Origin of the sequence: Candidatus Methanoliparum sp. LAM-1 (genome assembly GCF_020885915.1) — an archaeon.
GTDB lineage: Archaea > Halobacteriota > Methanoliparia > Methanoliparales > Methanoliparaceae > Methanoliparum > Methanoliparum thermophilum.
Window position 1 is genome coordinate 112,531 of record NZ_AP025251.1, and the last position, 115,343, is coordinate 227,873.

General features: G+C 36.7%; 118 protein-coding genes, 8 tRNA genes, 3 rRNA genes and 1 pseudogene (1 of these 130 running past the window's edge). 58 read left to right on the plus strand and 72 right to left on the minus strand.

Translation table 11 applies throughout. The annotated features are described in order from the left end of the window. The 7 genes from mcrD to LPC15_RS00685 form a co-directional block, all read left to right on the plus strand. Positions 1 to 263: the 3' portion of a methyl-coenzyme M reductase operon protein D gene (gene mcrD / locus LPC15_RS00655; RefSeq protein WP_229234786.1), read on the plus strand. 187 nt of this gene lie to the left of the window's left edge; 263 of the gene's 450 nt are visible here — the last part of the coding sequence; the start codon falls outside the window, past its left edge; it ends in the stop codon at positions 261 to 263. Further along, positions 260 to 922, plus strand: a complete 663-nt coding sequence (mcrC, locus tag LPC15_RS00660; RefSeq protein ID WP_229234787.1) for a methyl-coenzyme M reductase I operon protein C — start codon at positions 260 to 262, stop codon at positions 920 to 922. The genes mcrD and mcrC overlap by 4 nt, the downstream gene beginning before the upstream one ends. 21 nt (positions 923 to 943) lie before the next feature. Further along, the gene (gene mcrG / locus LPC15_RS00665) at positions 944 to 1,708 is read left to right on the plus strand and encodes a coenzyme-B sulfoethylthiotransferase subunit gamma (RefSeq protein ID WP_229234788.1); all 765 of its coding nucleotides are present in this window, start codon (positions 944 to 946) and stop codon (positions 1,706 to 1,708) included. 19 nt (positions 1,709 to 1,727) lie between these two features. Beyond that, the gene (gene mcrA / locus LPC15_RS00670; protein ID WP_229234789.1) at positions 1,728 to 3,392 is read left to right on the plus strand and encodes a coenzyme-B sulfoethylthiotransferase subunit alpha; all 1,665 of its coding nucleotides are present in this window, start codon (positions 1,728 to 1,730) and stop codon (positions 3,390 to 3,392) included. An 83-nt stretch (positions 3,393 to 3,475) separates the two neighbouring features. Continuing rightward, a complete protein-coding gene (locus LPC15_RS00675; RefSeq protein WP_229234790.1) occupies positions 3,476 to 4,501 on the plus strand; it encodes a peptidase U32 family protein in 1,026 nt (341 codons plus the stop codon). Next, the gene (locus LPC15_RS00680; RefSeq protein ID WP_229234791.1) at positions 4,464 to 4,835 is read left to right on the plus strand and encodes a DUF5402 family protein; all 372 of its coding nucleotides are present in this window, start codon (positions 4,464 to 4,466) and stop codon (positions 4,833 to 4,835) included. The genes LPC15_RS00675 and LPC15_RS00680 overlap by 38 nt, the downstream gene beginning before the upstream one ends. Before the next feature lie 91 nt (positions 4,836 to 4,926). Next, on the plus strand, positions 4,927 to 6,228 hold the full coding sequence (locus LPC15_RS00685; protein ID WP_229234792.1) for a methyl-coenzyme M reductase glutamine C-methyltransferase: 1,302 nt from the start codon (positions 4,927 to 4,929) through the stop codon (positions 6,226 to 6,228). Between the two features lie 28 nt (positions 6,229 to 6,256). On the opposite strand, the gene LPC15_RS00690 is transcribed toward LPC15_RS00685, so the two are convergent. Further along, on the minus strand, positions 6,257 to 6,490 hold the full coding sequence (locus LPC15_RS00690; RefSeq protein WP_229234793.1) for a carboxymuconolactone decarboxylase family protein: 234 nt from the start codon (positions 6,488 to 6,490) through the stop codon (positions 6,257 to 6,259). Between the two features lie 196 nt (positions 6,491 to 6,686). Between LPC15_RS00690 and meaB the strand changes: the two genes are divergently transcribed. Further along, positions 6,687 to 7,637, plus strand: coding sequence for a methylmalonyl Co-A mutase-associated GTPase MeaB (meaB, locus tag LPC15_RS00695; protein ID WP_229234794.1), 951 nt, complete (start codon positions 6,687 to 6,689; stop codon positions 7,635 to 7,637). A 54-nt stretch (positions 7,638 to 7,691) separates the two neighbouring features. Here the strand turns inward: meaB and LPC15_RS00700 are convergent, their stop codons facing one another. The 10 genes from LPC15_RS00700 to LPC15_RS00745 all read right to left on the minus strand — a co-directional run bounded on the left by LPC15_RS00700 (position 7,692) and on the right by LPC15_RS00745 (position 17,189). Next, positions 7,692 to 8,099, minus strand: coding sequence for a cobalamin B12-binding domain-containing protein (locus tag LPC15_RS00700; protein WP_229234795.1), 408 nt, complete (start codon positions 8,097 to 8,099; stop codon positions 7,692 to 7,694). Positions 8,100 to 8,110: 11 nt separating this feature from the next. Beyond that, the gene (locus LPC15_RS00705) at positions 8,111 to 9,868 is read right to left on the minus strand and encodes a methylmalonyl-CoA mutase family protein (protein ID WP_229234796.1); all 1,758 of its coding nucleotides are present in this window, start codon (positions 9,866 to 9,868) and stop codon (positions 8,111 to 8,113) included. A gap of 84 nt (positions 9,869 to 9,952) precedes the next feature. Next, a complete protein-coding gene (locus LPC15_RS00710; RefSeq protein WP_267496947.1) occupies positions 9,953 to 10,750 on the minus strand; it encodes an acyl-CoA dehydratase activase in 798 nt (265 codons plus the stop codon). A 9-nt stretch (positions 10,751 to 10,759) separates the two neighbouring features. Next, positions 10,760 to 12,001, minus strand: a complete 1,242-nt coding sequence (locus LPC15_RS00715; RefSeq protein ID WP_229234798.1) for a 2-hydroxyacyl-CoA dehydratase subunit D — start codon at positions 11,999 to 12,001, stop codon at positions 10,760 to 10,762. 12 nt (positions 12,002 to 12,013) lie between these two features. After that, entirely contained in the window at positions 12,014 to 13,111 is a 1,098-nt protein-coding gene (locus LPC15_RS00720; protein WP_229234799.1) for a 2-hydroxyacyl-CoA dehydratase subunit D, read from the minus strand. 1 nt (position 13,112) lies between these two features. Next, positions 13,113 to 13,892, minus strand: a complete 780-nt coding sequence (locus LPC15_RS00725) for an enoyl-CoA hydratase/isomerase family protein (protein ID WP_229234800.1) — start codon at positions 13,890 to 13,892, stop codon at positions 13,113 to 13,115. A 5-nt stretch (positions 13,893 to 13,897) separates the two neighbouring features. Next, positions 13,898 to 14,749: a 3-hydroxyacyl-CoA dehydrogenase family protein gene (locus tag LPC15_RS00730; RefSeq protein WP_420709520.1), complete on the minus strand. Its 852-nt coding sequence runs from the start codon at positions 14,747 to 14,749 to the stop codon at positions 13,898 to 13,900. A 31-nt stretch (positions 14,750 to 14,780) separates the two neighbouring features. Beyond that, positions 14,781 to 15,554: a 3-oxoacyl-ACP reductase family protein gene (locus tag LPC15_RS00735; protein WP_229234802.1), complete on the minus strand. Its 774-nt coding sequence runs from the start codon at positions 15,552 to 15,554 to the stop codon at positions 14,781 to 14,783. Between the two features lie 17 nt (positions 15,555 to 15,571). Beyond that, positions 15,572 to 15,994, minus strand: coding sequence for a Zn-ribbon domain-containing OB-fold protein (locus LPC15_RS00740; RefSeq protein ID WP_267496948.1), 423 nt, complete (start codon positions 15,992 to 15,994; stop codon positions 15,572 to 15,574). A 7-nt stretch (positions 15,995 to 16,001) separates the two neighbouring features. After that, positions 16,002 to 17,189, minus strand: a complete 1,188-nt coding sequence (locus LPC15_RS00745; RefSeq protein ID WP_229234804.1) for a thiolase C-terminal domain-containing protein — start codon at positions 17,187 to 17,189, stop codon at positions 16,002 to 16,004. A gap of 444 nt (positions 17,190 to 17,633) precedes the next feature. Here LPC15_RS00745 and LPC15_RS00750 point away from each other — a divergent pair, with 444 nt between their 5' ends. Both LPC15_RS00750 and LPC15_RS00755 read left to right on the plus strand, forming a co-directional pair. Next, complete coding sequence (locus LPC15_RS00750) at positions 17,634 to 18,626, plus strand: hemolysin family protein (protein WP_229234805.1); 993 nt, start codon at positions 17,634 to 17,636, stop codon at positions 18,624 to 18,626. Next, on the plus strand, positions 18,598 to 19,290 hold the full coding sequence (locus LPC15_RS00755) for a heptaprenylglyceryl phosphate synthase (RefSeq protein WP_229234806.1): 693 nt from the start codon (positions 18,598 to 18,600) through the stop codon (positions 19,288 to 19,290). Before LPC15_RS00750 ends, LPC15_RS00755 begins: the two co-directional genes overlap by 29 nt. A 3-nt stretch (positions 19,291 to 19,293) precedes the next feature. Here the strand turns inward: LPC15_RS00755 and LPC15_RS00760 are convergent. Beyond that, a tRNA-Cys gene (locus LPC15_RS00760) sits at positions 19,294 to 19,364 on the minus strand. Positions 19,365 to 19,454: 90 nt separating this feature from the next. On the opposite strand from LPC15_RS00760, the gene LPC15_RS00765 reads away from it, so the two are divergent. From LPC15_RS00765 to LPC15_RS06885, 4 genes are all read left to right on the plus strand, one after another. After that, positions 19,455 to 20,648, plus strand: a complete 1,194-nt coding sequence (locus LPC15_RS00765) for an aconitase X (protein WP_229234807.1) — start codon at positions 19,455 to 19,457, stop codon at positions 20,646 to 20,648. An 87-nt stretch (positions 20,649 to 20,735) separates the two neighbouring features. Beyond that, on the plus strand, positions 20,736 to 21,716 hold the full coding sequence (locus tag LPC15_RS00770) for an NOG1 family protein (RefSeq protein ID WP_229234808.1): 981 nt from the start codon (positions 20,736 to 20,738) through the stop codon (positions 21,714 to 21,716). A 407-nt stretch (positions 21,717 to 22,123) separates the two neighbouring features. Continuing rightward, positions 22,124 to 22,834, plus strand: coding sequence for a dTMP kinase (locus tag LPC15_RS00775; RefSeq protein WP_229234809.1), 711 nt, complete (start codon positions 22,124 to 22,126; stop codon positions 22,832 to 22,834). A 399-nt stretch (positions 22,835 to 23,233) separates the two neighbouring features. Beyond that, positions 23,234 to 23,362, plus strand: coding sequence for a hypothetical protein (locus LPC15_RS06885; protein ID WP_267496949.1), 129 nt, complete (start codon positions 23,234 to 23,236; stop codon positions 23,360 to 23,362). Positions 23,363 to 23,368: 6 nt separating this feature from the next. On the opposite strand, the gene LPC15_RS00780 is transcribed toward LPC15_RS06885, so the two are convergent. The 3 genes from LPC15_RS00780 to mer all read right to left on the minus strand — a co-directional run bounded on the left by LPC15_RS00780 (position 23,369) and on the right by mer (position 26,033). Beyond that, the gene (locus LPC15_RS00780; RefSeq protein WP_229234810.1) at positions 23,369 to 23,890 is read right to left on the minus strand and encodes a nicotinamide-nucleotide adenylyltransferase; all 522 of its coding nucleotides are present in this window, start codon (positions 23,888 to 23,890) and stop codon (positions 23,369 to 23,371) included. An 81-nt stretch (positions 23,891 to 23,971) separates the two neighbouring features. Beyond that, positions 23,972 to 24,919 (minus strand): Coenzyme F420 hydrogenase/dehydrogenase, beta subunit C-terminal domain, encoded by a 948-nt coding sequence (locus LPC15_RS00785; RefSeq protein WP_229234811.1) that lies wholly within the window; start codon positions 24,917 to 24,919, stop codon positions 23,972 to 23,974. A gap of 130 nt (positions 24,920 to 25,049) precedes the next feature. Further along, positions 25,050 to 26,033 (minus strand): 5,10-methylenetetrahydromethanopterin reductase, encoded by a 984-nt coding sequence (mer, locus tag LPC15_RS00790; RefSeq protein ID WP_229234812.1) that lies wholly within the window; start codon positions 26,031 to 26,033, stop codon positions 25,050 to 25,052. A 392-nt stretch (positions 26,034 to 26,425) separates the two neighbouring features. On the opposite strand from mer, the gene speD reads away from it, so the two are divergent. The 8 genes from speD to LPC15_RS00830 all read left to right on the plus strand — a co-directional run bounded on the left by speD (position 26,426) and on the right by LPC15_RS00830 (position 35,140). Then, complete coding sequence (gene speD / locus LPC15_RS00795; protein ID WP_229234813.1) at positions 26,426 to 26,791, plus strand: adenosylmethionine decarboxylase; 366 nt, start codon at positions 26,426 to 26,428, stop codon at positions 26,789 to 26,791. Beyond that, positions 26,775 to 27,560 (plus strand): polyamine aminopropyltransferase, encoded by a 786-nt coding sequence (speE, locus tag LPC15_RS00800; RefSeq protein ID WP_229234814.1) that lies wholly within the window; start codon positions 26,775 to 26,777, stop codon positions 27,558 to 27,560. The genes speD and speE overlap by 17 nt, the downstream gene beginning before the upstream one ends. Positions 27,561 to 27,658: 98 nt before the next feature. Then, positions 27,659 to 28,612 (plus strand): nucleotidyltransferase domain-containing protein, encoded by a 954-nt coding sequence (locus LPC15_RS00805; RefSeq protein WP_229234815.1) that lies wholly within the window; start codon positions 27,659 to 27,661, stop codon positions 28,610 to 28,612. Between the two features lie 10 nt (positions 28,613 to 28,622). Then, complete coding sequence (locus LPC15_RS00810) at positions 28,623 to 29,414, plus strand: Dna2/Cas4 domain-containing protein (protein WP_267496951.1); 792 nt, start codon at positions 28,623 to 28,625, stop codon at positions 29,412 to 29,414. A 128-nt stretch (positions 29,415 to 29,542) separates the two neighbouring features. Further along, a complete protein-coding gene (locus LPC15_RS00815; protein WP_229234816.1) occupies positions 29,543 to 30,562 on the plus strand; it encodes an AAA family ATPase in 1,020 nt (339 codons plus the stop codon). Between the two features lie 59 nt (positions 30,563 to 30,621). Then, on the plus strand, positions 30,622 to 31,272 hold the full coding sequence (locus LPC15_RS00820) for a DtxR family transcriptional regulator (RefSeq protein WP_229234817.1): 651 nt from the start codon (positions 30,622 to 30,624) through the stop codon (positions 31,270 to 31,272). Then, a complete protein-coding gene (gene feoB, locus LPC15_RS00825; RefSeq protein WP_229234818.1) occupies positions 31,265 to 33,142 on the plus strand; it encodes a ferrous iron transport protein B in 1,878 nt (625 codons plus the stop codon). The genes LPC15_RS00820 and feoB overlap by 8 nt, the downstream gene beginning before the upstream one ends. Before the next feature lie 177 nt (positions 33,143 to 33,319). Then, on the plus strand, positions 33,320 to 35,140 hold the full coding sequence (locus LPC15_RS00830) for an acetate--CoA ligase family protein (protein WP_229234819.1): 1,821 nt from the start codon (positions 33,320 to 33,322) through the stop codon (positions 35,138 to 35,140). Here the strand turns inward: LPC15_RS00830 and hisS are convergent. Genes hisS through rimI form a run of 3 tightly spaced genes read right to left on the minus strand, consistent with a single transcriptional unit; the run spans position 35,132 to position 37,110 of the window. Then, the gene (gene hisS / locus LPC15_RS00835; protein ID WP_229234820.1) at positions 35,132 to 36,382 is read right to left on the minus strand and encodes a histidine--tRNA ligase; all 1,251 of its coding nucleotides are present in this window, start codon (positions 36,380 to 36,382) and stop codon (positions 35,132 to 35,134) included. The genes LPC15_RS00830 and hisS overlap by 9 nt on opposite strands. Further along, a complete protein-coding gene (locus tag LPC15_RS00840) occupies positions 36,383 to 36,646 on the minus strand; it encodes a hypothetical protein (protein ID WP_229234821.1) in 264 nt (87 codons plus the stop codon). Beyond that, the gene (gene rimI, locus LPC15_RS00845) at positions 36,619 to 37,110 is read right to left on the minus strand and encodes a ribosomal protein S18-alanine N-acetyltransferase (RefSeq protein WP_229234822.1); all 492 of its coding nucleotides are present in this window, start codon (positions 37,108 to 37,110) and stop codon (positions 36,619 to 36,621) included. The genes LPC15_RS00840 and rimI overlap by 28 nt, the downstream gene beginning before the upstream one ends. Before the next feature lie 43 nt (positions 37,111 to 37,153). Here rimI and LPC15_RS00850 point away from each other — a divergent pair, with 43 nt between their 5' ends. Beyond that, positions 37,154 to 37,555 (plus strand): UPF0146 family protein, encoded by a 402-nt coding sequence (locus LPC15_RS00850; protein WP_229234823.1) that lies wholly within the window; start codon positions 37,154 to 37,156, stop codon positions 37,553 to 37,555. A gap of 21 nt (positions 37,556 to 37,576) precedes the next feature. Here LPC15_RS00850 and LPC15_RS00855 read toward each other — a convergent pair whose 3' ends face one another. The 9 genes from LPC15_RS00855 to LPC15_RS00895 form a co-directional block, all read right to left on the minus strand. Next, positions 37,577 to 38,914, minus strand: coding sequence for a signal recognition particle protein Srp54 (locus LPC15_RS00855; protein ID WP_229234824.1), 1,338 nt, complete (start codon positions 38,912 to 38,914; stop codon positions 37,577 to 37,579). A gap of 230 nt (positions 38,915 to 39,144) precedes the next feature. Next, positions 39,145 to 40,206 carry a signal recognition particle-docking protein FtsY gene (gene ftsY, locus LPC15_RS00860; protein WP_229234825.1) on the minus strand — a complete coding sequence of 354 codons (1,062 nt, stop codon included), beginning with the start codon at positions 40,204 to 40,206 and terminating at the stop codon, positions 39,145 to 39,147. A gap of 24 nt (positions 40,207 to 40,230) precedes the next feature. Beyond that, the gene (gene pfdA, locus LPC15_RS00865) at positions 40,231 to 40,677 is read right to left on the minus strand and encodes a prefoldin subunit alpha (RefSeq protein ID WP_229234826.1); all 447 of its coding nucleotides are present in this window, start codon (positions 40,675 to 40,677) and stop codon (positions 40,231 to 40,233) included. Between the two features lie 18 nt (positions 40,678 to 40,695). Then, complete coding sequence (locus LPC15_RS00870; protein ID WP_229234827.1) at positions 40,696 to 41,373, minus strand: translation initiation factor IF-6; 678 nt, start codon at positions 41,371 to 41,373, stop codon at positions 40,696 to 40,698. After that, positions 41,351 to 41,617: a 50S ribosomal protein L31e gene (locus LPC15_RS00875; protein ID WP_229234828.1), complete on the minus strand. Its 267-nt coding sequence runs from the start codon at positions 41,615 to 41,617 to the stop codon at positions 41,351 to 41,353. The genes LPC15_RS00870 and LPC15_RS00875 overlap by 23 nt, the downstream gene beginning before the upstream one ends. 53 nt (positions 41,618 to 41,670) lie before the next feature. Continuing rightward, positions 41,671 to 41,823 (minus strand): 50S ribosomal protein L39e, encoded by a 153-nt coding sequence (locus LPC15_RS00880; protein WP_229234829.1) that lies wholly within the window; start codon positions 41,821 to 41,823, stop codon positions 41,671 to 41,673. A 5-nt stretch (positions 41,824 to 41,828) separates the two neighbouring features. Beyond that, positions 41,829 to 42,428: a DUF7411 family protein gene (locus LPC15_RS00885; protein ID WP_229234830.1), complete on the minus strand. Its 600-nt coding sequence runs from the start codon at positions 42,426 to 42,428 to the stop codon at positions 41,829 to 41,831. Next, on the minus strand, positions 42,425 to 42,766 hold the full coding sequence (locus tag LPC15_RS00890) for a DNA-binding protein (RefSeq protein WP_229234831.1): 342 nt from the start codon (positions 42,764 to 42,766) through the stop codon (positions 42,425 to 42,427). The genes LPC15_RS00885 and LPC15_RS00890 overlap by 4 nt, the downstream gene beginning before the upstream one ends. 52 nt (positions 42,767 to 42,818) lie before the next feature. Then, positions 42,819 to 43,271 carry a 30S ribosomal protein S19e gene (locus LPC15_RS00895; RefSeq protein ID WP_229234832.1) on the minus strand — a complete coding sequence of 151 codons (453 nt, stop codon included), beginning with the start codon at positions 43,269 to 43,271 and terminating at the stop codon, positions 42,819 to 42,821. 369 nt (positions 43,272 to 43,640) lie between these two features. Here LPC15_RS00895 and LPC15_RS00900 point away from each other — a divergent pair. The 9 genes from LPC15_RS00900 to LPC15_RS00940 all read left to right on the plus strand — a co-directional run bounded on the left by LPC15_RS00900 (position 43,641) and on the right by LPC15_RS00940 (position 50,668). Continuing rightward, positions 43,641 to 43,748: transfer RNA gene (locus LPC15_RS00900), tRNA-Tyr, on the plus strand. Between the two features lie 164 nt (positions 43,749 to 43,912). Then, positions 43,913 to 44,140, plus strand: coding sequence for a hypothetical protein (locus tag LPC15_RS00905; RefSeq protein ID WP_229234833.1), 228 nt, complete (start codon positions 43,913 to 43,915; stop codon positions 44,138 to 44,140). Positions 44,141 to 44,246: 106 nt separating this feature from the next. Beyond that, a complete protein-coding gene (gene thiD / locus LPC15_RS00910; protein WP_229234834.1) occupies positions 44,247 to 45,587 on the plus strand; it encodes a bifunctional hydroxymethylpyrimidine kinase/phosphomethylpyrimidine kinase in 1,341 nt (446 codons plus the stop codon). A gap of 45 nt (positions 45,588 to 45,632) precedes the next feature. Beyond that, positions 45,633 to 45,857, plus strand: a complete 225-nt coding sequence (locus LPC15_RS00915) for a 30S ribosomal protein S17e (RefSeq protein WP_229234835.1) — start codon at positions 45,633 to 45,635, stop codon at positions 45,855 to 45,857. Continuing rightward, positions 45,847 to 46,722 carry a 4-hydroxy-tetrahydrodipicolinate synthase gene (dapA, locus tag LPC15_RS00920; RefSeq protein ID WP_229234836.1) on the plus strand — a complete coding sequence of 292 codons (876 nt, stop codon included), beginning with the start codon at positions 45,847 to 45,849 and terminating at the stop codon, positions 46,720 to 46,722. The genes LPC15_RS00915 and dapA overlap by 11 nt, the downstream gene beginning before the upstream one ends. 18 nt (positions 46,723 to 46,740) lie before the next feature. Beyond that, on the plus strand, positions 46,741 to 47,508 hold the full coding sequence (gene dapB / locus LPC15_RS00925) for a 4-hydroxy-tetrahydrodipicolinate reductase (protein ID WP_229234837.1): 768 nt from the start codon (positions 46,741 to 46,743) through the stop codon (positions 47,506 to 47,508). A 96-nt stretch (positions 47,509 to 47,604) separates the two neighbouring features. Beyond that, positions 47,605 to 47,781, plus strand: a complete 177-nt coding sequence (locus LPC15_RS00930; protein ID WP_229234838.1) for a 4Fe-4S binding protein — start codon at positions 47,605 to 47,607, stop codon at positions 47,779 to 47,781. Positions 47,782 to 47,990: 209 nt separating this feature from the next. Beyond that, complete coding sequence (psmB, locus tag LPC15_RS00935; RefSeq protein ID WP_229234839.1) at positions 47,991 to 48,638, plus strand: archaeal proteasome endopeptidase complex subunit beta; 648 nt, start codon at positions 47,991 to 47,993, stop codon at positions 48,636 to 48,638. A 122-nt stretch (positions 48,639 to 48,760) separates the two neighbouring features. Continuing rightward, positions 48,761 to 50,668, plus strand: a complete 1,908-nt coding sequence (locus LPC15_RS00940; RefSeq protein WP_229234840.1) for a beta-CASP ribonuclease aCPSF1 — start codon at positions 48,761 to 48,763, stop codon at positions 50,666 to 50,668. 23 nt (positions 50,669 to 50,691) lie between these two features. Here the strand turns inward: LPC15_RS00940 and LPC15_RS00945 are convergent, their stop codons facing one another. Next, positions 50,692 to 51,741, minus strand: coding sequence for an LLM class flavin-dependent oxidoreductase (locus tag LPC15_RS00945; protein WP_229234841.1), 1,050 nt, complete (start codon positions 51,739 to 51,741; stop codon positions 50,692 to 50,694). 91 nt (positions 51,742 to 51,832) lie between these two features. Between LPC15_RS00945 and purH the strand changes: the two genes are divergently transcribed. Further along, a complete protein-coding gene (gene purH, locus LPC15_RS00950; RefSeq protein ID WP_229234842.1) occupies positions 51,833 to 53,239 on the plus strand; it encodes a bifunctional phosphoribosylaminoimidazolecarboxamide formyltransferase/IMP cyclohydrolase in 1,407 nt (468 codons plus the stop codon). 71 nt (positions 53,240 to 53,310) lie between these two features. Here purH and LPC15_RS00955 read toward each other — a convergent pair whose 3' ends face one another. The 5 genes from LPC15_RS00955 to LPC15_RS00975 form a co-directional block, all read right to left on the minus strand. Further along, positions 53,311 to 53,784: a 50S ribosomal protein L11 gene (locus tag LPC15_RS00955; protein WP_229234843.1), complete on the minus strand. Its 474-nt coding sequence runs from the start codon at positions 53,782 to 53,784 to the stop codon at positions 53,311 to 53,313. After that, positions 53,781 to 54,254 (minus strand): transcription elongation factor Spt5, encoded by a 474-nt coding sequence (locus tag LPC15_RS00960; RefSeq protein ID WP_229234844.1) that lies wholly within the window; start codon positions 54,252 to 54,254, stop codon positions 53,781 to 53,783. The genes LPC15_RS00955 and LPC15_RS00960 overlap by 4 nt, the downstream gene beginning before the upstream one ends. Positions 54,255 to 54,272: 18 nt before the next feature. Then, positions 54,273 to 54,449: a protein translocase SEC61 complex subunit gamma gene (locus LPC15_RS00965; RefSeq protein ID WP_229234845.1), complete on the minus strand. Its 177-nt coding sequence runs from the start codon at positions 54,447 to 54,449 to the stop codon at positions 54,273 to 54,275. Then, positions 54,446 to 55,585: a cell division protein FtsZ gene (ftsZ, locus tag LPC15_RS00970; RefSeq protein ID WP_229234846.1), complete on the minus strand. Its 1,140-nt coding sequence runs from the start codon at positions 55,583 to 55,585 to the stop codon at positions 54,446 to 54,448. Before ftsZ ends, LPC15_RS00965 begins: the two co-directional genes overlap by 4 nt. Before the next feature lie 136 nt (positions 55,586 to 55,721). Further along, the gene (locus LPC15_RS00975) at positions 55,722 to 56,429 is read right to left on the minus strand and encodes an RNA methyltransferase (protein WP_229234847.1); all 708 of its coding nucleotides are present in this window, start codon (positions 56,427 to 56,429) and stop codon (positions 55,722 to 55,724) included. Between the two features lie 327 nt (positions 56,430 to 56,756). On the opposite strand from LPC15_RS00975, the gene LPC15_RS00980 reads away from it, so the two are divergent. The 6 genes from LPC15_RS00980 (at position 56,757) to rrf (ending at position 63,356) form a co-directional block, all read left to right on the plus strand. Next, entirely contained in the window at positions 56,757 to 58,052 is a 1,296-nt protein-coding gene (locus LPC15_RS00980) for a replication factor C large subunit (RefSeq protein ID WP_229234848.1), read from the plus strand. Positions 58,053 to 58,149: 97 nt separating this feature from the next. Further along, a tRNA-His gene (locus tag LPC15_RS00985) sits at positions 58,150 to 58,221 on the plus strand. Between the two features lie 315 nt (positions 58,222 to 58,536). Next, positions 58,537 to 60,019, plus strand: a 16S ribosomal RNA gene (locus LPC15_RS00990). Between the two features lie 36 nt (positions 60,020 to 60,055). Continuing rightward, positions 60,056 to 60,128: transfer RNA gene (locus tag LPC15_RS00995), tRNA-Ala, on the plus strand. Between the two features lie 115 nt (positions 60,129 to 60,243). Beyond that, a 23S ribosomal RNA gene (locus LPC15_RS01000) occupies positions 60,244 to 63,183 on the plus strand. 52 nt (positions 63,184 to 63,235) lie between these two features. Further along, positions 63,236 to 63,356: ribosomal RNA gene (rrf, locus tag LPC15_RS01005) — 5S ribosomal RNA — on the plus strand. Together the 16S, 23S and 5S rRNA genes with 2 tRNA genes alongside form the textbook arrangement of a ribosomal RNA operon. 4 nt (positions 63,357 to 63,360) lie before the next feature. Here rrf and cfbB read toward each other — a convergent pair. From cfbB to LPC15_RS01045, 8 genes are all read right to left on the minus strand, one after another. After that, complete coding sequence (gene cfbB, locus LPC15_RS01010) at positions 63,361 to 64,737, minus strand: Ni-sirohydrochlorin a,c-diamide synthase (RefSeq protein ID WP_229234849.1); 1,377 nt, start codon at positions 64,735 to 64,737, stop codon at positions 63,361 to 63,363. Further along, positions 64,738 to 66,441, minus strand: a complete 1,704-nt coding sequence (locus LPC15_RS01015; protein ID WP_229234850.1) for a glutamate--tRNA ligase — start codon at positions 66,439 to 66,441, stop codon at positions 64,738 to 64,740. 16 nt (positions 66,442 to 66,457) lie between these two features. Further along, positions 66,458 to 67,429, minus strand: coding sequence for a polyprenyl synthetase family protein (locus LPC15_RS01020; protein WP_229234851.1), 972 nt, complete (start codon positions 67,427 to 67,429; stop codon positions 66,458 to 66,460). Further along, a complete protein-coding gene (fni, locus tag LPC15_RS01025; RefSeq protein ID WP_324255070.1) occupies positions 67,419 to 68,537 on the minus strand; it encodes a type 2 isopentenyl-diphosphate Delta-isomerase in 1,119 nt (372 codons plus the stop codon). The genes LPC15_RS01020 and fni overlap by 11 nt, the downstream gene beginning before the upstream one ends. Further along, positions 68,495 to 69,109, minus strand: coding sequence for a 5' nucleotidase, NT5C type (locus LPC15_RS01030; protein ID WP_229234852.1), 615 nt, complete (start codon positions 69,107 to 69,109; stop codon positions 68,495 to 68,497). Before LPC15_RS01030 ends, fni begins: the two co-directional genes overlap by 43 nt. A 25-nt stretch (positions 69,110 to 69,134) precedes the next feature. Next, positions 69,135 to 69,208 (minus strand) — tRNA-Val (locus LPC15_RS01035). Between the two features lie 21 nt (positions 69,209 to 69,229). Further along, the gene (locus LPC15_RS01040; RefSeq protein WP_229234854.1) at positions 69,230 to 69,796 is read right to left on the minus strand and encodes a TIGR00296 family protein; all 567 of its coding nucleotides are present in this window, start codon (positions 69,794 to 69,796) and stop codon (positions 69,230 to 69,232) included. A gap of 68 nt (positions 69,797 to 69,864) precedes the next feature. Continuing rightward, positions 69,865 to 70,935 carry a DUF362 domain-containing protein gene (locus tag LPC15_RS01045; RefSeq protein WP_229234855.1) on the minus strand — a complete coding sequence of 357 codons (1,071 nt, stop codon included), beginning with the start codon at positions 70,933 to 70,935 and terminating at the stop codon, positions 69,865 to 69,867. Between the two features lie 141 nt (positions 70,936 to 71,076). Here LPC15_RS01045 and glnA point away from each other — a divergent pair, with 141 nt between their 5' ends. Continuing rightward, positions 71,077 to 72,411 carry a type I glutamate--ammonia ligase gene (glnA, locus tag LPC15_RS01050; protein WP_229234856.1) on the plus strand — a complete coding sequence of 445 codons (1,335 nt, stop codon included), beginning with the start codon at positions 71,077 to 71,079 and terminating at the stop codon, positions 72,409 to 72,411. Here the strand turns inward: glnA and LPC15_RS01055 are convergent. Next, positions 72,406 to 73,851 carry an aspartate kinase gene (locus LPC15_RS01055; protein ID WP_229234857.1) on the minus strand — a complete coding sequence of 482 codons (1,446 nt, stop codon included), beginning with the start codon at positions 73,849 to 73,851 and terminating at the stop codon, positions 72,406 to 72,408. The genes glnA and LPC15_RS01055 overlap by 6 nt on opposite strands. Positions 73,852 to 74,012: 161 nt before the next feature. On the opposite strand from LPC15_RS01055, the gene LPC15_RS01060 reads away from it, so the two are divergent. The 5 genes from LPC15_RS01060 (at position 74,013) to LPC15_RS01080 (ending at position 77,335) form a co-directional block, all read left to right on the plus strand. Further along, complete coding sequence (locus tag LPC15_RS01060; RefSeq protein ID WP_229234858.1) at positions 74,013 to 76,100, plus strand: minichromosome maintenance protein MCM; 2,088 nt, start codon at positions 74,013 to 74,015, stop codon at positions 76,098 to 76,100. Next, complete coding sequence (locus LPC15_RS01065; RefSeq protein ID WP_229234859.1) at positions 76,097 to 76,396, plus strand: hypothetical protein; 300 nt, start codon at positions 76,097 to 76,099, stop codon at positions 76,394 to 76,396. Before LPC15_RS01060 ends, LPC15_RS01065 begins: the two co-directional genes overlap by 4 nt. Before the next feature lie 225 nt (positions 76,397 to 76,621). Next, positions 76,622 to 76,695, plus strand: a tRNA-Val gene (locus tag LPC15_RS01070). 17 nt (positions 76,696 to 76,712) lie between these two features. After that, a tRNA-Phe gene (locus LPC15_RS01075) sits at positions 76,713 to 76,785 on the plus strand. Positions 76,786 to 76,813: 28 nt separating this feature from the next. Next, entirely contained in the window at positions 76,814 to 77,335 is a 522-nt protein-coding gene (locus LPC15_RS01080) for a DUF2115 family protein (protein WP_229234860.1), read from the plus strand. Positions 77,336 to 77,373: 38 nt separating this feature from the next. Here the strand turns inward: LPC15_RS01080 and LPC15_RS01085 are convergent, their stop codons facing one another. The 4 genes from LPC15_RS01085 to LPC15_RS01100 all read right to left on the minus strand — a co-directional run bounded on the left by LPC15_RS01085 (position 77,374) and on the right by LPC15_RS01100 (position 82,704). After that, complete coding sequence (locus tag LPC15_RS01085; RefSeq protein ID WP_229234861.1) at positions 77,374 to 78,060, minus strand: ABC transporter ATP-binding protein; 687 nt, start codon at positions 78,058 to 78,060, stop codon at positions 77,374 to 77,376. A gap of 80 nt (positions 78,061 to 78,140) precedes the next feature. Then, positions 78,141 to 79,445, minus strand: coding sequence for an ABC transporter permease (locus tag LPC15_RS01090; protein ID WP_229234862.1), 1,305 nt, complete (start codon positions 79,443 to 79,445; stop codon positions 78,141 to 78,143). Further along, entirely contained in the window at positions 79,445 to 80,803 is a 1,359-nt protein-coding gene (locus tag LPC15_RS01095; RefSeq protein ID WP_229234863.1) for a COG1361 S-layer family protein, read from the minus strand. The genes LPC15_RS01090 and LPC15_RS01095 overlap by 1 nt, the downstream gene beginning before the upstream one ends. A 47-nt stretch (positions 80,804 to 80,850) precedes the next feature. After that, positions 80,851 to 82,704 (minus strand): bifunctional acetyl-CoA hydrolase/transferase family protein/GNAT family N-acetyltransferase, encoded by a 1,854-nt coding sequence (locus LPC15_RS01100; protein WP_229234864.1) that lies wholly within the window; start codon positions 82,702 to 82,704, stop codon positions 80,851 to 80,853. Between the two features lie 680 nt (positions 82,705 to 83,384). Between LPC15_RS01100 and LPC15_RS01105 the strand changes: the two genes are divergently transcribed. The 4 genes from LPC15_RS01105 to LPC15_RS01115 all read left to right on the plus strand — a co-directional run bounded on the left by LPC15_RS01105 (position 83,385) and on the right by LPC15_RS01115 (position 86,201). Next, positions 83,385 to 83,672 carry a hypothetical protein gene (locus tag LPC15_RS01105; protein ID WP_229234865.1) on the plus strand — a complete coding sequence of 96 codons (288 nt, stop codon included), beginning with the start codon at positions 83,385 to 83,387 and terminating at the stop codon, positions 83,670 to 83,672. 286 nt (positions 83,673 to 83,958) lie between these two features. Then, complete coding sequence (locus LPC15_RS06890; protein ID WP_267496952.1) at positions 83,959 to 84,081, plus strand: hypothetical protein; 123 nt, start codon at positions 83,959 to 83,961, stop codon at positions 84,079 to 84,081. A gap of 50 nt (positions 84,082 to 84,131) precedes the next feature. Continuing rightward, complete coding sequence (locus LPC15_RS01110; RefSeq protein WP_229234866.1) at positions 84,132 to 84,293, plus strand: hypothetical protein; 162 nt, start codon at positions 84,132 to 84,134, stop codon at positions 84,291 to 84,293. Positions 84,294 to 84,560: 267 nt separating this feature from the next. Next, a complete protein-coding gene (locus tag LPC15_RS01115) occupies positions 84,561 to 86,201 on the plus strand; it encodes a PGF-CTERM sorting domain-containing protein (protein ID WP_229234867.1) in 1,641 nt (546 codons plus the stop codon). Positions 86,202 to 86,242: 41 nt separating this feature from the next. On the opposite strand, the gene LPC15_RS01120 is transcribed toward LPC15_RS01115, so the two are convergent. Genes LPC15_RS01120 through aroA form a run of 4 tightly spaced genes read right to left on the minus strand, consistent with a single transcriptional unit; the run spans position 86,243 to position 89,791 of the window. Further along, positions 86,243 to 86,542: a chorismate mutase gene (locus LPC15_RS01120; protein ID WP_229234868.1), complete on the minus strand. Its 300-nt coding sequence runs from the start codon at positions 86,540 to 86,542 to the stop codon at positions 86,243 to 86,245. Continuing rightward, positions 86,535 to 87,407 carry a shikimate kinase gene (locus LPC15_RS01125; RefSeq protein WP_229234870.1) on the minus strand — a complete coding sequence of 291 codons (873 nt, stop codon included), beginning with the start codon at positions 87,405 to 87,407 and terminating at the stop codon, positions 86,535 to 86,537. Before LPC15_RS01125 ends, LPC15_RS01120 begins: the two co-directional genes overlap by 8 nt. Then, a complete protein-coding gene (gene aroC, locus LPC15_RS01130; RefSeq protein ID WP_229234871.1) occupies positions 87,407 to 88,495 on the minus strand; it encodes a chorismate synthase in 1,089 nt (362 codons plus the stop codon). Before aroC ends, LPC15_RS01125 begins: the two co-directional genes overlap by 1 nt. Continuing rightward, positions 88,496 to 89,791, minus strand: coding sequence for a 3-phosphoshikimate 1-carboxyvinyltransferase (gene aroA, locus LPC15_RS01135; protein ID WP_229234872.1), 1,296 nt, complete (start codon positions 89,789 to 89,791; stop codon positions 88,496 to 88,498). Positions 89,792 to 89,926: 135 nt separating this feature from the next. Between aroA and LPC15_RS01140 the strand changes: the two genes are divergently transcribed. The 5 genes from LPC15_RS01140 (at position 89,927) to LPC15_RS01160 (ending at position 93,775) form a co-directional block, all read left to right on the plus strand. Beyond that, positions 89,927 to 90,874 carry an ATP-grasp domain-containing protein gene (locus LPC15_RS01140; protein ID WP_229234873.1) on the plus strand — a complete coding sequence of 316 codons (948 nt, stop codon included), beginning with the start codon at positions 89,927 to 89,929 and terminating at the stop codon, positions 90,872 to 90,874. Between the two features lies 1 nt (position 90,875). Continuing rightward, on the plus strand, positions 90,876 to 91,898 hold the full coding sequence (locus tag LPC15_RS01145) for a hydantoinase/oxoprolinase family protein (RefSeq protein ID WP_229234874.1): 1,023 nt from the start codon (positions 90,876 to 90,878) through the stop codon (positions 91,896 to 91,898). 60 nt (positions 91,899 to 91,958) lie between these two features. After that, a tRNA-Trp gene (locus LPC15_RS01150) sits at positions 91,959 to 92,082 on the plus strand. A gap of 48 nt (positions 92,083 to 92,130) precedes the next feature. Next, a complete protein-coding gene (locus LPC15_RS01155) occupies positions 92,131 to 92,859 on the plus strand; it encodes a metal-dependent hydrolase (protein WP_229234875.1) in 729 nt (242 codons plus the stop codon). After that, positions 92,843 to 93,775: an ADP-ribosylglycohydrolase family protein gene (locus LPC15_RS01160; protein ID WP_229234876.1), complete on the plus strand. Its 933-nt coding sequence runs from the start codon at positions 92,843 to 92,845 to the stop codon at positions 93,773 to 93,775. The genes LPC15_RS01155 and LPC15_RS01160 overlap by 17 nt, the downstream gene beginning before the upstream one ends. Before the next feature lie 96 nt (positions 93,776 to 93,871). On the opposite strand, the gene LPC15_RS01165 is transcribed toward LPC15_RS01160, so the two are convergent. From LPC15_RS01165 to LPC15_RS01195, 7 genes are all read right to left on the minus strand, one after another. Continuing rightward, on the minus strand, positions 93,872 to 94,228 hold the full coding sequence (locus LPC15_RS01165; RefSeq protein ID WP_229234877.1) for a Zn-ribbon domain-containing protein: 357 nt from the start codon (positions 94,226 to 94,228) through the stop codon (positions 93,872 to 93,874). 32 nt (positions 94,229 to 94,260) lie between these two features. Beyond that, positions 94,261 to 94,611 carry an OapB/ArvB family protein gene (locus LPC15_RS01170; RefSeq protein ID WP_229234878.1) on the minus strand — a complete coding sequence of 117 codons (351 nt, stop codon included), beginning with the start codon at positions 94,609 to 94,611 and terminating at the stop codon, positions 94,261 to 94,263. A gap of 4 nt (positions 94,612 to 94,615) precedes the next feature. Further along, positions 94,616 to 95,251, minus strand: coding sequence for an Era-like GTP-binding protein (locus LPC15_RS01175; protein WP_229234879.1), 636 nt, complete (start codon positions 95,249 to 95,251; stop codon positions 94,616 to 94,618). A 127-nt stretch (positions 95,252 to 95,378) separates the two neighbouring features. Next, on the minus strand, positions 95,379 to 96,368 hold the full coding sequence (mptA, locus tag LPC15_RS01180) for a GTP cyclohydrolase MptA (RefSeq protein ID WP_229234881.1): 990 nt from the start codon (positions 96,366 to 96,368) through the stop codon (positions 95,379 to 95,381). A 91-nt stretch (positions 96,369 to 96,459) separates the two neighbouring features. Beyond that, on the minus strand, positions 96,460 to 97,089 hold the full coding sequence (locus LPC15_RS01185; protein WP_229234883.1) for a hypothetical protein: 630 nt from the start codon (positions 97,087 to 97,089) through the stop codon (positions 96,460 to 96,462). A 14-nt stretch (positions 97,090 to 97,103) separates the two neighbouring features. Beyond that, positions 97,104 to 97,583 carry a hypothetical protein gene (locus LPC15_RS01190; protein WP_229234884.1) on the minus strand — a complete coding sequence of 160 codons (480 nt, stop codon included), beginning with the start codon at positions 97,581 to 97,583 and terminating at the stop codon, positions 97,104 to 97,106. 248 nt (positions 97,584 to 97,831) lie between these two features. Beyond that, on the minus strand, positions 97,832 to 98,107 hold the full coding sequence (locus tag LPC15_RS01195) for a hypothetical protein (RefSeq protein WP_229234885.1): 276 nt from the start codon (positions 98,105 to 98,107) through the stop codon (positions 97,832 to 97,834). 1,351 nt (positions 98,108 to 99,458) lie between these two features. Here LPC15_RS01195 and LPC15_RS01200 point away from each other — a divergent pair. The 3 genes from LPC15_RS01200 to LPC15_RS06970 all read left to right on the plus strand — a co-directional run bounded on the left by LPC15_RS01200 (position 99,459) and on the right by LPC15_RS06970 (position 101,784). After that, positions 99,459 to 99,773, plus strand: a complete 315-nt coding sequence (locus tag LPC15_RS01200; RefSeq protein WP_229234886.1) for a hypothetical protein — start codon at positions 99,459 to 99,461, stop codon at positions 99,771 to 99,773. A 619-nt stretch (positions 99,774 to 100,392) separates the two neighbouring features. Further along, on the plus strand, positions 100,393 to 101,604 hold the full coding sequence (locus LPC15_RS01205) for a metal ABC transporter solute-binding protein, Zn/Mn family (protein ID WP_229234887.1): 1,212 nt from the start codon (positions 100,393 to 100,395) through the stop codon (positions 101,602 to 101,604). Positions 101,605 to 101,628: 24 nt separating this feature from the next. Then, entirely contained in the window at positions 101,629 to 101,784 is a 156-nt protein-coding gene (locus LPC15_RS06970; protein ID WP_420709481.1) for an ATP-binding cassette domain-containing protein, read from the plus strand. A 217-nt stretch (positions 101,785 to 102,001) separates the two neighbouring features. On the opposite strand, the gene tnpA is transcribed toward LPC15_RS06970, so the two are convergent. From tnpA to phnD, 12 genes are all read right to left on the minus strand, one after another. Then, positions 102,002 to 102,322: an IS66 family insertion sequence element accessory protein TnpA gene (gene tnpA, locus LPC15_RS01210; RefSeq protein ID WP_229234888.1), complete on the minus strand. Its 321-nt coding sequence runs from the start codon at positions 102,320 to 102,322 to the stop codon at positions 102,002 to 102,004. A 98-nt stretch (positions 102,323 to 102,420) separates the two neighbouring features. Beyond that, positions 102,421 to 103,335: a sugar phosphate isomerase/epimerase family protein gene (locus LPC15_RS01215; RefSeq protein ID WP_229234889.1), complete on the minus strand. Its 915-nt coding sequence runs from the start codon at positions 103,333 to 103,335 to the stop codon at positions 102,421 to 102,423. 12 nt (positions 103,336 to 103,347) lie between these two features. Then, positions 103,348 to 104,514 carry an alpha-D-ribose 1-methylphosphonate 5-triphosphate diphosphatase gene (locus tag LPC15_RS01220; RefSeq protein WP_229234890.1) on the minus strand — a complete coding sequence of 389 codons (1,167 nt, stop codon included), beginning with the start codon at positions 104,512 to 104,514 and terminating at the stop codon, positions 103,348 to 103,350. Next, positions 104,511 to 105,233, minus strand: a complete 723-nt coding sequence (locus tag LPC15_RS01225) for a phosphonate C-P lyase system protein PhnL (protein ID WP_229234891.1) — start codon at positions 105,231 to 105,233, stop codon at positions 104,511 to 104,513. Before LPC15_RS01225 ends, LPC15_RS01220 begins: the two co-directional genes overlap by 4 nt. A gap of 10 nt (positions 105,234 to 105,243) precedes the next feature. Continuing rightward, positions 105,244 to 106,086 (minus strand): ATP-binding cassette domain-containing protein, encoded by an 843-nt coding sequence (locus LPC15_RS01230; protein WP_229234892.1) that lies wholly within the window; start codon positions 106,084 to 106,086, stop codon positions 105,244 to 105,246. After that, positions 106,079 to 106,951, minus strand: coding sequence for an alpha-D-ribose 1-methylphosphonate 5-phosphate C-P-lyase PhnJ (locus LPC15_RS01235; RefSeq protein WP_229234893.1), 873 nt, complete (start codon positions 106,949 to 106,951; stop codon positions 106,079 to 106,081). The genes LPC15_RS01230 and LPC15_RS01235 overlap by 8 nt, the downstream gene beginning before the upstream one ends. Position 106,952: 1 nt before the next feature. Next, positions 106,953 to 108,041, minus strand: a complete 1,089-nt coding sequence (locus tag LPC15_RS01240) for a carbon-phosphorus lyase complex subunit PhnI (protein WP_229234894.1) — start codon at positions 108,039 to 108,041, stop codon at positions 106,953 to 106,955. Continuing rightward, entirely contained in the window at positions 108,042 to 108,650 is a 609-nt protein-coding gene (gene phnH / locus LPC15_RS01245) for a phosphonate C-P lyase system protein PhnH (RefSeq protein WP_229234895.1), read from the minus strand. Positions 108,651 to 108,652: 2 nt separating this feature from the next. Beyond that, positions 108,653 to 109,078 carry a phosphonate C-P lyase system protein PhnG gene (locus LPC15_RS01250; RefSeq protein WP_229234896.1) on the minus strand — a complete coding sequence of 142 codons (426 nt, stop codon included), beginning with the start codon at positions 109,076 to 109,078 and terminating at the stop codon, positions 108,653 to 108,655. Between the two features lie 4 nt (positions 109,079 to 109,082). Beyond that, positions 109,083 to 109,871 (minus strand): phosphonate ABC transporter, permease protein PhnE, encoded by a 789-nt coding sequence (gene phnE, locus LPC15_RS01255; protein WP_229234897.1) that lies wholly within the window; start codon positions 109,869 to 109,871, stop codon positions 109,083 to 109,085. Beyond that, positions 109,864 to 110,664: a phosphonate ABC transporter ATP-binding protein gene (phnC, locus tag LPC15_RS01260; protein WP_229234898.1), complete on the minus strand. Its 801-nt coding sequence runs from the start codon at positions 110,662 to 110,664 to the stop codon at positions 109,864 to 109,866. The genes phnE and phnC overlap by 8 nt, the downstream gene beginning before the upstream one ends. An 84-nt stretch (positions 110,665 to 110,748) precedes the next feature. Continuing rightward, positions 110,749 to 111,660, minus strand: coding sequence for a phosphonate ABC transporter substrate-binding protein (gene phnD, locus LPC15_RS01265; RefSeq protein ID WP_229234899.1), 912 nt, complete (start codon positions 111,658 to 111,660; stop codon positions 110,749 to 110,751). Between the two features lie 269 nt (positions 111,661 to 111,929). On the opposite strand from phnD, the gene LPC15_RS01270 reads away from it, so the two are divergent. After that, a complete protein-coding gene (locus LPC15_RS01270; RefSeq protein ID WP_229234900.1) occupies positions 111,930 to 112,640 on the plus strand; it encodes a PhoU domain-containing protein in 711 nt (236 codons plus the stop codon). Between the two features lie 324 nt (positions 112,641 to 112,964). Here the strand turns inward: LPC15_RS01270 and LPC15_RS06975 are convergent. From LPC15_RS06975 to LPC15_RS01280, 3 genes and pseudogenes are all read right to left on the minus strand, one after another. Continuing rightward, positions 112,965 to 113,205: pseudogene (locus LPC15_RS06975) on the minus strand (DNA methyltransferase); the annotation flags it as partial. Between the two features lie 44 nt (positions 113,206 to 113,249). Then, positions 113,250 to 114,002 carry a hypothetical protein gene (locus LPC15_RS01275; protein ID WP_229234901.1) on the minus strand — a complete coding sequence of 251 codons (753 nt, stop codon included), beginning with the start codon at positions 114,000 to 114,002 and terminating at the stop codon, positions 113,250 to 113,252. A gap of 125 nt (positions 114,003 to 114,127) precedes the next feature. After that, positions 114,128 to 115,051, minus strand: a complete 924-nt coding sequence (locus LPC15_RS01280; RefSeq protein WP_229234902.1) for a hypothetical protein — start codon at positions 115,049 to 115,051, stop codon at positions 114,128 to 114,130. Positions 115,052 to 115,343: the final 292 nt, after the last annotated feature.

Genomic DNA, 115,343 nt, shown 5'->3' on the forward strand with positions numbered 1-115,343 from the left:
TACAAGTGGGCGGTATCGTATTCGAGATAAAAATTGCTCTTGGTCGAATTATGTTAGAGTTAGAGAGCGAAACCATTCTAAAAGATGTAGAAAACATTGTTAATACTGTTATACCATGTAAAGCATCTATCAGAAAAGGTAAATTTTTCAGAGATAAGATGACAGTAAGCGATTATGCAAAGTATGGTATAATCAAAGATGAACGGATTATTGGGCTTGTTGATCCTAAATCCAACGATATATACGAATTAGGAACTAAATGAGAACCCGCTTTTTGACGCATCCTGGAGAATTTGGAAGAGAGACAAAGATCGTGGTTTGTAGAGAGGGTATGGGCCTCGGAAAAGGTGGTGGAATCGCCCAAAGAGGAACGTTTGCCGAGGCAGGTAGCCCTGACATAGTTGTTGTAGCGATGTCCCCCGGTAGAAGGCATATAACTTCTCCTGTCTGTGATATTACCACCGCATTAAGGAAAGAACAGATGGATGTTAATGTCTTGGTTTTAAATTCTGGTGCTGGGGCTCCACCGGATGCTCCTGGACAGACAAGAGGTTTAGGGCCAAATTTTGGAGTAAACGAGAAAGAGATCAACCAGATAAGGTCAGCTAAGCTGGTTATACTTCATCACGGTAACATAAGAAGTCATGTTGTCTATAAAGTAAGAACCATACTACGGTATGTAGATAGGCCTGCTATCGTAATATCACAAGCTCCGGTAGATTTTGAAGATTTCGCAAAAGTTGGCGTTAAGACCGAATATGTCATGCCGAAAGAGGAAGATATCAAGACAGAAGGAACCGTTGCTGCAATCATAAGCGGAGTGATTAGAGGACAAGCCTGTCCTCAAAAAAAACTGGATGAGATTATAAGTAAGATAAATCCTTTGTTAAAGAGATATAACATTATTAAAAAAAGATTTTAGATTGAATGGAGGATTTTAAAAATGGTAGAGTATAAAAAACAATATTACCCTGGCGCGTCTGTTGTTAGTAAAAACAGACAAAAACACATGGATCCTACTAAAGAGCTTGAAAAATTGAGGGAAGTGTCTGATGAGGACGTTGTGTTGATAATGGGTCATAAGGCTCCTGGAGAGGCGTATAAAAGTGTTCATCCGCCATTAGAGGAGATAGGAGAACCTGATTGTCCTATTAGAGAATTAGTAAAACCGACTGATGGAGCAAAAGCCGGTGATCGAATAAGATACGCTCAATTTACCGACTCTATGTATTTTGCCCCATCTACGCCTTATGTTAGAGCATGGATGATGCATTATAGATACAGAGGAGTAGATGTAGGAACCTTATCAGGTAGATGGATTGTTGAGGCTAGGGAGAGAGATGTTGAGAAGATTGCAAAGGATCTATTAGAGACGGAGGTTTATGAGCCTGCTTTGTGTAGCATGAGAGGTGCAACCGTCCATGGTCATTCTCTAAGATTGCTTGAGAATGGTTTGATGTTCGATATGCTCAGAAGAACAGAGCTTGGTGATGATGGTAACGTATATTATGTTAAGAACCAAATAGGTGAGCCTTTAGATAAGAGAATATCTGTAGGAAAACCGTTATCTGAAGATGAAAGAACTAAGAGAACTACTATATACAGAAAAGATGGTTCTGAAAAAGAAACGATCGATAAAGAGGTTCTTGACTTTATACAGAGGATTCATAAATCCAGATCTATGGCAGGATTCCAACTTAATATATAAAAATAAAGAGGTGTGAATAATGGTAGAGGATAAAAAGTTTATAAAAGCATTGTCTAAGAAATTTGCAGAGGATCCAAAAGGCAGAAAAATGACAAAAGTAGGGCTGGGAATAGAACAGTCTGCACGGAAAAAAGAGTTTAAAGAATGGGGAGAAAAAATATCTAAGGAGAGAGGAATATCAGGATACGATCCGATGGCACATCTTGGTGGTATACCACTCGGGCAGCGTGTCTTGATGCCTTATAAGTTATCCACGACGGATACTTACTGTGAAGGGGATGATCTACACTTTGTAAACAATGCTGCTATGCAGCAGTTCTGGGATGATATAAGAAGGACGGTCATAGTTGGTCTCGATACGGCACACAACGTTCTCGAGAAGAGATTAGGTAAAGAGGTTACCCCAGAAACGATCAACGAGTATCTACATATAATTAATCATGCCATGCCTGGTGCTGCTGTGGTTCAAGAACATATGGTAGAAACACATCCTGGATTGGTAGATGATTGTTACGTTAAAATATTTACAGGTGATGATAATATAGCCGATGAGATAGAAGACCAGTACTTGATAGATATTAACAAATTATTCCCTGAAGATCAAGCAAAACAATTGAAAGAGGCCATTGGTAAGAGTCTCTGGCAGGCGGTTCATATACCCACGACCGTTGTTAGAACTTGTGATGGTGGTACAACGAAGAGATGGTCTGCTATGCAGATATCTATGGCAATGATCGATGCCTACAGGCTCTGTGCGGGTGAGGCTGCGGTAGCAGATTTCGCTTACGCGGCTAAACATGCTGCAGCTGTGGACTTGGCATCTATCCTTCCGTCAAGGAGGGCACGAGGACCAAACGAGCCTGGTGGATTGCAGTTTGGTATATTAGGGGATATAGTACAAACGAATAGGATTTATCCGGAAGATCCTGCAAGGGCTTCTTTAGAAGTTGTGGCAGCTGGAACGATGCTTTACGACCAGATCTGGTTAGGTTCTTACATGTCTGGTGGTGTCGGATTCACTCAGTATGCAACTGCGGCATATACGGATGATATATTGGACGATTTCACCTATTATGGTGTAGATTACATAAACAAGAAATACGGCGGAATTGGAAAAGCACCTGCGACTATGGATACAGTTTTGGATATTGCTACAGAAGTAACACTTTATGCATTAGAGCAGTATGAGGAGTACCCAACGCTCTTGGAAGATCACTTTGGAGGTTCTCAGAGAGCAGGTGTAGGCGCGGCAGGCACAGCGATCAGCTGTTCTCTTGCGACTGGACATGCACAGGCGGGTCTTAGCGGATGGTATCTCCACATGCTTCTCCACAAGGAGAAACACGGAAGGCTCGGATTCTACGGTTACGATCTGCAGGACCAGTGTGGTTCCACAAACACCTTCTCAATACGAGGAGACGAGGGTGCACCGCTTGAGCTAAGAGGACCGAACTACCCGAATTATGCAATGAACGTCGGTCATCAGGGAGAGTATGCAGGAATTTCTGCTGCTGCTCACTATGCTGTTGGAGACGCGTACGTTCTCAGTCCTATCGTGAAAGTGACATTTGCAGATCCGTCTCTCAAGTTTGATTTCAGCAAAGTTAGAGAAGAATTTGCCAGAGGAGCACTTAGAGAGTTCTATCCGGCAGGAGAGAGGAGTTTAATAATACCTGCAAGGTAAAACTCTCCTTTTTTTTATTTTTTACTCAAAACCGGTAATTATCAACCCGTAATATTACTATTTTGGAGTCGTTTTAAACGAGATTGTCTATTCCTCATCCAGGACATAAGTATGCATTAGAAAGGATCATATCTGAGGCAAGATCAAATAAGAATCTTAATAACATTCATGAGTTCTATTTGGCAGGTCCTTCTGATATAGTAGGTAGCGGTAGAGTGACACTATATTCCCCGCTTATCACAGATCTAAAAGAGATGGCAGATCTTGCTCATGAATATAAGATAGAGATCGACGTAGTTATAAACCCTTCTTGTTTTGGTGGCACGCATCTAACACCGCATGGTTATAATACCATTTTATGGTATCTGAACCAGCTTAACAATATCGGGATAGACTCAATAACCGTTGCTGAACCTTATATTATCGAATTATTAAACGATTTTTCGATGAAAACGGTTGTATCCTGCATATCCATGGTTAATTCTCCTCAACGGGCAAGATTTTTCGAGAATATGGGGGCTGATGTGATTACTCTTGATCCGGATATCAACAGAGATTTTAAGATGTTAAACGCTATAAAGAAGAGCGTCAGTTGTGATCTAAGGCTTATGGTCAATGAAGGATGCTTGTATAAATGTCCGTTTAGATATTCACATTTTAACCTGTTCTCTCATGTAACAACGGCAGGAATGAAACCTCCTATTTTTGGAGATTACTATTTTGATAAATGTATATCGATACGTGTAAGGGATCCTGAACAGATAATAAAGTCTCCTTGGATAAGACCGGAGGATATTAAGAAATATGAGGAGATCACTCCTTTTTTTAAGATAACAGGAAGAGCAAATACTGTATCGTGGATAGTTAATTGTATGAATATATACTGTAGTGGAAATTACGATGGAAATTTATTAGAGATCTTGGATTGTCCATCTGAGTTGAGAGATCTCTATTTTATAGATAATAAAAAGCTTGAAGGATGCATAGATTATTGGAGAGATTGCGATAAGTTATGTATCGATTGTAACTATTGCAAAATGGTCACTAATAGCGCATTGAAGGTTATAGATAATGAAAGAAGAGATAATAAGTGCAAGGAAGAATCTTGAAGAGACGTTAAGAAAAATTACCGGATTTTCTATTTTTGTCCCCGAAGCAAAGTTTTTTAGTATGGTATGTGGCTGTGTTGGTTTTGCCTCTGACTTAAGAGGTTTATTACTAGCCAGCGTAGAAGTCTCGAATGATAATATAAAAAATCTATTGGAGGATATTGCCAACTCTTTATCTATCAAACCTGATATCATCTATGCCAGAAAACTTCCTGGATCTGAAGAGATAGTCGGACTCACGGCACGTGAGCTCTGTTCTCGGTGTAAAAAAGAATTTTCTGGAGATAAACCGAGACCAGATATCTTTGTCATCAAGAAGGTTGAAGAAAGATAGTTAGTCATTCTATATCCGTTTCTTAATATACGAATAACTATAAAAATAAAGAAGCGACGGTCAAACATTGATTAAAAAGAGTCTTTTTAAGATGAAGATAGAACTTGTATCTCCCTATCACTATACTTATGCACCGATGCTTATTGGTGGCATACTAAAGGATGAAGGTTTTGATGTTAGCATATCTAAGGTTTTAGATAGAAAATCTGCGGATATAATCTTGTTGAGTTTGTATTCTACCTTTCACCTGATCGATGAACGTATAAAGGCATTCTTAATAGAGAATAAAGATAAAGAGATCATCGTAGGTGGCCCGATCAGCTCTTGCCCAGAGATGGTTTTAAAAGAAATACCCATAGATGCTGTCGTTATTGGAGAAGGAGAAGAGACAATATTAGAAGTTCTAAATAACGGTATATGCGATGATGTTAAAGGATTAGCATTCTTTGAAGATGGAGAGATTGTAAAGACATCTCCCAAGCCACTTTTTAATATAGACAGGCCTCTACCTCTGATACCTGATGACATAAGTAGAGAGAATATAAGAGGGGCAAATGTCTATATAGAGACGCATCGAGGATGTATTGGAAATTGCGGATTTTGTCAAGTCCCAATATATTTTGAGAGGAAGATAAGGAGCAGAAGCATCGAAAATATCTTGGATGAGGTAAAAGCGTTCAAAAAAAAAGGATGTAAAAGAGTATCAATAAGCGGTGGAACAGGAAGCTTATATGGGTTTGATAAGAAAATAAACAATTCTGCATTTATAGATCTATTACAAGGAATTTCAGATATTATGGGAAGGAAGAACGTATCTGTTCCAGATTTGAGGGTAGATTATATAAACGATGAGGTCTTGGACGCAGTAAAGAATTATACAATCGGATGGATCTTTTTCGGCATCGAATCTGGTAGCGATAGAGTACTAAAAAAGATGAGAAAGGGAATAACGGCTGAAAAATGCCTTCAAAGTGTGGAGATGGCAAAAGAATACGGGCTTAAAGTTGCAGGAAGCTTCATCGTTGGTTATCCTGGTGAAGAAGAGGAGGATTTTGAGAAGACGAAAAGTTTTATGGAAGAAGCTATGCTTCACGATTTTTTTATAAGTATAGCAGAGCCAATCCCGAAGACACCTCTTTCAAAAGAGATATTATCCATAGGTATAGATGAAAATACGGTATTTAAAAAAGATAAAGGAAAATATAAAGTTTATGGTCTAACCGAGGCAGAGGCAAGATATCTTGATCTCTCTCTCTGTGGAGAGATTAATAAGTTCTTTCCGCGAGTCGTTGATTCAAAAGCCTTCGAGGCTCATTTAAAAGAGGCAAGAAAGCAGGGTGATGAGATAAGGAAGATTACAAAACTTTTATTTAAATATAAAAGTTTTTTATAGAGATACACCCGAAATAAAAGAGATGATCTTAAACCAGAACGGCTTCTTCGATCTCTTCATTACTTACCCCTTCAGTTTCCGCTATTTTCTTATGATGCTCGAAACAAAAATCGCAACCTGTTGCAACGGCGCTTGCAATTGCTATCAGCCGTTTCGTTTTACCGAGTAATATGTCATCCTTAAATATGGTGTCGATGATATATTCAAAATTTATATTCTTCTCCCTCAAAATTTCCATAATCTTTGTTTGATCTTTTTGCACTTATCATCCCTCCATTGCTGAATGGGCATTTATCTTTTATATAAGATTATCAATTTAAGAATATAAAATGTTTAGCATCTATATAAGAAAGATATCAAGATAAAAGCTCTGGCTTTAAATTGAGATGCTTATCCTGACAGTTTTCACCATCAAAAGAATAAAGTTATATATAATATTAAAAGAGACTATCGTAAGCATGGATGAGAATGATCTTGTCAAAAAGGTTTTATCAGGAGATAAAAAGACAATTTCAAAGATTATAACACTTGTAGATAATAGGGATCCTAAAGTTTCCTATATTATAGACAGATTATACCCATATACAGGCCGATGCCAAATTATTGGGATTACTGGTCCCCCTGGTGTTGGTAAATCCACCTTGATAAACCAGATGGTAAAAGAATGGAATATAGATAAAAAGGTAGCAGTAATTGCGATAGACCCGACGAGCCCTTTTCATGGTGGTGCGATCTTAGGAGATAGGATAAGAATGCAAGATTGTTTTTTAGACGAGAATACCTTTATCAGGAGCATAGGTACGAGAGGATCGTATGGTGGATTGTCTAAATCCACTCACGAGATAACAAAGGTCTTCGATGCTGCGGGATACGACATAGTCTTGATCGAGACGGTAGGTGCAGGCCAAGTTGAAGTAGATATAGCAAGACTTGCTCATACTACTATTGTTGTAGTAGTACCTGGACTAGGTGATGTAATACAGACAATAAAAGCGGGAATGTTCGAGATTCCAGATATAGTGGTGGTTAACAAGGCAGATTTGGCCGGTGCGGATCAGCTTGTAATGGATTTAAAAACAGTATTTAACCTCTCTTCTAAAGAGTGGAAACCATTAGTAATTAAGACTGTAGCCTTAAAGAATGAGGGAGTAGTAGATCTCATAAGTGCGATAGAGAAACATTGGGTTTATCAAAAAGAGAGAGGATCTTTGTACGAGAAAGAGAGAGATAAGATTAAAGAAGAATTATTAAATCTTATAATAGATGATGTAAAAAGAAAAATATTAGAAAATATCAATAAGGATGAGATATTAGATTTATACATTAAAAAACTTGTATCAAAGGAGATTACACCGTATGTTGCCAAAGATGAGATAATAAAAAAGATTTTAAAAGATATAAATATTTAGTATTTTGATATTACGAACTCTTGTTCGTAGCTCACAAATCGAAGATTTGTGATGTTAAGACGTGCTGCTACCAACTATAGATCTTATCCCATTGACGATCTCGTCGGAAGTTGCTCCAGGTTTAAAGAGTAATTCGAACCCTATTTTTTTAAGATCAGCCTCCTCTTCTGGTGGAAAAATCCCGCCCAATACAAATTTCATCCTATCTTTCACACCTTTTTCATCTGCGGTCCTCATTAACTCCCTTCCAAGCTGTAGAGCACCACCGCACATTGAGGTTATCCCTACCACATCGACATCCTCTTGAATGGCAGACTCTATTATACTTTCAGGTCGATTGTTACCTATATAGATAACCTCCATTCCAGCATCTCTGAGGATACTTGCTACGGTGATAATCCCTCTAGAATGCGTTTCAAGACTATAAGCAGATAATAATACCTTAATCTTCTTTTCATTCATTTTTGACCCTCCTATAAAACTAATGGTTGTTTCCATAGACCAAATGCTTCTGTAAACTTTTTTCTCATCTCTCCTTCTGTAGCACCAGCTCTTGCAGCCGCAAGCGTTTTGTAAGTTACATTCTCTCCAGATCTGCATGCATCCACAATCTCATCAAGACAGCTCTCTACTTTATCGTTATCCCTTTCTGCTCTCCATTTTTTTAATTTCTTAATCTGATTCTCTCTTATCTCTTCGGATACCTCTTGGCATTTGATTGGAGGCTCCTTTACATCCGGCTGTCTATAATAATTATATCCTACGACCTTGATCGTACCATCATCGATCTTTCTACGCTCCTCCTCTATAAATCTCGAAATTCTATTATGGATCCATCCGCTCTCGATAATCTTGACATAACCACCTTGTTTTTCAATTTCCTCTATCTCTTCTAGTATCTTTTCCTCCATAATATCCGTTAAGTTCTCTATATAGAACGATCCTGCCATGGGATCTACAACTTGTGTAACACCCGTCTCTACATCAATAATCTGCTGAGTTCTTAGTGATAGTAACGAATCTTCTTCCAAAGGTACAGAATAAGCCTCAGTATATGAATCTACATGTAAAGATTGGCAACCTCCTAAAATCGCTGCCAAAGCCTGATATGCAGCTCTTATAACGTTATTATAAGGCTCTATACGTTGCAATGAGATGCCAGATGTCTGTACATGGCATCTCTCTAACTGAGATCTCGATTGTTTTGAATCAAATTTATATTTCATTATTTTGTACCATAGTCTCCTTGCAGCACGTAATCTTGCTATTTCTTCAAAAAAATCGTTTCCTACGCTCCAAAAGAATGCTATTCTTTCTGATATCCAATCAGGATCGTATCCTCTCTTTTGCATCTCCTCGATAATTGCTATGCCATTAGCAAAAGCAACAGCCATCTCTGTAATGCTTGATGTTCCATATTCGCGCAGATTATATCCATTCAAGGTAATATAATTCCATCTAGGTACTTCGTTTCTTATAAACTCTATATTATCACACTGTACTCTAAAAGCATCGGCAGGAGGTATATATTCCGGTGCCCGTCTAACGATACATTCCATTGTGACATCGTTCTGCACACTTCCTGGTAGTTTTTTCCAATCATATCCTCTTCTTTCTGCCATTACTAAAAACATAGGAAATATAATAGCGGTGTTTCTAGGATAATGGGTAACGATAGAAGAGCTGATCTCATCGATCGGGATACCATCGTAGATTGTCTCCATATCCTGGACACAATCAATCGGTACACCAACCGTCCCTACTTGGCCTATCGATTCAGGCTCATCCGAATCGAACATCTGAACTGTAGGCAGATCCAATGCCAGATTAGTTCCGGTTGCGCCAGATTCTAACAGAAATTTTAACCTTTTATTGACATCTTCTGGAGATCCTGCCCCAGAGAGTTGCCGCATCGTGAATACTCTTCCCCTGTACATGTTAGGATAACAACCACGTGTGAATGGTTCGTCCCCAGAAAATCCTATATCATCTATATAATCCAAATTTGCCACATCTAAAGGAGTATATAACAGTTTTCTAGGAATTTCTGATCCTAATATTGTTTGTGGTACTATCTCCCATGTTTTTCTATCTTTTTCGCTTACTTTTGTATTTTTCCACGTCTCGAATTTTTTATCAATTTTTTTTATCGTCTCTTGATCATACAAAGGGGTCTTTCCTTCTCTAATTTTTTCTTTCAAAATCTCTTTTGTCGTCTTTTTTTTATCCATTTTTACTCCCTTCTTTTTATCAAAATTTAAAATCTAAAAATTATAAACATTCGTTTGTGATGTTACAAATCTTCGATTTGTAGCTTACAAGCCTTGGCTTGTAATGTATCTATCCTTTGCTATCAAAGCAGCACCCAAAGCTCCGGTTATAAGTGGTTCCGGAGGAACGTAGACGACATGGCCTATCTTTTCTTCCAAAGACTTTACAACACCAATATTTTTAGCTACACCACCGGTCATGACTACCTCATCCTCAATACCTGTACATCTAGTCAATGCACTCACCTTTGTAGCAATAGCATCATGTATTCCTGCTATTATATCTTCTCTATTTACCTCAGACGCAATCATAGAAATTACTTCAGTCTCAGCAAAAACGGTACAAGTACTGCTAATAGTGGCTTTATTCTTGGATCTCATCGACAATAAACCTAAATCATCCACAGATACTCCTATAGCGTTGCTCATCACTTCTAAAAACCTACCACTTCCTGCAGCACATTTATCGTTCATCACAAAAGTGGACACTCTACCATCTATATCCAATCTTATCGCTTTTGAGTCCTGTCCACCGATATCTATAACTGTATGACAGTTTGGAAATATTTTATGCACACCTTTGGCATGACAGGTAATCTCTGTCACTTTATCGTCTGCAAAAAAGGCTAAAGCAACATTCCTACCATAACCAGTCGCAACGATATATTTGACCCGATCTTTTCTGATATTTTGGTCTTTTAGAACGGATTCATATAGGTTAGAGATCGTCTTTCTTATCTCAAACCCACTCTTAGAAGATTTATAATAGACGATATCTTCGTTTTCATCTATTAATACAATCTTGCTCATGCAAGACCCAATATCTAATCCACAAAAGTACATCTAATCTACTTACCTCAATGATTCTATAAATGCATCAAATTGAGTCTTCATTCTTTCAGGTGGCATTGCTCTTGAATCACATTGTGGTGCCTCAACGATCAGACTAGGTATTCCCAACTCTTCATACAAAGCCTTTTTGATAGGTCTCATCACGCCACTGACTATCCTGCATCCTGTATTCTCAAATAAAATCGCTCCATCCAAATCGGCATCTTTTGCCTTTTTAATCAAAGCATCTAACATTAGTTCATGCTCTACATTACAGAAAGTACTTACCCTTCTTGCCAAACTTTCGAAAGGTTTAGTAGAATCATGCAAAACAGCTGAACAGTGCGCATAAGGGTTTAACGGAAAAGTAGCTCCTGATTCTTCTAGATAATTATACAAAGATAGAGTATGCCAGGGCATGATCCCATGGGTCATTAATCTAAACTTTTCCTCTGGTACAACCCCCTCTTTTTTATTTACTCTTTCTTTTATCAATTCATAACAGTTCTTAACATAATCCAATCCATATTTGCTCCCGTGAACAAAAAATCCGATGAAAGGATAATTTGCTAAATCTATTTGGCTTCCTGGAGTAGGTTTGGACATAAATAGTTTAAATATTTCTATAAAATATCTTGATGTCTCTTCTGATACCTTCATTACAGATTTAAACTTATCATCATCGAAATCCTCACCTGTCACTTCTTCTAAAAAAGTAACAAAATCTCTGAGTACTTGGATAGTATATTCAAGAAGATCTTTATCCATCCATTCTGTTATTTTTGTTATATCATCAAACGATCCAATATCTTCTTTTCTTATGTAAGGAAAAGCCAAGCTATATCTTTTAACTCCATACATTCTTGCATGGATCTCTGCCATATCTCTATGACCGAAACATATAGAATGATGATCTACTGTAAAATCTGGTCTTGGCATTAATGGCTTTGTTGCCAATTCAGGTTTATCTATTGCCGCAATAGAACATTTAAAATAATCGCAAAGAAAAGGACCGTAACCCATGCTGTAATAATCGTCTATCATCCTTGGGCTATCGCCTCTCGATGCACAATACGCCGAATATTGTTCCGGAAAGATATTTACTATATCAAAGACGTAATTCAGTTCTGAGGGATGATAGCCAAAAAACCAGCCACAAGGCCTTTTTTTTTCTATAAGCTCATTCTGCCTCTCCAGATGCTTCTTATACGTTGGACCAAAGAGTTTTCCAAACCCTAAAAGATTAACCTTCTGTTTCTGCATCTTTATCAACCTTTAAGAGAGCGATTCCAGGAAAGCCTCTATCTTGGTTCTGTATTGTTCTTTCGCGAGAGGAAAATCTATCTCTAAATATAATACAGGTTTTATCTTTGCCAACTCTTTTCTTAACTCCACCTGCGAGAATGCACATAATTCACAACCTTTATCGCCTATAATGACTATACCATCCGGATTTAAAGTCTTTAATCGTTCGTTTATGTACGATAATCTCTCATCGATAGCAAGACTTTTTTGCCTACTGCAAGTGCCACAAGTGGGTTTTAACAAATATTCCTCTGCAATTGCCTCAATAGGATTTGAAATGGTTTCATTTATCTCAAAATCAAAATTTCTAGATCCGTTACAAAGATCATCGAAAACGATTGTAAAACCGCAATTCTCTATCATTTCAAAGACTAAAGGATCGTAGATAGGAATTCCAGTAACGTAAAGTCTTGGTTTGTCAGGTAATCCTTCTTCATCGGATAATTTATTTATATATTCCTCTATTTTATCGTTGAACTCTTCTTTAAGCATAGAACAACCAGCAAGATTTATCTTTAAGACATCGGATCCAGAAATCTTTGGCGGTGTATAAAACCTATACTTATAGAGTTCTTTGAGTAGAGATCTATATCTGTTATAAACCTCTATAGAGTCTTTCAGATCTTTATCGGTTATATCAACAGAATAATGATCTTCTAAAGACCTTTTAAACTTCTCCAATACTTTTGTAAAGAAATTCTTAGATGTCCCGTCTACTGAAAAAGGAAACTGCAGCATGTATGAGTATTCTACTTTTATATTCTTCTTCCATATCGAATACATCAACTGATTCGTATCGTCGGATGTCAGGAAAACAAAACCGTCTAAAAAGTCATAATTACCAATTAATCCTTCTTCAAAGGTTCTTTTACTATAATAGCATAGCCAATTTGGTATATAAGAATAAGCATTCATTATATCAACAGTTTCTCCAAATAAACGGACAGGAACAAGTCCAGCAGCATGGATAATCTCTTCTGGAGTATAACTACAAAAAGTCCCTATAATCCTCTTACCCCTCTGTATATACTCTCTTATCCTTCCTGAATCGCAAAACTCTTCTATCATATTATCTCCCTTTAAAATTGGCTTTTCTCTTTTCTAAGAATGCAGATATTCCCTCCTTAGCATCTTCTGACATGATAGATAGCAAAAACTCGTCCGTCTCAAATGACAACCCCTCTGCCAAAGGCATCTCTACCCCCTTATTAACAGAATCTATTACGCAACCAACCGCTATCGGTGGTTTAGAAGCCAATTTTTCGGCTAATTTCATGACTTCTTCATCCAATTTATCTGCAGGTACAACCTTATCGGCCAGTCCAACGATCTTAGCCTCGTCAGCATTGATCATATCCCCTGTTAGATTCATTAATTTTGCAAAACCTTTTCCAACAAGCCTGGGTAACCGCTGTGTTCCACCCCATCCGGGAATTATACCTAAATTGATCTCTGGTTGCCCAAACTTTGCCTTATCCGATGCTATCCTGATGTCGCACGCCATAGATATCTCACAACCTCCACCAAGAGCAAATCCGTTTATACCTGCTATAAAAGGTTTTCTTATCTTCTCAATCTTTGTTAGAACATTCTTTCCTTTATCGATTACTCTCTTAATCTCCAGATAATTTCTCTCTTTGAACATAGTTATATCGGCTCCGGCAGCAAATGCTCTGCCTGATCCTGTAATTACTACTACTTTTATATCATCAGATTTTTCAATATCATCTGTTATTTCATCTAACTCCGCGATCATCTTCTCATTTATAGCATTCAGAACATCGGGCCTATTCAATGTAACCTTTGCAATAGGCGGTTTCTTCTCATATATTATCGTATCATATACCATTTTTATCACTCTGAATAATCATAGAAGCCTTTATTAGACTTTCTTCCAAGCCAACCAACTTCTTTCATTCTTTTCAATAGTGGTGTAGGTTTATATCTCTCCCATCCGGTCTCTTGATAGATTGATTCTAACATATCATGGACGATATCTACACCTATCAAATCTATCAGTTGGAATGGACCCATCGGCCAATTGAACGATAATCTTACCATTTTATCGATATCCTCTATGGTAGATAATCCAGCCTCATATAACTTTACTGCCTCATTAACAAAGATTGTCATAATCCTGTTAGATATAAAACCTGGTGAATCTTTAACGACGACAGATTCTTTACCGATAGAATTTACAAATTTTAAAGATATATTTAAAGTATCTTCAGATGTTACCAAAGATTTGATAACCTCAACACCCCTCATCAAAGGTACAGGATTCATAAAATGAATCCCTATAACCTTATCCTGCCTTCTGGTCACAGAGCCTAAGAGAGATATCGGTATTGTCGATGTATTACTGGCAAGAATGGTATGTTCTGGGCATATTTTATCCAAATCAGAAAAAATATCTTTTTTAATATCAATAATCTCTGAAGCCGCCTCTATAACTAAATCGGCATCTTTTGCCCCCTCTTCTCTGCTTGTACTTAGTTTTATTCGTCCAACCGTCTCATCCATCATCTCTTTTGTGATCTTTCCTTTCTCAACAAACTTAGATAAACTTTTTTTTATGTTTTCCAATCCTCTTTTGAGAATATCATCTGAAATATCAATAACGTTTGTTTCATAACCAGATTGTGCACAAACCTGAGCTATACCACTACCCATTACCCCTGCACCTATAACACAGACTTTTTTAATATCCATTATACCTTACCTTTAAATCTCGATTCTAAAATGTAAAAAGATCGATACCACCACCTACTACGATTGCATCTCCTGTAACATAACTTGCCTCATCAGATGCTAAGAAGGCAAGCACATTGCTCAGCTCTTTTGGATCTCCCGGCCTACGCATAGCCGTTCTTTTTATGATTCGCTCTCTAAATGGCTCAGCAACATCATAAAAACTGCTATCTTCTCTTCCTCTTCCACCAAAAACTCCTAAAACTAAGGCATTGCAAGTTATATTGTATCGTGCTCCTTCTAGAGCAACAGTCTTGGTCAGACCGATGAGTCCTGCTTTGGTTGTAGCATAACTACACTGCCCGCTACCACCCATGGTTCCGGTAACCGATGAGATATTGATTATTCTACCCCAGTTATTCTTCTTCATATCTGGAATCACTGCTTTAATGCAGTTGAAAGCTCCTGTAAGATTCACACGTAAATCTTGATCCCAATCTTCTTTTGCTGTCTTTTCTATCAGAGTAGCCCGTACTATACCAGAAGCAGCATTATTTACCAAGATATCTACCGAACCTAACTCTTTTTTGATCTTTTCTACTCCTTCATTGACTTCATCCTCGTTAGATACATCCACCTTGATCGCCAGGGCTTTTCTACCCAACGCTCTTATCTCGTTAGCCACGGATTCTGCCTTATCTATATTCCTATTACCAGTTACAGCAACATCAGCACCATTTTGGGCCAATGTTAAGGCATGTACCCGGCCGAGTCCTCCAGAACCACCAGTAACCAATGCCACTCTTTTTTGTAAAGACATTTTAACCTCTCCATAATTTAAATCGGTTTAAACAATGGTACAACCCTCTCACCTGCCGAGTATTTGTCAGCAGGAAGAACGACGTGTCCTACCTTCACCTTTTTCCCGATCAGTTCTTGAGATCTCTCATACTTCACCGTGGCCTTCTCCGCATCATAATCGAGCCTCCCCATGATCGTTGGTCCCTCATCCAATTTCACCATACAGACGATATAATGTGGCTCGAATCCTTCCGGAGGTACGTCTATGAGTGTAAACGTCAATATCTCCCCTCTTCCGCTCAGTTCAGTTTTCTCCAGATCTCTGGAACCACACCACTGACAAGTAGGCAAAGGAGGGCACGTTATCTGTCCACATTCCTTGCATCTCAATCCGAGAAGCTTGTCCTCTTTCAACCCATCATAAAAATCCTTTGCCGTCAAGACATAATATTCCTTCATCCTTCATTCACCTCCTCGATCTCCCAAGTATAAGATGAGCCAGTGTGTTGAATCCTCCACCAAGCGTATCCGTCATTCCAATCTCTGGCACTGGATCGACCTGGTTTCCTTTTGGTGCCTTCCCTTTCATTTCCTCGACAATCGTATGGACCTGAGACGCACCCGTAGCTCCTATAGGATGTCCTTTTCCTATGAGTCCGCCGTCAGGATTTATGACGGGTCTCCCCCCAATATCTGTCTGACCAGACTCCACCGCATCTGCCCCCTTACCCCAATCAAAGAATCCAATAGCCTCGCTTGCTATGATCTCTGCAGAAGTAAAACAATCATGAATCTCTACTATGTCTATATCTTTTGGTCCTAATCCAGCCTGTTTAAAAGCGTTTCTCGCCGAAAAAACACGGGATGCTGGTTTAGTAATATCTGCTTGTGAACCTAGATGACCAGCGGATCCCTGTCCTACACCCAAAATGTAAATCGGTTCATCTGTATATCTCCTCGCGATATCTGCGGATGCAATGATCGTTGCGGCTCCACCATCGGAGAAGGGACAACAATCCAAAAGCGTTAGAGGATCACATGCCATCCTCGCATTCATCACGTCTTCAACCTTTAAATTTCCCATCTTCTGATAGAACTGTGCCAGAGGATTCAACGCGCCATGCTTGTGATTCTTTATCGATACATGAGCCATCTTTTCCCTGAGCTTATCCAGTGGTATATCATAGATCTTTGAGTAACGCCTCGCAGCCATCGCGAAGACACCAGGAAAAGTTATTCCAACGTTTCCTTCGTATTTACAATCGTTCGCCATTGCAAACGTCCTTGTTGCGAACGGTGTCCCCATTGAGAGGGCCTTCTCAGTTCCTCCGGCCAGGACGATATCATAGTATCCGGATGCGACCCATATGTATGCATCTCTTATCGCTACAGTGGCAGAACAGCACGCCCCTTCAAACCTTGTTGATGGTATGTTACCTAGATGTAAAGATCCGACTAAATGGCCACCTATGTTGACCTGCCCCTCCTCAAAATCAGGAAAGACGGTACCCACAAAAACCGCTTCTATATCTTTCTGATCCACGTTTGCCTCTTCCATCGCCTCCAGCGCCGCATCACAGAAGAGTTCGGTATTACTTTTTTCTAATTTTCCAAATCTTGTCTGGGCCGACCCAATTATTGCAACATCTCTCATTTAATTATCCTCTTTAATAACAATAGTTTAATGCTATAAATAGATATTGGTTTTATTAAAATTTTTTGTTTATTATTTACAAAATTAATATACAATCTAATCTACTAATTTCTAAATTATTCCAATTGCGGCATCTTCGTTTGATAGTATTTAAGAGATGTGGAGCTCTTTACCAGCTTTTCATTATTCTACACTCTTCTCAATCTCTATCTCTTATATTGCATCCTTTCCCGATAATATGATCTTCTTGGCTCTAAAATAATTTTTCGGAGGAAGAAGAAAGATATCAAGATAAAAGCTCTGGCTTTAACATCTATTTATTGAAGTGCTTATCTTGATAGTTTTGCAGGTATTATAAAAAAGATTATATAAGATAAAAATAAAAAATTTATCAAAGAAAAAATTTATAAAATTAATAGAAAAATCTTGGAGATACCTGTTTGAATGAATATATCATTTGAAGTCGTTCTTTTTCCTATCTTGCTATTTTTATCAGGTTTTTTTTCATCATCAGAGGTAGCTATCTTATCTATAAGTGAAGCAAGGGTCAGAAGTTTAGTTGATTCCAAAGTTTCGGGATCTAAATCGTTAAAAAAGCTTAAAGATGCTGAAGAGAATACTATAATAACAATACTAATAGGTAACAATTTGGTGAATGTTGCAGCATCTGCTATCGCTACCTCTATAGCTATAAAGATATTTGGAAGCAAAGGTATTGGTATTGCTACAGGAATTGTTGTCTTGTTACTTTTAATATTTGGTGAGGTGATACCAAAATTTTTTGCGACTAAAAATAGTGAAAGAGTTGCATTGGCAGTGTCTAGGTATCTATACGTTATATCTTTAATTTTAGCTCCATTTGTTTATCTTCTTTCATTAATATCGCATGGTATATTTAAGATAAGTAATTTTGAAGAAGAGTCTGCCATCTCTGAAGAAGAATTAAAAGAATGGATAAATATAGGAAGAGAGGAGGGTGCCATAGAAGGGGTAGAGAAAGAGATTATGGATAACGTCTTTAAGTTTGCAGATTTTATGGCTAAGGATGTAATGACAAAAAAAGAGAAGATAGTAAGCATAGATGTAAATTCTCCGATAGAGAATGTATTAAAATGTATTATTAAATCGGGACATTCGAGAATATTACTTTACGAGGGTGACATTAATAATATAGTAGGAGTCATCCATGCAAAAGATTTGCTTCCTTTTTTATACGCAAGAGAAGATGTAATCTTGAAAGATATAATGAGAAAACCCTACTTTGTATCCGAAAAAAGGAAAGTTTCGAAGATTCTTACAGATTTAAGAGGCGGAACACAGATAGCAATTGTTCTCAACAGTAAAAGAGAAGTAGTAGGTGTATTAACAACAGAAGATATATTGGAAGAAATTGTTGGAGAGATAGAGGATGAATTTGACCTATCACGAGATAGATAGAATGTGGACAAGTTGGAAACATATAACAAAACTCGATCCTGACAAAAAAAACACTAAAAAAATTATAAAAACCGTGATAAACAGTGGAACAGATGCTATTATGATCTCCGGTACGCTTGGAGTTAATAAAGAGAATGCGTTAAGATTATATAACATGATTAAAGATTATGATATCCCAAAGATACAAGAGCCGTCGTCACCATATTGCATCCTTGATGACGTTGACTATATCTTTGTCCCATCCGTCTTAAATTCTATAGATGCAAAATGGATATGTAGTTATCATAAAGATTGGATCAGAAATCAAAATTTTGATATGCAATGGGATAAGATAATACCCGAGGCATATATCGTTTTAAACCAAAATTCTGCCGTATGCAGATTGACAAGGGCAATATATGATCTTGATATCAAGGATATAGTCGCGTATTCCATGATGGCTGAACGATTTTTTAAGTTTCCAATAATTTACATCGAATATAGTGGCAGTTACGGCAATAAAGAGGTTGTAAAAACAGTTAAAGAGTCTATTAAAGATGCAAAATTATTTTACGGCGGTGGGATAAATAATAAAGAGAGGGCAAACGAGATGAGAAAATATGCAACAATAGTCGTTGGAAACGTTGTTTATGAAGATCTAGATGCTTATTTAAGCACGATTTGATTAAGCCAGGGCCCGGATTTGAACCGAGGTACATCGGTCTGCAGCCGATTGCATAGCCACTCTGCCACCCTGGCAAAGATTTAACACAGTTACCATGATATTCAATATAACATTTAGTATCCGATATAATATATTAAGTTTACTGATAAACATAGGTTATAGTTATGTATCTAACAAAAGATGAGGAAAAAATACTAGATGGAGAAGAAGGCTGGGGCAAAAAAAAAGCGATGGAGATTTTGGTGGCTATAGGTGATATATACAAAGCAGATAAATTAATAAAAATAGAGAATGCTCATGTTTCAGGAGCATCTTATAAAAACCTAGGAGATGCTGGATTGGAATTCTTAAAAGATCTCTCAACAGATGTAAAAGTGGCTGTTAACACCACTTTAAACCCGATTGGTCTCGATAGAGTGAGGTGGAGATCGATGAATATCGATCCTATATTTGCCGAGAGGCAGATGGAGATACTATCAATCTACAAAAAGATGGGTGTATCCGATGTCTGTACCTGTACGCCGTACTATCTTAGATATATAAAACCAGGAGAAAATCTTTCATGGGCAGAATCTTCGGCTATAGTCTATGCTAACTCGGTATTAAAAGCTAAAACAAATAGAGAAAGTGGAATAAGTGCTTTAGCATCCGCTATTATAGGAAAAACCCCAAATTATGGTTATTTTTTGGAAGAGAACAGATTGCCTAATATCTCGATTACTGTTAAAGAGAAGATTCAGGACTCAGATTATGGTATTCTTGGTTTTTTGGTTGGTAGTTTGGTGAAAGATAAAATACCATACTTTTATCTACCATCTGATCCTTTAGATGATGAATTAAAACAACTGGGTGCAGGGTTAGCATCTTCTGGATCTGTTGTACTATTCTATTACGGAAAGCATAATAAGAAAAATATTTTAAATAATATACGAAAATCTTCGAATGCTGGACATGTCAATGAAGAGATCGAGATAACCAAGAAAGAGATAGACGAAGTTTATACCAAAAAAACAAAAAAGAAAGATGCTGACTTGATAGTTATCGGTTGTCCTCATTGTTCTGTATCCGAGTTAAAAAGAATCAATTCATTACTGAAGAATAAAAGAAAAAAAATAAAAAAAGATCTTATGATATGTACCTCTCGTTGCATAAAAGATAATTATAAAGAGTTAACTGATGAGATAGAGAGTAGTGGTGCGCGAGTTATATGTGATACCTGCCCCGTAGTCAGTCCATTGGAAGGTTATTCTTGTGCAATGGTCAATTCTGGTAAAGCATACAACTATATGCCTACAATGAATAAAATATCGACAAAGATAGGCACCACTGAAGAGTGTATCAATGAGTCTCTCTTATAATGCAGAACCAAAGTTCCTGCATCACAAATCGAAGATTTGTGAGCTACGAAGCAAGGCTTCGTAACATTTGTTTTCAAAAGGAGAAAAATGGCCCTACAAAAAATACCATATATACCAAACGAGACGGAGATAATAGATTTTGCATTCAAAAAGGCTAGTAAAAAGGCCAATATTCAATACAACAGCGGTACTCGTATGTTCATTATAGAATCGGATATGATAACCGCTGTTACCAATTATATATCTAAAATGTTATCATATATAGTACAGAGCTATCCAGATTTAGACGGGCTGTCTGAGTTTTATACCAGGTTAATAGATCTTACAGTAGGAGTAGATAGATTGAAAGTATCATTAAGTAGGATATCGACGGCTAATAAAACGATTAAAAAATTGTCAAGAGGATATATAAAAGATCTTAAAAAAAGAGGGACTAACCGAGAGGGTATAAGAAAAGAGTTCTATGGAAGAAGTGTGTCTATAATCAACGGGCTAAGTAACGATCTCTATTTTTTAAACGAGGCTAGAAAAAAATTAAACAAGATACCCGATATAAATTTAGATGAGCCTATCATTATCGTTACAGGATATCCCAACGTAGGTAAATCGACCGTCGTTAATATTATAAGTACGGGAAGACCAACCATCGCAAGTTATCCATTCACGACTAAGGAAATCGTTGCCGGTCATTTTTATAATGGACGGGATAGATATCAGGTTGTAGACGTTCCAGGAATTTTGGACAGGCTAGACTCAAGAAGAAATAATATGGAGCGGTTAGCATTTCTTGCGATCGAACAGGCTAATAGTATCATTCTCTTTATTTTGGATCTAACAGAGACGTGTGGTTATACCGTGACAGAACAAATTAAACTCTTGAACGAGATTAAACAAAATTTTGATCGGCCAATGATTACGGTAGCAAATAAGACAGATATAAAAAGAGTTGATTCAGATATCGTTGATATCTTTATATCGGCAAAAACGGGTGATAATATCTCAGAACTCATGGAAAAGATCTTGTTGTTGGTCAAAAAGAATAACAAAAACATAAAAAAAGGACGATAATAAATAAGGCATAAGATATCATAGATCAAATATTTGTGAGCATTGCCGTCATTTTGGACAGATCGCATCAATCATCTTTGGAATAAAGTCGAAACAATTGTCTATTATGGCTATAGTTACCGCCTCACAATATTTCTCAACTTAACCCATATTTTTGCACCTCTTTTAATTATATCAACAATGTATTATAGTTAAAATATATATAGTTATATAAAATTTTTGATTGTATGATATAAAATAAAACTATAAAATTAAATTAAGAATTGGCTTTATAACTAACCCTTTTAAAAAGTAATTTTATTTTAAATATGATTTATATAATATCATAAGATTGTTTTATATAAAGACAGAATATTGAAAAGATCAGATCTCTTAATAAGGTAAGAAATTATAGATAGGTTTATTGTATGGATGGAAGATTAATAAGCATAGAAGGGATAGACGGTTCAGGAAAGACCTCGCTGGTAGAGAGTATTAAAAATATTACGAATCTTCGATTCGTAAATCGCAAATCAAAGATTTGCAATAAATTAAATAAGAATATAGTTTATACGAAAGAACCTACAGATTACGATACTGGAATAACAGTAAAAAGATTTTTAAATTCTGATATTAATCCTCTATCGTTGACTTTTCTCTTCATGGCTGACCACTCTGAACATATATCCAGATTAATCAGACCATCTCTCGAGCAAGGAAAAATTGTGATAGTTGATAGATACATAGATAGTAGGTATGCATATCAAGGTGTTACTCTCAAAAAATATTTCAGCATCACAAATCAAAGATTTGTGAGCTACGAATCAGAGATTCGTAACGATCCGATAAAATGGTTAAAGAAGATACATAGTCCTTTTTCCATAACTCCTAATTATACAATTTTGTTGGTAGTAGATATAGATATAGCGATGGAGAGAATAAGACAACGGGAACAAAGATTGATCTCATTTGAAAAGAGAGAGTTTTTAGAAGAAGTCCAAAAGAACTATCTAAAACTTGCCGAAGAGGAACCCGGTAGGTTTATCAAGATTGATGCTAATGAAAATATAGAACAAGTTGAAAGAAAACTAGTTAAAGAATTATCACGAATCTTTGATTCGTGGATTAAAAATCTTTGATTTTTAATATTAGCTACTTTTAAATCTTCAGGTAGTTTTTCTAATAATTCTAATGGTATCTCATCAATCTGGAATATAAAATCTCCGTTCCATCTACCATCCTTTTTGTGATATTTTCAAATGTATTAAAATTTTTAATATTTAAACCTATTTAGTTACTCTCTTTTAATACAAATATTTTAAAACATTACCTTAAAAATTTCTGATTATTAGTATCATGTTACAAAGATTTATAAAAATGGGAAAAGCATGTTACTTATATCCCAAATAGAATTAATAAGATGAATACTGGGTCATTAATTGCCAAAACGTGGATAACATTATCAATTAACTATTTATATCAGAATAAGATGATTACATCATATTTTAATTGTCAAAGATAATATATGTCCCATCTGCTTGGGATGGCTTGATGGTTATTATATAGAAGAGGGGCATATCATATATTCAGATAAAAAATTGACATGCAAAGATTGTGGATTTAGTTTTCAAGGAGAGTTTGATGAGAGTTTATTGGATATAGATTAAAATTAACTAAAAACTCATATGTCTATCACTCATCTTTATTCTTTTTAACCTATCCTTTCCTTTTATCTCTTCAATAACTTCAAAAACGGCTTTTGGCACAAGATCATCCCATTTTTCATCGTTCAATATTCTTTCTCTTATCTTTTTACCCATATACTCTTCTCGGTTCAATAATGGAAAAGTTTTTACTTCTATCCCTTCTTCCTCAAAAAGTCTTATAACAAGCGGGTTGTTAGAATAAACAGTGTTAAAAGGGGGAACCATAGACTTAATATGTGAGACCCAGAGAGCATGCCTGTTTATATCTTCTATAGGTATTACATAATACATTATATTTAAATTGCATAGAGAGCGAGTAATCATCATTACTCGCTCTCCTGCAGTAAAAGGGTCGTTCAGCGTATGGCTTAATTGGGCACTACCTATCCCTATAATGATCTCATCTACCTCTTTAGAGATCATATCTATGATCGCATGGTGCCCTTTATGGTACGGTTGAAAACGCCCAATATAAAAAGCCCTTTTCATATTTTTTAATAAGTCTTAAGCTTATTTGTACGTATACGTCTTTATCCTAAGTATTTTAAATATGGTCCTTATTTAATGATCTTACTTCTCTTTTGCCATCTTTCTTTTGCGGTCGCTCAATTTTTTAGCGGCATCGATACTCCCTTCCTCTATCTCAAGATCATTTTTAGAAATATCTAAGACCTTTATACCCCTTTCAGTCCGTACAATAGAAGTATTCCAACCATCTGGTGCACCTGCCGATCCAACAGATATATCTGCATAATATGCACTGAAATCTACGCATTTATGACACGGAAGTCTGACATATTTTCCTAAATCCTTTACTGGAATGCTCTTTTCATCATCTCCCATAACAATAAACTTGCCTTTACTTACCTCCATCTTTTTTACGGATTTTAAATCGATACCCAACTCTTTTTCTATTACTTGCTTACAGAGCCCATCATAATAAAAAGATTCTAAACAAAATAAGCCAATTATAACACTTATTTTATCTTTTACACTGGTTATATTTGAATTTTTTATCCTTCTTGCAGCATTTACCTGGCATGGCGTTCCAACAATGGCAATATTTGTAAAACCTTCGTTTACTGCATCTTTAAATGCTTTGAATATAGGTACATAAGTATATTTAGTTCCTGCAATCCTTGAGATATCTTTTTTATTCGTTATAACAACAGGACTTGCCTTCCATTCCTCATCTCTTTCTACACCGATTACAGCATCTATCTCTCCTGCCTCAAATAAAGAATTCAGTATTCCCGAAACGGTTGCACCATTCTGTCCTTCTATATTATTAGATCTTGATTTATAGACAGCAATAATATTGTCAAACTCATCTACAGGAGAGCCACCGATAACAGGACAGACATCGCCGCAAGTATCGCATGATCTGCACAATTCCTCGTTTATGATGGCAAACTCATCTACCTCGATACCACTTCTCGTACATGCTATAGTACAGGCTGCACATCCGGTACAACGCCCACTTGATACGACATCTTTCAATCTAACCAAATCAATCATGTAATCTACCCCAGTCTTATTTTAGTATATATAAATAAAAAAATAAAGTTAAAATTTGGATTTGATTCTATAATTGCACAACGATATTTATTTATCTATTTTTAATTATCACAAATCTCCGATTTGCGGTTTACAAACCCTTGGTTTGTAATATCTCTTCACCGATTATTTTTATCGACGTCTCCATATTTGGGCCTACCGGACTTCCTGCAACGATCTGAGTTACCCCTACCTTATAAAGTTTTTCTATCTTCTCTATACATTCTTCTGGAGAGCCACATATAGAGAAAGCATCTAACATCTCATCAGTAACAGATTTTTTAAGAGTGCCAAAATCAAACCGTCCTAATGCTTCTCTTATCTTTTTAACATCTTCTAAATCGATATTATGTCTTTCAAATACGATATCCGGGCTTCCTGCTACAATAAATCCAACAACGATTTTTGCAGCATTTTTAGCTTTTTTAGACTCTTTATCTATCGAGAAACATGTATAAGCAACTATATCAAAATCTTCCCTACCAACCTCTTTCATCCCTTCTTTACAGAGAGGTATCGATACCTCGAAATCTTTGGGGTTTGATGCATTTATCAAAACACCATCTCCGATCATACCAGCTATCTTTAACATTACAGGACCCTGTGCACCTATGTATATAGGAATATCTTCTGTCTTGAAATCCATCTTTGCACCATTTATATCAAAAAACTCTCCATCGTATTTTACCGACTCTCCTGCCCATAATCCTTTTATTATATCCACCGCTTCTTTTAATCTTTTAGCTGGTTTTTCAAACTTTATGCCAAGCTTACTGAGAGTTGTTTTATCACCAGGACCTATACCTAACACACCACGTCCTTTGGATAATTCATTAATCGTTGCTACCGCAGAAGCCGTTACGGCAGGATGAATCTGATAGCTGTTTGTAACGCCAGGACCTATTTTTATCCTATTTGTATTTGCTGCAATCATTGCTAGTACCGCATAAACGTTCCTGTTGTTATAATGGTCTGTTACCCAAATATTCTCAAATCCGTTTTCTTCTGCCAAACATGAGTAGTTTACGATCTTTTCTACTTCCATATTTGGTAAAAATTCTATTCCAAAACTCATACTTTTATCCCCTCCTTGTGTTTCTATAAAAAGTAAACTATATATTATTTTGCTTTGAGCTATCATTTATGATCTTTTTTAATCTTTTTTAAATTTTTAATAAAGTAAAAATAACAGTTTTTATTTTTTTTATAAGATTTTATGGCTTATAATTAGAAAAGACATCTTTTTTACGAAAGAAATATATTTATATCAAAAAAACAAGAAAGAATAACAAAAATAATAAAAATATTTAATTTAAAATTGAAATAAACATAAAAAAACAGTTTTTTGCCAAACATATTATAAGAAAAATATTTAAATAAGAAAATCTTTATTAACCATTAGTTAATCTTATATCTACCTTAATTAAAGGCATTTTTAATCATAAAAATGGCTAAGAGGTGACAAAAATGACAAAAATAGAGTCTTTGGGTGTGCAAATAATAATAGATGCATGGGGATGTAAAAATATAGATAATGAGACATTAGTACGAGAATTTTTAGAAGAAAGTGTTAAATCTTGCAAAGCAACGCTTCTCTCTCTTCATACACATAAATTTTCTCCTCAAGGAATAAGTGGGGTCGCCATAATATCAGAGTCACATATATCTGTACATACTTGGCCGGAGTATAATTATGCCGCTATCGATATATTTACCTGTGGTAAGGACGTAGAACCATATAACACATTAGAAGTTGTTAGAAGAATATTCGATCCAGAGAATATTACGTTGAATGAATTAAAGCGAGGGGTCTCAGTTGGAATACTTTGTTGAGGATCATCCATATGCACCGCTTATCCCTATAAAAAAGAAGCTATTTGATGAAAAATCCAAGTATCAATATATAGAGATCTATGAGACAAAGCATCTAGGAAACATGCTCGTTTTGGACGGTGCAGTACAGACGACAGAGAAGGATGATTTCATATATCATGAGATGATAACATACCCCGCTCTGGCTATATCAAAAAAATCGGATGATATCTTGATAATTGGAGGAGGGGATGGTGGTGTAGCAAGAGAGATATTGAGGTTTAACAAACATGCAAACATAGAGCTTGTAGAGATAGATGAAAAAGTTATCGAAGTATCTAAACGATTTCTTCCAGAAGTAGCTTCGGCTTTAGATAGGATAAATGTAATAATAGACGACGGAATAGAATTCGTTAAAAAATCTAATAAGAGGAGAGATATCATAATAATCGACTCTACCGATCCTACACCGTATGCAGAGGGACTTTTTTCGAGAGAATTTTATGAATATGCCCATAAATTAAGCAGTATTCTTGTTACACAGACAGAAAGCCCTATATCCGATAGAAAAGTGCATCTTAAAACGATCGATAATATGAAGAGAGTCTTTAAATATGTTTATACTTATCTGGCATGTATACCAACTTATCCAGGGTCTATCTTTTCTTTTTCAATAGGGATGGATAAAGAGTTAAGAGAGATAAAAGATATAGATGTAAAGACCCGATACTATTCTAAAGAAAGATTCTTATTATCTATGGACGATTTTACGAAATGGGTTATGGAATAACTTATTTCCTATTAAAATTTTTTAATTTTTTCTCTCTTACTAAGAAATCTTTGACATAATGGATTCGAATATAAAATAGATGTAAGATGGGTGTTTTTATGATAAAGACAAGGATCAGAGATTTTGTGATTAGCAAAGATGATTGGATATTATCTGTGGTAGAATACGATAATAGGAACGGTATAAATTGTATGTTAAGATACGTGCCCGATCCTAAAGGCGAACGTGTAAAAGATAACAATGGTAAAAGATACAAGAAATTTGATTTTGATGAGGCTATCAGTTTTATAAAAAGTAAAAAACCCGAGTACCTCGTAGGTGATATTCTTCTAATATCTGAAAAAGATGTTAAAACGTTATTAAAACCTGAAGAAAGGCTTAAAGATGCAACAAACAAATCGGAAGAGTTAAGATTACTTGTAAACCTCTTAATAAAAGAGGGGGTAAGGGAAGATTGTATGGGTATTACAGGATCACGGCTTGTTGGACTACAAAATGATGATTCGGATATAGATTTTGTGGTTTACGGTAATGAATGGTATAAAGCAAGAGATAGAATAATAAAATTGAAGAAGCAAAGGGAGATAAACGAGATAGATGAGGATACATGGAGATTTATTTATAATAAAAGAAGACCTGAGATATCTTTTAATGAGTTTATCATCCATGAGAAGAGAAAAGAGAATAGAGGGTTGATTAACAATAGATACTTTGATTTATTATACGTACGAAGTTGGGATGAGATAAAAGATATCTATCTCCCGATCCAAAAAAGAAAGATATGCAGAAAGAAGATAGAGTCTACCGTAATAGGAGATAAATATGCATTCGATAGCCCGGCAATCTACGAATTAGATAAAAAAGATGAAGGAGTGGATATGGTAGTATCATTCACCCATACTTACGTAGGTCAGTGTTTTAAAGGGGAAAGGATAGAAGCAAGTGGTGTCTTAGAATATTGGGATGATAAAAAAATTTTAGTTGTTGGAACCACAAGAGAGGCAAGAGGAGAGTACATAAGATCTCTATCGCTTTTAGAAGATATAAGATAGAAGGAAGAAGATGAACGTATCCGCATCAGATATTAGGCAATATATGATCTGTCCTCGAATCGTGTATTTCCGAGAAGGAGATCGAGATAGGTGGGAGATGATAGATGAAAGATTTGTTAAACACCTTTTTATCAAAGAGATCTCGTTAGATGATCTCCTTTATTCGATAGATTGGGAGGACAGGGAGACTATAGAACAGTTGCTCTTAAAATCTCTTGTAAAGAGTGAGGATAGAATAAAAGAGATATATAAAGATGGTTTAAAGAATATCGATCAAGAAATTATCTGTACTGCAAAAGAGGATGTAAAGAGAGAGATTAAAAAGATTGCAGAACGGTTATGGAACAGGTTAAATACAGATGGATTGCTGATAAAACAATTAATGACACCCATAGAGGTCGAAAGAAGAATATACTTGGATAGATTGGGTCTACATGGAATAATAGATAAAATTGTGATATTTAACGATGAAGAGATTCCAAATATTGTAAAAACCGGAAATTCTCCAAGTATAAGCATCTGGAAAGAAGATAGAGCTCAGTTAACAGCATATATTATGTTATTAGAAGAAGAGACAGGAAGAATTATCAGTAAGGGTGTCGTAGAATATTTTAGATGCGGAAGACCTGTATTAGTCGAAATAAATAGATATGATAGACGGCTTGTTCTCAATATTAAAGAAAAGATAAAGAAGATACGAAGAGGAAGACTACCTGAACGCGAGGATAGAGTATTCTGTGAGCATTGTATATATAAAGATGAGTGTATAGTAACAAGAAGTTTATTATCAAAATTTTTCTGAAAACAAATGTTACGAACCTTTAGTTTGTAACGAATCTTCGATTCGTAACAGCGCAATGCTGGACTGTGTATCCAGAAACAGAAATCACCAGGAGGTGCAGGAACCGTAGGTTCTACATTATCAAAAAAATGAGTGACATACTCTGGTCGGAGAAATACAGACCAAAAAGGTTTGATGAGATCGTAGGGCAGGAGAGAGTAGTTGGTAGATTAGAAAGATTGGTAGAGAGTAAAAATCTCCCTCATATTCTAATAAACGGGTCCAAAGGGGTTGGTAAAACTATGCTTGTTCTTGCCCTTGCCAACGAGTTATACGGCGATCTGGTAGCAGATAATTTTACCATACTGAACGCATCTGATTTTTTCGATCTTGGAAGATCTTATCTGGATAAAGAGGCAAGATTTTCAAGATTTTATAAGAGGGACAAACCTGTTATATCTATCTTTAAGGACTCGATAAAAAAATACGCATCTATATTACCTTTTAATGCAGATTATAAGTTAATTTTTATAGATAATGCAGAAAATCTAAGGAAGGATGCTCAGGATGCATTAAGGCGGATAATGGAGAGATATTCAAATACGTGCAGATTTATATTTGCCACTACATCAAAATTTAACATAATTTCGCCGATAAGATCAAGATGTGTCGATATATTCGTACCTAAATTGGATAAGAACCTTGTATCGAGTATCTTGTTAAATATTTTGGATAAAGAAGGCATAAAAGTCACCAAAGATGGAGTAGAATCGATAAATAATGAACTATCAAACGATATCGAGTTTGGAATAGATGTGATACAATTTGCATCAAGAGAATACGGATTAATAAATTCAGATGCAATACGGTATTCAATAAAAGAGATTGGAAGATCAGAATTGGATATTTTGATAGATAAATTATTTGAGCAGAACAATGCAGATATCAAAAAAGAGATCGAAAAAATTACTTTGATAGAAGGTTACGACAGTAAAGAGATCATAGAATCTACTATTAAAAAGATAAAGAATATAAAAATCAGCGAGAGAAAAAAGGCGATAATAACACTGCTTATTGCAGATATAGAGCATGATATAGTAAGAGGAAGATACGACTTTATCCATCTTGAACGGCTATTTTTAAATCTTAAAATATTTTTGTTCTCTTAAAATACATATAAAATTAGGTTACCCTAAGTTTTATATACAAGATTATTATTTTAGTATTTATGCTTAGTAAGAGTGAAGAAGAATATCTAGAAGCAATGTATGATCTTATGGAAGAGGGAGAACGATTATCTACGAAGAATATATCTGAAAGATTAGATGTTAGTATGGCAAGTACGAGTGAGATGGTGAAGAAACTTTCTAAAAAAGGGTTTTTGGATTATAAGAGATATAAAAATATAGAATTAACAAATAAAGGATTTAAAAAGGCAAAAGAGTTAAAAAGAAAGCATAGGTTGCTTGAAACATTTCTTTCAACAATTTTAAAGAGGAAAGAGATTCATAATGAAGCATGTGAGTTGGAACATGCGATATCAAGAGAGAGTACCGATGCGCTATGTAAATATTTAAGTTGTCCTACAGAATGTCCAGATGGTAAAACTATACCGAAATGTGATGATAAAAATTGTGATGATTGTTTTACATCCATGTTAGATAGTCTTGAAATAGGCCAAAAGGCAAAAATTATAGATTTTCTTTGTGGAAAAAAAGCAAAAATGAGACTTAACGAATTAGGTCTGGTTCCAGGAAACTATATAGAAGTAATTAATAAAATTTCTACAGGCCCGGTCAAGATAAAAGTAAAACAATCTGAGATCGCGATAGGAAAAGGTCTTGCCAAAAAAATACTGGTGAAAAAAGATTATGAATGAAAAGAAGATAAAAATAGCTCTTGTAGGAAATACAAACGTAGGAAAAAGCGTAATCTTTAATAATCTGACAGGATTACACCAACATATAGGAAATTGGCCTGGAACAACTATAGAGCTGGCAGAAGGACGATTGAAATTTAGAGATTATTTGATTGATATCATAGATCTCCCTGGTATCTATTCATTCTCATCTTTTTCATCGGAAGAGGAGATAACAAGGGATTACATATTTAAAAATAATCCAGATATAGTTATAAACGTTTTAGATGCGTCCACGCTTGAAAGAAACCTTTATTTAACTTTGCAATTGATAGAGATGAGGATACCTCTGTTAATAGCACTAAATCAGGCCGATCTTGCGAGATCTAAAGGCATCTATATCGATATTGATAAACTTAGCAAGATTTTAGGAGTGCCAGTAGTTCAAACAATTGCAATAAAAGGGGAAGGATTTTCAGAATTACTTGATAAGGCAATATATATCTATGAAAATGATTTAAAACCACAAAAGAAGATAGAGTATAGGAAAGAGTTAGAAGATGCGATCGAAAGGATATGTGAAAGATTAAACGAAGAAAGATATAAAGGATATCCTAAACGTTGGTTAGCAATAAAGATCTTAGAAGGAACCGAACCAAAAGATGTAGAAATAAAAGGTGTAGATGATATAATCCAACATCTTAAAGATCGTGTTAAAGATGATCTCTTCACATATATCTCAGCAGAAAGATATTTCGTTGTAACTAAGATAGTAAACGAAGTACAGACGATATTGAAGACAGAAGAATCGTTTATAGATAGACTAGATAGATTTTTTACAAATTATTTCACCGGCTCTATATTTTTTATAATCTTATTTTTATCTATATTCTATTGTATATTCTCATTCGGTGATTTTGTTAGCGCATTCCTTGAATCGATTTTATTAAATCTTTTTACTACCACAAGTGTTTTAGGCTTGATATATGAAGGGTTCGTTGCCGGATTAACGATCGTTCTTCCGTACATAATACCGTTCTATCTCTTATTCGGGATAATAGAAGATACTGGGTATATTGCCAGAGCCGCATTTCTGTCGGATGGATTGATGCACAAGATTGGAGTCCATGGAAAGGCAATAATACCTTTGATCATCTCGTTTGGTTGCAATGTACCAGGATGTCTCGGATGTAGGATAATTGAGGGGGAAAGAGAGAGAGAGATCTCGATATTTCTATCTACTTTGGTTCCCTGTTCCGCGATTAATATCGTGATAATGAGTATCGTTGGGAAAAACCTTGGTATAGAGTATGTTTTTCTTCTTTATGTTATTATTCTTGTTATCATAGCTTTTTTCGGAAAGATAGCATATAAATTTGCACCAGGAGAACCATTAGGTCTTATAATGGAGATGCCACCTCTTAGGAGACCATCTTTAAAGGTGATAGCAAGTCAGGCAACATATAGAACTATGAATTTTGTAAAGATAGCGTTTCCTATTATAATCCTCGGTAGTCTTGTTATCGGATTGCTTAATACGTTTGGATTGACAGGCACCATAGCAGATATATTGAGTCCTTTAATCGAAGAATGGCTATTAATTCCTCCATTAGCAGGTGTTGTATTGATATTTGGTATTGTCAGAAAAGAATTAACCGTTACTATGCTTTTAACTCTATTTGGAACAACAAATATATCTGCAATAATGACTGCACCTCAAATGCTGACATTTACTCTTACTACAATGTTATATGCTCCTTGTTTGGCAACAATTGCCGCTCTTGTCAGGGAGATAGGCATAAAAAAAGCAATATATATCGTATTATTCGAGACAGTCTTCGCCTTTTTAATAGGCGGTTTATTTGCAAGATTTTTATTGGTAATCATGTAAATAAAATAAAAAAGACTCACTGATTAATTGCTCTGTATGGATGTCATTCAATCGTATATATGTAGAGAAGATATACGTGGCATCACTTATCAACGCAATACTGTTTGATGTTTTCCATACGTTCTATCATAATGAAATTAAACAAATTTATAAGAGATATGATTAAACATAAAAATTATGAAAAATTTGGAACCGTTATTCAATCCGAGATCGATCGCTGTCATAGGCGCAACCAACAATATAAATAAATGGGGATTTTCCACCTTCTTAAGCATAGTAAGCAGTAAATTTAAAGGAGATATCTATCCTGTAAATATAAAAGAAGAGAAAATACTTGGCTATAAAGCATTTAAAAGAGTTACAGATATACCTGGCCCTGTTGATCTTGCTATTTTTGTTATTCCGGGGCCTAATGTACCTACAGTAATGGAAGACTGCGTTGAGAAGGGTATAAAGGCTGCAATTATTATATCTGCCGGATTTGCTGAGATGGGGGAAGAAGGAAAGATATTAGAGGATGAGGTTTTAAATATAGCAAGAAAGGGGAATATTCCTTTTGTGGGACCAAATTGCATGGGTATGTGGAGTGCTTCTTCTAATTTAGTAGCTTCTATGTTTCCAATCTTAATAAAAGATGGTCCCTTTGCTTTCGTATCTCAAGGTGGATGGTTAGGTGTCGCGATAGCAGAGTCCGCTTATGCTCGTGGAATTGGATTTCACAGATATGTTAGTTGTGGCAGAGCGATAGATATACAAATAGAAGATTATATAGAATATTTTGGCAACGATCCTGAAGTAAAAGTGATCATGGCTTATATAGAAGGATTAAATGATGGAAGAAGATTTATCAAGAAGGTTAAAGAGGTAACACCAAAAAAACCGGTTGTTGTGTTAAAACCTGGAAAGAGTGAAGTTACAGCGAGAGCGATAATGTCCCATTCGGGAGCATTTTGTGGGGTTGACGAATTTTATGATACAGCTTTCAAAAAGTCAGGAGTAATCAGGGTAAAGAGTGAAGAGGAATTATTGGATGTCTCTATAGGGTTTTTATCAGAGATAGAATCGGGAATAAGACCTAAAGGCAGGAATGTTGCTATAATAACAGAGGGCGGTAGCGTCGGTGTGGTTGCTTCAGATTTTTGTGCACAAAATGGGTTGAATGTTATCGAATTATCTAAAGATGTTATCGATTATTTTAATAGTATATTTCCTCCTCGATGGAGCCATGGAAACCCTATCGATCCTGCTGGAGATAGAAACTTTGTAGCTTATCTAAAAGCGATAGAGAAGGTTTTAGAATTAAATGAGATTGATTCATTGATTTTAGTCGGTATGGGAGGAATTTCCCATATATCGAGACTAATTGAAAGCTTTGATTTAGATATCAGAGATATTTTCACGAGGATAGATCTACCAAATAGCATTCGATACATCCTTTATTCATTTATAAGAGTGATCACAACTTTAGTAGGAGGAAAGATTATAGATGTTAAAGGATATATCACAAATATGGTAGAAAAAATCTTATTCTCGAATAGGATAGATATTAATGAGTATGTCTCGATAATTCTAAATTTGATAGGACCTACAATAGGTTATTATGCATCAGCAGGAGACGAAAAAGATGCAAAAGAGTTTGTGTCCTTAATAAATCCTCTTATAAACTCGATAATAACATACAACAAAAAGGATATAGTATCTCTTATAGAAAAATTTATCCCTGATATCGTTGTCTCTATCTCATCCTTGATTATATCTAAAAAACTTGTAAATACCGAAAAAATATTAGAGATGCTCGATTATCTCTTAGGAATGCTCGTTTTAAACTGGGTACAAACCTATAAAAAACCTATATTTACAACCCTTGCATTTGAAGGGACGAGCAGATTAATAAAATTAAACACTGGTGTGTATTTCCCATATCCTAATCTAGAAAGGGGTGCAATCACTTTAGCCAAATTGGTCGAATATGAAGAATATTTAGAAAGATTAAAATAAGAGAAGATCCAACATCTCGATCAGTCTGTCTATCGTCAGATAAAACTGTTCTCCACTTGTTAAATTTTTCAACGTAAACCGATTCTCTTCTACCTCTTTTCTTCCAATTATAATCGCAAAATTTATTCCGACAGAGTTTGCATAGGAGAGTTGAGCCTTTAAGTTTCGTCCCATAATATCAGTCTCTACTATAAACCGCTTTCTGAGCTCTTTTGAAAGAGAGATAGCATGCCTTCTACATTCTTCGGTGGAAACAACGAGTATCCTCTTATCGTTTTTGCGCTCTTCTTTAACAACTTCCATAATTCTATCAAAACCGAGGGCAAAACCCCTAGTGTTTTCAGATTTTCCTCCAAACAGTTCGATCAATTCGTACTCACCACCACCACATATCTGTTTCTGGGCGCCAAGCCCGCGAGAATAAATCTCAAAGACTATACCGTTGTAATAATCCAAGCCTCTTGCGATAGAAAAATCTAATATGGGATGTATATCGTATATGCTCAAAAGATCTAATATCTTTAAAATATCTTCTATTTCCTCCTTCTCTTCCTCACCAAAGATTTTTTCTATATCATCTATAGTAGATAGATCCTTTAAATCTAATAAAGCGAACAAACCTTCCCCATCTATCCTCTCGTCATCTAAAAAGGCATTAAGTGTGTTATAATCTTTTTTATCAATTAATCGGAATATCTTTCGCTGTTTTTCTTCATCTATATCGTTATTATTCCGTGTTATAGATCTTTTAAGGAGAAAAACATCACCTAAATGAAGATCAAAATTATTCAGACCGATAGATCTTAAGATATCCACAGAAAGAGCGATCATTTCAAAATTAGCTAAATCTCTCCTTCCACCTATTAATTCAATGCCAAATTGCCAAAATTCTCTAAAACGGCCTTTTTGTGGTCTTTCATATCTGAAACAATTATCAAAATAGTATAATCTTAACGGTTTTTGTCTATTTTGCATCTTATTGATATAAATTCTGATGACTGGTGCAGTGATCTCCGGGCGTAACGCAAGCATTCTTCCCCCTTTGTCTTTGAACGCATATATCTCATCGATTATACTCTCTCCTGATTTTAACGTGAACAGTTCGAGATGTTCGAAAGTTGGTGTCTTGATCTCTACATAACCCCACCTCTCAGCAGCATCTCTCATCTTTTTCTCTACAATTCTTCTTATATTCATCTCTTCAGGAAGAAAATCTCTCGTTCCTCTAGGTTTCTCGATCATTTATAGAATCTCCCATCCATCTAACTCTTCTTTTAATATAGAGAGCAATTTTGGCATATCTATGTTTATTGTTGGAAAGAATAACGGATAAACTCTCTTCTCATCAAGGTAAAAATCTAATATGCAGAATACCTCTGTAATGTCATCATCCCAAAGGTAGACCGTTACTTTGTTATCAGTCTCATTCCTCTCTTTTTCAAGATGTGCATCGACCCCAAGATCTATTTTGACTCTTTCTATAAGTTTCTTGAATAGTTCTTCCATGAAAGTCCCTCCCTCTCCATCACTATTGCAGAACCTCCATCTTTGTAATAATAGGGGATGATACCTACCTCTTTAAAGTTCATACTTTTATAAAGTCTTTTAGCAACCTCATTATTTTCTCTAACTTCCAATCTTATCTTCTTTACTTCTTTTTTCTCTAAAACATCGATTATTTTTTCTAATAAGGCTTTACCAATACCGCTACCTCTATAATCTCTTAACACTGCCAGGCTGAATATCCGTCCAACTCTTTCAACGATTAATCCTACTACAAAGCCGACTACCTTGTTGTTAACGGTTGCCACATAAAAACTATCTGGGAAAAATTGATACAGTTCTATATAATACATAGAGTTATCTTCGTTAAATGCGTCTAATTCTAACGCTCTTACTTCTGGAAAATCGTTGATGCTAAACTGTCTGATTATTACTTGAGGAATATACAATCTTTTATTCACCTTCATAAAACTTTTATCTATAATCAATTAAACAATCTTATATTGATTTATGCTATATAGCGATTTGGCAGAATATATTATAAAAAAATATGGGAATAATAAAGTAATCGAGATCGGCGTTGGCAAAAATTTCCAGCTTGGAATATTACTTTATAAGGATACCGAATATATCGCCACAGATATTTTTATAGTAGAAAATGCCCCTTTTAAGATCGTTATAGACGATATCTTCGATCCAAAAATATCATTATACAAAAATGCTAGACTACTAGTCTCTATCAACCCACCAGAAGAGATTCAACCGGAAATTTGTAAACTTGGTAGGAGAATATCTGCCAATATAATAATAAAACCGTTAAATGGTGAGATAATAGATTTTAAAAAGTATTGTAGCAAGGTATCAATCATAAATTATAAAAATTCTTTCTTCTATGAATTACGCATAGAATGATAGATAATAAAATAAGATCTCTCATATCTTTATCTCCCTGCCAAACATCTTCATAAATTTACCAGGCAATCCTCGTATGTTTCCCCCTTTAAACATACCGAACGCTTTTTTCAGCGTCTTGTAATAATTTAAAAGATCTCTTACCTCTGCAATATCTGATCCCGACCCGATAGCGACACGCCGAATCCTACTACTATCAAAACAGGCGGGATTCTCAAGTTCATACTCTGTCATAGAGTCCATTATTATCTTGTATCTATCCAGTTTATACTTGGTCTTCTCATAATCTTTGTCTTTTAAATCAATCCCAAATCCACCAAAAGGGATCATCTGAAGGAGCTGATTAAACGGTCCCATCTTGTTTATCGCCTCAAACTGTTTATACATCTCTTTTAACGTAAATTTTCCTTTAAGCACCTCTTCTACAGCCATCTCATCGGGTTTAACCGATTCTTGTACCCGTTCCATCAGGGATTTAAGATCGCCCAGCCCAACCAGCTTGGATATGAAACTATCTGGATCAAACTTTTCTAAATCATCGATTCTTTCACCCACACCGATAAAAGCAATACTGCTACCTGTCTCGGATACTGCAGACAACGCTCCGCCACCTTTTGCCGTTCCGTCTAATTTTGTGATTATCACTCCGGTTATTCCGATAGCTTCGCTGAATTTTCTGGATTGAACCTCCGCCTCCTGACCTATTGCTGCATCCAGAACCAAGAATTTATGATCCGGCTTAAGTACTGCATTGATCTCTTTCATTTCCTGTATCAGGTCGTCTTCAAGAGCATGTCTTCCTGCCGTATCTACGATCTTGACTTCGTACTCTTTCATCTCATTCAGACCATTTTTTACCACATCTACAGCGTTTTCATTCCCTTTTTCACCATAAAAAGGAATACTATGAACTTTACACAGCTGCGATAGCTGATCGTAAGCGCCAGGTCTGAAAGTATCTGCACAAATAACACACGTCTTCAGTCCTTTTCTTTGGAAATATTTGGCGAGTTTTGCGGTTGATGTCGTCTTACCAGATCCTTGAAGACCAACCATCATTATGTTCTGACGTTTTAACTCAATCTCTGTAACTTTACCTAGAATATTTGAGAACTCTTCATAAATTATCTTAGAAATGTGCTCCTTTGCATCAAATCCTTCTAAAACTTCTTCTTTCAACGCTCTCTTTTTTATATTTTCAGATAGTTTCATAACGAGCTTTACATTTACATCTGCCTGTAAAAGAGCCCGTTGGACATCTTTTATGATCTCTTCCGCTATTTTTTTATCTATCTTGTTTAATCTTGCCAATTTATTAAATGTTTCTTTAAGAGAGTTGCCCAAATTACCCAAAATCATTATTATTACCTCTTTATTCTAGATCTATCAAATTTTGTCTTTAAAAGGTATGTAGCATCTTAGATTTTTATAGTATCTTAATATATGATAATCTTGCAAAACTTGTTTATTTAATAATATTTTTTGATCTGCTTTTATTTAATATTTATGTTATTCGTTAAAATAGGTAAATATGGTCACAAATGATTTAAAACAAGAATTTTATGATAACTTTCATCTTCCCCTATTAATCAATTTTCCTCCTCACTATCATTACCAAATATCTTATTCAACAACCAATCTTCTTGAAAAATGATTAAATCGTCGTATGATTGACCTGTGCCAAAGAAAAATATAGGTTTACCTGTGATATATGATATGGAAATAGCTGTACCACCTTTTGCATCAGTATCTAACTTCGTCAATATAGTTCCGTCCAATCCAATCGCTTCGTCAAAGAGTTTAGCCCGTTCTAAAGCATCGTTACCTGCAATAGCTTCATCCACGAATATAGTCAAATCCGGTGAGTTGATCCTTTTAATTTTTTGTAGTTCTCTCATCAGATTAGAATTTGTATGCATCCTACCTGCTGTATCAGCCAAGACCACATCTATACCTCTCGCCTTTGCATGCTCTATGGCATCATAAATAACTGCAGAAGGATCTGAACCGTATTGATGTTTTATAACCTTTAAACCAAGCCGTTCTCCATGAATTTCAAGTTGCTCTAACGCACCAGTCCTGTAAGTATCGCCTGATGCAAGCACAACAGAATAGCCTTTATCTTTAAGCCTCTTTGCAACTTTTGCTATAGTAGTAGTCTTACCTGTACCATTAACTCCTACAAACAGGATTACTACAGGTTTATCGCTCTTTTCTATTATCTCATCGAAAGAAAGGCCATCGTTCTTTATAACATTCTTTATACTCTCATACAATACATCTTCGACTATTTCATCTGTATGAGCAAGCAATTTTTTTTTTCTACCTATCAAATTAGATTTAACGCTCGATACTATCGCTTCTACCACAAGCAACGCCACATTACCCTCCATAAGAGCCAATTCTAGATTCCATAACGGTTCTTCTAAATCTTTTTCGTTTAATATGCTCTCTCCTTCGAGAAGGAAAGTTTTTGCTTTTTTTATAAAACCCAATTTTTGAGCTTTTTCCTCTTTGGAGAGATCTTCTTTTTTGCTTATCGTCTCTATCTCATCTTCTAAGGATGTTACCTTTTCCTTATCTTTATCATGTATCGTCCTACTGATCGATTCTTTAACCGAGGATAACTTTTCTCTTAATGATTTAAACATTTTATACGATCTATAAAAGTATCTTTATTTTGCCAACTCTTCCAACTTAGCACGCAGATAAACAAGCGTTTTGTTTATTTTATCCAATTCAACATTTACATTACTAATAGACTCATTAAATTGTTTTTTCCTCTTTTTCAGAAACTCTTCTGCATCGCTTGTATCTTTATATAGGTTATAGCCCCCGCCAATGTTGATCAATACATTGTTGTAATTATTTAGTACAGCACTTACAAAAGTTCCGCCGCCAATCGGCATAAATACTTCTGTATTCTCAACATTCTCTTTTTTTTTATTTATTAAAAAAGTTATAAACTCCAAAGCATTATCACACTCTTTTATCGAGATATCTAATAAAGCTCTATGCCTCTGAAGTAGATTCATACGTTCTTCATAATTCTTAAATAAAATTAAATTTTTCTGAATCTCTGCATCTTTATCAATTTTTTTACTCTGTTCATCGTTATCCATATTATTAAACCTCCTTTGTTAGATAAACTGAAATACTTCTTCAACCCTTGCAACCTCAGGACCGGTTGTATTGCTTCCTGCTATATATCCTTTCGAGTTTACGATAAGGCCACTGCCTATAAGCGGAGAACCAAAATTGATCGTACCTACACCCAACGGGACATCAAAGATCTTTTCCAAAACTTCAATATCATCCCTCTTGATATACGGATTCACCAACAACCCTTTATTAGTTACTGCCGCCGCTTTTCCAACAGCGTTATACCTACCAACGTATCCTCTATAGACAGTAACACCTAAAAAGTCCTCTATAAGTTTTATAGATTTATTAGATAATTCTGGATGGACTAATGCACCCTTATCATTGATTAATATCAAATTTCCGCACGCATTCATTCTATCATAAGATCGTTCAACGCGTATAACTTTTTTGATAGGTTCTATCTCTGAATCTGTTGCGTACCTAGATACCAAAAAACCTCTTGAATTACCAACAACAAGCGACCCTATAAGGCTTGATCCGTTTATCAAGGTCGATATTACTTCAACATCGAGTTTTTCTGCTATCATCTCCTTTACTTTATCGTTAAAGCTCTTCGGTACGATAGCATAATCCTCATTAATAGAGACAAACACACCGATATTTATATTACTTACGTCTTTTTTCGGTAAATTAATCAGCGACAAGTTCAGCATCCACCTCTCCATCCTCCGATTTTATGGTTCTAACCCTTATAACATGTGGTGGTTTTTCAGCGCCTCTCTCCCAGATTTTTTGGTTTATTGATTTAGATAGGTATACTTTATCCTCATTTGTATGGCTATGCCTCGCAATAAACCTCCTAATCTCTTTTATTGCTGCTTTAGACCGTTTCCATCGTGCTATTTTCACAAAAATCCTTCTTAACGGAATTATATAAATATTCTCTTCTTCTACCATTCAATACTCTCCTTGATCTTTAATACATAACTTGGATATTCTTCCAACTACAGTTATTTATCAAGTTTCGTCCTTCTCCAATGTCTTCTTTTTGGATGAGACATAACATTTCTATTTGTTTTAAGAATAACCCATGCCGGAAGTCTTCTATTCTGGTTCGTATATTTAGCAAGTCTTATCTTCATACCCTTTGTCTTTTTCGACATAGTTTTCACTCCTTTTTTTTTTTATCAACAACTAAAGAATGAAGATGTTTTTTTGGAAATATCTTATCTACGGTATCTTTACCGTAACGATCGGAGATGAACATTCTAATCTCATATTCATAATCGGATCTGCAACTCATATCTTCCTCTTCACGTATAATAAAAAATCTGTTTACGAGTGCATCTATTATCTTTCTGCCAAACCCCGCTAAAGGTCTTACATAACTTATGCTGTATCGATCTTCTAGACTTTTTATTTCATTATAATTTAAAAGTGGAGCCCTATCGTCTCTTCTTGTACCATCTGCAAGTATATCATATCTATCCATAGATGCGGCATATTCCAGGGCTTTTTTATGTATATAATTTAATCCATTATTTGGAAAACCATCATTAATCATAATTCTGGCTGCCTCATCTACCACATCCTCAAAAAAAACCGTCTTGTAGGGAAGACCAATTTTTGCTGCAACGTTTTTTGCGGTCTCCCAATTTTGAGATAAACCAGTAGAAAACGTTAACAACTCTACATCAAAATAATTAGATAATATCAAAGATGCCAGAGAACTATCTTGCCCACCACTAAATAAGACCGCAGCGATCATATCCTCTTTATTTTAAAATCTTTCTTCTTTGGTTGTATCTGTTTAAGTAACAATTTTAGTTGTTCATCTGTTATAACAGATCTTAATCTTCCACTTGACGCAAGAGATATTAATTGATTTTCCAACACCTCAACAATATCAGGTTTTGTCAATCTTAAGTTATTTAATCTATCTCTTGCCTCTATCGTCATTATTTGCCTTAATATTTCTCGTTTTTTTGTTTCATACTCTCTTCTTGCCTCTTCTTCTCTCTCCTTTTGTATTATATTATTTTGTTGAGAAGAGATCATCTCTTCCAATCTTTTCCTCTTAATTTGATCTAATTCATCATCTATCATATCACATCATTTTATCTTTGAAATATTAATAAAATCGTTCACATAATAAAAATTAGTATTTTTTAAGTTCGTTAGATATCTCCTTCTCAATCTCTTTTTTAATATCAAATGCTAGATTATCCATCAAGGATCTTCCCTCTGCCGTTATAATTCTACCTTTTTCTGATTTTTTTACGATGTTCAATGCTTCTAATTGTTGAACTCCATTACGTATAATGGATCCACCTCCTTTTTTAAATCTATGCGGCTTTGATCCCCGATTTTTGGATCCACCATACATAACTCTAAGTTTTTTTATACCTATCGGCTCGTTTATGTAAATCTTCCTTGCCATAGCAGCACATCGGATATACCACCAATCTTCATCGATAGGGGCGCTCTCTTTTTGTACACCAGTTCTAATATATTTAACCCATTCGGGTGGAACAATTTTTTTATCCTCTTTTAATTTTTTTGCCAATTCTTTTATAAATATATCTGCAGGTATGTCATACACTGTAACCATCTAAAAAAATAACCCTCCTTTAATCCTTTAATATTTAAGTTCTTTTTAAATTTTTCCACTATTTATAGGTAATCCAATCGATCAACCAAATAGGTTGAAGGTTGATAACACATAATATAAATTTTTGCACACTTGTAAACATATCATTTTATATTATAACTTATATATAATCTTATATATCAAGACATAACATAGTAATGTATAAAAATGCAACATAAATGTTGTTACATAAAAGCTTTTACGTAAATATTGGTTGATTTTATTGACAATTATTCTACCTCTTAATAATTAAAATAAAAAGATATATATATAAGAAAAATAGAAAAATAGAATACTAATCTTATTAATATCAAGATAAATACAATTAGTCCCGCCTTAACTCAATGGTAGAGTGCGCGGCTGTAGTACGTTTGCACAATAATAGTGTATTACCGCGCAGATACCGCGATGTTCCCGGTTCAAATCCGGGAGGCGGGATTTTTTATTAAAGATTGATATCCACATAACTTTTTTCGATGCTTATATACGTATAGGCTCTGCACCATCATGATCCATGATATGACTATTATTGCTAAAAGGATACAGTGTGAATAAACTGATAGTTTATTGAGTTAAGTCCAGAGATAATTTTTATCTCTGGGTTGTTCTCGTCTTCGGTCATCGATTTTTATGAGTATTGTATAAAGAATGAATTGGATGTGCCTGCAGTTAGAGATAAAAAGATATATCAGATTTATCCAGGATGGGATTTTGGTAGTCCAAGATGGATCTTAGGATTGATGTATATCATAAACAAAATTCATCCTGAGATATTTAATTTTAACATATATGCTGAGGCAGATCTTTTTACAAGAAATTTTATAGGCTAAAATTCTCCTTGATAGAACCCAACAGGTCATTCCACAAGGCATCAGCAAGATGAATATCCTTATATCTGCATATTGATGATATACATACAAAGAGGTTATATAACCCATGAAATATCTTGATCTTTTTAAGAATAAAGATAAAGTGTGTTTATCCATAGCAGGGTCAGATTCGAGCGGTGGTGCTGGAATCCAGGCAGATATAAAGACTTTTTCGATGTTTAATATATCATCTGCAACTGTAATAACCGCAGTAACCGCACAAAATTCTAGTGGTATTAAAAATATACTTGTATGCCCAGAAGATTTTGTATTGGACCAGTTAAACGCAGTATTTGCCGATGGAAACATCTGTGGAATTAAAACAGGAATGTTATACTCTAGCGGAATAATAAAATTGGTTGCATCTTTTCTGTCAGATCTTGATATTCCTATTGTAGTAGATCCTGTAATGACTGCAGAAGCCGGTGGAAGGTTGATAGACGATAACGCACAGAAGATCTTACAAGATCTACTTCTACCAATCTCTACGATAGCAACGCCTAATAAGATGGAAGCAGAAAAAATTGCCGGTGTTAAGATAAAATGTGAGAAAGATGCAGAGATCGCTGCACGAAAAATCTTTGACTTAGGAGCTAAAATAGTTATTGTGACAGGAGGGCACTTAAATGGTACGGATATATATTTTGATGGAGATCTAGAAAAAATAAAAGGTAATCTTATAGAAGGTAGAACACATGGTGCAGGTTGTACTTACTCTTCTCTGTTGTTGTCCTTGCTTGTTATGGGATATACTCCATTAGAATCTGCAAAAATAAGTAAAAGGTTTTTAGAGCGATCTATCGAAGCATCTAGAATGATAGGTGAAAAAGGTGGATCTGTAAATCAGACTATCTGGCTTCTAGATGATTTTGATAGGTTTAACACGTTACAAGAGTTAAAAGAGTCTTTCTATAAGCTAATATCCATAAAAAAGTTAGGAACTATTATTCCAGAAGTTGGGAGTAATTTTGGATTATCCATCCATTATCCAAAGAGTTTAGATGATATAGCTGCTGTAGAAGGTAGGATAACTAAAATAGATGAAAATAAGGTTAGATATGGTTGCATATCTTTCGGATCGAGCGAACATGTCGCAAGGATGATTTTAACGGCTAACAGATACGATAAAAGGATAAGAAGTGCTATAAACATAAGATTTTCAGAGGATCTATTGGACATATGCAGAAAAGTTAATCTCTCAATGGCAGAATTTGATAGAAAAAACGAGCCAAAAAATAGGAGTACGATGGAATGGGGTGTATCAGAGAGTATTAAAAAGTTTGGTAATCATATCCCAGACGTAATATACGATCAAGGTGGTGTTGGAAAGGAACCGATGATACGTATATTTGGTGAGTCGGCTTATAGTGTTGTAGAAAAGATTAAAAAGATAATAGAAAATCTTTAGATCTTCAGTCAATTTTAAATATTATTAAAATCAAGCCATGAAAAGATGACAGTTAAAACTACAATGATTAAAACTTTGGCAGAAGACCTTTTAGAGAGATACAACAAAGAGTTCACGTTAGATTTTGAAAATAACAAAAAAAAAGTTGAAGAATTTACGGATATCACAAGCAAAAAGATCAGGAATATGATAGCTGGACGTATAACTCGTATTTTGAGGGTTAGATCCAAAAAAGCTCCATTGATACGGAGTGAATTTAATGAGGTTTGAAGGTATCATAGCAGCAATGATAACACCGTTCACAAAAGATGATATGATTGATGAGGAAGGATTAAGACGTAATATCGAGTTTCTTGAGAAAAATGAGATAGATGCAATAGTTCCTTGTGGTACCACTGGAGAGTCGGCAACACTTTCTCACGATGAGCATAAAAAAGTCATAAAAATAGCAACAGAGACAGCACATGTTCCTGTTTTGGCAGGAACTGGGTCAAATAGTACGAAGGAGGCGATAGATCTATCCTTATATGCGGAAGACGTTGGGGCGGATGGTGTACTGGTCGTTACACCTTATTATAACAAACCAAATGAAACAGGAGTTATAAAACATTTTGAGGCCATAGCAGATAAGATCAATATTCCAATAATCATGTACAACATTCCGTCCAGAACAGGATTGAATATGCCGCCAAACTTGGTAGCAAGACTGGCTGATATAGACGGGATTGATGGTATAAAAGAAGCGTCAAACAACATATCACAGATCTCCCAGATTATAGAGTTAACACAGGATAAAGAGTTCTATCTCTTATCCGGAAATGATGATCAGATATTACCGATCTTATCTTTGGGCGGAAAAGGTGTTATATCCGTTGCAGCAAACATAATCCCGAGAAAGCTGAAAGAGATGTACGATTCTTTTATAAAAGGGGATATAGATAGAGCAAGAGAGATACATTACAACCTTTCTCCTTTATTTAGAGCACTCTTCATAGAGACAAATCCGATACCTATTAAAGCTGCATGTAATATGATGGGGCTTGCTGCTGGTAATTTAAGGCCTCCTCTCGCCAATTTATCAAAAGAACATGAAGATATATTAAAAACTATTTTGAAAAAATATTTAAAGGAATGATCTACCTTGATAAAAGTGATGGTAGGTGGTGCAAACGGAAAAATGGGGTCTCAGGTATGTAAGAGCATTATGATGGAGGATAATTTAGAATTGGTTGCAGCTGTCGATATAAACGGGGTAGGTAATTTAATAGATGATATCGAGATAAAAGATGCAAGTAATATAAAAGATATCTTCAAGTACCTAAGACCAGATGTATATGTGGATTTTACCTCACCTGATGCAACAATCAGAAATATAAAAATAGCTATAGAAAAAGGAGTAAAAAATCTTGTAATTGGTACTACTGGTTTTTCTAAAGAACAAGAAGAAGAGATAGCAAATCTCGTAACTGGTAAAGTTACCGCGGTGATATCACCTAATTTTTCTATAGGGGTTAATGTCTTCTGGCGAATTATAGAAGAGGCTGCAAAATATCTTAACGGATATGATTTCGAGATCGTAGAGATACATCATAGATACAAGAAAGATTCTCCAAGCGGAACGGCTAATAAGATATATAATATACTATGTAATGTAACGGGTAAAAAAGTTCCAAAGTATGGGAGAGAAGGTTTTTCAGAAAGAGGCGAAGAGATAGGGATACATTCCGTCCGTTTAGGCGATGTTGTTGGGGATCATACAGTCTTTTTTGGAGGAGATGGAGAGAGGTTAGAGGTAACACATCGAGCACATAGTAGAGAAGCATTTGCATCTGGTGTTATACGATCGATAAATTGGCTATTTGAGACTAAGAGGGATGAGAAGATATACTCGATGACGGACGTCCTCGGTTTTTTTAGATAAGATTTTATATTAAGATTCGTTGTATGATTATTCAAAATAAGAAAAATATAAATATAGAATATAGATAGGGATTATCTTATCGAGGTGATATAAAAAATGCCAGCAAAGGTAGATGAAGAGAAGTGTGAAGGTTGTGAGACATGCGTAGATGAATGTCCTGTAGAAGCGATAACCATGAACGAAAATGGAAAAGCTGTAATTGATGAGGACGAATGTATAGATTGCGAAACTTGCGTAGATGTCTGTCCGAATGATGCCATTTATATGGAATAATCTTAAGGATAAATCGCCGCGTCTCAGAGATTTGTTTTAATAATAGATTAAGGTCAATATTTGAGTCTGGTATATCGATATTTCCCATATATTTATATAATGGTAGATTATAACCTTATTAAGCATTTTTATTTTTTTAGTTAGCTTATCTTGGTTTTATTATATTATTAAATTAAACACATTATTTAAAAGAGGTGCTAGATAAAGTGATGAATTATAACAGTAAGGAAATCTTTAAAGGTACAACAACAGCAGGGATAATATGCAAGGATGGTATCGTATTAGGTTCTGAAAAGAGAGCGACAAGAGGCAATTTTATTGCTAGTAAAGATGCACAAAAGATATACAAGATAGATGACACAATTGGAATAACTACTGCCGGAGGCGTTGGAGATGCACAAAGGATTGTTAGGATTATAAGAGCAGAGGCTAATATTTATAAGATGAGAAACAAGGCATCTATGTCTATCAAAGCAATCTCAACACTTCTTTCTAATATTTTAAACGAGAACAGGTACTATCCGTATATAGCAGATTTAATAATCGGTGGTGTAGATCAAACGGGTTCTCATCTATTTTCTGTAGATCCTGTCGGTGGTATGATAGAGGAAAAAAAAGCCGTTTCGACAGGGTCAGGTTCTCCTATTGCATATGGCATCCTGGAGAGCGGGTATAGAGAGGGTATCTCTATGAATGATGGAGTAGAACTTGTAGTTAAAGCAATATTTGGTGCGATAAGGAGAGATTCTGGATCAGGAGAAAATATAGAGGTTGTAAAGATTGGAGGGGAAAAAGGCCTCGAAAAAGTAGATGAGTCTGTCATAAAGGATATAATATCTAATATAAACTATTATTAACAAAAATAGTTCTTCCTATTTTATTAATTTTATAATATTTTGTAATCATTGGTAATATCTTCGAATTTAGAATTTGGTTACTTTTATCTTCGGATATTAAGAAGTAATAGACATCAATTAGTATGAATACCGATAAAACGCTTGATGATTTATTTGATAAAATAAAAGAGATAATAGGAGACTCTGTTAGCTTAACTGGGATAGATTACGAAGGACCGGATATAGTAATTTATACATCTAGCCCGGAAATATTTGCCGAGAACGAGAATATTATTCGTAATTTAGCCAGAGATTTAAAGAAAAGAGTGGTAATTAGACCAGACAGAAACGCTTTGACAGATCCAGAAAGTGCAATAGAAAAGATAAAAAGTATCGTACCTGATGATGCAGAAGTAAAGAATTTTTATTTTGATACGGAGAAGGGAGAGGTTACAATTGAGGCATATAAACCAGGATTGGTGATAGGTAAACGTGCGGCAACGTTAAGAGAGATATCAAGAATTGTTGGTTGGTCTCCAAAAGTAGTACGTGTTCCACCGATCGAGTCGCAGATCATAAAAAACACGCGAGATTTTTTAAAATCTGTAAGTAACGATAGAAGCGATTTTTTAAAGAGGGTTGGGCACTCCATCCATAGAGAAATTACTTCCAAAGAAAAGTGGGTTAGAATCACTTTTTTAGGTGGATGTAGAGAGGTCGGAAGATGTGCCTATCTTTTATCAACACCGGAGACAAAAATTTTGATAGAGTGTGGCATCAACGTTAATTCTGAAAATAATACTTACCCTTTCTTAAATTTACCTGAGATCACACCTTTAAATGACTTGGATGGTGTTGTGATTACACATGCTCATCTCGATCATAGTGGGTTGGTTCCTTTATTATACAAATATGGATACGATGGTCCTATCTACTTGACATATCCAACACGGGATTTAATGACCCTTTTACAACTGGATTATATAGATGTCTCTGCCAGAGAAGGTAAAGAGATACCGTACAATTCTGCAATGGTTAGAGAGGCTTTAAAACATACAATACCAATTAACTATGGCTCAGTAACTGATATCGCACCGGACATGCACCTAACTTTACACAATGCTGGGCATATTCTAGGTTCAGCCTCGGTACATTTTCATATAGGGACAGGACTATGTAATGTAGTATTTACAGGAGATATGAAGTACGAAAAGACGCTTTTATTCGATCCGGCAACCGTAAATTTTCCGAGAGTAGAACAGCTTATCATCGAGTCAACATACGGTGGATCAAAAGATTTACAACCATCGAGAAGATGGGCAGAGAAAAGGTTGCAAGGGCTTGTAAACGAAGTAACAGCCAAAAACGGGAAAGTTTTAATTCCTACTTTTGCAGTCGGGCGAAGCCAGGAAGTTATGATAGTGTTAGAGAATGCTATACGAAACAAAAATATAGAAAAGTTGCCGATATACCTTGACGGGATGATCTGGGAAGCTACTGCAATACATACTGCATATCCAGAATATCTCAATAGTAACCTGAGAAATATGATATTTCACGACGATCTAAACCCTTTCCTATCCGATTGTTTTATAAGGGTAGATTCTGCAAGTAAAAGAGATGAAGCAATGGAGAGTGGTCCGGGAATAATTCTTGCAACATCAGGTATGCTTAATGGGGGACCAATATTGGAATATTTAAGACATCTAGGCCAAAATGATAAGAATATGCTTATTTTTGTCGGATATCAGGCAGAAGGAACATTAGGAAAAAGAATTCAAAATGGATGGAAGGAGATTCCACTCTCTTCTGATGGAAGGACAGATGTAATAAAGTTAAATTTAAATATTCAGACTGTAGATGGGTTTTCAGGACATTCGGATCGGCAACAACTTATGGAATATATCAAAAATCTTAATCAAAACCCCAAACAGATTTTTGTAACTCATGGCGAAGAGAGTAAATGTATAGATTTCGCAAATAGCATCTATAAAAGATACAAAATAGAAGCCATTGCACCAAAAAATTTAGAAACGGTTCGTCTGTTATAAACAGATAGTTTTGAAAGTTTAATTTAAACATCTTTGAATTGAGGAATGATCTCCTTGCTATAGATCTCCAAGGTATGCTTAGGATTTGGACCCATATTGATTAAAGAGAGATGTTTTACACCGGCATCTCTGTATGATTCTATCTTCTTGATACAATCTTCTACGTTTCCTGTAATAGAGAACTCTATGGCTGCCTTGGTCGGTATTAACGTTGTATATTTTATATATTTCTCTAAAAGCGATTGATCTGTTGGTGAGATTTTAGTAAAATTGGCGGATAATAGATCATCTGGTATATCATAACCAGCATCTTTTAATATACTCGGTTGAGGAATGATAAGACTCTTCATAGAATCTATAACAGAGTATGCCTCTTCCCGATCATCGGATATAGCGGTGTATAAATACGCGTTTGGTTCTATATCATCTATAGATCGGCCTTTATCAATAGCAGATTTTTTTATGATTTCTAGACGATTTTTATACAATTTTGGGCTTAAAGGTAGAGGCAACCAACCATCAGCCAATTCTCCAGTAAGTTTTAGCATACGTGTACTGTTTGCAGCAAAATAGATAGGTACCCTATCCCTAACTGGCTTTATCTGTAGAAAAGCATCTTTCAATCTCCAAAACTTGCCATCATAATCGAAAGGTTCGCTAGACCAAAATTTTCTTATTATTCTTACTGCTTCTATTAACCTAGAGACAGGTTTATCCCATTTTATACCAAAAGGATCCAAATTCATACTTTCTCCTGCACCTAAACCAAGAATTGCCCTGCCTTTCGATATCTGATCCACCGTTGCTACCTTTTGTGCCAAAACTGCTGGATGAAATCTATGAGGATCACTGACACATGTGCCAAGTAAAGCATTCTCTGTCTTAACTGCAACCGCGCTTAAAAATGTCCATGCATCAGGAACAAAATCGCCAGATGGCATGAACAATATATGATCTGGAACCCATACCGATTCAAATCCTGCCTCTTCGTTGATACGGGCGATATTTACAAGTTTGTCAACGGGTGTTGTTGGAATCGGTAGATAAATACCAAACTTTATGCTTTTTGACATTTGATGAACCTCTTTTTAAAGATAAATTTCGCTATTTATAAATTTTGTCATGACAAAAGGATTAAATAAAAGTATGATAGCGTATTAACTGATGGTACAGATCAAAAATGCTTTAATTAAGACATGGAACAAAGAAGGTTTGGTAGATTTTGCAAAAGCATTGTTAAGATTTGGTATTTTAGTAAAATCGGATGAAGAAGGATCGGAATTTTTTATAAGAGAAGGAATCAATACAGAAAATCTTAATATATCATCCTATCCAGATATCGATGAAGATATTATCGTGATAAATTTAAAACCGATAAGTTTAATAGATGATAAAGAACTTCTAGGATATTCTAATCTTATATCACTTATAAACAACGGAGCTAAAAGTTACGAAAAACATCTAACGATAGTCGATCCAAAAGATTACAATGAGGTAGTAGAACGGCTGAAAGACGACAGGATCGATTTAAAGTTTAGAAAAAGACTTGCAGCAAAAGCATTGAATTATGCCATAAAATATGATATACATCTTGCAAAGATTATATATGATGATAAATTTCCCGATATTTTGAACATGAGTTTTGAGAAGCGGGAAGACTTGAAGTACGGTGAAAATTATCATCAGAATGCCGCCTTTTATCTATCGAACAACGGATCTTCGGAATCTATATCTTCAGCTATACAATTGCAAGGTAAAAAACTCTCGTATAATAACGTTATGGATGCAAACAATGCCATAGAATGCATTAAAGAGTTTGATAAACCGACAGTAGTCATAATGAAACATGCAACACCGACAGGTATAGCATCATCCAATAATCTGGTACAGGCATGGAAAGATGCTTTTGAAACCGATACAGATTCACCATTTGGAGGAATTGTATCTATAAACAGAGAAATGGATAAAGATTTGGCCGAAGAGTTATCCAAATTGTTTTTAGAGATTATTATAGCACCATCTTTCAGTGACGAGAGTAGAGAGATATTTGATGAAAAGAAAAATTTGATCCTTTTGGAGGTTAGAGGGATTGATAGACCATCGATAAAGGAAGATCTAGAGTTTAGAAGCGTATCCGATGGATTGATAATTCAGGATAGAGATACAAAGAAGATGGAATATAAAGATTGGCGAGTTGTTACAGAAAAGAGACCGTCTGAAGAAGATATTGAAACAATGGTCTTTGGATTTAAATGCGTAAAATGGGTACGGTCTAATGCTATAGTCTTTGTGAAAGATAATAAGACCGTAGGAATCGGTGGAGGTCAGACTTCTCGTGTAGATTCTTCACGAATTGCCATTAATAAAGGAAAAGATAGAATAAATGGGTCAATAATGGCAAGCGATGCATTTTTTCCCTTTAGAGATGCAATAGATGTAGTAGCAAAGAGATATAAACTCAAAGCGATTATCCAGCCTGGCGGATCAATAAGGGATAAAGAGATAATAGATGCAGCTAACGAGTATGGGATTCCAATGGTATTTACCGGACGAAGATGTTTTAAACATTAATAAGGATACATAGATTATAGGTAATAAAAATAAAAAGATAAAAGGCAATCGATGATTAAGATAATCATCGTTTAACCAAAAAGTCTATCGTATTCACCGTTTTCTATCTTTTTCTCCATCTCTTTTGGGGGAAGATCTTCAACTTTTACTCCTACCGATTGACATGTCCCTATTACCTCTTTTACAGCATCCTTTAATTTATGGGATAGCATGGAATTAATCTTTATTTTTGCTATTTTTTTAACATTATCAAGGCTTATGTTTCCAACAAACTCCTTTCCTGGCTGAGAAGAGCCTTTTTCTAACCCTACTTCTTTTTTAATAAGTTCAGCTGTAGGAGGAGACCCTATCTCGATAGAAAAGCTTTTATTATCCTCTATTATAACCTTCACGGGTATCTGCATACCCTCAAACTCTTTAGTTACTTTGTTTATCTCATCTACAATCTGTTTAATGTTAACACCAAGTGGGCCAAGCGCCGGTCCTACCGGAGGACCTGCAGTGGCTTTACCACCAGGTACCAAAAATTCTACAATATCTGTCATTTTTTATCCTCCGTATCTGAATCTATTACTCTAATAGAACTACCTTTTACTGTTACAGGGATTATCACCATCGATTCAAAAAATTCTACAGTTATTTCTTCTTTGTTAATATCAACCTTTTTAACTTTTGCTTTCTCCCCTTTAAACGGGCCGTTTATTATCTCTACAATATCACCTATCTTAACCTTTGCAGCAGAAGGCTGTGGCATCAAAAATGGTTCGATCTCTGATAACGGGACGCTTCCTTTTATAATACCTTTTGCATGCGGTATACCCTTGACAATTTCTTCAATCTCCTCCAATACTCCTCCTTCAATCATAAAATAGCCTTTTAATCCATAAGGCACTAAAATAGATGCAATACTTGTCTTGTCCATTGTATTTATCTTGGTCATTATCATATCAGCCACGTTTCTCTCTTCTCCTGCAACCGTCTTTACTATATATATATTTAAATCGACATTGCTCATTCTACAACCTGTATTTTCTTAAAATAAGAACAAGAAAGCTAGATAGATTCCAAACCCAGCCAAACCTATTATAAATAAACTTAATCCCGTTACTTTACAGGTAGTTTTAAATTCGTCCCAGTTTGGCCTCTCCGTTATCTTGAGTATCAGGACATATCCGTTTAACCTTTCCTTGATATTAAACCTTGCAGTCATCGTACAAAATCTATACCATATTCCTTTTGGCTATCTCTAGGGCTTTTACTCTTTCCAAGAATCTGAGGAGATTTAACCCCCGTTATTATAATCATAACTCTGATCTTGTTTTTTAAATCAGGATCTATCTGTGCACCCCATATTATATTTGCATTGGTGTTTATATTTCGATAAATTTCTTCAACAATGCCTTGTGCCTCTGTAATTGTCATATCGGGACCACCACTAACGTTTACCAAAGCAGACGTTGCATCAGAGATATCCATATCTAGTAATGGGCTTTTTAAAGCCTTCTTAATAGCTTCGATGGCTCTATTCTCCCCATCTGCCTCACCCAACCCGATCATTGCCACACCACCATCGTGCATTATCGTCTTAACATCGGCAAAATCTAGATTGACAAGACCTGGCTTGGTAATAAGCTCGGTAATACCTTTTACTGCCCTCATCAAAACCTCGTCTGCGACTTTAAAAGCAGCTTGTAATGGTAGTCTTGGTACTGCTTCTAACAATTTATCGTTAGGTATTACGATTACAGTATCGGATGCTTTTCTAAGTTTCTCTAATCCAATCTCAGCATTTTTTGCCCTAATAGTCCCTTCTGCAGTAAAAGGAAGGGTAACAACAGAAATAGATAAAGAGCCAGCATTTTTAGCACATTCAGCCACAATTGGAGCACTACCTGTTCCAGTACCACCGCCAAGACCGCATGTTATAAATACCATATCTGATTCGTTGACAGTATTTTCAATATCTGACTCGCTTTCTTTAGCTGCTTTCTCTCCTATTTGAGGAATACCACCAGCACCAAAACCTTTTGTACATTTTTTCCCGATTAATAATTTTTTATTCGCCCGTATATTCAAAAGATGTTGTGCATCTGTGTTCATAGCTATCAGCTTTGCACCCTCGATTCCTTCGTCCATCATTCTGTTGATCGTATTACAACCGCTGCCTCCGCATCCGACAACAATTATTTTAGTCTTAATGCTTTTTAATATCTTCTCCAGTTCTAGTTCTTCTTCTGTAATATTCATATTATCCTTATTAATAGAATAGATCGATCCCGATTTTTCAGTCTGAAAATCGTTTTCTCTTTTTACCTTTTTTAAAGCATCATTAACAATGGATTCCATAATTAGTGCCTCATTTAAGATATTTATCTGACAAGATACAATATCGAATAAATCATTCGATTTTAATGGTTTTATTATTTATAAAACTATCTCATATAAATAATTTTATGAGTATTGATTTATTTTATATACGGCTTTATTCCTCTTTTTCATCAATTTTTTTCTCTATTGCTGACAAAATACCTCTTATATGTTTAATCTCTCTACTACCAACACCTGCAGTTGCTAAGATTCTTTTTATCATCAATACGGTCTTTTCTTTATCTGTTTTTGGAAAATTTATCCTGTATAAAAGCCTTAACAGATGTTCTTCAAAATATATCAGATCATTCCTATCTGGGAAATATTTTTTATTTATTACATTTTTTTCGGAGGTATAGAGTTCATACAGTATTATCCCTACAGATTGAGCAAGATTTAGTGCTAAATAGTCTGAAGAGGAGGGAATATTAAGAACAGCATCACAGAGTTTAAGTTCCTCGTTACTAAGACCATTATCTTCCCTTCCAAAAAGAATAGAGACAATATCTTTTTTATATTTCAAAATTGTTTTCAAATCTTTTGGTGTAATATACAGCCTTCTTACATTAGATCTACCACCTACAACACTGGTTGTTCCGATTACATAATCCGAATTATCTATCACATCGTTGATACTATCATAAATCTTTGCATTCTCCAAAATATCAGACGCATGCATTGCCATTTTTTTAGATTCTAGATTGATTACAGGTGGTTTTATGAGAATCAAATCATTAAATCCAAAGTTCTTCATAATACGTGCAATCGAACCTATATTTCCGGCATATCGAGGTTCTACAAGGACAATCCGAATATATACCATTAAAAAAATATTAAATATTTGAGATATAAAATTTATTTATTACATGATATAGTATTTACCTTAATTCATAATACCTGCTGTATCTAATATACCGTAAGTTTTAAACCAAGAAGATCGTATTGTTGGAAATGGATGTGATATAAGAGATAGAGATTGGAAGAAGTATAGAATAATGAAAAGTTGGTAAAGATCTCCACATCTCTTTTACGATATTCTCACAAGGATAAAACCGAATTGAGATAAGAGTTTTAGATTATTGGTTAATAGATCTATTAAATTGTTTGACACAGCATATATTTACTTCAAATATTAAAGATTTTGATAGAAATGAATTGGACCGAAAAGTATAGACCTAATTTTTTAAAAGAAGTAGTTGGAAATAAGCAATCTATATCAAAATTTAAAAATTGGATGAACGAATTTTTGAACGGTAAGACGAAGAAAGTGGCATTATTATATGGTCCGACTGGGGTGGGGAAAACATCATCTGTTTATGCAATTGCTAACGAGTTTGATTTTGACGTAATCGAGTTAAATGCGAGTGATCAACGAAATTATCAAATGATCAAAAGAATAGCTGGATCTGCGGTAGAAAATTATTCTATTAACCAGAAAAACAAGATCATTTTGTTTGATGAAGCAGATAATCTATATGGTACATCTGATAAAAATGGAATGAGAGGAATAAGAGAAATACTTAAAAAATCAATTTATCCGGTAGTATTAACGGCTAATGATATAAAAAAAGTACCAAAAGATGTAAGAAATCTTTGTACATCCATAAAATTTGATATACTAAAAGATTCAGAAGTTTTATTCGTATTAAAAAATATTTGTATCGATGAAGGGATCGATCTCGATATCCAGATGCTTAAAAAAATTGCAAAAAATAATCATGATTTAAGAGCAGCAATAAATGATTTATATGCGTTATCTACTGGTGTAATTGCTATAAATGAGTCTATTCCTTTGTCTATATCCGAGAGAGATCATGATACAGATATATATTCTTTGCTCCAGGCACTTTTCCACAAAGAGGATTATTCGGCAGCTGCACAGATATTACATAGAATAGATGAGACACCTGAAGATGTGATACTATGGATAAATGAGAATATCTTTAATATTTATAAAGATGATGTAGGACTATTGAATGTATTAAATAATTTGTCTTTATCTGATCGTTATTTAGGACGAATTTATATAAGACAGGATTATAGATTTTGGAAGTATGCAACCGATCTTATGCTAATGGGAGTGCTATCTTCTGATAAAAAAAATAAAAAAAGCCATTTTTATATAAATTTTCCAAAAAGATGGATTTTGCTTGGGAAAATTAAACAAAGAAGAGAATTAATAAATGGAGTATGTTTTAAAATAGCAAAAACCTATAATATTTCGATGAAAAAGGCTAAATCTCATATCTTACCTTTTTTGAAAAAGATATACGATGATGACATCTCAGATAAACTTAAAAAGGAGATTGGATTAACAGATGCGGAACTATCTCTAATATTTAATAAAAATGATTTTAAAAAATTATATCTTAAACATAAGAAAGATGTATCTAAAAAAGAAACAATAAAGCCAGAAAAGGTTCAAAAAAGTATATTCGATTTTTAGCAAATCCAAAGATATTTGATCATTACTACATTTTAATTAGAATAAAGATAATTTTATATTATAGTAATCATAGACTAATATAGAAAGGCATAGTATGGCCGAGGTGGGGTAACGGCTATCCTGTAGGACTGTGGATCCTTCGATCCGGGTTCAATTCCCGGCCTTGGCCTTTTATGTTAACATAAACAAAAAGTATATATACTAGTAGTTTTACTGCTTATGGTATCATATCTTAATATCTCACATATTTATAACGTGATAAAGTTATAACTGGAATAAAAGGGATATAATCGATATGTTTATATAGGGGTAATAACATATATTGAACTTGCAACGATATTTTATCGTTGGGAAATAAGTTTGATCACCTAAATGGTAATTAATGGAGATGTGAAAAGATATTTTCATATCTGACATGAGTCTTTTTAGACCAGCTAGTTCTGGTCGGTTATATATTTGTGAAAGTGGCAGAGCAAACCTCGCAATTCCGGTTGATCCTGCCGGAGGCCACTGCTATGGGAATTCGACTAAGCCATGCAAGTTGAGGGCACCTTTTTAGGAGACCCAGCGAACTGCTCAGTAACACGTGGATAATCTGCCCACAGGATGGGGATAATCCTGGGAAACTGGGAATAATACCCAATAGATCATTGGCACTGGAATGTCCTTTGATCCAAATGCTTTTCTTACGCCTGTGGATGAGTCTGCGTCCGATTAGGCTGTTGTTGGGGTAACGGCCCAACAAACCTATGATCGGTACGGGTCGTGAGAGCGATCGCCCGGAGATTGGATCTGAGATATGATCCTAGGCCCTACGGGGTGCAGCAGGCGCGAAAACTTTACAATGTGGGAAACCATGATAAGGGAATTCCCAGTGTTCCTACATAGTAGGAACTGTTTAGGTGCGTAAAAAACACCTAATAGAAAGGGCCGGGTAAGACCGGTGCCAGCCGCCGCGGTAATACCGGTGGCTCGAGTGGTGGCCGCTATTATTGGGTCTAAAGGGTCCGTAGCCGGCTTGATAAGTTACCTGGAAAATCCGGTGGCCTAACCATTGGGCGGCCAGGTGATACTATCAGGCTTGGGACTAGGAGAGACCAGAGGTACTCATGAGGTAGGGGTGAAATCCTGTAATCTTATGAGGACCACCAGTGGCGAAGGCGTCTGGTTAGAATAGGTCCGACGGTGATGGACGAAGGCTGGGGGCGCAAACCGGATTAGATACCCGGGTAGTCCCAGCAGTAAACGATGCCAGCTATGTGTTGCTGAAACCATGGGTTTCAGCAGTGCCGAAGGGAAGCCGTGAAGCTGGCCACCTGGGAAGTACGGCCGCAAGGCTGAAACTTAAAGGAATTGGCGGGGGAGTACCACAACCGGTGGAGCCTGCGGTTTAATTGGATACAACGCCGGGAATCTTACCGGAGGGGACAGCAGTATGAAGGTCAGGCTAAAGACCTTACCAGATCAGCTGAGAGGAGGTGCATGGCCGTCGCCAGTTCGTACCGTGAGGCATCCTGTTTAGTCAGGCGACGATCGAGACCCGTAGTCTTATTTGCCAGCATGCCCTCTGGGGTGTATGGGGACAATAAGACGACCGTCAGCGCTAAGCTGAAGGAAGGAGCGGGCTACGGTAGGTCAGCATGCCCTGAATCCTCCGGGATACACGCGGGCTACAATGGTCAGGACAAAAGGTATCGACCTCGAAAGAGTGAGATAATCCCATAAACCTGATCTCAGTCCGGATCGAAGGCTGCAACTCGCCTTCGTGAAGATGGAATCGGTAGTAATCGTGACTCAAAATGTCACGGTGAATATGTCCCTGCTCCTTGCACACACCGCCCGTCAAATCACCCGAGTGGGATCTGGAGGAGGTCTTTCTCGCAGAGGAAGATCGAATCTGGATTCTGCAAGGGGGGTTAAGTCGTAACAAGGTAGCCGTAGGGGAACCTGCGGCTGGATCACCTCCTACGTAAAAAAACCGGCCAGAGGCTTAAGGTCTATAAGGGCTCGTAGCTCAGCTGGAAGAGTGTCGCCTTTGCGAGGCGAAGGCCACGGGTTCAAATCCCGTCGAGTCCATCTGAGAGACAAATGCACCAGCAGATCAAGAAGATCTGTTGGGAAGATGATCGATGTATATTACAAATGAGATCGAATATAGGTTTATCAGGCGTTTACTGGGAAAATAGTAGATAATATCGGCTGCTCGCCGTCCGATGGATGGCTTGGTTTGGGCGCTGATGAAGGGCGTGGCAAGCTGCGATAAGCCTCGGCGAGGTGCAAGCAACCAAAGAACCGAGGATTCCCTAATAGGATGTCCTACTCTTGTTAGAGTACTCCGTATAGGAGGAGGAACGTGGGGAATTGAAGCATCTTAGTACCCATAGGAAAAGAAATCAAAAAGAGATGCCGTGAGTAAAGGCGATCGAAAACGGCAGAGTCCAAACTGAATCCTCGTTAAGAGGAGATGTAGTGTTTTAGGACCTAATGTACGCTTGGCAAAAGAAACCGAAGTTCCTTTGAATAGGATGCCATAGAGGGTGATAGCCCCGTAGGTGTAATTTTGCCAAGTATTTGATTGGGTATCCTGAGTAGTGTGGGTCGGAAATCCCGCATGAAGTTGGGGGACACTAACCTCCAAGACTAAATACGTCCCAAAACCGATAGTGCAATAGTACCGTGAGGGAAAGCTGAAAAGTACCTCTAGAAAAGAGGTGAAAAGTGCCTAAAATCGGGCGGTTATTGTGTGATATGGCTCAGAAGGATCGAATCTTCTCGAAGGAAATCTTTGTAAAGGGAGAGTACGAGAGAAGAGGACCAGGGTCATATTGTACGTGGTGAAATACGGGCCAGGGAGTGTATTCGAGTGGTAAGGCTAAATCGAAAAGATGAAGCCGAAGGGAAACCAACAGGTGCGTAGCCTGTATAGGCGTGGCACGACGTTTTTAGAGCGTGAAATCACTCGAATACGACCCGAAACCAGGTGATCTAAGCGTGGGCAGGATGAAGCGTGACGAAAGTTGCGTGGAGGTCCGTAGAGATGTTGATGTGCAAATCACTCTTTTGACCTGCGTTTAGTGGTGAAAGTCCAATCAAACCTGGATATAGCTGGTTCCTCCCAAAACATGTCGTAGCATGACCTCATCAGAGATGGATAGTATGGTAGAGAACTGAATTGGAGGCTAGGGAAGGAAACTTCTCTCCTCCTTATCAAACTCCGAACATACTATCGTCATAGAAGATGGGAGTCCGGGTTGGGGGATAAACTTCTAACCCGAGAGGGGAACAACCCTGACCGGAGTTAAGGTCCCTAAATGTCAGTTAAGTGTTAAGGGTAAAAGGCTTATATACCTAAGACAGCTGGAAGGTTAGCTTAGAAGCAGCTATCCTTTAAAGAGTGCGTAAAAGCTCACCAGTCGAGGTGTATAAACCTTAAAATGGACGGGGCTAAAACTGACTACCGAGACTCCGGGGCACCGAGAGGTGATCCGGTAGGGAGGCGTTCGGGATGGGTAGAAGCAAGGCCGTGAGGTCTTGTGGACCGTCTTGAAATGAAGATCCTGGCAATAGTAGCAGCATAATTCCGTGAGAATCGGAATCGCCGGAAGGGCTAGGTTTCTTCGGCACTGTTCGTCAGCCGAAGGTTAGCCGGTCCTAAGATAAGTCGTAATTCGAGCTTATCAAAAGGGAAACAGGTTAATATTCCTGTGCCGCTATTTTACTTAGTTAAGAAGAGGACGCTTTGGGATAGGCTGGGCTGTCTTGTCTGGCAGTCTAAGCTTTTGAAACCCGTGGAGAACCGTAATGGTGAGAAGCGGGTGAAGAGGTGATGGCGAAAGCCAGCTGATTCCGAGAGCCCGTGAAAACCCTTCTTGATGTAAAATAGTGACCGTACCAAGAACCGACACAGGTGCCCCTAGGTGAATAGCCTAAGGCGTGTCGGATTTAATCAAGCCAAGGGAACTCGACAAATTAGCCCCGTATCTTAGGTATAAGGGGTGTCTGCCGTGAAGACGGCAGATCGCAGTGACAAAGAGGCTTCGACTGTTTAATAAAAACATAGGTGGTCGCAAACCCGTAAGGGCTGGTATGACCATTGAGTCCTGCCCAGTGCCGGTACCTGAAAGCCCTTTTCAAGGGGAAGAAGGGCCGGTAAACGGCGGGGGTAACTATGACCCTCTTAAGGTAGCGTAATACCTTGCCGCTTAATTGGCGGCTTGCATGAAAGGATTAACGAGAGCCTCACTGTCCCTGGCTTGAATCCGGTGAAATTGACGTCCCAGTGTGAAGTCTGGGGTTTCCCAATGGGAAGTGAAGACCCCGTGGAGCTTAACTGTAGCCTGTCGCTGGAATACGGTCTTGGATGTGCAGAGTAGGTAGGAGGCGTAGAAGTCTTCTCGCCAGGGAAGATGGAGCCGTCGATGAGACACTACCCTTCTGAGGCTGTATTTCTAACTTCGAGAGAAGAACAACGATTGGTGGACAGTTTGGGTGGGGCGCCACCCCGCTGAAAAGATATCGGCGGGGCCCAAAGGTCGGCTCAGGTGAGTCAGAAACTTACCGTAGAGTGTAAGGGCATAAGCCGGCTTGATGTGATTCTGGATAACAGGGAATCACAAACCGAAAGGTGGGCCTAACGAACTTTTAAATCCCTCTTAGTGAGGGTTAAAAACAACAGAAAAGCTACCCCGGGGATAACAGAGTTGTCGCCAGCAAGAGTACATATCGACCTGGCGGTTTGCTACTTCGATGTCGGCTCTTCCTATCCTGGCTGTGCAGCAGCGGCCAAGGGTGGGGGAGTTCACCCATTAAAAGGGATCGTGAGCTGGGTTTAGACCGTCGCGAGACAGGTTGGTTACTATCTATTGGGAATGCACGAACATCTGAGAGGAGGTTGGAAGTAGTACGAGAGGAACCTTCTAACGGTGCCTCTGGTTTACCAGTTGTCCGACAGGGCAATGCTGGGCAGCTACGCACCACCAGATAAGAGCTGAAAGCATCTAAGCTCGAAACTGACCTCAAAAATAGATGTTCTTAAGGGTACCTCTAAAAGAGAGGATTGATAGAGTTGGGGTGTAAGCACTAAGGTAACGAGGTGTTCAGCCTGCAACCACTAACAACCCGAGCCGTTTTTGTTATCTGCTATTTTCTTGGCGTATACTGATAAACCTATGCTTACCTACTGCCTTGGCGGCCATAGTGATGAGGAAACACCCGGTAACATTCCGAACCCGGAAGTTAAGCTTATCACGTTCTCCATTGTACTGAAGTGCGCGAGCCTTCGGGAAGTCGAGTTTGCTGCCAAGGCAATTTAAAGTTTGCAATTTTCGACAAAATTTTTTGCAAATGGAAGAAAAGATGCTGCATGAAAATGAGTGTAAGTTGCGAGCGTATTATAAACCTTCATGCCATCCTTTCCGTCTTTTATACCTTCGCCGCGGGTAAGATTTATTGTATAGTTTTTTCCTCCACAAAAAGCGATCGATTTATGAAATTCGTGCCCTATAAACTTATCGTTCTCTCTACCTATAACAGAATTCTCTGTAAATTTTCCTAAAACGTAGTTTACTACTCTTCTATCTCTATTCATTGATGAATATCCGTCTATTAATCCAACAAATGAATATTCATCATTTTTTATTACCATCTTATCCATTAAATAGACTAAACCGCCACATTCTGCAAAAACTGGTTTTTCTCTCTCACAAAATCTTTTAATATCCGTTAGCATGCTTTTATTGGATTCTAGATCTTCTGCATAAAACTCAGGATATCCCCCACCTATATATAGCCCATCTACCTCTGGCAGTTTTTTGTCATGAATTGGGCTAAAATATATCAGTTTTGCACCGGCATTCTCTAAGAGATATAGATTATCATAATAGTAAAAATTAAATGCTTCATCCATAGCAATCCCGATTTTTACCGTATTTTGCTGTGACGATTGAAAAAAGATCGTATTTGATGATTTTAAGTTTTCTATATCTTCTGAGGATTTAGCAATAGATACGATCTTATCTATATCTACATAATCCGCTATAAGTCTCTTGATATTTTCAATAGTATTAAAAAAATTTTTATCGGTTTTCTCTCCCTCTTTAGCCGGTACCAATCCCAGATGTCTCATTTTGATTCCTGTAAAACTATCTCGTGGTATAGATCCTAATACTTCTAGGTTGGTATATCTATTTATTGCTTCTTCTGCCTTCTCTTTATGTCTCTTGCTTCCAAGATGGTTTAGGATAACACCGCTAAAATTTATCTCTGGATCGAACAACTGATAACCTTTAACCAGTGCTGATGCACTTCGTGTAATGCTTCGTGCATCTATGACCAAGATAACAGGAGTTTTTAGTACCTTGGCAATCTGAGCTGTACTTCCTATATCATTCGATGCAGAGTAGCCTTCGTATAATCCTCTAACCCCCTCTATTATAGATATATCTGCATCTTTGGTTGCATCGAAAAAGATATCTCTTATTCTTTCGTCCTTCATTAATAATCCATCTATATTCCTAGATGGCCTACCTGTAATGAGAGAATGATAGCTTGGATCTATATAATCTAATCCTACTTTAAACGGTTGGACCACGTATCCTTTATCCTTCAAGTTAGCCATCAAACCCATTGAAACGGTGGTTTTTCCAGCAGAACTTCTATCTCCTGCAATCAATACTCTTTGATCCATTTATTTATGTGTAAAATAAGCGATGATCTCTCCATCCTTATCAACAAAATCAATCCTTGCATAGCCGAACCGTTCTAACTGTACGACTTCGTCGATCGAATTCTCCAATCCTTCTTCTCCTAATCCATTATAGGTACCCTCGGGTGATATTACTCTCATTTTTAAACCTGATGGCAACCAGTGAATTATAGGAAGATCTTTTATCTCATCACCTGCATAATAAACCTCGTTTTTATCTATTCTTACGTTGAACAACCCTTTCAATCGTACGATTGAGTTCATATATTTATTATAATCTTTACTTGTTATGAAAACAACATCTTTGAAATTCAGCTCTCTATAGCCTCTTTCTGGAAAATTAGGGTGTATTGGTATTTTAACATGCTTTTCAACGGAGTTATCTATACCTTTTACCTTAAGCTTTATAGGATCGTCCACAAAAAAATACCTCTTTGCCTTATCATCTATTATCTTTCTATTCTCCGCATATAAGTTTTCCATGCTTATTGTTATATCAGATATATTCACTCTTAGGCTTATTACGAAATTTTTAATTGCTATCGGATCGATTCCCCTCTTTTTCAACGCTCTTATGGTAGGAAGACGTGGATCATCCCATCCTGTATATTCTCCATTCTCTATACCTTTTTTAATAGAACTGGTACTTATCTTACCAAACTCGTGTATCTTGATTCTTCCCCAGTATATGGTAACCGGATACTCCCAACCAAAATAATCGTAAAAAAACCTCTGTTTTCTTTCTGAATCTATCAGATCTTTTCCACGAATTATATGAGTCACTCTTAATAGATGATCCTCTATCCCTGACTCAAAATCTAACATTGGCCAGACACAGTATCTATTGCTTATTCTTGGATGATCTTCGTATATTATCCTAAATATGGCAAAATCTCTTAATGCAGGATTTTTATTGTTAATATCCGTTTTAAGACGTAATACTACCTCTCCCTCCTTATACTCCCCTGAGAGCATACCCCTCCAATACTCAAGGTTCTCTTCTACAGATTGATCTCTATGAGGGCAAGGCTTACTATTATCCTTAAATCTTTTAAAATCTTCTTTTTCACAGAGGCAGACATAAGATTTACCCATTTCTATAAGCTTTTTTGCATATTCGTAATATATGGGTATTCTATCCGATGCAATAACTATCTCATCAGGATTATAACCCAGCCATCTACAATCTTCCGCGTACCATTTGTATGCATCAATCAAAGGTCTTTTTGTTTTTGGATCTGTATCATCAAACCGAAGTATAAATTTGCCTTTATACATCCTTGCATACTCACCATTTGTAATTATCCCCCGTGCATGTCCTATTGTTGCAGGACCGTTTGGATTTGGTGCTATACGCATTACTACTGGCTGATCTTTATTTTTTAAAGGTAAAGGTGGTAGAACAGCATCTTTTCTCTTTTTCTCATTATTATCTATTGTATAACCAAGACTTTTTACCAGAACCGCATATCGTTCTCTTTTCTCTCCCTCATCCATGGTAGAAATCTCTTCAATAATATCTTTTATAATTTGAGATAGATCTTTAATATTATCTTTAGCCGCTGGATACTCAGATACTAGTTTACCAACAACAGAGTTTAAATTAGGAGCTGATTTATGTTTTATAGCATTTTCTAACGCGAATAATTTAATAAGTTTGTTAATATATTCAAATCTGCTCTCCATTAATTTTCCTTCCAGATCATTTATTTCTTTTTATAAAATAATTAGCAAAAGATAACATCCTTTCTTTTTTTGGTATATCTATATCTTCTATAGCCGCATAAGAATCTGTCAAAATTTTTTCTGCAATTTTTTCCGCATAATTTATCGATCCATACTTTTTAAATAGGTCGATCACTTCCTTGACTTTATCGTAATCGTATTCAAGACCTAGATGATTCATTATGAACTCTCGTTCATCATCGTTACAATTATTCAAACAATGGATCAAAATTAGGGTTGGTTTTCCTTCTGCTATATCATCACCTATTTTTTTGCCGTATTCTTCTTCTTTTCCCGTTAGATTGAGAATATCGTCCCTGATTTGAAATACAATCCCTAAATTCTCCCAAAAACGCACGATAGACTCTTTCACATCATTTTTAACATCTGCTATTATTGCACCACAACCAGCCGCCGCACCGAACAACACACCAGTCTTTTTTCTCATTAACTCGATCATACCATCTTCATCCAAATCTTTATCTCTTTTAAACTTTATATCCATAGCCTGCCCCTCTACGAGAAGAACGTTCATATCTATCATCTCACAAAATATCCTCCATGCTCGATTTACACCGAGTAAATCTTCATTATCTTTCAACAGCTGGTAAGATAAAGCGTAAAGCCCATCTCCACAATTTAAAACGAGTGGGATTCCATATTTCATATGAAGTGTCGTTTCTCCTCGTCTTAATAGACTGTTATCCTGTATATCGTCATGAATAAGCGTAAAATTGTGAAAAAACTCTATCGCTATAGCTGTAGGTATCGCATTATAGACATCCCCACCAAAAACATCACAGGTGAGCATACACAAGATCGGGCGTAGTCTTTTTCCTCCTCTTGCCAATAACTCTTTCATCGGACCGTAATGTATCTCTGGCTCTTTTCCATTAAAATATTTTGGATAATTATCCTCGATCAACTCTTTATAAAAATCAATGTCCATATCGTGATCTCTTCCTCTGTGCTAATTTTCTAACATCTATCCCTCTTAAAGTTAAATACTCGTTAAGATAACCTGTAATAACTATCGGGATCTCTCTTAACTCATCCAATCTTCTACACGCGGTAAGAAACATCGTAATTTTTAGCCCCTCTATATATCTTTCTAATAAAGCTAAGACCTCTTTATCGCTCTTTAAAGCAGGTTTTACTACCGGTCGGGCTATCGCTGCTATGTCTGCCCCTAATGCTATCACTTTTGCAACATCGATACCGTTTCTTACTCCTCCTCCGCCTATTATTGGAATATTAATGATATCATGACACTCTAACAAAGAAATGGGTGTCGGAATTCCCCAATTCCAAAAATCTTTCCCTAAATCTGCCAAAATTGTGTTACCTTCTTTTTTTGCACGATAGTATTCTACAGCAGAAAAACTTGTTCCCCCGCTACCCTCTACATCTATGGCACTAATCTTTGTGTCTTTTAATCTTTCGCATGTCTCTCTACTTATCCCAGCACCCGTCTCTTTAACTATCACTGGGATATTTACCATATCACACAGCTTTTCTATCTCATCCAAGCATCCTTCCGCATTTTTGTTTCCTTCCGATTGTATTGACTCCTGGAGAAAATTCAGATGGACAAAGATTGCATCGGCATCTATCATATCTATAATCTGCTCGATATCCGTTTTTGTTAGCTCTTTTAATTGTTGAACCCCTATATTTGAAGAGATAAAAGCCGTTGGCGCCTCTTTTCTGGCAATTTTGAATGTTCTCTCCATTGAGGGGTCTTTTATTGCCGATCTTTGGCTTCCTACGCTCATTCCTAACCCAAGTAATTCAATAGCTCGTGCTATATTCTTATTCACAATTTCTGTCTCAGGATGGCCGCCTGTTATTGAGTTTACGATTATCGGAGCTTTAAAATCATGACTGAGAAATTTTTTATCGATCGTTATATCATCTTTATCTATCTCGGGAAGGGCATCATGAATCAGAACCATATCGTCTAACGCTTTGTAAGATGAATCTACTTGATCATTTAAACATATCTCGAGATGTTCTATCTTCCGTCTAGATATCCTTTCATCTGGTTGCTCGTGCAGATATAGCCCTCCTTACTATGATTAAAACAACTATCTTCTTCATTGCATACGTCTATGGTTGGAAACTCACTCCATAGATGTTTGTTATAATTGTGTCTCACTAAAAAGCCTTTCTTATTTATCTTGTATAATCTTTTAAAGATATAAGGCGAGTCTTCATAATAGGTTATACATTCTCTGTATATATCTTCAAAATCATCGTATTTTGTTTTAGAGTTGCATAATGAATAATCGATCTTTAATGAGTTATCTTTAAGAACAAAATCTATGGAACGTCTTGTATAATAATTGTATTCTTTATCTCTCGCTGTTATAAAAAAAATATCATCTTTTTGGTGTTTTTTTAGTAAATCTACTCCACCCGTATAATACTTTAATTTATCCTCAGAAGTTTTATACGCATCATAAAAAAGATCCGATATCTCCTCCTTAGACCGAGACAGATCGGACAAATCCCACTCTTTTATATCTTTACATTTATAATTTTCGTTGAATCTTTCGTTATATATATCCAGAATCATTGATAGAATATCTATTACCACTCCATCTATATCAAATACCACTTTATCCATTCAATTTAAACTCCCTTTAATGAAGTGGGCTCGCGGAGATTTGAACTCCGGAACTCCGCCGTGTGAAGGCGACGTCATAACCAACTAGACCACGAGCCCATTTACGACTCTAAACTTAATCTAGTTTAAACTTTCCTCAAATACCTGCCCCTCAAATTTATATATCTCTGTATTTTCATCTAGCCAACAATCTGGCGGTAATCCTGCTTTAAAACATGTCTGGCAGAGAAACTCTTCTGCGTCCCACCCCCATTCCACAGGTACTTGAGGAAGCAACAATCCTTGATAAAAACCTTTCTTTATGATGAGCCCATCTCGTCCAATCTTTATCATTTTTGGAAGATCTTTTCTATTCTTTACGTTAATCCGCTGTGGCTCGCTAAGTATCGTCACCTCGATATTTATCTTGTCCAACTCATCTTTTTTTATTGGTGGAAATCTCGGATCCTGCGTTGCTGCACTTATCGCTGAATCTATGATAGCATCACCCAACGTTTTTATCGGATACGGATAGCCTATGCAGCCTCTAAGAACTCCACCTTTATTTATCGTAACAAAAACTCCCATTTTTTTATCAAAAGGTGGCTTTTTTATTGGTTCTATGATTATACCCTCATTTATATATTTTTCAATAGTATCTCTAGCCAATCTTACTGCAATCTTCCCATCTTTCAAACTTATAAACATCTTAAAACCTTTTCTTATTTTTGTTTTGTATTATCTTAATATTTATAAATCTTTTATATTTACCTTTACTAGATCTCTATCAGTTCATACTCCATATTGCCCATCCCTAACTTTTCAGCCGTTTCAAGTTGGCGTTCTCCGTATAATCCGTGAAGATTATATAGTATCTCTTTACCTCCTGTTTTATATATCGCATCTAAAGATGCCCGGTCTATTGCTACAGGATCCATCGATGCCATGATCCCGATATCTGGTAGAATGGGTCTCATATACATATTGGCACAATCACAAGATGCCGTTATATCAAGTAAAAAATTAAAAAAACAGATTTTTTCATCTATAAAAAGCGATTTTACAGCAGATGATGCCGCAGCTAATCTCTCCTGCAGCTCGTCTCTCTTTTCTTTTTTGTAAAGTATAGCATTCTCAGGACATATAAAAAAACAATCGGAGCATCCGACGCATTTTTCTTTATCTATTCTTGCCACTCCATCGACAAGATACGGTGCGCCAAATCCACAGGTTTTTACGCATGTGCCACAACCTTTACACTTTTCTTCATCGATATCTGGTGAGAGGATGATATGTTGTACTATCTTACCCCTCTTTGTTACGCATCCCATCCCTATATTCTTTATTGCACCTCCAAATCCGGTTAGATCGTGCCCTTTAAAATGGCTCAAGACTAGCAAAGAATCCATACTGAATAGATCCATCGCTACTTCTACCTCTTGTATAATACCATCTTCTATTCTAACCATCCGTCCTTTATCTCCTTTTAACCCATCCGCTATTATAATGGGTGCATCTACAGTAGCGTAGGTATATCCGTGTTTCATTGCCACATCAAAATAACCCAAAGCATCCTTCCTTTTTTTATTATACAATGTTGTTGTATCAAATATTACCGGTCTTCCGCCATGATCTTTAACTATATCAACAAAAGTTCTGACGTTTTGTGGTTTTAAAAAAGTCTCGTTTCCTTCTTCTCCCATATGCACCTTTATTCCGACTATGTCTCCTTTATCAATTATAAAATTCAAGTTTTCATACAATCGTTTTATCGCCCTTTCTATTACCAAATGATTTCTTTTTTCAAAATTATAAAAATAAACAGGATTCATGGTATTTTTATTCATTTTAGCCCTCCTTATCTGAAAGTAAATTTTTTATCCTTATTTAGTATTCAACGGTATAAATAACTTTCAATCGATATCATTTAAAATTAGAAAAATTTAAATAAAATAAAATAACAGCGTAAACGGAGATCAAAGGAAGATATGAGCAACAATAAAGATGTTCTAGATAAAGTATTCGGTTATGTAGAGGAAAATAAGATACAATTTATTTATTTATGGTTTAGCGATGTTTTAGGCAGACTAAAAAGTTTCTCAATCACACCAAAAGAGCTGGATGAGGCATTTAACGAAGGTATGGGCTTTGATGGATCGTCTATACACGGTTTTGCACGGATAGACGAGAGTGATCTTATTGCCAAACCGGATCCTAAGACGTTTTCTCTGTTACCATGGCAACTGAAAGAGCATCCTGTTGCTAAAATGTTCTGTGATATTCTTAAACCGGATGGAGAACCTTACGAAGGAGATCCAAGATATGCGTTAAAAAGATGTTTGAATAAGATAAATGAAAGAAATTACACTTATAATGTAGGGCCAGAATTAGAGTTCTTTTATTTTAAGAACGATAAAAACCCAGAACCTATTGACAATGGTGGATACTTCGATTTGACGACACTGGATGCAGGAAGCGATTTGCGAAGGGATACGATTCTTACCTTAGAGGCAATGGGGATAGAGGTTGAATATAGTCATCATGAAGGGGCACCGTCTCAACACGAGATCGATCTTAGATATAGGGATGCGCTTACGATGGCAGATATAGTAATGACTTATCGTGTTGTGGTAAAGGAGATAGCAAGGCAATATGGATATTATGCAACGTTTATGCCAAAACCGTTAATAGGAGTCAACGGGAGCAGTATGCATGTTCATCAATCACTATTTAAAAACGGAAAAAACGTTTTCTTCGATTCAAATGATGTTTATCATCTATCAAACACTGCAAAGTGGTATATAGCAGGGTTATTGAAATATGCTCCAGAGATTACATCTATATTAAACCAGTGGGTGAACTCTTACAAAAGGTTTGTACCAGGATTCGAAGCCCCAGTATACGTTTCTTGGGCACGTAGAAACCAATCTACTCTTATAAGAGTACCTATATACAAGCCTGGAAAGGAGGAATCGACAAGAATAGAGTTAAGAAGCCCAGATCCTGCATGTAATCCTTATCTTGCTTTCGCAGTGATGCTTGCTGCCGGATTGGCTGGTATAAAAGAGAAATTAGAGTTACCCTTGCCGATAGAAGAAGACATTTATTGCATGAATAAGTCCGATCTTTCTGATAAAGGAATAACGGTACTGCCAGGAAGTCTGATAGAAGCGATCACGTTGACAGAAAAAAGCAGGCTCGTCCATGATGTCCTAGGCGATCATATCTTCAACAAGTTCATCAGGTCTAAAAAGGTAGAATGGGATAATTATCGTACCCAAGTGACCGAATGGGAACTAAAAAAGTATCTACCTATTTTATGACGTAAAATCTGTTTTCTCAGCAATTTCAAGCTTAAATTCCTTATGAAGTGCTCTAACTCCATCGTATACATGATTCTCCTTGATTACGAACGAGATATTTGCCTCAGAAGAGCCTTGACTTATCATTATAACGTTTATATCTTTTTTAGCCAATGCAGAAAATACTTTTGCTGCCACACCAGGCGTTCCTATCATTCCTGCACCTACTACTGCTATGATTCCTACGTCTCTTTTATATTCTATATCTTTGATCAAATTATCCTTAAACTCCTCTTTTAAACAATTATATGCCTCTTCTACATGATTCTCCTTGATTACGAACGAGATATTTGCCTCAGAAGAGCCTTGACTTATCATTATAACGTTTATATCTTTTTTAGCCAATGCAGAAAATACTTTTGCTGCCACACCTGGCATTCCTATCATTCCTGTACCAATCACAGAGACTAATGCCACATCTTTTATGCAAGATATAGCTTTTACAATCTTATCGCTTTTTTCATACTCTTTGACAATTGCTGTTCCAGGTTTGAACGGATTAAACGTGTTTTTTATCCTAACGCATATATTCTTGTTCATAGCTGGTTCTAGCGTCCTAGGATGAATAACACTAGATCCAAAATATGATAGTTCCATAGCTTCTAAATAAGAAAGCAATGGTATCGTCTGGGCATCTGGAATCAAATCAGGATCTGCTGTCATAATTCCATCAACATCAGTAAATATCCAGATTTCATCAGAATCGATCGCAGCTCCAATTATGGATGCGGTATAATCGGATCCGTCTCTACCCAAAGTGGTGATTATACCTTTCTTGTTCTTCGCGATAAAACCGGTTATTACAATTACTCCTTCTTTCAAAAACGTCTCAACATTCGATCTGATTAATTTATAAGAGGAAGATAATGGTTTAGCATCTCCAAACTTATCGTTTGTAATTAAACCCACCTCGCCGCCTGTGTATGACATTGAGTTTATCCCTAAAGATCTTAAAGATGCTGATACTATCGGTGCGCTCATTCTCTCTCCGAAAGACATTATATAATCCAGCGATCTTAACGTTAGCTCGCCTATATATGATATACCAAGCAGAACATTCTTTAATTCTCGTAAAATATCTTCTTCCTTATCAATGACACTTTTTTGTATATCTTCGTCAAAAATAGCATCTTTTATAGCGGATATGTGTATTTTCCTTGTTTTTTGGATAAAATCCTCTATTTTCTCTTTTTTATAAGAGATATTGTTTTTAATACCTGTTTCATCAAAAAAATCGTTTGACAAATCTTTAGCAACAGATATTAAACTATCAGTAACTCCTGAAAATGCCGAAACTACCACTACAACCTCATTTTTTCCGTTTTCATAATATTTTTTAATAATATTGGAAACATTCTTTATTTTTTCACCGTTTGATATGGAACTGCCACCAAATTTCATTACAATCCTGATAAAGGTCACACTCCTTTTTTAGCATTATTGAAGATTATTTGATACCACAATTATCGGAGTTTTGTTTAAGTATATAAATATTTAATGTAAGAAAAGATTTAACTTCTTTAAGTTAATAGTTTAACATTGTTAAAATACGAGTGATATTGATGATTGAGCTGAATGAGGAGTTTTGGATTGATTTTTATCAGCAATACTACAGTATCGAGATATCTAAGATCATAGAAAATTATAAAAAAGATGATCATAGTTTAATTATCGATTACAAAGATCTACTTATTAGAAATCCTGATATAGCAGATAAATTGATTGATTCACCCTCTGAAGTTATACACTCAGCTAAAAAAGCCTTAATAAATTATGTTCAAAATATAAAAGAGACAACAGGATTAACGGATGATGAGATAGATAACTTAAATATCCGATTTATCAATATTATAAATAAGATCAATATCAGGGATATAAGAGGGACGGATATATCTAAATTTGTCTCTATTGAAGGAATCGTTAAAAAGGTTACAGAAGTTAGGCCAAAGATAATCACAGCCGTATTTAGGTGTAAACTTTGTGGTTTTACATCTGAAATTAATCAAAAGGGCAACAAATTTATAGAGATCTCGTATTGTGAGAACTGCAAAAAAAATGTGCCGTTTGAACTGATTTATGAAAAATCTCGTTTTGTCGATGCTCAAAAAATAAGATTAGAGGAATATTCAGAGAGATTGAAAAGTGGAGAACAGCCTCAAACGATAGATGTATCAGTTGATGATGATCTAGCTGGCAAAGTATTGCCAGGTGAGAGAGTTGTAATAAATGGAGTCCTTAAATCGTATCAAAAAGAGGTACACGGTATTAAAAGTCTATTTTTTGATATATATGTCGTATGTAACTCGATAGAAGTTAAAGAAAGAGATTTTGAAGAGATTAATATAAGCAAAGAGGATGAAAAAGAGATATTAGAACTTTCCAAAGATCCTTTAATAAACGAGAAGATTGCGAGATCTATAGCTCCGTCCATCTATGGATATGAGACGATAAAGAGCGCATTATCCTTGCAACTATTCTCAGGAGTGAGGAAAAATTTACCAGATGGTTCTAAAATACGTGGTGATATTCACATTCTACTTATTGGAGACCCTGGAGTTGCAAAATCTCAATTGTTGAAGTACATTACAGATTTATCTCCTAAAGGTATTTATACTAGCGGAAAAAGTGTAACATCTGCAGGATTAACGGCAACTGCAGTAAAAGACGATTTTGGAGATGGTAGATGGACTTTAGAAGCTGGAGCGTTGGTTTTGGCAGATGATGGAATTGCAGCAGTAGATGAGATGGATAAGATGCGATCAGATGAAAGGACGTCTCTACATGAAGTTATGGAACAGCAAACAGTAAGCATAGCAAAAGCCGGTATTACTGCCACGTTAAAGGCTAGATGTGCTTTATTGGGTGCTGCTAATCCAAAATTAGGACGATTTGATCCATATGAACCAATAGCGACACAGATAAACATGCCACCTACCCTACTGTCACGGTTTGATTTGATATTTATAATGACGGACAGGCCTAATAAAGAACAGGATCTTGCCATGGCCGAGCATATTTTGAGATCTCATTATGTAGGAGAGATGCAAAGGAGCAGATTTAAAGACGATGATAAAGAATTAATCGAGAATATAAAGAGGATAGAACCAGAGATACCTCCGAATTTTCTGAGAAAATATATAGCATATAGTAGGGATAATATCTTTCCGGTACTAACCAAAGAGGCGATAAACAAGATCAAGGATTTTTATACGTCTATGAGATCTGGGGGAGAAGATAGCCCAATACCGATCACTGCACGACAACTAGATGCTTTGGTTAGACTTGCTGAGGCAAGTGCCCGGATGAGGCTCTCTAATACTATCTCGGTGAAAGATGTAGATAGAGTATTAAAAATAGTCGAAGAAAGCCTGAAGCAGGTTGGTGTGGATCAAGAGACAGGAAAATTTGATATAGACGTATTAATGGTCGGAACTAGTAAAAGTCAAAGAGATAGGATATGGGTGTTAAAAAATTTGATAAAAGAATTGATGAATACCGGGGATGGCATCGCATCGGAGTTAGATCTTATGGATCGTGTTAAAGAAGAAGGATTAGATGTAGAAAAAGTAGAACGGGATCTATCTATCTTAAAAAGGGATGGAGAGATCGCGGAGATAAGACCAGGTTACTTTAAACTCGTTAATATATGAAGATAAACATATTACTTTTATTATCTTTTGTATTCATCTTAGTCTTATTAATTGTGGTTTACATATCAACAGAAAGGACTTTGACGATAGAAGGATGTGTTTTATCTATAAAATATATAGATAATGGTGCAATAATCTATCTAAAGACCGAGAAAGGAGTTGAAAAGATAATAATCAAACAGAATACGATCGAAGATATATCTATCGGAGATACACTGATAGTAAAAGGTGATATAGTTAATTTTAAGGGAGATAAAGAGATAACAGGGGAAGAGATATACAAACAAGGTTTGTAAACCACGAATCGGAGATTCGTGATAATTCAAAAGAGAAATATAATAGTATATTAACTATACTAAAAGAATTATTGAACTTGATACCAAAGGTAAACTTAAAATATGAAAAGTTTTTTATAGTAATTGGGAATAAACTCTGGTTGATCGAGGACAGATGAAACTATATTAAAAGCCTCCTAATCCTCAGACGTTTAAAATTTTGCAATAATAGATAAGATTATATGAGGGCTCGTGGTCTAGTTGGTTATGACGTCGCCTTGACACGGCGGAGTTCCGGAGTTCAAATCTCCGCGAGCCCACTGTTAGAACAGAAGATGCCCTGGTAGCTCAGTTGGGAGAGCACCAGGCTGAAGACCTGGGTGTCCCCGGTTCAAGTCCGGGCCAGGGCATTTTTTTTACTTATATCGATATCTAAAAATGATGAATAATAGGTGTTTTGTAAGCACACTGGATAAAGGACAGGATATTTTAAAAAAGTTGAAAGATGAGTCGTTGTCTCTTGATGTATTTCAGTTTTCTAAGTTGATATCTTATTTAGAAAAAGAGGGTGAGTATCTTCCTGAAAATTTTAAAAGAGATTTTATAAGAGAAAGCCTGGATCATTTTTTCAAATGCTGGATGGGGTTTAGAAATTTGGATATTCAAAACGTTTTTAATGTTTTAGATAAGGAAACAATAAGAGATTTAATCTCTTTCTTTAAGGAGACGGTATTTTATCCCTCAGATAACTTTATCCTAAAAAAGATCTTAATGATCACGGTATTATACTCTGTCATAAAAAAGATACCTATCCATCCGATAAATATCCGTTTTCCCGGTGGTAAAAAGATTTATGAACGAGATGGTTCTTACTATTGTCCTGTAAAAGATAAACATCAATACGATCCCTTTGCTCTGTGTAGATTCTGTATAGCAAAACCGGATAATTTTAAAGAATAAATCGTGTTCGAGATTTGCTAAAAATCTCAAGAAAGGCTTTAGCCGTGAGGAGTGTTATTAATATCTTTTATAATCTCTCCGTCTTGTATCTGTATAATTCTATCCGTCTGATCACTGACGTTTAAATCGTGTGTAACTATCACAAACGTGACACCTTCTATCTCATTCATCTCTCTCATAAGACGTATTATCTCACCGCCACTCTTAGAGTCTAACTCACCAGTAGGTTCGTCCGCCAATACTATCTGTGGCATATTGATAAGAGCTCTCGCTATCGCAACTTTTTGTTGTTGCCCTCCGCTAATCTGCGTAGGAAGATGATCCAATCGGTCTTCCATTCTAAAATAGCTAAGAAGGTTGATACCCCGTTCTATCATCTCGTGAGGAACGCCGGTAGGAATACGAGAAATAACAACGTTCTCTATCGCGTTGAGCGTATTAATCAAGTTAAAATCCTGGAATACAAATCCAATCTTATCTCTTCTCAATTGACATAATTCTTTCTCCTCTAAATCTTCGATATTTTCTCCATCGATCAGAACTTCTCCATAAGTAGGTTTATCGAGACCGCCTAATAAATGCAGAAGAGTGCTTTTACCAGATCCAGATGGTCCTATCACGCTCAAAAATTCACCATCTTCTATTTTTAAGTTTATATCTTTTAATCCGACCACTTCAGCATTTCCTCTTCGATATATCTTGGTTAGATTTCTCGTCTCTATCATATTTATCCTCTATCATTTTCATCCTGATTGGCTTATTTTGGCATAATTTTTAAGCATTTAATCAATTTTTGAAATTTGAATTAATATTTAAAAGCATCTACAGGGCTCATCCTAACCGCTCTTATGGATGGAATCATCCCACCGATTACACCTGCAGTACATCCTATAAGGATAGACTCTACAACCATCAATGGGGTGATCTTAACAAGTTCACTCATAGGTGGTATTATCAAATCTGAGAAGAAAAACGGTATTATTGTTTGAAATATATACGGTAGCAGGATACCAAGAATAACTCCTAATATTGATCCGATTATCGTTATTATAAGCGATTCTATAAATATTAATCTTAACACATCCGTTTTCTGCCATCCAATCGCTCTTAACGTACCTATCTCTTTTGTTCTCTCAGTGATCGATCTCATAGTTATCGCCAAGATAAAACCTATGCTTGCTAGGATGACTATAGCTATAACGATATACTCGTAAACCTTGAATTGGTTGAATTGTTCATTTATGACCGATGCAGTAAGACTATGATCGATTATATTTACTTTTCCAGGCAATTTTGTTTTTATATGCATACCAATTATGCTATTATCGATATTTTCTTCGCTAATCACTCTTAATAAGGATACTTCATTATTACCAAATCCTTTGAGATACTGTGCATCTTTTATGCTTACCACAACAGAATTATCTTGTATCGGATTTCCAGAGCTATAAATCCCTGAAATATAAAACGTACGCTGTTTATTATCACATATAACGGTTATCTTATCTCCAACATCTAATCCTGAATTTTTGGCAAGCATTTCACCTAAAATCGCTCCTCCCGATGTTGTAAAGATAGATCCTCTTGTTATCTTAGAAGGATAACCACCCATAATATATTCCAAATCTGGATCTATACCAACCAAACTGATAAGATTGGATAGATCTGAAAAATCAGTCTCTCCAATATTTATTGTTCCTATCATTCTTATCATCTGCTGCATCAGCATATCCATCTCAGGCGTAATTGTTCTCTCTATCTGTGACAAAGGTGTGACCAAATCTACATCTTCTAATTGTACTAAAGCAAATACTCTTGGAATGACATATTTTACTCCAGGTATGCTCTCTATAGTCTTAATTGCTGATCTATCTATAGTACCATAAAACATGCCGCTACTGCTATCCACCACATCTATCGCATTTTTTATGCCGGAATCGTTTGTTGCCTCCATCATAAGTTCTTCCATTCCAGCAGTCAAAGAGGAAAGACCAAAAAACAGTGCTACTGCGATCATTATGGCAAATAATAACAAAATGGATCTAAACTTACGTCCAAAAAGATTTTTATATGCAACGTTATGCATCCTTAATTTATATTCGCGTGCCATTATCTTTTAGCTCTTCGTTTATATAAATAAACTCCTAATACGGCTATTATTATCAAAATGCCAACAATAACACCTATCAACCTTGTATTATATGATGAATCATCTTCTTGAGAATATACAACGTTTAGTTCCACCTTTTCTATAATCTCGTGATCACCTAGATCATCGGTATATTTAACCTTCATATATAATGGTAGTTGTTCTGGTGCTCCGTTTACGACGAAAATTTGGAATATCACGTAACTCGAATCTTCAGCCGGTATAATTCCGGCATATGCAACATTCCACATATTACCTTCACCGGTTATATATCCGTTATCCAATATCTCTACACTGACGGATCTGGCAGCATCTCCACCACTGTTCTCGATTGTTGCAACGATAGTAATCTTATCTTCTGGCATTATAACTCTCGGATTTGTCTCGACCACGGGTATAGAAAGTTTAGCCCCTGCCATTACTAATACAGGAATGTTTTCTTCATACGATATACCTTGAGCATATATCGTTACGGGTAGAGAATAAACCCCTTTCTTTATATCATAATCTGCAAAAAGTTTTATGTTTAGCGATCTAGACTCACCAGGAAGGAGATCTCCGACATAAAACGTATTTCCGGAACCGACCGGAGAGATTAATTCTTTTGTCTTATTCAAATCTTGCTCTGTTTCATCTGTAACACCTAATATTTTTGTCAAATCTTCTGGTATTATGCTTGGTTCTGGCTGAGACGATGACATTGGGTTTATCTTTATTGATATATCATTTTTAGGATATTTTCCAACATTTTTAAGATCTATGGTTAGATTGTTTACAGACCCTGGAGTTAGTATGCCTTTAGAGACACCGATTATGTTTATACTGGGATTGTTGACTACGGGGATAGATAAAACCCCTATCGTCTCTGTCATTGGAACAATCATAAAATCCGTATATCTTGCAGTAACCTCTAAATTGTAAATTCCACTAGGCGCATCTTTATCTATGTATATCACAAAATTGGCATAAGCTTTTTCGCCCCGGTTTAGATCACCTATAAAATCTGAACTCTTCATCAAACCGATATGTTCAAATGAAGATGGTTTTTGTGAATTGGAAGGATATCCAAAAGGAGATGATCCAAAGAGAGGAGAACTTGAACTACTCTGTTTTTCAGCATATTTTAAAACGATTGTAACATCTTTTTTTTGATTATTATCGTTGATTATAGGGATTGAGATGTTTATTCTAGTATCCGGAGCTACAGGACCATTCAAGTTGCTCTCTTCTATACTTAATGCATTCGTTGTTGGTAAAGTAATTATACTTAAAATTAGAATAAGTGAGACCGTAAAGATAGAAAAAATAAATTTATTCATATTGAACCATCCAACACCTGTTTTTATAGGTATATATAATAAACTTTTTATTTTTTAGAATCAAACCTGAACGAGATTGAATAGACCCCATATTCTAATTTGCTCTCTACTTTATATCCAGATTTATAAATTATGTCTAGCATTCTTTTGTTATGAGGCAACACGCTGGCAACAAAGCCTTTTACTCCGTTTTGTCTTGCTATATCTATTAAATAATGAAATAGAATCGTTCCTATTCCCATATTTTGCCAATTATCATGGATTAACATAGCAAACTCTGCCATATCGGTAGATTGATCTACGATATACGTGCCAATAGCGACAGCTTTTTCTGTCCCGTTCTCCCAGATTGTACCTATAATATGCATCTCTTTTCTAAGATCGACATTTAGATATCTTTCAAGTCTCTCTCTTGTCATTCTGTATGGTGTAAAAAATCTTTTATATATCGTCTCCTCAGATACCGTATGGAAAAATTCTCTTAGTAATGGCTCATCAGAAGGTTTTATTACCCTAAAATAGATTTTTTGTCCATTTTTAAGTGTTACGCTCATCTCATATTTTCTTTGATCATAGATCTCGTATGTAGGATACTTTTGATCTTGAAATATGAGTAAATGTTTTTTTGCATCCTCATAAAGCTGTTTTCTAAATTTAGGGTGTGCTATACTTATCATAGACATTATACGCTCCCTTATGCTCTTCCCTCTGAGGTAGGCTATTCCCCATTCTGTTATAACATAATGAACATCACCTCTTGTGGCAGTAACACCAGATCCTTCCTGTATATGAGGTACGATTCTAGAAACTGTGCCGTTTAATGCTGTTGAGGGTAGAACGATTATAGATTTTCCATCTTTTGAAAGAGATGCACCCCTACAAAAGTCTGCATGTCCACCCAATCCTGAATAAACTCTATACCCTAAGGAGTCAGAACATGCTTGACCTGTCAAATCCACCTCAAACGCAGAATTTATAGAGACCATCTTATCATTTTTGGCTATAATAAACAAATTATTCGTATAATCTATCGGATGAAACTCGAATAATGGATTATCGTCTACAAAATCGTATAACCGCCTGCTTCCCATACAGTACGATGCGATTATCTTGCCTTTATGAATTGTTTTCTTATTATTGGTGATGATGCCCGCTTCTATCGCATTTATCAAATCATCGGTAAACATCTCTGTATGAATGCCTAAGTCTTTTCTATCTTCTAAGAACGGTATTGCTGCCCTGGCTGTAACACCCAAACCTACCTGAATGGTAGATCCATTATCAATCAACTGTGAGGCATATCTTCCTATTGTCTTTGATACGTCATCCAATTCTGGAGCCTTATATTCAAGGATGGGTGTATCATTCTCGACTAAGATATCTATATCGTCAATATGTATAAATGTATCACCCAACGTTCTCGGCATCTGTGGGTTTACCTCCGCTATAACCTTTTTTGCACACTCTGTGGCAGCTTTTGTAACATCGATAGAAACACCATAACTACAGTAGCCATGTGCATCCGGAGGAGATACCTGTATTAGGGCTAAATCAATCGGTAATCTTCCGCTTTTGAATAATCCAGGAACTTGAGACAAAAATGCAGGCGTATATTCTGCTCTTCCTTCAAAAACAGCCTGTCTTAGATTTGGAGCAATAAAAAAAGAGTTATGTCGGAGAATTTTTGTAAATTCATCACCCATAAATGTCTCCATACCTAGTGCGAGGGTGTTTAAAAATTCTGTATCGGACAACCATTTTGCACGTTCCATTAAACTTTTAACCAATAATTGTGGCTGTCCAGCACCGCTACCTATAAAAATTCTATCTCCTGGACGTGTATTCTTTACGATTATATCGGTAACTTCATCTATACTTTTAAATTTTGTTTCTTTATGCATTTTATCAACCTTCTTTATAAAAATTTAAATTTTTATTGTTTGAGTACTTTATAGCTTTTTAATATCGAATAAAACAGTAAATCTCCGATTGTCCTTTTTCTTATAGGATTTTATTATGTTTTAAAGGTTTAAACAATGGAAACCATATCAAATTAAAAAATTACCTGGTATTTAATAGATATTTTGTAAAAATATCATTTAATCGTTTTATATAACTTATCATTATATATTAACTTATCATTATATATTATTTATAAATAATACTCTTTATCCTTAAAAATACTATTTATCTTTAAAGATGAATGGGATATATACCACCAACATTAACTAACACTAACCAAGAATAAAAATAAATAGCAAAATGCTTCATGTTTGAAGATTTATCTATTTTCTTATGAGAGTATAGCAAATATCCGATTAGAGAACACCAGTACTACTTTTATCATGCCGATGCTTTATTCTTAACCGGTGTTTATGATCAATCAAGAATCCTCTATGACCAAGCAATAATCTCTATTATGTCCAAAAATATTATCCCAGATTTAAATCGATTATACCTCTAAATTTTTAAAACAGTAAATATATATGTCCCAGATATTTTCAATAATAAACTATATAAATATACTTCCCAATTAACCTTTCTAAATAACGTAATTAAAAATAAGAGGAGATCTTTAAGATTGAGAGGGATACCTATAGTTTTAACTGCAGATATCGCTTTAATGAGCGATTATAATGATTCTTCGGTTTTTAGATTTATGTCTGCGTTACCATATAACTATATGCCTGAATGGTTAGCCGATAGACTATTTCCTACTAAGAGCGATGATAAGGGAAGGATGCTCACCGCTCAATACGGATTATGCAAGGTAGAAGCATCCCTACTAGAGAATGGCTTTACAAGGGATGATCTCATAATAGCAGACCCACGCAAATTAGATAAGGTTATAGGAAGAGATACAAAATGAGATACCTATAATACACACTCCTTAGAGAGGCGGAATCGTAGAGAACAGATTTTTTACCTGTTCATCCGTTTTACATGCACCAGATTTGGTTAAAGAGGTCTCGTATGAATTTAGTACGGATATAAACAAAAAAGTAATAGAGATAGGCATAGAGACAGGTTCTCCTAATATTATCAAAAGATATAATGGCTGGAAAACCAAAACCTTTTGATGCAGAAGGTTGGCAGGATTTAGTAGAAGAATCCACCGGGATACTCAACGCTAATGGATGGACATATGCGAAACGATGATAACAGGATTTCCAGAAGAGAAGGATGATGATGTTATAAAGAGTCTCGAATTAGTAGAAAAATTGGCTAAATATGATTGTTTCCTCTTTGTACTGCCTTTCGTGTTGATGGGGGACTAAGAAAGATTGGTTCTATCCTGGTTGATGATTATTTAAACGATCCTTTTAGGATGGAATTGATAAAAAAAGGATTAATTAAAACTGCAGAGACCGCGTTTAGAGTAAGAAAAGACCTTTCTAAGCATCTACCGCCGACGAAAAAGATGTTGTTAAATGGATTATTATTCTTTGTATCTAACTTTGTCAAATATAAACTCTCTAAATCTTTCTGAATGATGTTATGCTATTTAAGATTTCTATTAATTTCTAATCTTATATTTTATATAATACAAATAAATATAATAACAAATCATATTGTATAATCGATAAATTTATAAATTGTAAAAATAAATACCTTGATGGAGGGATAATAAAAAGGGGATGGTGTATTTTTATCGATTAAAGAGACCTTGTTCAAAGAAAAATAGAGAAAGTTTATATAGAAAAAGCATAAAAGAATTTATGGAGGTAAGAAAGGATAATAACAGGAGGAGAAAACTATGAGCAATGTTAAAAAGATGCCACTAATTATGGCGATGATATTGGTAATGTCGGTATTTGTGAGCGCACCGTTTATTGCCATGGCAGAAAACAATAAAAACGTAAAAACCTATGTGATAAGCGAGCAGGTAACATTTGATTATGATGTAACAATTACCGGTGTATATGATAAAGTAAATGGATCTGTTATCAAGGAATACAAGGCAGAAGTTGCTGCTGGGGAAGAATGGGATACTTCTAATTTAAAGTCAGGATATTACCATGTTGTAGAAAAAGTTGGATTTATTGATAGATTGTTAGGAAGGTACGACGATTTCTGGGTACAACTGAAAGAAGTAAAAGAGGTTGTTCCAGTATATGGAGATGAGCCTGCTGTTTATGGAGCAAGAGAGGGAGCACCTGTCAGTACGGCGGCTAACGTCCGAGTAGAAAGTGTTTCTAACGCTATAGAAGGTATGGACGAGTATGCATTGGGAGATACGATAATAGTTAAAGGAACTGTGGAAGGAATTTCTGATGGTACGCCGATAAGGTTCTTACTTAAAGGCACATACTTATCAGAGATTTCAGATGTACAACTGGGAGTTGCACCCTCAAGAGTCACTGGTGGACAATTCGAGTTTACTATCGATACATCTAAAAGGGTTGATTTCTTAAGGTCTAATCTCTACCCAGATGTATATACAATGATAGTCTATGCTGATCAGGGGTTGCCAGGATACCAGAAGAGCGATTCAAGCGATATAGTGACGATTAACTTGAAGATGCCAACAGTCACGTTCGAGCTTGAAAATAATACCGTAACTACCATTGGAGATATAAGAATAAAAGGTGAGACCACAGGTAACCCAGATTCTGTGATGGTTTGGTTGGTAAACGAATCTGCAAAAACTGCTGCTGTTGTCAAAGTACCGGTCGAGAACAACACGTTTGAGGCCGAACTGAGCGCGAATGATTTTTCACCGTGGTTTAGTGATAGAGGATTGATAGATCCTAAAGACAAATTTACTCCTGCAACCGATTACGTAATACTAGTCGTTCATCCAGGAGTGGACGGATATGCTTATCCATCTTCTGCTGCAACACCGGAATATGTAGGCGGCAGTTTAATCATCAATGGTAGACTAATTGCTAATGATTATACGAAATTTGTATCATCGGTGAAGGGAGACGATATAGTTGCTACCCAGCCGCTCAACATAGAGCTTCCGTATATGGAGCTGGATGTACCTAACGTAATAGCCGGTGAGGATATAGCCGTCAACGGTACTACAAACCTGGCTAACGAGACGGTTGTATTAGTAGAGATACCTGCGATGGGGCTGATAAAAAACACAAAAGTTGAAAATGGCCAATTTAAGGTGGTCTTCCCTGATGCTAATATTCCTGCCCCGATCAAAGAGAGAGGTTTAGCCGGAACGTATAGCGTAACGGCCAGAGACATCGATAACATATCCTACGCTCAAGCAGATTTCGAGATTCTTCTTGAAGAACCAGTTGCACCACCAGAACTAGTTGCACCACCAGAACTAGTTGCACCACCAGAACCAGTTGCTGAAGAGGAAACACCAGGATTTGGCATTTTCGTAGCAATAGCCGGTCTATTTGCAGTTGCCTATTTAGTGGTCAGAAAAAGATAAACACAAAAATATAAAAAATTAAAATTATGTTATTTTTATTTTTATTTTATTTTATTCAATAAATCATACTGTTTTTGAATATTCATCTCAATGAGCTTGATAAATATCTCTCTTATCGTATCTTCATCCAGATTGTAATTGTTGGCCAACTCTGTAACTCTTTCTAGCACAATTTTGCTCTGTCTTTCATCGTTGATCTCAAGATTAGCCTTTTTTTTTGCTTTTAACACCTTTTCAGCAAGATTAACCCTCTCTACTATCAATTGGATGATTGCATCGTCTATCTTTTTAATCTCTTCTCTTACATCATCTATCGATGGTGTATCTTCTTCTTTAATCAATGATCTTTGCCCCCTTATTATTAATTTTTGTCGAGATAATCTGTCCATCAAACTCCTTCCATTTATCCATCAATTCTGACATATCGTCTTGGTCTACCCATGCAACATAGGCGCTTCCTGTCCCTGATAAAGTAACACCGTTTATACCAATAGAAAGAGCTGATATAATAGGACGTTGATCTAATTTCCATATAAACGTATATAAAATACCGTTTAATGTCATAGCCTCTTCGAATACATCTTGCATCGCCAAGTTATATGCCAATTTTACAAAATAGGTGATATATCTTGTAGAATCAATGTCTATATCGATAGTATATATCGACTCGTCAGGGACCAGTATCAATACGTTCCTATCTAAAACAAGCCTCTTGGTTATCTCTCTTTTATAATTTTCTGTCAGAACGATACCTCCCAAATAAGATGCACATGCGTCATCAAAAGCTCCTGTTATTGTCACTCTCGATAAAAGAGATGCGTCTACACCTATATCGATTATGCTCTTATCATCCAACATCTCATCGTCGTCTATATATCCACCTTTTTTTAATGCCGACAAAGTGGCGAGAACGGTCGCGTTTGATGCTGCGCTGCTGCTCTTTAATCCCTTTGCCATAGGTATATTGCTTTTAGTCTTAACATACGCACCAAAATCATAATTAAATCGATCTAATACTAATTTTACACAGTTTTTGATAAGGGTAGTATCGCCGCCTCCTTCAATCTCTCCATTGATCCTTTTAAAATCTCTTCCTATCTCTACAGTCGCTTCTGTAAACAGGTCTATTGCAAAAGCACCACCAAATCCTGTAGATATTGCATTTATAATAGTTCCTGCACCACAAGCCCTGGCAGTCCCCTTCATTAAATACCTCCTTTTTCGATCTTATTAGCTAAAAGCATATGGTCTACAATGACGATAGAGACCATACTCTCTGCAACGGGACATATTCTTGGACATATACAAGGATCATGCCTTCCTTTGATTGCAATATTTGTCTCTCTCATCTTTGATATATCAACAGTCTTTTGTGGTTTAGATATAGACGGGGTTGGTTTGACAACAATTCTGCACACGATATCGTCACCTGTTGAGATGCCTCCCAGTATCCCTCCCGAATTATTCGATCTGGTCTTTATATCTCCGTTTTCTAAAAAGAACTCATCGTTTACCATGCTTCCTAATTTGTCTTTATAATTAAACCCTAAACCAATCTCAACGCCTTTAACTGCCCCTATGCTCATCAAAGATTTTGCCAGATCGGCGTCTAATTTATCAAATACCGGCTCGCCCAATCCAGGAGGAGCACCTCTACATATTATTTCTACAATCCCCCCCACGCTATCCCCTTTATCTTTAGCATCGTTTATCACATCCGTCATGGATATTGCAGCATCGAGATCTGCACATCTGACAGAGTTTTTCTCGATATTGCTCTTTATATCCTGAAAACTCATCGGTCTTGCCTTTATTTTACCTATCTGTACAACATGTGCCACAACTTCAACTCCATTCATAAGAAGGATCTTCTTTGCTATTGATCCAGCAATCACTCTTGCCACAGTCTCTCTGCCAGATGATCTTCCTCCACCCCGATAGTCTCTGATCCCATACTTCTTCCAATACGTGTAATCGGCATGACCTGGCCTTAATATATCTTTTATATCGTCGTAATTTTCAGAGACGATATCTTCATTCTTCACGATGACAGATATCGGCATCCCTGTTGTCTTTCCATCAAATATCCCTGAGAGTATGAGGGGCTCATCTTTCTCTCTTCTTTGGGAGGATAACTTGCTCCTTCCTGGTCGTCTCTTGTTCAGTTCGTTCTGAATATCCTCTTTTGTCAGTGATAATCCTGCTGGACAGCCGTCTATAACCACACCAACAGCATATCCGTGAGACTCACCCCAACTGGTAACTTTAAAAAGATTGCCAAACGTGTTACCCATCTAAGTTACAACCTCCATACGTGTTCCTATCTTTTTTAGATCATCGAAAAAATGAGGATACGATACATCGACACATTCTACATTTTTGATGATGCTTGGTCTGTCTGCCAATAATGCTGCAATAGATAACGCCATAGCAAGTCTATGGTCACCATAACTCTCTAATACGGCACCTTTTAAGTTAGATTGTCCTATTATAGCTCCATCTCTTTTTTCAATTATTTTTGCACCCATCTTTCTAAGCTCTTTAGATATTTTAGATATTCTATCGCTCTCTTTGTACCTTAAATGTTGTGCATTGAAGAGTTCACTAACACCATCACATCTTGTTGCTAAGACAGCAAGGGTTGGAAACAAGTCTGGTGTATCTCCTATATCCATTTTAAAACTTTTTAATCTTGCAAACTTTTTATCTGTAGATGAGACTCTTATACGTCCTTCATTCTTATTCCATTCTATCTGTGCTCCTATATTCTTTAATATATCTAATATGATCTTATCCCCCTGTGCAGAATCTTTCAATCCGGTCATTACAAGGTTGAGACCTATAAGGGATGATGCAACCAAGAAGTAAGACGCTGATGAAAAATCTCCTGGTATTGAAAAACTTTTTAAATTGAACACCTGGTTTGATGGGATAAAATAACCATATTCGTTCCTGATGATTCTTCCTCCTGCTTCTCGAATAACTTCCAATGTCATATCGATGTATGGTCTTGATTTAACCTCTTTTAGACAGAGAGTTGTATCTTCTTTTGCAAACGGTGTAGATAGTAACAATGCCGATATAAACTGAGAACTCATAGATCCGTTTATCACTGTTTTACCTCCTTTTAATCGTCCGCATACATCTATAGGTGCTTTACCATCGTTAGAGAAAATTTTAGCACCGAGGTCTTCTAATGCGTTCAAAAGCGGAGTATTAGGTCTATTTAGTAAAGAATCATCCCCTGTCAATCTTACACATCCTTCGCATAATGCAGATATTGCCGTAAAAAAGCGAAGTGTAGTGCCTGAATTTTTTACATCTATCAATACGGGAGATTTTATCCTTTTTGATCCATCAAAACCGTATATCTCGAGATCTCTTTTATTGATTTTTAAATCCGCACCAAACTGCCTGCAAGCACTGATTGTCGCGTTAGTATCTTCTGAAATAAGCGGATTTAATATTTTTGAACTATTTTTAGATAATGCAGCAACAGTTATTGCTCTATGAGTATAACTCTTGGATGGTGGTGCGCTTATGTTTGAATCTTTGAACTTTGATAGGTTGGGATATATCTTGATATCCATTATCTCACCATTGTCAATCTATAACATTCGATCTTAATTATAATCTTTTGTTTTACCACCTTTAGGATTATCTTTATGAATAAGATATTAAATTTTTTTATTCATCTAAAAAATTGAAGAAGGGGATCGATCAAATTGAAGATATTATTATTAGAATATGCCACTTTGACAGAGGATCCAAAGATAATGAATGAAGGATATACGATGTTAAAAACATTAAGTGATAGTTTTTATTCCATAAATCAGGATATTTATTATTTATCTAAGAAAGGAAAAATAGACGGGATTAAAGGGAGACCCATCGATGTAAAAGGGGATTATTTTGACTTTTTGGAAAGGATAGCCGGTAAGTATGATGCCGCATTGGTTATTGCACCTGAAAAAGATAATATTCTTTATTTTCTAACCTCTATAATAGAAGACTCAACGATCAATCTTGGATCGCCTCCTGATGCGATAAAACTCTGTTCTGATAAATTAATTACGACGAACATCTTGATGGATAGAAAAATCAAGGCACCATGTATATTAGATCATGAAAAAGTATACGATATTAAGACTAAATTTATCCTAAAACCGCGGTTTGGCTGCGGATCGGAAGGCGTAAAATTGGTTGATAACGATGGTTATTTATCAGAAAATATAAAAGAAGATAGTATCTTGATGGAGTATATAGAAGGAAGACATATAAGTTCAAGTCTGATTATGGGCGAGGAAAGATCACTATTCTTAACCTTGAACGAACAATTGATCCGTTTTAATAAAGAAGTAACGTATTTGGGAGGAATGGTTCCATATAAGACATCAAAAAGAGAATGGGATACAATAATGAGATTATCTAAAGATGTGGCAGAGATTATGGGATGCAAGGGCTATCTTGGGATAGATTTTGTAATCTCGAATAATTCAAACGAGCCGTATGTGGTTGATATCAATCCGAGACCTACTACATCTATACTAGGTATAAACCATGTTATAGATTATGAGCTTGCATATTTATTAATGAATAATAAATTTGATCCTACCATGCTTCCATCTAGCGTCAAGATTAATGGGGTATACAAATTTCTGTTAGAGGTTTAAATTGATTCTAGGACTAGATATCGGTGGAGCAAATACAAAAGCATCGTCTTCGGATGGATGTTATACAAAATCTGTCTACCTTCCTATCTGGAAAGATTTCAGACTGGAAGCTGTATTAAGTAAGATAAGAGAAGATTATCCCAACGTAGAAAAAGTCGCCGTTGTTATGACAGGAGAGGGGGCAGATAGTTTTTCAGAGAAAAGATTCGGCATACGTTACATCCAACAAAGAGTAGAATCGATCTTCGATGATGTTTATTATTTCAGTATAGATGGAACTTTTGAGAGAGAAATAACGGATGAAAAGAAGTTTTTTTCTGCTAACTGGATAGCATCTGTGATTAAACTTATGGATTTTGATAAGAGTTTTCTATTTATAGATATGGGCAGTACTACCACGGATATAATCCCAGTGATTAATGGTAGAATATGTTCAGAGAGAACAGATTTTGCTCGGTTGTTAGATGGTACATTGGTCTATATTGGATCTTTAAGAACAAATGTCTCTACTATGGTCGAGAAAGTTCGAATTTTAAGCAGAAATAGATACTGTCCTATTGCCAAAGAACAATACGCTCAGATGGCTGATGTTTACAATATATTGGGTGATATAAACGAGGAAAATTACACATGTGAGACTCCTGATGGCAAAGGGAAATCTATTGAAGACTCTAAAAAAAGATTGGCTCGTATAGTTTGTTGTGATCATGATGATTTGACAAACGAGGAGCTAATAAATATAGCAGAAGAGATCAAGATGGTAGAGATTAAGATGCTTTTTGATACGATAACAAAATTTTTAAATAAGACTGACAAGATAAAAAAGATTTTTGTAGCCGGATCGGGAGAATTTGTTGTAAGAGAAGCATTAAAAAGGATTAATGGTCTGTACGATATAAATTATCTATCCGATCTCTTTGGAACTGAAATATCTTCTATTTTTCCAGCGTTTTCCGTTGGAAGTTTATTAGATAGATGTCTGAGATATAATAACCTGCACTACTATGGTAATGTTTTTAAATAAGGTACCATTGAATATTAAAACAAAAATTTATATATTTAATTAGAAGATATTATAGAGAAGGGGGCTGTGGCCTAGTCCGGAAGGGCGGCGGGCTCCAGCGGTATGATGAAAAAGGTCTCTGATCTCATTATGATGACCTGTCGGGGAGACCCGCCGATCGTGCGTTCGAATCGCACCAGCCCCATCTTAATGATAAGTTTTTTATGCCTACATTCTCTTTATTCTACTGTCCATGCATGGTAAAAATCATTTTATTATCTCTTTGTTCTTTGGAATACTCTTCATATTGATCGTTTATTATATTTATCAGATAGAATGGATATTTCTCCTTATTTTTTTGCTTGGAACGATGACAGGCTCTTTAATTCCTGATATAGACGCTACCTACGCCTCCATATATCATACAAAAATTAACGATAAAAGTATGAACAAGTTTGTCTTTTTTACATTTGTCAACCCAGTAATATCAAGGGTTACCAAGGTCATGTTGAAACCCTTTCTCTTCTTTATGCAAAAAATAACAGATGGTGGCATCAACGATGGACATAGAGGTATTACTCATTCTATCATTGGCGTTTTTTTGATATCGCTAATATGGTTTATTATTATCTTATCGATTTATTATATCATAAACACCTTCATTTTAAAGATACCTGATCTATTATTTTATATGCTGATATATCCTATCGGGATGTTTTTTGGTGGTTTATGTCATCTATTTGAGGACAGTTTTACGAGATCAGGGATACGCTGGTTTCAGCCTTTCAGTAATCTTAGCGTAAGAGGTAGTATAAAGACTGGAGAAAGGGAAGATATCGTTGTATGGTATTTTATAATGACAGTCATTATTTCGTCCATCCTTTTATATATATATGGCATCTTATTTACCTTTTTATCGATTCTTCTCTTCTTGATTATTGCAATTGTAATATGGAGGATTAGAATTGTTAAATATCGTTGAAGATAGAATTTTAGGATCCATCTACGGCTTTATCATTGGAGATGTTCTGGGAGAACCATTTGAAGGATTAACAAAAGATGAGATCAGGGGAATTGAGATAGATCTTGGCGATCGAATAGAGTATACAGACGATTCCATTCTTTTTTTGATAGTCGCATCATCTTTAATAAGAAACAAATGTGTTAGCAGGAGAGATATTGCCAAATCTATATTAAAAAACCGTGATTATATCCCCAGAATTGGTCCTACTACCTTATCAGCTATATCCCATCTTGAAAGAAGTAATTTAAATTATATTTCTAAAGAAGGAACGACTAACGGTGCGGCTATGAGAAGTCCACCTATAGGATATATTATCGAGAGTAAAAATATAAAAGAGATTTGTAAAAATGTTTATATCTCCTCTTCTATCACGCATGGTATATCGGTGGCGATATCCGGCGCTTGTGCTATTGCTGAAGCTGTCTCAACAGCAATAGACGGATATGATCTTGATAAGATACTGAGAAACGCGTTACAAGCAGCAAAGATCGGAAGTGAGTATGGTATAAAAGATGACCATAGCAACTTTCTGTTGATAAGTAGAATAGAGTCCATATTAAAATCGGATAAAAGCATAGAAGAATCATCTGAATATAAATTATCGATAGATACTGTAGATACTGTTCCTTTAGTATTTAAGTCGTTAAATGAAGGTTTGGATTTTAAAGAGACATTGATAAAGACAGTTTCTTTAGGAGGAGATACAGATACGATATCTGCTATGACTGGTAGCATCTTGGGTGCAATGGTCGGATTAAAGGGTATTCCATCATCTTGGAAGAATAAAATTGATAAGTTGAATATTGTTGCAGATTGTATGACAGATTTAAGAGATATAGGATCAAAGTTAGCCATAATCAGAAAAAAGTATTGAACAGGGTCTATTGTGGGGTAAGCGATTTAAAATCGAAAAAGATATTGTTAAAGATCGATCCTTAAGGCGTTAGCAATATAGACAAACAGTCTTACATCATCTCTTTTTAATGTTTATATTTTTAAAAAGAGAAGGTATATATAATGCGTAAGATCCATCTTTTTTTTCTATAATTATCTCATCTCTTCGCATAAGAATATCTAAATCTAACTGATACAATCCATCATCGATTATTTTGATGCTTTCTATCTCTCTATCATCTATTATACTCTTCTTAAAATTTTTTTTGCGGGTATCTAGGTTATCTATATCAATATTAGAAAGTAGATCTCTTATCTCATTCTTAGTGTTAATATAATAAAATTTCTTACCACCACAAAACGAGCATCCTTTCAATATCTGGACATCCCCGTCATCATAAACCCTTCCACAACGTGTACATTTATGTGGCATTCAAAAATCTCCCATCTTTAATTCATGATTATTTATATCTCAGATATAAGAGCTGATATACGTCCTTTATTCTTCTCAATATTCTTAATCTGATTTGGTGAACCTATTATAGTTATCTTTTTTGGATTTTTAGATCTTCTGAACAATTTAGAAAAGATAGATTTTTCATCCATAGAAGGATAACTCTCCATCTCTATTCCTACAAAATCAGAAGATATTTCTACCATGGTAGCCTCTATAAGCTTTGTCTCCTCGACAGGAGATAGTCCTTTCTCCAACACAATTATCCTTCCATTTTTCACTCCGTCTAGGATCATTCTTATCTTTTCATAAGATGTCATACTTGATAGCATCTCTTCAGATATTAGATCTATATGTACCATATCATCACCTAAAATGATTGTATATACTTTTATATAACATCTCGATATTCTCGCCCTTAAGTGCAGAGATAGGTATAACGGTATGTTGGGGAAACGCTTCCATTATTTTTGAAGGTTTTGCATCGGATAAATCGATCTTATTTGCAACAATAAGCAACGGAAGCTTTCTAGCTTCTATATTTCCAATTATGGTTATATTAACCTGTGTATATGGATTCTCAGTCGAATCCATAATAAGTAAAACACCATCTAGATCGTCCAACCATCTTATTGCCTCTATAACCCCTTCTGCCGCCTCTTTTGCCCGATTTTTTGCCTCATCCTCGCTTAAATCGTATTTTAAAAAATCATGGTAATCCAATTTTGTGGCCAGCCCAGGGGTATCAACGATATCCAGTTTCAAAGATGATCTATCAGCATTGATGGTTATATCCTTTTTTCTTAATACTCTTCGCGTCTCATGCGGTATATTAGAGATACCGTTCAGCTCTTCACCGGTCCAATCCTTGATTATCTTATTTGCAAGAGTTGTTTTTCCTACGTTTGGTGGGCCGTATAGCCCGATTTTAACTTTTTTCTTCCCAAAGATTTTATTTATAAACGACCAAAATCTTTCTCTGACGGATAACCATGCATTCATTTAAATCTCCAATAATATATATCTATTGTTTAATAAATATATCTTTATGTTTTATCTCTATCGATTAATTTAGTAATACACTTTATATAAAGATGATATGGTTTATGCCACCGAATATTGGTCCGGATCATTTACAGGTGGTAATCATTTTCTCATTAGAGTTATTATTTATCTCTTTTCTTAAATCAGAGAGCGTAGCAACACGTTCTGCAAACGCATTATGTCTATGAATACTCTCCTCATTTATTTGTTTTATAGTCACGATGGTCTCATCAGGAAGGTAACCAAACTTTTCTACTATCTTTTTAGCCATATCTCTCACACAATCCTCTACAAACTTGGGATTCTTATGTGCGGTATAGACCAGATCCTTTTCGTCTGCTCTTTTCAAAAACTCAAAGATTGGAGAACTTACTGACTCTTCTATTATCGCAATTATATCATCCAAGGATACATAATACTCTTCAGGAACCTCTATCGATATTATTCCTCTACCTCTTTGGTTATGTGTTGCCATTGGGAAATTGTTTACAAATTTTTCTATCTTCTCTTCTTCTACACCGATCTTTTTTAACTCATCTATTGCCATATCTTGCATCATATCTTGAGCACAAGGACAGGCAGTCATACCTACCACTTCTGCACCAATTGTCTTTTTTGTCTTTTTACCACGTTCTAATTTACTATCAGCGAATATGTCAATCACTTCTTGACATGGGTGTTTTGTAATCTTGGTCTTTTTTTTAAGCACATATTCGCTTCTCATTCTTACCTCGCTTTTAGTAGCATACTCATGCCTTTCTAAGAGTCTTTTTGCTATCTCATCGCATAGATCTTCTATAATATATGCCGGAGATTTTATCGCGTCCTCTAATACCTCATTCATCGCCTCAAAATTTCTAGAAAGGTTTGCTCCTTTTATGTTATATGGGAGATCTACAAACATATCAAATATGGATATTAATACGATAGGTCTTTTTCCTTTTCGAGCGATCTCTACCAATTTTTTAACATTAGTGACACCGACACGGTTTAAATTTATTGCAACATCGGGTCTTGTAGATTGAACATCTGGAAGATTGGTCAAATTAATTACACCTCTTTTATAGGTTTGCATAATTTAAGGTATGTTAAAGTTATATAAATGCTTTTAATTTTTAAAAATGCAGGTCGACTATTACCAAAGCAAAATACTCTGGGGGTCTTTCTTACACTTTTAGGACTTCAAATAATAACTTGGTGCCATCATCCGGGATACTGTAAAAGCAACTTTCACATTCGTAGTACCCGTTTGCCAGAGCAATTGCTTTATATAAATAAAATCCTTTTGAAGAGTAATCTGAAGCCCATAAATTGCGGATAAAGTTTTCGTCGATTTTGGCGGGATCTTCCGGATACCCGGAAAATATTTTCGGAGGGTCTTCTTCACTAAATAGAAAATCTTCCCAATCTGAAGGAACTCTTTTCAATCCCGGGTCTTCCTGATATTCTTGCAAAGTCCTCCATTTTAGGTCCTTGTGGTTAAGCAAGCCCAACCATTCCAAAGCACTTTTCAATGGAAGTTTTCGAAAATATTCGAGCTCTTTCAAAAATAGCTCCGGGTCAATTAGTCCAAGAATCACTCCGTTGCCGGGATATTTCTCTTTCCATCTTCCCGCGGTATATTCATCAAACCAATCGAAAACTTGACCTTGGTACTGTTCTATTGCACCTATGGCCCTCCACCGGGCCATCTTTTGGAGAGAGTCTATTTCTTCAGGAGAAAATTCTTCTCTTTCCCTTATTTTTTCTTTTGTTACAGTATCAAACTTAATTAGAATGGCATGCAGGTAATGCACGAGCTGTACCTCCTTTAATTCGTTTTTTTGTATACAGGATTGCACAGCATTTTCAGGCAGGTTTGATTTAGCCTCCGTGCTGCCTGCAATTCCCTTTCCAGCTCAGCGAGCCGGATGGTTATTTCCTTAAGCCATTCCGGGTCGATAAAATCGGCGGGTTGTTCAGTTCTTTCGGAATTTTCTTTTTCCAGCTGGTTCAATACGTTTTGAAGCTTGGAAACGGGAACTTTTTGGTCAAACAATCTCCTGGACCAATCGTTTCCCGTTGCCCACCAAATTATGTCCGGGTCTATTTTATGGATTTCCCTGCATATCTGGAGAGCTTTAACCGGATCGTTGTATTTCAGCAGCCTTTGATAAAAAGACGGGGCGAACTCTGTGCAGCGTTCTTCTGAAGGAAATGTCCGGGCTAAGCGTATCCAGGTGTTGATCGTCCTGCACGCCAGCCCAAACTGTCTGGCAATATTATCTATGCATATTCCTTTATCAGCCATTTCTTTGCACACGTCCGCGAAGTACCACCGGTCATATTTGATTCTCTCGGCGTCATAAGGTTGTTCTATGTCATAACGCGAGTGGTAACGCAAGTGCTTTGTTTTACGGTTAGCGGGACGCAAATAAGTATGATATCTATAACTGGTGGAATAAAAAGAGCAGCCGAGTTTTTCAGCTGCTTTTTTTAGCCCTGCTACTACCCTTGGGGAATTTTGGACTGCCTCCAGGATTATGCGGTCTTGCCTGTTCATAATCCGATCGCCTCCTTCCATACGTCCGCAGCAGACCTGGAAGAATTCCATTTAACCGACATTTCGCTGTTGTATTGCAAAAAATATGAGTTTGATTCTTTATGGTACTTCAATAAAGGTGAAATACCTTTTTCTTCCAACTGCTGCTTACGGGAAAGTATTTCAGGAGGAACAGAAGGAATAGGAGAAGAAGATTTTTTAGTGCGGGCTTTTGGTCGATATGCCCGGTAGGATGTCGGCACATCCAGCATTTGCCGGAATTTAACAAACATTTGGATACCCCCTTTTTTGAGTGTTAAAGCACTCTCCCAGACCGGATGGCCCAGGAGAGGACCACCCGGTTCCGGGTGGAGGTATTACTCCAATACCGTCCTATCGGGGTACCGGGGATTTTTGTATGCAACCTGGAAATGATTATTAATAATATATATTCCAGGATTGCACGGATCCGGTTTGACCGACCGGATACCTTGGATTACACTGACCCGCTCACGGTAGCCGAGTTTGGGCCACCATTGAGACAGTAGCTTTTTGGTTAACTCCATCTATCAGCCTCCTTTGTTTTTTGAACATTTTTTCTCTCTGAAGACACAAAAAAATCCCATTACGCTTTCAAGCACATAATGGGATTTGTGGTCTTCAGTATAAATAATTTTTACCGGTTTGTTTAGAAACTATCCGATTATTTGTGCAAATTATTTTTGCACATTTTTTCCGGTTCGCTTAAAAGCCCTCCGGGAAATGAAAATTAACTTAACTACAGATTACTGCTTATAAATAAAATTGTCAAGTTTTTTCAATGTTCGATCGTGTCAATTTACTTTGGGGTTTTAAAAAATAAAAAAATCCCCTTTAATATTTAGGCCGTTCTGATAGATCTTAACAGTTGCAAGGTTGCCGTTTTCTTGCCTTTATTTAAGATGGTTATATTTCCGAAAGTTTCATTTGTGGCAACCAGATTTCTCTTTTTTAAGATTTCCTGATCCATTTTTAGGCTTCTTGCTTTATTCAATGCAATTCTTTTTTTTGGCTAATAACAGATCATACACTACACCACCATTGGCTTTAAAAGCCCTTAATCTAGCCATTTAACCTTACCGATCCCTTGCGGAGCATAAGGTCAACGTATGCAAAAATTTTTGGAGTGGGTACCTACTAAATCTCGACACAGTCCACCCGTAAATCCCACTTGACAGGTTTCTATAAACCGGGTTATTCTATACATAGATTTTTGGTCTTTTGGGGCAATATTTATAACAGGAGTGAGATAAATGACTTTGACCCGGCGGAGAAAAGAATTTTTATACACGATTAAAAAATATATGAAAATACTGGTACACCCATACATTATATCACCGTAACCGAAGCGCTGCGGGTCAGCAAGTGGACAGCATACGACATCTTAAAGAAAGTGGAGAAAGAAGGTTATTTGCGCAGCGAATATTCCGTAAGCCGTGAAGAAAGGTACTCGGGACGTTCGGTTCTTCTATTTCTTCCAACCTCAAAAGCCGGGGAATTATTCACATGGAAGAATGGCACGCTGCCCGGGAAAAACTTCTCGAAATAATTGAAAATGTTAAAAAGCACGGCTCGAAAAAAATTATCGATGACCTCCTGAAATAGATGCCGGCCATCGAGGCGCCGATAATAATCAGCACATATATAATAGCCGTATTGATTGTTTACGTTCAAAACCTGGGTACAAAAACCGTAAAAATGATAAACAATCTGCTGCAGCCTGCCCTTAGGCCCGAACTGATCCTGAGCCTGTTCGCGGGCACGGTGTTGGGAGCAACGGTCAAAAATATGCAGGACGTCATAAACGGCCGGCTGACTGATGAAGTGGGCCGGCTCCAAAAATATATCTCGGAATTTAGCGCCAGAGAAAATAAATTACTGGTAAAATTTTTGAGTGATGCTTTAGAGCGGTCAATATAAAATTTTTTTGGGTAGTAGTTTGGTCTTTTTGGTGTTTTATGTTTTATTGGTAAGCCCTCAAAGATATATGGGTGCATCTTTACCAAACTCGCGTCAGGGAGGTGACCTTACATATAATTTTTCTTCAACACCCACAATAGGAAGAGAAAATTTTACTAATAAGGAGGTATAAGAGGAATGCAGTGGAAAACGGCAAATCTCAACTTCGCCAAAACTTTGTACAGGAACAGATCCTCTGCCAAGCTCTGGACTATATCGAAAAAGACCCCGAAGTAAACATGCCGAAAATTCTAAACCTGGTAAAATTGCTTGCCATCAAGAAGAAACACAAGGAACAGGTGGAGCAGGCAGCCCTGGCCTACCAGCAAAACCCGGCCATCAGGACCTTCGTCAACCGGCTGTTCGTCGCGACACATCCCAACATCAAGCACCGCCTGATCTATAACTTTTTCATCAACGCCATGATTTTCGGCATTCCACAACAGGCGCAGATGCCGCAAAAACACGGAGTACATGTGCCAAACTTATTACTTGTGGATCCGACCAGCGCCTGCAACCTGGCTTGCGAGGGCTGCTGGGCCGGCAAGTACGCGAAAAAAATTCGCTTAGTTTCGAAAGGTTGGATCGTCTCTTTACCAAAGCCAAGGAACTGGGCATTTACTGGGCGGCCATGTCCGGCGGGGAGCCGTTCGTTTATCCATGCCTGTTCGAACTGGCCGGTAAGCACAACGACATGGCGTTCATGGTTTATACCAACGGCACGCTAATCGACGAGGAGGCGGCCGGTAAAATCGTGGAGGTAGGGAATCTGTCACCCACCATCAGCCTGGAAGGCCGGCGAGAACGCACCGACGTCCGCCGCGGCGCCGGCACCTTTGACAAAGTAATAGGTGCTATGGACTTGTTTAAGGAAAGGGGAGTCATATTCGGGGTGTCGATTACCATTACCCGGGATAATGTAATGGAAGTCACTATCGACGACTTTATCGACTTCCTGGTTGACAAAGGAGTTACTTACGGCTGGTTCTTTCACTATATTCCCATCGGGCGGAATCCCGATCCAGAACTGATGGTGACACCGGAACAGCGGGCCTACCTGGCCGTAGCTGGTGACCTGGTTGATACAGTAGTGATGGTTCCTCCAAGAGCTAGCCCTGCGAATTACGCTCCCTCTCCCCGGGAACTGGAGCAGCTCAGTAAAGCAGATCTATACTTCTCAATAGGTATTCCTGCTGAAGAAGCGAATATCTTGCCAAAGCTTCCAACCATTAACCAACACATAAAAGTTGTTGACCTGGCCGCTGAAGTAAGTAAAGTTTGCCCGCTGCTATATTATTCACCTGGTAACCCTGACCCGCATATCTGGCTTTCGCCTAAACGGGCAAAAGTAATCGTCAACGTAATCGCTCGCGAACTATCCTCAATAGATCCCGAAAATAAAGATATTTACCAGGCAAATGCCCGGATATACGGGGAAAAACTTGATCAGCTGGATCAAAAAATTAAGGCAGCGCTGCAGGGCTTACCCAATAGGACATTTATAGTATTTCACCCTGCCTTCGGCTATTTTGCAGCAGACTATGGTCTGGAAATGATTTCCATAGAAAAAGAGGGCAAAAAAGCGACCGCTGAAAATCTACAACAGATTATAGACCTTGCTAGGGCACAAAATATCAGAGTCATTTTCTATCAAGCATCAATCACCAGCAAACAGGCAGAAACAATCGCTGAAGAAATCGGAGGTTATGCCGAGCAGGTTGACCCTTTGGCTCCAGATTACATAGAAAACCTGGAAAAAATAGCTGCAGCTCTGGCTGCAGCACTAAAGTAAAAGGGAGGGGCAGGAAGAACCGGGATGCAAAATGTTATTGAATTAAGCCATGTCAGTGTATTCTACAATGATGTCTGCGCCTTGTCCGACATAAATTTAACTGTAAAAAATAAAGATTTTTTAGGGATTATCGGCCCCAACGGCAGTGGCAAGAGTACACTGCTCAAAGTCATCCTCTGACTTATAAAACCGGCTACAGGAACTGTCCGCGTCTTAGGTCTCCCTCCCTACAAAGCCAAAGGGAGACTGGGCTACGTGTCCCAGAGACTTATAGAAGAGTAATCAAGAAATTGCTTTTTTCAGCAGAATCTAGCTAGTACCGCCAATCCGTCTATGGATTTTCTAAGATCAGTGCTGCCGCAAGCTAGATAAACCTGTCGGTTTGATATTTCGCTTATCATATTGTTTGCAGAACCTGTACAATCTCCCGGAGAAGATGCTTATCAAAACCTTTATTGATCTCAATAGTTATCTGACCAATATGAACGGCTATGGAATCGGGATTTAAATTTGCTTGATTTTTATTATCCAAAGCCAGAGAAAGCCATTTAACAGGCTGTTCTTTTTTATCTGATTTAGATCTCAGTTTTCTGCGCCAGTAATAAAACCGGTTTTCTCTGATTCCTTGCTCTTGGCACCAGGCTTTAATTGTTTTACCACTGCTTTCAAACTCCGCCAGACGCTGTTCCCACAGGCTGCGCAAATCGTTTTCCAGCATTCCTGAACATCTCCTTGTTTTTGTGTTCAGGTTTATTTTCTCATCGTCCCTGTTTCATTCCTATGTGTGAAGTTTTTGACGGATACAACACAATGACATTATCCATATTGCATTGTATGATATACATCACCAAAACAGTCCATATATCTCGGTCTTAATTCATTCAGGAAAATGCCTGAATAGCTTTTAAGCTCCGTGAGTATTTCCTTGAACGGTACGGCCCCCCAGCCTATCGGCATATGCATATCGCCTTTGCCGAGCGGGACAAGATCAACCTGAGTTTTTTCATAATAGTAGCATAGCTTGCCGTAATTATCATGGACATGCATATGCTTTACATACGGAGCAGCTTTTCTGATTGACTCCAGTAAAGGTATTTCATAGAATTTTGATGCCAGAAAAGCATGTCCCACGTCAAGGGTGATGGCAATATTTTCACTATTAAGCAATTTCACTATCTTGCTCAATTGGTTAATATTCTCAGCATAGCAATAATCCTTACAATCAAGATAGGGTCTCGCATTTTCAATACATATGGTTATCTTTGAGTCTTTTAAGCTTTCTGCAATATTTGCTAAATGCTCTAACTCATTATTCAACATTTTTTCCTTTGCATCTTGGGTAAGCTGAATATCATGCTTCGATAAAAATCTTTCCTCGGGTATATACCTCCCGGCATGATACACAAAAATCTCAGAGTTGATTTCGCTTGTAAACTCCAAGCAAGTATCAAAAAGCTTCACATGCGTGTCGTAGTCATTCATCGACATTAGGTTTAATGGGTTTGGAGCATGAACGGAGTATATAAAATCATACCCTGATAAAATACTTTTTAATTCCTTCATCCGATATGGAAGTATTTCCGCATTTCTTATAACCTCCATCCCGTGTATGGGAATTTCTACACAGTCAAAGCCTATTTTTGAAAAATATTCAAGGTCATGAACAAGTGTCTTAAAATTACCATCAATCCGTCTTGCGTCTGCATTTATTCCAATTTTCCTCATTTCCATTGATCCTCTCTGCTAATCAATATAATTAAAACATGCAATACTGTTACCTTTTACAAACGTCTGCTTTATAACAGGTATGCCTGATTTTGTATCAACCAGCAGCATATCTGCTTCCTTGCCTACTTCCAGCGAACCTGTCTGCTTATCAATTCCCGCTGCTCTTGCAGGATAAAGAGAAGCCATATTAACCGCCTCATTCAAGGTCAGCAAATCGCTTGACAGGTTGAACACAGCATGAAGAATTGATGCAGGATAGTAGTCGGAGCACAAAATATTTCCTATTCCATTCAAAAGCAATTCCCTCGCACTTATATTTCCAGCTTGCGATTTTCCTCTAACAATATTGGGAGCACCAAGACAAATAAATAGCTTTTCTTTATGAGCCTTCTCTGCCGCCTGCATGTTTACCGGAAATTCACTGATCATAATGCCATATTCCTTATTTGACAAAACTTTTTCCACCGAGTCATCATCATGGGAAGCAAGCGGAATATTCTTTTCTTTTGCAGCCTTTATAATCTTCTCAATATTAATTTTCTTCAAGTCTACACCTGTAGTTTTTTTGCTAATAATATTATTCAGTTCCTCCTCGTTAAGCTTGAAGGTTTTCCTGTAGTAATCCTTATAAGCCTCTTCGGTTTTGAACTGCCCCTGTCCAGGTGTATGATCTATGAGGGATATCAGGTCAATACCGCCCGTTTCCAGAAGCTGTTCGACCGTCTCGGCAATGTCGGGTGCGGATACCTCAAATCTTAAATGGATCTTGTTTCTAATCAGTCCTGAACCATTATTCAATTCTCTGATGCCATCAATCATCTTTTTTGAAAATTCAATTGACCTTAAACCAAAATCAACGGCTTCAAAGGAAATAGAGTGAAAAACTGTTGTTATCCCATGGCAGGCCATTACACGTTCTATTTCCTTAACCGCAATTGGAATAGGGAAGTAGACATTTGGCCTTGGCATAACCTTCTTTTCTATGTCATCATTGTGAAGGTCAATAAATCCTGGGAGTAAATAACATCCATCTGCATTAATAATTTTACAATACTCTTCGGAAATTTCCTTTGCAGAAGGTAAAATACTTTCTATCAAGCCATTCTTAACATATATACAGCCGTTCTTTATAATTCTTTTGGGAGTTACTATGTTTGCATTAGCAATTATAAGTCTGCTCATACAACTAACTCCTTAGTTACTTCTCTAATCTGTTTTTCAGTAACATCCAATACTTTATCTGCAACCATTTTCATTGTTTCGATGTCGTGAAATACTCCTATGATTGTCGTACCGCTGTTTTTAAGTTTCTTAATAAGCTTTACGACAATATCCCTTGATTTGCTGTCCAGTGAGGCAGTCGGTTCATCCAAAAGCAAGAGACGCGGTTTTGAAATAAAGGATTTGGCAATATTAATTCTTTGTTGTTCTCCACCGCTTAAGGTAGAAGGATATGCATCCCACAAATTCTCCGAAATTCTCATTTCAGCAAGCAGGCTTCGGGTTTCAAGCATTGCTTCATTTTCAGGTACTCCTTTATTGATGAGTTCCCCGGCAATCAAATTCAGTACAGTAACCCTGGGAATGGTATGCAGGAACTGGGTTACATGTGCAATTTCTTTTTCTCTTAATTCTATAATCATATCGTCCGGAGCTGAAGCAAGGTCTACCATTCCCTCGGAATTCGAGTTATAGAGTATCTTGCCTTCTGTAGGCATGTAAGTCCTGTAAATGCATTTGAGTATGCAAGATTTGCCTGCTCCGCTTGGGCCTGTTATCCCCAATAGTTCTCCTTTATAAAGGTCAAAGCTGATATTGCTGCATCCGCGGATTACTTTTTCATTCAATAAGTGCATTATAAATCGCTTTGTTAAATTAGAAACGCTTAATATTTTATCCATCACTTCCTCCTTAGAGCATCGAATTTACAAGGAGCTGAGAGTATTTATGCTGAGGATCTTCAAGTATTTGGTCTGTCAGCCCCATTTCTACAATTCTTCCATTCTTCATAACAATTGTGCGGTGGGCCAGAAGCCTTATAACCCTCAGATCATGAGATACAATAATCATCGATATTCCCAGCTGCCTTTGCAACTGCCGGATAAGGTCCAAAACCCTTGCCTGAACGGATACATCCAATCCGGTAGTAACTTCATCCAAAAACAATATTGCCGGATTATTTGCAAGTGCCTTCGAAATCTGCACTCTCTGCTGCATGCCTCCGCTGAAATTTCCCGGAGGGTCGTCTATCCTTTCTGTGGATATTTCAGTCTTTGTCAGTAACTCCGTAGATCGGTCACGTATCTTTTTTATATTATAAATGCCTGCCATCAGAAGTTTTTCTGCAATGTTCCCACCGCAGGAAAAATCAAAATTAAGGCCTCTTTGAGGATTCTGGTACACTATACCCATCAGATTGCTGCGCATGTAACGTTTTTTCTGGGAGCTTTCCGAAAAAATATTCACTTTTCCCTCTTCAAAGCATGATATATATGCTTCACCGCCCGTAGGCCGAACATCAAAATACAGGCATTGCACAATGGTGCTTTTGCCCGATCCGCTCTCACCCACAATACCGAGTATTTCGCCTTCGTTGAGGTCAAAACTAATATCAGCACACGCAACGATTGAACCACAGACAGGGCAAATATTACTCTCTACCTCTGGTCCGGTTAATTCCAGACAACGGCCGCACGGTTTTTTTCCATGTATAAGATTCAGGTCTTTTACGCTTAATATTTTCTTTTTACTCATGGCTTACCTTCTTTCGTGCCGAGACTTTGGAACAATAGCTTGTATCAGAGCAAATATATGTTTTTTGCCCCGTTTCGCTGTTAAATATTTCATCGAGAAATGTATCGGTACTTCCGCATAATGAGCAGGCTTTACCATCAAAGCTTTCAACATTGAATTTGAAATCATCAAATTCAAGCGGTTCTACCCTTGTATATGGAGGTATCGCATAAATTCTTTTTTCACGGCCTGCGCCGAATAAATACAAGGTTTCTGCCATATGCAGCTTTGGAACATCCCATCTTGGAATTGGAGAAGGGTCCATAATATACCTTCCGTTTACTTTTACCGGATACCTGGCTCCTATGGTAATTTCACCCCATTTGACAATTTCTTCATATAAATACACCCATAGCTTGCTGTAATTCATTTCGGCGTGCATCTCTCTCGTAACAGCTTCGCTTGGCTCAACCGTCCTTAAAACCTCAGGATATGGAACCTGAAAAACCAATATTTGGTTCTCGCCCATCTTTTCTTCCGGTATCCTGTGCCGGGTTTGAATAATGGTGGCTTTCAGTGTATCCTCCGTAATTTCCACCCCGGTAGTCTTTTGGATAAACCTTTTAAGATTAACCGCATTTACGCTGAAATCGCATCCCTGGTCAATTACCTTTAAAATATCATCCGGCCCTATCAGGGACAATGTGATTTGAAGCCCTCCAGTGCCCCATCCCCTGGCAATAGGCAGCTCTCTTGAGCCGAACGGAACCTGATAGCCGGGTATGGCTACAGCCTTCAAAATCTTACGGCGTATTTCCCTTTTTGAATTTTCGTCTATAAACCCAAAATTGTATTTACGATTTTTTCTCTTCAAAACATCATTCATATCATTCATCTCCCCCTCTTTTCTTCCTGGTTGCCCTTATCCTGTCAAGATCGGACTGGAAGGTAATATAATGGGGAAGCTTCCAATGTGCGCAGAAGCCGGAGGATTCTATACCATCAATATGGGAAAGCACAAACTCCTGATCCTCCGCCGGAACCTTTGGTTTTTCAGCCTGCATTGTCCTATCCAGAATCGCCATGGAGATGGCTTTCAGCTCATTATGTCCGAAGCAAAATCCGTACCCTATGGTAAATCTTGGTTTGTCGGTTTTATCCTTTGAAATAAAACGGGCGATTACCTCTGCTTCTGTTACCAGAACTTCACCGGCGTATATCTCTTCACCGTTTTTATTTATATAAACGGGTACATAACCGACCCGTAATTCACCCAGTGTCGGATGAATATCACCATAACCTCTCATACTGGTATAGGCTATCATCAGCATCCCACCTGTTTCACCGCGTGCCATGGCCTGAAGTCTTCCACTTCTTGCAAGGGGATAGGCAACTGCCTCACGGGTAATATCAAAAGGCTCCTCAAATTCTTGTTTTTTACTGTCAATAACAAGTCCTTCTTTTCTCAAAAGATCGACTACCTTTGGAAACATTCCTATATCTTCATTCGACAGCTTTTTATACTCTAATTCGCTTTCGTGTAAAAACCTTTTTATATGAGATTTATTCTCGCTATCCAGCTCAAAATTTAAAAGCCTCTGGGTATAATCTCTTGATGGTCCCAGATACTGTCCACCCGGTATGTCCTTAAATGCAGCTGAAATCCTTCTAATTATCCTCATTTGAGTCGTTTTTACAGGCAGGGAATAATGTGTGCGTGAAATTGTTGAGGAAAAAGCCCTTAATATGAAAGATGCTTCTATAGTATCCCCTTCTGATTGCTTTAAAGCAAGGGCTGCGTGATAGGGAGCATATAAAGAACCCTCACCAACTACCTTATCAACGGCAAGCCTGAATTGTTCCTGTATCTGACGGACTTGTACAGGGCTTGATCCGCCTTTCAGCCTGAAAAAGTCCAAGAGCTTTTCTGAATTTTCAATGGCTTCCAGACCGCCTTTTACTGCTACATAACCCATTTAGTCAACCTCCACTTCTATTTTGACAGTCCTTGGCAAGCAAAGCACATTCCCATAATCATCTATAAGAATGACATCTATTCCAAGGGGATACTCAGCATTTCTCTGTTTTATCAGATCAATGTTTTGCAAATTCAAGCCTTCAACTGCTGCAAAGGAGTAATCTTTTATTCCCGGTCCCTGAAGCCTCAGTCTGGAAGCAGATAAGCTGTGCTCGGCAACAGCCCTGATAATTGAATCAACAGCCATTATTACGGTACAGCTGTCGTCTGGAAACTGAAGTGTACCTTTTTTTAACCGGAGAATTTCATGATTCAATTCATTTCCCCTGGCTATATAAAAGTCGGCAGACTGAATTTCCGATATAATACTTCCGGTAAATTCGGCTACATCCTTTTTAAACTGCTCGCCCATTTGTGCCGACATACTGAAAGTTACTTCATTATCCAGAAGGGTAATGAGTATTTTGAGCATGCTGTCATACTGATACCCATCCTTAATCCCGGAGAAATCATTAATATTGTTTATTTTTCCAGGTCTCGACATGCTGTCCAAAACCATTCTGAAAATTCTTTGACAATTAAAACATGATTCAAAATCTTTTAGCATTTTTATGCCTTCATAACCTCAAATTTAACCCTTGTACTTTTAATGGCGCCAAACTCCAAACATCTTTTCCTGTTTATATTATCCAGCTCTTTTTTTAAGGCTTTCAATTGCCTGTTATTGAGAGGACTGTTTGTTTTAAACACCGCTGAGAGCAGAGCTGCATAATATGCCCGTTCGTATTCATTCTCATTTATAATACATGCAAAGCCGGAAACACCATTTACCTTTACCTCGCATTCTATCGCAAAAATCTCTCCTGCATTGAAAATTGTATTTTCAACGCTTTCCTCGACTCTCATCATGATTAGGACAGGCGAAGGCTCTTTTACGATTTCAATCTCGTATGAGTCGGCTATTTCGTCAGCAAGCCGTTTCAATATATTGATCCGACCATGGCATGCAATTTGATTAATATCCTTGTTATCCAATTTATCAACCCCCAATGACTTTATTCCTGATTTTGCTGTTCACATAATCCATGATAGTGACAGTTACAAGTATGATGATCAATATGGTAGCGGTTTCTCTGTATTTGAAAAGCCTTAAGCTTGTGATAAGCTCAAACCCCAGACCGCCAGCTCCTACTATTCCAAGCACAGTAGCTTGTCTTAAATTGTGCTCCCACCTATAGAGACTGTAGGTTAAGAATTCTGGCGATATTTGAGGAACTATACCGAAAACTATGATTTGGAGTTTATGAGCTCCTGTAGCCTCAAGCGCTTCAATAACTCCCTTGTCTACATTTTCTATGGCTTCGGCGTAAAATTTCCCTAGCATCCCTGTCGAGTGAAACGCAAGCGCAAGTACTCCCGGAAACGGGCCAAGACCTACTGCTGAGACAAACACAAGCGCAAATATCAGCTCCGAGGTTGCCCTTAAAAAGTTCAGTATCTGTCTTGACAAGGTGTACCAAAAGTTGTTGGGTGTAATGTTTTTTGCCGCAAGCAACCCCAAAGGGATACTGAAAAATATTGCGAGAGTAGTTCCCCATACCGATATTTGTATGGTTTCCAGAGTGGGCTCAACCATTTTATCCAAAATGCTGAAATCGGGCGGAATCATTCTTGAGATAAAATCAGCGATGTTTGGGATACCTTCTATTATATTTATGATGCTTAAATTAACCCCAAAGGCGCTCCAAACATAAAAAGCAATAACTGCAAGAGTAAACGCAGCTTTCTTTTGGCTCAATTTAAGGAGAAAATCTTTTACCTTATACATATTTATATTCTGCCTTTCCTGTGTCTACTTGAAAAATATCCATTGGACCTTGGTCGGCAACATCACAGCTTTCATAAATCTTTTTAATATCTTCTTCATTCAGTTCGGTTACAGACTTATCAACAACAATCCTGCCGTGGTTCAAACCCACAATTCTTTCACCAAACTCATAAGCCAGATGCAAATCATGCAGGCTAACGATCACAGTTATTTTGTCTTCTCTATTAATTTTTTTTAATAGTCCCATAATCTCTTTTGAGATCTTGGGATCAAGACTGGCAACAGGTTCATCAGCAAGCAGGATTTTGGGCTTCTGAGCTATAGCCCTTGCAATACCTACTCTCTGCTGCTGTCCACCGCTAAGCTTGTCAGCACGTTCGTGAATCTTATCAAGAAGGCCTACTCTTTTCAGGCATTCTCTTGCATTTTCCAGATCATCTTTTTCAAAAATATTGATACAGGTATTCAATACATTTGAATGTCCCAGCCTTCCGCAGAGTACATTTCTTAAAACACTTGACCTTTTGACAAGGTTAAACTGCTGAAATATCATACTCACCTTTTTTCTGATTTGCCGTACAGTGTCCTTGCAGTCCGATACCTTGATGCCATCAACCGTTACCTGTCCATCGCATACAGCAACAAGTCCGTTGATAGTTCTTAACAACGTTGATTTCCCTGCACCGCTCAAACCAAGAAGTATGACAAATTCGCCTTCCTTGATTTCAAGGTTTATACCTTTTAAAACCTCAAGATTGCCAAATTTCTTACGTATATTTTCAAGCTTGATCATTCTTAAGCCCTCCATTTTATTAATAAAGTAATCGGGGCTAATCTTCGGAATTTAAAAATCAACCCCATTTGAAAAATATAAAAATTAATTCATTTTGGATAAATCAAGGTTCAGAATTTTTGCCACGTCTCTGATGGGGTCATATTCGCTATCCTTGGCTTCATCATACCTGATTATTTTTCCATAGCCCGATAGAGCTTCCTTGCTTTCCTTATGCATTTGCAGGAAAGCATCCTTGATTTTCTTTTTCAAATCAGCAGGCAAGTCACTACGATACGCGACAGGAGATCCGGGTATCGGATCGGATTCAGCAATAATTACATTTTCGGTAGCGGAAATCAACTTTTCATTAAGCATTCTTCCATATGTGATGTCATTATCGGCGGCTGCATGAACCTTCTTATGCTTTACTGCAAGCTCTGCTGCATCATGTCCTCCGGCGTAGGTAACGCTTTTAAAATCCTTGTCGGGATCGATACCGGCTTTTTTAAACATGGCCCGTGGTATCAGGTTGCCGGATGTTGAAGCTGGATCGACAAATGCAAAATCCTTTCCTTTCAAGTCTTCCAAATTCTTAATTCCACTGTCCTTGTGAGTTACAATAATGCTCTTGTAAGTTGATTTCCCATTATCCCTTACTCCTACGGCAAAAGCTTCCGCATCTGCCTTGTCAACAGCAAGCACATAGGAAAATGGTCCTAAAAATGCTATATCTATTTTTTTAGACCTCATTGCTTCTATTACTCCTGAGTAGTCGGTTGCGACAAATGGCTCAACTTTAGTGCCAAGCTTCTTTTCAAGATACTCTATTGTCGGCTTAAATTTCTTAACCATTTCCTCATTGTCTTCCGCAGGTATTAGACCGATGTTAAGAACCCTTGGGTTTGATTGTATATCTTTACTGCCAAACCATCCGCCAAGCACCGCTGCAATAACGATTATTCCAATAATGCCTATTGTCGCACCGATTGCTATTCTTTTAATCTTCGTTTCCATTTTTTATCATCATTTACCCGTAAGTCATTTGCGAAATATATACTTTTTCGACATAAACTATACATCACTGCATATATATACTTTTTCGACATAAACTATACATTACTACATAATCACAATATATCTCTATATCGATATATGTTATATATAAAACTTTAAAAACTTATAGTGATATACACCGCTTAGGTGATAACACGGAAATCAGAAAAGTTCAGATCACAGGTGGATCGTCTTATGTCATCTCACTCCCTAAGGTTTGGGCAAAATCGTTGAACATAAAGAAAAATGATCCATTAGGATTAATCACCCAATCTGATGGGACATTGCTGATTACAACGAGAATTACCGGAGAGCAAGTACAAACAACAAAGGAACTCAATGTAGATAATATAAATACGCTGAATTATTTATTCCGATGTTTAATTGGATCATATATAGCGGGGTATACCCTCATCAAAATCAAATCGAGTAAAACAATACCTCCATTTGTGAGAACAGCAGTCAGAAAGTTTACACAGATGACAATAGGACAAGAGGTCGTGGAAGAAACAAGTACTTACATTGCAGTAAAGGACTTACTCAATCCTGTAGAGATGCCGTTTAATAGCACTATTCAGAGGATGTATGTTATTGTAAAAAGTATGCACGAAGACGCCATTAGTGCATTAAAGAATAGGGATAAAATATTAGCTGAAGATATTTTATCTAGAGATAATGATGTAGATAGATTACACTGGTTGGTTGCACGCCAGCACAACATAGTGTCAAGAAATGTAAACCTTGCTAAAAAGATGGGTGTTACAATAGAAATGGCTGAAAACTACTTTCTAATAAGCAAGGCTATAGAGAGCATTGGAGACCATGCAGTTAGAATAGTAAAGAATATTCCCGATTTCACTGACAAGAAAGTAGACAAGAAAATTATTGATACTATTGCATCAGCTAGCAATCTTGCTTTGGAGATTTCGATAAAAGTATAGAGTCATTCATTAAAAGAGATATGAGGTCATCCAATGAAAACATTGAGTCTTTAACAAAGCTTGCATCTCTCTGCGAAGAAATTAATACTCTCGCATTGCAACAGAAGAGTGCAATAGCAATTCAAGTGGGTTATATAGCAGAGAGTATCAGGAGAACAGGAGAATATGCCGGAGATCTATCCGAATGCGTGATTAATCATTTGACCTGGGCGAAGGCATAAGACCAGCGGGCTCTGGCATTTCATATAACGGGCGGGGGATATGAGAAGTTGCCGAAGGCAATTTGGGTGAACGAAGTGAGCCATATGGCCCGTGTTATATGACCTGAAGACCTATATTAATACACAAACGACAGCCCTTATGTAAAATTCTATGACATTCATTCCATACTAAATTAAGGTTATTAATATTTCTTCATAAGAATCATTATAACCTATCTGCTTCCCGCTTCCATAATCCTTTAACTGCCAATATGGGGAGAGGTGATAATGAGATGGACAGTTCTATCTGGGACTTCTTTCATCTGCCTTGAATCGCCAATTATTATTTTGTGCAGTGTATCCATGTGATCCTCTCAAACTTATAGTATTCCGCCTGCGCCTCCATGCCTCATACTTCATTTATTCCACTCAATGCGCGCAGTTCCAACACATCTTGCATGCGCGTAAGATAGAGCCGTGTAAACCATACAATCGTTAGAGTCATTATTACAATAGTCAAGATAGTCCTGATTCCATGCCCTATCATCTGTGTAGATGGTGAGAAGCTCATTGGAATGATTACCACGTTCATAAGAACTATCAGTATCAACCCTAATAACCATATTATGAATATGTCAGGGAAGTGAGTTTTGAAGAAATGCAGACATCCCCTGAAGCCTTCAATCACCGAAAGATCTTCAATAACAATCGCGTACTTGACCATTGAGCACACAATGCTGATTATGAATATATAGCATCCCCATATCAACAGTCCCGATGCCAGCAGCATGAGACTGTCAAATGATTCGTCAGCAGCATTCAGGCCAGGTGCAAGAGCTATTACGCCCATAAAAGTTATGGTGTTGATGATAACATTCGATAACATTATCCTGGTGTAATATTTTCTTCCATAAGTAACTATGTCCCTGATAGTTACTTTTCTGGATTCAGTTGCCTTTAATGCCATACTAATAGAGCTTGGTATGAAAAAAGAGTTTATTATTGTTGATGCTATTATGTAGAATGCAAACGCGTAGATGAATATGCGCGCTACATCAAATAACAATGCAGGTGATTCCAGAAAGAGAGTCATATAATCAGCATTTTCCGGGAGTCTGTCGATAAAACCTGTGAGCATGTAACCGAATATTGATGCAAGCATTGCGAAAGAGAAAAGCTGCTGTAACACGACGGGAGTTGTTATGCGGAGATTATGCCTCCACGTATTGAAACCCTCGTGTATTAGGGTACGAATGTTCTCTCCATTATTCCTGGCAATTGCTATAATTATACCCTCCTAGATAACTTTCTGACATTTTTGCTGAGGTATAGGTCGGTCAACCATACTGTCCCAAGCGGCTCAATGATTATAATGGATGTTGCGAAATTTAGAGCAAACAGAACTGGTGCAATGTATGGAATATATGCAAATAACGCAGTCATTACATAAAGTGCTGCATAGAGTGATATGATTATAAGCCATACAATGGTTACCTCAGCCTTGTTGCTCATGAAGAAATAAAATGCCCTGCGAATTCCATCAAGGGGGCCAACATCGTCCAGCACAATAACATAGTTCGTCATAACAAGTATCAGGCTGATAACTGCAATATAAATCAGCCAGGTCAATAAACCAAGAACAAAAGGCATAGTATTGAGCATAATATCGACTAATGCGAATGCGCCGCCACCAGAAATATTAATCATGCTGGGCTCGCCTTCAAGAAGTGATGTTACTGCAACATATTCTGGAAGTATAAATACTACACCAAGCCTCACTACAAGACCGATTGCAATATCTGCCAGGAAGATATTAACCACAGAGTGCCTGCCATTATCTACCATGTCCATTATAGTGGCATTACCTCTATCTATAGCTGCCCTAGCCATGCCAACAGCACTTCCAATAAAGAAAGATCCAATCAGAAGAATGATTATGAGCAGTATTACGGCAGCAGTAAGTAGTAACATACCCATCATGCCAGTACTCACCCCAATATGGGAATTCAGGGATAATGGGCTACCTCCCGGAGTGACCTCTTCAACACTGGTATACAGCATCAGATATAACAATAGAAGAGCGAATGCAAAGATCGATCCGGCTCCCAGCACATATGGAATACATATATTGGTATTGTTCTTCCAGACCCTGAAACCATGGGATAGAATACTACCTATGTCGTCAGCAGAGTCTATTGAATCTGATGTCATTCAGATATCACTCTCGGGCCCCAGTCTCAGTTATAATACCATGCAATATAACCTATTAAAACATGGGCTCTGTAAAAACCTTTGTCTGATTTAGCCTTTTCTTGTAGTCGATTGTTTTAAGTTGCAATCCTCCAATAGTGTTTACTATACAACCAATAAAAACACCACCGGGGATGGATGGTTAGTTTGTAAGAGCAGGTACATATATTTTGTTGAAATAGCCGCGAATGTCGTGAGGAGTGCAAGAGTTCCTTTGTACTCCTGCAAATACTCTAAGAAAACCTATAACCAA

What these genes read in the sequence shown, in the direction of transcription:
- LPC15_RS01215 (WP_229234889.1), bottom strand. Translation starts at nt 103,335, where the DNA reads ATGGAAATGAGGAAAATTGGAATAAATGCAGACGCAAGACGGATTGAT.
- LPC15_RS00780 (WP_229234810.1), bottom strand. Translation starts at nt 23,890, where the DNA reads ATGAAAAGGGCTTTTTATATTGGGCGTTTTCAACCGTACCATAAAGGG.
- LPC15_RS00710 (WP_267496947.1), bottom strand. Translation starts at nt 10,750, where the DNA reads ATGTACTTTTGTGGATTAGATATTGGGTCTTGCATGAGCAAGATTGTA.
- LPC15_RS00725 (WP_229234800.1), bottom strand. Translation starts at nt 13,892, where the DNA reads ATGGTATATGATACGATAATATATGAGAAGAAACCGCCTATTGCAAAG.
- LPC15_RS01170 (WP_229234878.1), bottom strand. Translation starts at nt 94,611, where the DNA reads ATGGTACATATAGATCTAATATCTGAAGAGATGCTATCAAGTATGACA.
- LPC15_RS06970 (WP_420709481.1), top strand. Translation starts at nt 101,629, where the DNA reads ATGCAAAATGTTATTGAATTAAGCCATGTCAGTGTATTCTACAATGAT.
- LPC15_RS00890 (WP_229234831.1), bottom strand. Translation starts at nt 42,766, where the DNA reads ATGATAGATGATGAATTAGATCAAATTAAGAGGAAAAGATTGGAAGAG.
- LPC15_RS00680 (WP_229234791.1), top strand. Translation starts at nt 4,464, where the DNA reads ATGAAAGAAGAGATAATAAGTGCAAGGAAGAATCTTGAAGAGACGTTA.
- LPC15_RS01030 (WP_229234852.1), bottom strand. Translation starts at nt 69,109, where the DNA reads ATGGATAAAGTGGTATTTGATATAGATGGAGTGGTAATAGATATTCTA.
- LPC15_RS06890 (WP_267496952.1), top strand. Translation starts at nt 83,959, where the DNA reads ATGATAACAGGATTTCCAGAAGAGAAGGATGATGATGTTATAAAGAGT.
- dapB (WP_229234837.1), top strand. Translation starts at nt 46,741, where the DNA reads ATGGTAGGTGGTGCAAACGGAAAAATGGGGTCTCAGGTATGTAAGAGC.
- glnA (WP_229234856.1), top strand. Translation starts at nt 71,077, where the DNA reads ATGAGCAACAATAAAGATGTTCTAGATAAAGTATTCGGTTATGTAGAG.
- LPC15_RS00805 (WP_229234815.1), top strand. Translation starts at nt 27,659, where the DNA reads ATGATAAAGACAAGGATCAGAGATTTTGTGATTAGCAAAGATGATTGG.
- LPC15_RS01195 (WP_229234885.1), bottom strand. Translation starts at nt 98,107, where the DNA reads ATGTTTGTTAAATTCCGGCAAATGCTGGATGTGCCGACATCCTACCGG.
- LPC15_RS00975 (WP_229234847.1), bottom strand. Translation starts at nt 56,429, where the DNA reads ATGGTATATATTCGGATTGTCCTTGTAGAACCTCGATATGCCGGAAAT.
- LPC15_RS01240 (WP_229234894.1), bottom strand. Translation starts at nt 108,041, where the DNA reads ATGGGTTATGTAGCAGTAAAAGGCGGTCTGGAAGCCATTGAAAATTCA.
- ftsZ (WP_229234846.1), bottom strand. Translation starts at nt 55,585, where the DNA reads ATGGAATCCATTGTTAATGATGCTTTAAAAAAGGTAAAAAGAGAAAAC.
- LPC15_RS00940 (WP_229234840.1), top strand. Translation starts at nt 48,761, where the DNA reads ATGAATACCGATAAAACGCTTGATGATTTATTTGATAAAATAAAAGAG.
- LPC15_RS00850 (WP_229234823.1), top strand. Translation starts at nt 37,154, where the DNA reads ATGCTATATAGCGATTTGGCAGAATATATTATAAAAAAATATGGGAAT.
- LPC15_RS00965 (WP_229234845.1), bottom strand. Translation starts at nt 54,449, where the DNA reads ATGACTGCAAGGTTTAATATCAAGGAAAGGTTAAACGGATATGTCCTG.
- phnD (WP_229234899.1), bottom strand. Translation starts at nt 111,660, where the DNA reads ATGGAAACGAAGATTAAAAGAATAGCAATCGGTGCGACAATAGGCATT.
- LPC15_RS01275 (WP_229234901.1), bottom strand. Translation starts at nt 114,002, where the DNA reads ATGCTTGCATCAATATTCGGTTACATGCTCACAGGTTTTATCGACAGA.
- LPC15_RS00705 (WP_229234796.1), bottom strand. Translation starts at nt 9,868, where the DNA reads ATGGATAAAAAAAAGACGACAAAAGAGATTTTGAAAGAAAAAATTAGA.
- LPC15_RS00875 (WP_229234828.1), bottom strand. Translation starts at nt 41,617, where the DNA reads ATGGTAGAAGAAGAGAATATTTATATAATTCCGTTAAGAAGGATTTTT.
- feoB (WP_229234818.1), top strand. Translation starts at nt 31,265, where the DNA reads ATGAATGAAAAGAAGATAAAAATAGCTCTTGTAGGAAATACAAACGTA.
- LPC15_RS01165 (WP_229234877.1), bottom strand. Translation starts at nt 94,228, where the DNA reads ATGCCACATAAATGTACACGTTGTGGAAGGGTTTATGATGACGGGGAT.
- LPC15_RS01280 (WP_229234902.1), bottom strand. Translation starts at nt 115,051, where the DNA reads ATGACATCAGATTCAATAGACTCTGCTGACGACATAGGTAGTATTCTA.
- LPC15_RS01015 (WP_229234850.1), bottom strand. Translation starts at nt 66,441, where the DNA reads ATGGAGAGCAGATTTGAATATATTAACAAACTTATTAAATTATTCGCG.
- dapA (WP_229234836.1), top strand. Translation starts at nt 45,847, where the DNA reads ATGAGGTTTGAAGGTATCATAGCAGCAATGATAACACCGTTCACAAAA.
- mptA (WP_229234881.1), bottom strand. Translation starts at nt 96,368, where the DNA reads ATGCAAACCTATAAAAGAGGTGTAATTAATTTGACCAATCTTCCAGAT.
- purH (WP_229234842.1), top strand. Translation starts at nt 51,833, where the DNA reads ATGGTACAGATCAAAAATGCTTTAATTAAGACATGGAACAAAGAAGGT.
- LPC15_RS00895 (WP_229234832.1), bottom strand. Translation starts at nt 43,271, where the DNA reads ATGGTTACAGTGTATGACATACCTGCAGATATATTTATAAAAGAATTG.
- LPC15_RS01190 (WP_229234884.1), bottom strand. Translation starts at nt 97,583, where the DNA reads ATGGCTGATAAAGGAATATGCATAGATAATATTGCCAGACAGTTTGGG.
- LPC15_RS00785 (WP_229234811.1), bottom strand. Translation starts at nt 24,919, where the DNA reads ATGATTGATTTGGTTAGATTGAAAGATGTCGTATCAAGTGGGCGTTGT.
- LPC15_RS01155 (WP_229234875.1), top strand. Translation starts at nt 92,131, where the DNA reads ATGCATGGTAAAAATCATTTTATTATCTCTTTGTTCTTTGGAATACTC.
- LPC15_RS01220 (WP_229234890.1), bottom strand. Translation starts at nt 104,514, where the DNA reads ATGAGCAGACTTATAATTGCTAATGCAAACATAGTAACTCCCAAAAGA.
- LPC15_RS01115 (WP_229234867.1), top strand. Translation starts at nt 84,561, where the DNA reads ATGAGCAATGTTAAAAAGATGCCACTAATTATGGCGATGATATTGGTA.
- LPC15_RS00840 (WP_229234821.1), bottom strand. Translation starts at nt 36,646, where the DNA reads ATGGAAGAACTATTCAAGAAACTTATAGAAAGAGTCAAAATAGATCTT.
- LPC15_RS00720 (WP_229234799.1), bottom strand. Translation starts at nt 13,111, where the DNA reads ATGATAGAAGAGTTTTGCGATTCAGGAAGGATAAGAGAGTATATACAG.
- psmB (WP_229234839.1), top strand. Translation starts at nt 47,991, where the DNA reads ATGAATTATAACAGTAAGGAAATCTTTAAAGGTACAACAACAGCAGGG.
- LPC15_RS01125 (WP_229234870.1), bottom strand. Translation starts at nt 87,407, where the DNA reads ATGAAGGGGACTGCCAGGGCTTGTGGTGCAGGAACTATTATAAATGCA.
- LPC15_RS00945 (WP_229234841.1), bottom strand. Translation starts at nt 51,741, where the DNA reads ATGTCAAAAAGCATAAAGTTTGGTATTTATCTACCGATTCCAACAACA.
- LPC15_RS01090 (WP_229234862.1), bottom strand. Translation starts at nt 79,445, where the DNA reads ATGGCACGCGAATATAAATTAAGGATGCATAACGTTGCATATAAAAAT.
- phnE (WP_229234897.1), bottom strand. Translation starts at nt 109,871, where the DNA reads ATGTATAAGGTAAAAGATTTTCTCCTTAAATTGAGCCAAAAGAAAGCT.
- LPC15_RS01100 (WP_229234864.1), bottom strand. Translation starts at nt 82,704, where the DNA reads ATGCATAAAGAAACAAAATTTAAAAGTATAGATGAAGTTACCGATATA.
- LPC15_RS00980 (WP_229234848.1), top strand. Translation starts at nt 56,757, where the DNA reads ATGAATTGGACCGAAAAGTATAGACCTAATTTTTTAAAAGAAGTAGTT.
- LPC15_RS00955 (WP_229234843.1), bottom strand. Translation starts at nt 53,784, where the DNA reads ATGACAGATATTGTAGAATTTTTGGTACCTGGTGGTAAAGCCACTGCA.
- LPC15_RS00745 (WP_229234804.1), bottom strand. Translation starts at nt 17,189, where the DNA reads ATGAGAGATGTTGCAATAATTGGGTCGGCCCAGACAAGATTTGGAAAA.
- LPC15_RS01095 (WP_229234863.1), bottom strand. Translation starts at nt 80,803, where the DNA reads ATGAATAAATTTATTTTTTCTATCTTTACGGTCTCACTTATTCTAATT.
- meaB (WP_229234794.1), top strand. Translation starts at nt 6,687, where the DNA reads ATGGATGAGAATGATCTTGTCAAAAAGGTTTTATCAGGAGATAAAAAG.
- LPC15_RS00685 (WP_229234792.1), top strand. Translation starts at nt 4,927, where the DNA reads ATGAAGATAGAACTTGTATCTCCCTATCACTATACTTATGCACCGATG.
- LPC15_RS00740 (WP_267496948.1), bottom strand. Translation starts at nt 15,994, where the DNA reads ATGAAGGAATATTATGTCTTGACGGCAAAGGATTTTTATGATGGGTTG.
- LPC15_RS00870 (WP_229234827.1), bottom strand. Translation starts at nt 41,373, where the DNA reads ATGCTGAACTTGTCGCTGATTAATTTACCGAAAAAAGACGTAAGTAAT.
- LPC15_RS00750 (WP_229234805.1), top strand. Translation starts at nt 17,634, where the DNA reads ATGAATATATCATTTGAAGTCGTTCTTTTTCCTATCTTGCTATTTTTA.
- LPC15_RS01225 (WP_229234891.1), bottom strand. Translation starts at nt 105,233, where the DNA reads ATGGATAAAATATTAAGCGTTTCTAATTTAACAAAGCGATTTATAATG.
- aroA (WP_229234872.1), bottom strand. Translation starts at nt 89,791, where the DNA reads ATGGATATCAAGATATATCCCAACCTATCAAAGTTCAAAGATTCAAAC.
- LPC15_RS01200 (WP_229234886.1), top strand. Translation starts at nt 99,459, where the DNA reads ATGCCGGCCATCGAGGCGCCGATAATAATCAGCACATATATAATAGCC.
- LPC15_RS01055 (WP_229234857.1), bottom strand. Translation starts at nt 73,851, where the DNA reads ATGAAATTTGGTGGCAGTTCCATATCAAACGGTGAAAAAATAAAGAAT.
- LPC15_RS00765 (WP_229234807.1), top strand. Translation starts at nt 19,455, where the DNA reads ATGTATCTAACAAAAGATGAGGAAAAAATACTAGATGGAGAAGAAGGC.
- LPC15_RS00700 (WP_229234795.1), bottom strand. Translation starts at nt 8,099, where the DNA reads ATGAATGAAAAGAAGATTAAGGTATTATTATCTGCTTATAGTCTTGAA.
- LPC15_RS01045 (WP_229234855.1), bottom strand. Translation starts at nt 70,935, where the DNA reads ATGAATAAAAATACCATGAATCCTGTTTATTTTTATAATTTTGAAAAA.
- LPC15_RS00775 (WP_229234809.1), top strand. Translation starts at nt 22,124, where the DNA reads ATGGATGGAAGATTAATAAGCATAGAAGGGATAGACGGTTCAGGAAAG.
- mcrC (WP_229234787.1), top strand. Translation starts at nt 260, where the DNA reads ATGAGAACCCGCTTTTTGACGCATCCTGGAGAATTTGGAAGAGAGACA.
- LPC15_RS00830 (WP_229234819.1), top strand. Translation starts at nt 33,320, where the DNA reads ATGAAAAATTTGGAACCGTTATTCAATCCGAGATCGATCGCTGTCATA.
- rimI (WP_229234822.1), bottom strand. Translation starts at nt 37,110, where the DNA reads ATGAAGGTGAATAAAAGATTGTATATTCCTCAAGTAATAATCAGACAG.
- pfdA (WP_229234826.1), bottom strand. Translation starts at nt 40,677, where the DNA reads ATGGATAACGATGAACAGAGTAAAAAAATTGATAAAGATGCAGAGATT.
- LPC15_RS01230 (WP_229234892.1), bottom strand. Translation starts at nt 106,086, where the DNA reads ATGAGTAAAAAGAAAATATTAAGCGTAAAAGACCTGAATCTTATACAT.
- LPC15_RS00960 (WP_229234844.1), bottom strand. Translation starts at nt 54,254, where the DNA reads ATGAGCAATGTCGATTTAAATATATATATAGTAAAGACGGTTGCAGGA.
- phnC (WP_229234898.1), bottom strand. Translation starts at nt 110,664, where the DNA reads ATGATCAAGCTTGAAAATATACGTAAGAAATTTGGCAATCTTGAGGTT.
- LPC15_RS01110 (WP_229234866.1), top strand. Translation starts at nt 84,132, where the DNA reads ATGGAATTGATAAAAAAAGGATTAATTAAAACTGCAGAGACCGCGTTT.
- LPC15_RS00855 (WP_229234824.1), bottom strand. Translation starts at nt 38,914, where the DNA reads ATGATTTTGGGTAATTTGGGCAACTCTCTTAAAGAAACATTTAATAAA.
- ftsY (WP_229234825.1), bottom strand. Translation starts at nt 40,206, where the DNA reads ATGTTTAAATCATTAAGAGAAAAGTTATCCTCGGTTAAAGAATCGATC.
- cfbB (WP_229234849.1), bottom strand. Translation starts at nt 64,737, where the DNA reads ATGGATCAAAGAGTATTGATTGCAGGAGATAGAAGTTCTGCTGGAAAA.
- LPC15_RS01060 (WP_229234858.1), top strand. Translation starts at nt 74,013, where the DNA reads ATGATTGAGCTGAATGAGGAGTTTTGGATTGATTTTTATCAGCAATAC.
- LPC15_RS01235 (WP_229234893.1), bottom strand. Translation starts at nt 106,951, where the DNA reads ATGAATGATGTTTTGAAGAGAAAAAATCGTAAATACAATTTTGGGTTT.
- hisS (WP_229234820.1), bottom strand. Translation starts at nt 36,382, where the DNA reads ATGATCGAGAAACCTAGAGGAACGAGAGATTTTCTTCCTGAAGAGATG.
- LPC15_RS01080 (WP_229234860.1), top strand. Translation starts at nt 76,814, where the DNA reads ATGATGAATAATAGGTGTTTTGTAAGCACACTGGATAAAGGACAGGAT.
- LPC15_RS01175 (WP_229234879.1), bottom strand. Translation starts at nt 95,251, where the DNA reads ATGAATGCATGGTTATCCGTCAGAGAAAGATTTTGGTCGTTTATAAAT.
- mer (WP_229234812.1), bottom strand. Translation starts at nt 26,033, where the DNA reads ATGAGTTTTGGAATAGAATTTTTACCAAATATGGAAGTAGAAAAGATC.
- LPC15_RS00915 (WP_229234835.1), top strand. Translation starts at nt 45,633, where the DNA reads ATGACAGTTAAAACTACAATGATTAAAACTTTGGCAGAAGACCTTTTA.
- tnpA (WP_229234888.1), bottom strand. Translation starts at nt 102,322, where the DNA reads ATGCTGGAAAACGATTTGCGCAGCCTGTGGGAACAGCGTCTGGCGGAG.
- LPC15_RS01065 (WP_229234859.1), top strand. Translation starts at nt 76,097, where the DNA reads ATGAAGATAAACATATTACTTTTATTATCTTTTGTATTCATCTTAGTC.
- LPC15_RS00815 (WP_229234816.1), top strand. Translation starts at nt 29,543, where the DNA reads ATGAGTGACATACTCTGGTCGGAGAAATACAGACCAAAAAGGTTTGAT.
- LPC15_RS01020 (WP_229234851.1), bottom strand. Translation starts at nt 67,429, where the DNA reads ATGGACATTGATTTTTATAAAGAGTTGATCGAGGATAATTATCCAAAA.
- LPC15_RS00810 (WP_267496951.1), top strand. Translation starts at nt 28,623, where the DNA reads ATGAACGTATCCGCATCAGATATTAGGCAATATATGATCTGTCCTCGA.
- mcrG (WP_229234788.1), top strand. Translation starts at nt 944, where the DNA reads ATGGTAGAGTATAAAAAACAATATTACCCTGGCGCGTCTGTTGTTAGT.
- LPC15_RS00880 (WP_229234829.1), bottom strand. Translation starts at nt 41,823, where the DNA reads ATGTCGAAAAAGACAAAGGGTATGAAGATAAGACTTGCTAAATATACG.
- LPC15_RS00885 (WP_229234830.1), bottom strand. Translation starts at nt 42,428, where the DNA reads ATGATCGCTGCGGTCTTATTTAGTGGTGGGCAAGATAGTTCTCTGGCA.
- LPC15_RS00755 (WP_229234806.1), top strand. Translation starts at nt 18,598, where the DNA reads ATGAATTTGACCTATCACGAGATAGATAGAATGTGGACAAGTTGGAAA.
- aroC (WP_229234871.1), bottom strand. Translation starts at nt 88,495, where the DNA reads ATGGGTAACACGTTTGGCAATCTTTTTAAAGTTACCAGTTGGGGTGAG.
- LPC15_RS00930 (WP_229234838.1), top strand. Translation starts at nt 47,605, where the DNA reads ATGCCAGCAAAGGTAGATGAAGAGAAGTGTGAAGGTTGTGAGACATGC.
- mcrA (WP_229234789.1), top strand. Translation starts at nt 1,728, where the DNA reads ATGGTAGAGGATAAAAAGTTTATAAAAGCATTGTCTAAGAAATTTGCA.
- LPC15_RS01040 (WP_229234854.1), bottom strand. Translation starts at nt 69,796, where the DNA reads ATGTTTATAAGTTTGAAAGATGGGAAGATTGCAGTAAGATTGGCTAGA.
- speD (WP_229234813.1), top strand. Translation starts at nt 26,426, where the DNA reads ATGACAAAAATAGAGTCTTTGGGTGTGCAAATAATAATAGATGCATGG.
- LPC15_RS00735 (WP_229234802.1), bottom strand. Translation starts at nt 15,554, where the DNA reads ATGTCTTTACAAAAAAGAGTGGCATTGGTTACTGGTGGTTCTGGAGGA.
- thiD (WP_229234834.1), top strand. Translation starts at nt 44,247, where the DNA reads ATGAAATATCTTGATCTTTTTAAGAATAAAGATAAAGTGTGTTTATCC.
- LPC15_RS00820 (WP_229234817.1), top strand. Translation starts at nt 30,622, where the DNA reads ATGCTTAGTAAGAGTGAAGAAGAATATCTAGAAGCAATGTATGATCTT.
- LPC15_RS00770 (WP_229234808.1), top strand. Translation starts at nt 20,736, where the DNA reads ATGGCCCTACAAAAAATACCATATATACCAAACGAGACGGAGATAATA.
- phnH (WP_229234895.1), bottom strand. Translation starts at nt 108,650, where the DNA reads ATGCTAAAAGATTTTGAATCATGTTTTAATTGTCAAAGAATTTTCAGA.
- LPC15_RS00715 (WP_229234798.1), bottom strand. Translation starts at nt 12,001, where the DNA reads ATGCAGAAACAGAAGGTTAATCTTTTAGGGTTTGGAAAACTCTTTGGT.
- LPC15_RS01085 (WP_229234861.1), bottom strand. Translation starts at nt 78,060, where the DNA reads ATGATAGAGACGAGAAATCTAACCAAGATATATCGAAGAGGAAATGCT.